At 62.2% G+C, this 115,343-nt stretch carries 105 protein-coding genes, 3 tRNA genes and 1 other RNA gene (2 of these 109 cut by a window edge); 45 read left to right on the top strand and 64 right to left on the bottom strand.

The window, feature by feature from the left end:
• The 6 genes from D8M36_RS01105 to D8M36_RS01080 form a co-directional block, all read left to right on the top strand.
• Positions 1-479, top strand: partial view of a site-specific tyrosine recombinase XerD gene (locus tag D8M36_RS01105; RefSeq protein ID WP_126846047.1) — the 3' portion only. 469 nt of this gene lie to the left of the window's left edge; 479 of the gene's 948 nt are visible here — the last part of the coding sequence; its start codon lies beyond the left edge, outside the window; it ends in the stop codon at positions 477-479.
• A gap of 116 nt (positions 480-595) precedes the next feature.
• Positions 596-1,465 (top strand): ParA family protein, encoded by an 870-nt coding sequence (locus D8M36_RS01100; protein ID WP_126846046.1) that lies wholly within the window; start codon positions 596-598, stop codon positions 1,463-1,465.
• On the top strand, positions 1,462-2,352 hold the full coding sequence (locus D8M36_RS01095) for a pseudouridine synthase (RefSeq protein ID WP_274542629.1): 891 nt from the start codon (positions 1,462-1,464) through the stop codon (positions 2,350-2,352). The genes D8M36_RS01100 and D8M36_RS01095 overlap by 4 nt, the downstream gene beginning before the upstream one ends.
• Positions 2,349-3,482 (top strand): prephenate dehydrogenase, encoded by a 1,134-nt coding sequence (locus D8M36_RS01090; protein ID WP_126846042.1) that lies wholly within the window; start codon positions 2,349-2,351, stop codon positions 3,480-3,482. The genes D8M36_RS01095 and D8M36_RS01090 overlap by 4 nt, the downstream gene beginning before the upstream one ends.
• A gap of 45 nt (positions 3,483-3,527) precedes the next feature.
• Positions 3,528-5,726: a bifunctional cytidylate kinase/GTPase Der gene (gene der / locus D8M36_RS01085; RefSeq protein ID WP_238638333.1), complete on the top strand. Its 2,199-nt coding sequence runs from the start codon at positions 3,528-3,530 to the stop codon at positions 5,724-5,726.
• A gap of 12 nt (positions 5,727-5,738) precedes the next feature.
• A complete protein-coding gene (locus D8M36_RS01080) occupies positions 5,739-6,224 on the top strand; it encodes an NUDIX hydrolase (protein WP_126846040.1) in 486 nt (161 codons plus the stop codon).
• Positions 6,225-6,232: 8 nt separating this feature from the next.
• Here the strand turns inward: D8M36_RS01080 and D8M36_RS01075 are convergent, their stop codons facing one another.
• A complete protein-coding gene (locus tag D8M36_RS01075; RefSeq protein ID WP_161970175.1) occupies positions 6,233-8,623 on the bottom strand; it encodes a hypothetical protein in 2,391 nt (796 codons plus the stop codon).
• A 112-nt stretch (positions 8,624-8,735) separates the two neighbouring features.
• Positions 8,736-8,809: transfer RNA gene (locus tag D8M36_RS01070), tRNA-Pro, on the bottom strand.
• Between the two features lie 223 nt (positions 8,810-9,032).
• Between D8M36_RS01070 and D8M36_RS01065 the strand changes: the two genes are divergently transcribed.
• Positions 9,033-9,464, top strand: coding sequence for an FHA domain-containing protein (locus D8M36_RS01065; protein WP_126846036.1), 432 nt, complete (start codon positions 9,033-9,035; stop codon positions 9,462-9,464).
• A gap of 125 nt (positions 9,465-9,589) precedes the next feature.
• Positions 9,590-10,168 carry a MerR family transcriptional regulator gene (locus D8M36_RS01060; protein WP_065248744.1) on the top strand — a complete coding sequence of 193 codons (579 nt, stop codon included), beginning with the start codon at positions 9,590-9,592 and terminating at the stop codon, positions 10,166-10,168.
• Positions 10,169-10,332: 164 nt separating this feature from the next.
• Here the strand turns inward: D8M36_RS01060 and D8M36_RS01055 are convergent, their stop codons facing one another.
• Positions 10,333-11,142, bottom strand: a complete 810-nt coding sequence (locus D8M36_RS01055) for a ParA family protein (protein WP_126846034.1) — start codon at positions 11,140-11,142, stop codon at positions 10,333-10,335.
• A gap of 5 nt (positions 11,143-11,147) precedes the next feature.
• Entirely contained in the window at positions 11,148-12,104 is a 957-nt protein-coding gene (locus tag D8M36_RS01050; protein WP_126846032.1) for a PAC2 family protein, read from the bottom strand.
• Between the two features lie 84 nt (positions 12,105-12,188).
• Here D8M36_RS01050 and trhO point away from each other — a divergent pair, with 84 nt between their 5' ends.
• A complete protein-coding gene (gene trhO, locus D8M36_RS01045) occupies positions 12,189-13,070 on the top strand; it encodes an oxygen-dependent tRNA uridine(34) hydroxylase TrhO (protein WP_126846030.1) in 882 nt (293 codons plus the stop codon).
• Positions 13,071-13,250: 180 nt separating this feature from the next.
• On the opposite strand, the gene D8M36_RS01040 is transcribed toward trhO, so the two are convergent.
• Both D8M36_RS01040 and D8M36_RS01035 read right to left on the bottom strand, forming a co-directional pair.
• Positions 13,251-13,976, bottom strand: a complete 726-nt coding sequence (locus D8M36_RS01040; RefSeq protein ID WP_074296716.1) for a queuosine precursor transporter — start codon at positions 13,974-13,976, stop codon at positions 13,251-13,253.
• A 29-nt stretch (positions 13,977-14,005) separates the two neighbouring features.
• The gene (locus D8M36_RS01035) at positions 14,006-14,674 is read right to left on the bottom strand and encodes a TetR/AcrR family transcriptional regulator (protein WP_202974857.1); all 669 of its coding nucleotides are present in this window, start codon (positions 14,672-14,674) and stop codon (positions 14,006-14,008) included.
• A 101-nt stretch (positions 14,675-14,775) separates the two neighbouring features.
• Here D8M36_RS01035 and D8M36_RS01030 point away from each other — a divergent pair, with 101 nt between their 5' ends.
• Both D8M36_RS01030 and D8M36_RS01025 read left to right on the top strand, forming a co-directional pair.
• Positions 14,776-17,526 (top strand): MMPL family transporter, encoded by a 2,751-nt coding sequence (locus tag D8M36_RS01030; protein WP_126846026.1) that lies wholly within the window; start codon positions 14,776-14,778, stop codon positions 17,524-17,526.
• Positions 17,523-20,114: a YhgE/Pip domain-containing protein gene (locus D8M36_RS01025; protein WP_126846024.1), complete on the top strand. Its 2,592-nt coding sequence runs from the start codon at positions 17,523-17,525 to the stop codon at positions 20,112-20,114. The genes D8M36_RS01030 and D8M36_RS01025 overlap by 4 nt, the downstream gene beginning before the upstream one ends.
• Here D8M36_RS01025 and D8M36_RS01020 read toward each other — a convergent pair.
• From D8M36_RS01020 to D8M36_RS01000, 5 genes are all read right to left on the bottom strand, one after another.
• Positions 20,111-23,650, bottom strand: coding sequence for an error-prone DNA polymerase (locus tag D8M36_RS01020; protein ID WP_126846022.1), 3,540 nt, complete (start codon positions 23,648-23,650; stop codon positions 20,111-20,113). The two genes, D8M36_RS01025 and D8M36_RS01020, sit on opposite strands and share 4 nt — an antisense overlap.
• A gap of 41 nt (positions 23,651-23,691) precedes the next feature.
• Entirely contained in the window at positions 23,692-25,449 is a 1,758-nt protein-coding gene (locus D8M36_RS01015; protein ID WP_126846020.1) for a DNA polymerase Y family protein, read from the bottom strand.
• 47 nt (positions 25,450-25,496) lie between these two features.
• Positions 25,497-26,291: a hypothetical protein gene (locus D8M36_RS01010; protein ID WP_126846018.1), complete on the bottom strand. Its 795-nt coding sequence runs from the start codon at positions 26,289-26,291 to the stop codon at positions 25,497-25,499.
• A gap of 154 nt (positions 26,292-26,445) precedes the next feature.
• Entirely contained in the window at positions 26,446-27,267 is an 822-nt protein-coding gene (locus D8M36_RS01005; protein ID WP_238638331.1) for a TrmH family RNA methyltransferase, read from the bottom strand.
• Positions 27,264-28,058: an ABC transporter ATP-binding protein gene (locus D8M36_RS01000; protein WP_126846016.1), complete on the bottom strand. Its 795-nt coding sequence runs from the start codon at positions 28,056-28,058 to the stop codon at positions 27,264-27,266. Before D8M36_RS01000 ends, D8M36_RS01005 begins: the two co-directional genes overlap by 4 nt.
• Before the next feature lie 65 nt (positions 28,059-28,123).
• Between D8M36_RS01000 and D8M36_RS00995 the strand changes: the two genes are divergently transcribed.
• Complete coding sequence (locus D8M36_RS00995) at positions 28,124-29,656, top strand: RNB domain-containing ribonuclease (protein ID WP_238638330.1); 1,533 nt, start codon at positions 28,124-28,126, stop codon at positions 29,654-29,656.
• The gene (locus tag D8M36_RS00990) at positions 29,653-30,441 is read left to right on the top strand and encodes a hypothetical protein (RefSeq protein ID WP_126846014.1); all 789 of its coding nucleotides are present in this window, start codon (positions 29,653-29,655) and stop codon (positions 30,439-30,441) included. Before D8M36_RS00995 ends, D8M36_RS00990 begins: the two co-directional genes overlap by 4 nt.
• Here the strand turns inward: D8M36_RS00990 and glgA are convergent.
• Complete coding sequence (gene glgA, locus D8M36_RS00985) at positions 30,411-31,604, bottom strand: glycogen synthase (RefSeq protein WP_126846617.1); 1,194 nt, start codon at positions 31,602-31,604, stop codon at positions 30,411-30,413. The two genes, D8M36_RS00990 and glgA, sit on opposite strands and share 31 nt — an antisense overlap.
• A gap of 210 nt (positions 31,605-31,814) precedes the next feature.
• Here glgA and glgC point away from each other — a divergent pair, with 210 nt between their 5' ends.
• A complete protein-coding gene (gene glgC / locus D8M36_RS00980; RefSeq protein WP_126846012.1) occupies positions 31,815-33,065 on the top strand; it encodes a glucose-1-phosphate adenylyltransferase in 1,251 nt (416 codons plus the stop codon).
• A 56-nt stretch (positions 33,066-33,121) separates the two neighbouring features.
• Here glgC and sixA read toward each other — a convergent pair whose 3' ends face one another.
• Both sixA and fabG read right to left on the bottom strand, forming a co-directional pair.
• Positions 33,122-33,610: a phosphohistidine phosphatase SixA gene (gene sixA, locus D8M36_RS00975; protein ID WP_126846010.1), complete on the bottom strand. Its 489-nt coding sequence runs from the start codon at positions 33,608-33,610 to the stop codon at positions 33,122-33,124.
• A gap of 104 nt (positions 33,611-33,714) precedes the next feature.
• Positions 33,715-34,497: a 3-oxoacyl-ACP reductase FabG gene (fabG, locus tag D8M36_RS00970; RefSeq protein ID WP_238638328.1), complete on the bottom strand. Its 783-nt coding sequence runs from the start codon at positions 34,495-34,497 to the stop codon at positions 33,715-33,717.
• Between the two features lie 58 nt (positions 34,498-34,555).
• On the opposite strand from fabG, the gene D8M36_RS00965 reads away from it, so the two are divergent.
• The 5 genes from D8M36_RS00965 (at position 34,556) to D8M36_RS00945 (ending at position 37,644) form a co-directional block, all read left to right on the top strand.
• Positions 34,556-35,077, top strand: coding sequence for a hypothetical protein (locus D8M36_RS00965; RefSeq protein WP_126846006.1), 522 nt, complete (start codon positions 34,556-34,558; stop codon positions 35,075-35,077).
• The gene (locus D8M36_RS10260; RefSeq protein WP_238638327.1) at positions 35,067-35,462 is read left to right on the top strand and encodes a DUF3099 domain-containing protein; all 396 of its coding nucleotides are present in this window, start codon (positions 35,067-35,069) and stop codon (positions 35,460-35,462) included. Before D8M36_RS00965 ends, D8M36_RS10260 begins: the two co-directional genes overlap by 11 nt.
• Positions 35,459-36,388, top strand: coding sequence for an SURF1 family cytochrome oxidase biogenesis protein (locus tag D8M36_RS00955; protein ID WP_126846002.1), 930 nt, complete (start codon positions 35,459-35,461; stop codon positions 36,386-36,388). The genes D8M36_RS10260 and D8M36_RS00955 overlap by 4 nt, the downstream gene beginning before the upstream one ends.
• Positions 36,388-37,218: a glycerophosphodiester phosphodiesterase family protein gene (locus D8M36_RS00950; RefSeq protein WP_126846000.1), complete on the top strand. Its 831-nt coding sequence runs from the start codon at positions 36,388-36,390 to the stop codon at positions 37,216-37,218. The genes D8M36_RS00955 and D8M36_RS00950 overlap by 1 nt, the downstream gene beginning before the upstream one ends.
• 72 nt (positions 37,219-37,290) lie before the next feature.
• Positions 37,291-37,644 carry an RNA polymerase-binding protein RbpA gene (locus tag D8M36_RS00945; protein WP_016664563.1) on the top strand — a complete coding sequence of 118 codons (354 nt, stop codon included), beginning with the start codon at positions 37,291-37,293 and terminating at the stop codon, positions 37,642-37,644.
• 38 nt (positions 37,645-37,682) lie between these two features.
• On the opposite strand, the gene D8M36_RS00940 is transcribed toward D8M36_RS00945, so the two are convergent.
• The 8 genes from D8M36_RS00940 to D8M36_RS00905 form a co-directional block, all read right to left on the bottom strand.
• Positions 37,683-38,306 carry an FxsA family protein gene (locus D8M36_RS00940; RefSeq protein ID WP_126845998.1) on the bottom strand — a complete coding sequence of 208 codons (624 nt, stop codon included), beginning with the start codon at positions 38,304-38,306 and terminating at the stop codon, positions 37,683-37,685.
• Positions 38,303-39,049, bottom strand: a complete 747-nt coding sequence (locus D8M36_RS00935; protein WP_126845996.1) for a polyprenol monophosphomannose synthase — start codon at positions 39,047-39,049, stop codon at positions 38,303-38,305. Before D8M36_RS00935 ends, D8M36_RS00940 begins: the two co-directional genes overlap by 4 nt.
• Entirely contained in the window at positions 39,046-40,656 is a 1,611-nt protein-coding gene (gene lnt, locus D8M36_RS00930; protein ID WP_238638326.1) for an apolipoprotein N-acyltransferase, read from the bottom strand. The genes D8M36_RS00935 and lnt overlap by 4 nt, the downstream gene beginning before the upstream one ends.
• 139 nt (positions 40,657-40,795) lie before the next feature.
• Positions 40,796-43,633 carry a DEAD/DEAH box helicase gene (locus D8M36_RS00925; protein WP_126845994.1) on the bottom strand — a complete coding sequence of 946 codons (2,838 nt, stop codon included), beginning with the start codon at positions 43,631-43,633 and terminating at the stop codon, positions 40,796-40,798.
• Positions 43,630-44,565 (bottom strand): diacylglycerol/lipid kinase family protein, encoded by a 936-nt coding sequence (locus tag D8M36_RS00920; protein ID WP_126845992.1) that lies wholly within the window; start codon positions 44,563-44,565, stop codon positions 43,630-43,632. Before D8M36_RS00920 ends, D8M36_RS00925 begins: the two co-directional genes overlap by 4 nt.
• The gene (gene tatC, locus D8M36_RS00915; RefSeq protein WP_065247811.1) at positions 44,562-45,449 is read right to left on the bottom strand and encodes a twin-arginine translocase subunit TatC; all 888 of its coding nucleotides are present in this window, start codon (positions 45,447-45,449) and stop codon (positions 44,562-44,564) included. The genes D8M36_RS00920 and tatC overlap by 4 nt, the downstream gene beginning before the upstream one ends.
• A gap of 72 nt (positions 45,450-45,521) precedes the next feature.
• Positions 45,522-45,959: a Sec-independent protein translocase subunit TatA gene (gene tatA / locus D8M36_RS00910; RefSeq protein ID WP_126845990.1), complete on the bottom strand. Its 438-nt coding sequence runs from the start codon at positions 45,957-45,959 to the stop codon at positions 45,522-45,524.
• A gap of 109 nt (positions 45,960-46,068) precedes the next feature.
• Positions 46,069-48,027 carry a WYL domain-containing protein gene (locus D8M36_RS00905; RefSeq protein ID WP_126845988.1) on the bottom strand — a complete coding sequence of 653 codons (1,959 nt, stop codon included), beginning with the start codon at positions 48,025-48,027 and terminating at the stop codon, positions 46,069-46,071.
• Positions 48,028-48,065: 38 nt separating this feature from the next.
• On the opposite strand from D8M36_RS00905, the gene D8M36_RS00900 reads away from it, so the two are divergent.
• Positions 48,066-49,172, top strand: a complete 1,107-nt coding sequence (locus D8M36_RS00900) for a DUF3866 family protein (protein ID WP_126845986.1) — start codon at positions 48,066-48,068, stop codon at positions 49,170-49,172.
• Here D8M36_RS00900 and D8M36_RS00895 read toward each other — a convergent pair.
• The 15 genes from D8M36_RS00895 to D8M36_RS00825 form a co-directional block, all read right to left on the bottom strand.
• Positions 49,162-49,578 (bottom strand): PH domain-containing protein, encoded by a 417-nt coding sequence (locus tag D8M36_RS00895; RefSeq protein WP_161970174.1) that lies wholly within the window; start codon positions 49,576-49,578, stop codon positions 49,162-49,164. The genes D8M36_RS00900 and D8M36_RS00895 overlap by 11 nt on opposite strands.
• 56 nt (positions 49,579-49,634) lie before the next feature.
• Positions 49,635-50,312, bottom strand: a complete 678-nt coding sequence (gene rpe / locus D8M36_RS00890) for a ribulose-phosphate 3-epimerase (RefSeq protein WP_126845982.1) — start codon at positions 50,310-50,312, stop codon at positions 49,635-49,637.
• Positions 50,313-50,324: 12 nt separating this feature from the next.
• Entirely contained in the window at positions 50,325-51,887 is a 1,563-nt protein-coding gene (locus tag D8M36_RS00885) for an RsmB/NOP family class I SAM-dependent RNA methyltransferase (protein WP_126845980.1), read from the bottom strand.
• Positions 51,884-52,831 carry a methionyl-tRNA formyltransferase gene (fmt, locus tag D8M36_RS00880; protein WP_126845978.1) on the bottom strand — a complete coding sequence of 316 codons (948 nt, stop codon included), beginning with the start codon at positions 52,829-52,831 and terminating at the stop codon, positions 51,884-51,886. The genes D8M36_RS00885 and fmt overlap by 4 nt, the downstream gene beginning before the upstream one ends.
• A 25-nt stretch (positions 52,832-52,856) precedes the next feature.
• Complete coding sequence (locus D8M36_RS00875) at positions 52,857-54,824, bottom strand: primosomal protein N' family DNA-binding protein (RefSeq protein WP_126845976.1); 1,968 nt, start codon at positions 54,822-54,824, stop codon at positions 52,857-52,859.
• 116 nt (positions 54,825-54,940) lie between these two features.
• Positions 54,941-55,315, bottom strand: a complete 375-nt coding sequence (locus D8M36_RS00870; RefSeq protein ID WP_126845975.1) for an FKBP-type peptidyl-prolyl cis-trans isomerase — start codon at positions 55,313-55,315, stop codon at positions 54,941-54,943.
• Between the two features lie 30 nt (positions 55,316-55,345).
• Entirely contained in the window at positions 55,346-56,332 is a 987-nt protein-coding gene (locus tag D8M36_RS10185; RefSeq protein WP_126845973.1) for an FKBP-type peptidyl-prolyl cis-trans isomerase, read from the bottom strand.
• The gene (gene pafA, locus D8M36_RS00860) at positions 56,329-57,717 is read right to left on the bottom strand and encodes a Pup--protein ligase (RefSeq protein WP_126845971.1); all 1,389 of its coding nucleotides are present in this window, start codon (positions 57,715-57,717) and stop codon (positions 56,329-56,331) included. The genes D8M36_RS10185 and pafA overlap by 4 nt, the downstream gene beginning before the upstream one ends.
• Positions 57,714-58,397: a proteasome subunit alpha gene (prcA, locus tag D8M36_RS00855; RefSeq protein WP_126845969.1), complete on the bottom strand. Its 684-nt coding sequence runs from the start codon at positions 58,395-58,397 to the stop codon at positions 57,714-57,716. The genes pafA and prcA overlap by 4 nt, the downstream gene beginning before the upstream one ends.
• The gene (gene prcB / locus D8M36_RS00850) at positions 58,394-59,152 is read right to left on the bottom strand and encodes a proteasome subunit beta (protein ID WP_126845967.1); all 759 of its coding nucleotides are present in this window, start codon (positions 59,150-59,152) and stop codon (positions 58,394-58,396) included. Before prcB ends, prcA begins: the two co-directional genes overlap by 4 nt.
• Positions 59,149-59,340, bottom strand: coding sequence for a ubiquitin-like protein Pup (locus tag D8M36_RS00845; protein WP_065247797.1), 192 nt, complete (start codon positions 59,338-59,340; stop codon positions 59,149-59,151). Before D8M36_RS00845 ends, prcB begins: the two co-directional genes overlap by 4 nt.
• Before the next feature lie 63 nt (positions 59,341-59,403).
• Positions 59,404-61,080 (bottom strand): depupylase/deamidase Dop, encoded by a 1,677-nt coding sequence (dop, locus tag D8M36_RS00840; RefSeq protein WP_126845965.1) that lies wholly within the window; start codon positions 61,078-61,080, stop codon positions 59,404-59,406.
• Positions 61,077-62,630 (bottom strand): proteasome ATPase, encoded by a 1,554-nt coding sequence (arc, locus tag D8M36_RS00835; RefSeq protein WP_126845963.1) that lies wholly within the window; start codon positions 62,628-62,630, stop codon positions 61,077-61,079. The genes dop and arc overlap by 4 nt, the downstream gene beginning before the upstream one ends.
• Positions 62,627-63,664 (bottom strand): tRNA (adenine-N1)-methyltransferase, encoded by a 1,038-nt coding sequence (locus D8M36_RS00830; RefSeq protein ID WP_074296782.1) that lies wholly within the window; start codon positions 63,662-63,664, stop codon positions 62,627-62,629. Before D8M36_RS00830 ends, arc begins: the two co-directional genes overlap by 4 nt.
• A gap of 30 nt (positions 63,665-63,694) precedes the next feature.
• Positions 63,695-64,786 (bottom strand): M50 family metallopeptidase, encoded by a 1,092-nt coding sequence (locus D8M36_RS00825; protein WP_126845961.1) that lies wholly within the window; start codon positions 64,784-64,786, stop codon positions 63,695-63,697.
• A gap of 89 nt (positions 64,787-64,875) precedes the next feature.
• On the opposite strand from D8M36_RS00825, the gene D8M36_RS00820 reads away from it, so the two are divergent.
• A complete protein-coding gene (locus D8M36_RS00820) occupies positions 64,876-65,718 on the top strand; it encodes a proteasome assembly chaperone family protein (protein WP_238638356.1) in 843 nt (280 codons plus the stop codon).
• 37 nt (positions 65,719-65,755) lie between these two features.
• On the opposite strand, the gene D8M36_RS00815 is transcribed toward D8M36_RS00820, so the two are convergent.
• A complete protein-coding gene (locus D8M36_RS00815) occupies positions 65,756-66,628 on the bottom strand; it encodes an undecaprenyl-diphosphate phosphatase (RefSeq protein WP_074296785.1) in 873 nt (290 codons plus the stop codon).
• Between the two features lie 145 nt (positions 66,629-66,773).
• On the bottom strand, positions 66,774-67,073 hold the full coding sequence (locus D8M36_RS00810; protein ID WP_126845957.1) for a DNA primase: 300 nt from the start codon (positions 67,071-67,073) through the stop codon (positions 66,774-66,776).
• A gap of 112 nt (positions 67,074-67,185) precedes the next feature.
• On the opposite strand from D8M36_RS00810, the gene D8M36_RS00805 reads away from it, so the two are divergent.
• Both D8M36_RS00805 and D8M36_RS00800 read left to right on the top strand, forming a co-directional pair.
• On the top strand, positions 67,186-67,473 hold the full coding sequence (locus D8M36_RS00805; protein WP_126845956.1) for a DUF5703 family protein: 288 nt from the start codon (positions 67,186-67,188) through the stop codon (positions 67,471-67,473).
• Positions 67,474-67,535: 62 nt separating this feature from the next.
• Entirely contained in the window at positions 67,536-68,039 is a 504-nt protein-coding gene (locus D8M36_RS00800) for a prepilin peptidase (protein WP_082991095.1), read from the top strand.
• 176 nt (positions 68,040-68,215) lie between these two features.
• On the opposite strand, the gene D8M36_RS00795 is transcribed toward D8M36_RS00800, so the two are convergent.
• Together D8M36_RS00795 and D8M36_RS00790 are read right to left on the bottom strand one after the other, a co-directional pair.
• The gene (locus tag D8M36_RS00795; RefSeq protein WP_065247790.1) at positions 68,216-69,052 is read right to left on the bottom strand and encodes an LPXTG cell wall anchor domain-containing protein; all 837 of its coding nucleotides are present in this window, start codon (positions 69,050-69,052) and stop codon (positions 68,216-68,218) included.
• A gap of 633 nt (positions 69,053-69,685) precedes the next feature.
• Positions 69,686-69,774: transfer RNA gene (locus tag D8M36_RS00790), tRNA-Leu, on the bottom strand.
• A gap of 153 nt (positions 69,775-69,927) precedes the next feature.
• On the opposite strand from D8M36_RS00790, the gene D8M36_RS00785 reads away from it, so the two are divergent.
• The gene (locus tag D8M36_RS00785) at positions 69,928-70,392 is read left to right on the top strand and encodes a tRNA (cytidine(34)-2'-O)-methyltransferase (protein ID WP_065247789.1); all 465 of its coding nucleotides are present in this window, start codon (positions 69,928-69,930) and stop codon (positions 70,390-70,392) included.
• Here D8M36_RS00785 and D8M36_RS00780 read toward each other — a convergent pair.
• From D8M36_RS00780 to D8M36_RS00745, 8 genes are all read right to left on the bottom strand, one after another.
• Positions 70,389-71,279, bottom strand: coding sequence for a shikimate dehydrogenase family protein (locus D8M36_RS00780; RefSeq protein WP_126845954.1), 891 nt, complete (start codon positions 71,277-71,279; stop codon positions 70,389-70,391). The two genes, D8M36_RS00785 and D8M36_RS00780, sit on opposite strands and share 4 nt — an antisense overlap.
• Positions 71,261-72,409, bottom strand: coding sequence for an endolytic transglycosylase MltG (gene mltG, locus D8M36_RS00775; protein ID WP_126845952.1), 1,149 nt, complete (start codon positions 72,407-72,409; stop codon positions 71,261-71,263). The genes D8M36_RS00780 and mltG overlap by 19 nt, the downstream gene beginning before the upstream one ends.
• A 9-nt stretch (positions 72,410-72,418) precedes the next feature.
• Positions 72,419-72,898: a Holliday junction resolvase RuvX gene (gene ruvX, locus D8M36_RS00770; protein ID WP_065247786.1), complete on the bottom strand. Its 480-nt coding sequence runs from the start codon at positions 72,896-72,898 to the stop codon at positions 72,419-72,421.
• On the bottom strand, positions 72,895-75,579 hold the full coding sequence (gene alaS, locus D8M36_RS00765) for an alanine--tRNA ligase (RefSeq protein ID WP_126845950.1): 2,685 nt from the start codon (positions 75,577-75,579) through the stop codon (positions 72,895-72,897). The genes ruvX and alaS overlap by 4 nt, the downstream gene beginning before the upstream one ends.
• A gap of 138 nt (positions 75,580-75,717) precedes the next feature.
• Positions 75,718-76,341, bottom strand: a complete 624-nt coding sequence (gene rpsD, locus D8M36_RS00760) for a 30S ribosomal protein S4 (RefSeq protein ID WP_126845948.1) — start codon at positions 76,339-76,341, stop codon at positions 75,718-75,720.
• A gap of 140 nt (positions 76,342-76,481) precedes the next feature.
• Entirely contained in the window at positions 76,482-77,870 is a 1,389-nt protein-coding gene (locus D8M36_RS00755; RefSeq protein ID WP_126845946.1) for a replication-associated recombination protein A, read from the bottom strand.
• Positions 77,871-77,874: 4 nt separating this feature from the next.
• A complete protein-coding gene (locus D8M36_RS00750) occupies positions 77,875-78,234 on the bottom strand; it encodes a hypothetical protein (RefSeq protein WP_238638325.1) in 360 nt (119 codons plus the stop codon).
• Positions 78,235-78,314: 80 nt separating this feature from the next.
• Positions 78,315-78,662 carry a hypothetical protein gene (locus D8M36_RS00745; RefSeq protein WP_126845942.1) on the bottom strand — a complete coding sequence of 116 codons (348 nt, stop codon included), beginning with the start codon at positions 78,660-78,662 and terminating at the stop codon, positions 78,315-78,317.
• A 46-nt stretch (positions 78,663-78,708) separates the two neighbouring features.
• On the opposite strand from D8M36_RS00745, the gene D8M36_RS00740 reads away from it, so the two are divergent.
• The 3 genes from D8M36_RS00740 (at position 78,709) to sucB (ending at position 83,526) form a co-directional block, all read left to right on the top strand.
• A complete protein-coding gene (locus tag D8M36_RS00740; protein WP_126845940.1) occupies positions 78,709-80,178 on the top strand; it encodes a leucyl aminopeptidase in 1,470 nt (489 codons plus the stop codon).
• Positions 80,179-80,412: 234 nt separating this feature from the next.
• Entirely contained in the window at positions 80,413-81,822 is a 1,410-nt protein-coding gene (gene lpdA, locus D8M36_RS00735) for a dihydrolipoyl dehydrogenase (RefSeq protein ID WP_126845938.1), read from the top strand.
• 18 nt (positions 81,823-81,840) lie between these two features.
• The gene (gene sucB, locus D8M36_RS00730; protein ID WP_065247778.1) at positions 81,841-83,526 is read left to right on the top strand and encodes a 2-oxoglutarate dehydrogenase, E2 component, dihydrolipoamide succinyltransferase; all 1,686 of its coding nucleotides are present in this window, start codon (positions 81,841-81,843) and stop codon (positions 83,524-83,526) included.
• A 62-nt stretch (positions 83,527-83,588) separates the two neighbouring features.
• On the opposite strand, the gene D8M36_RS00725 is transcribed toward sucB, so the two are convergent.
• Positions 83,589-84,656, bottom strand: coding sequence for a hypothetical protein (locus D8M36_RS00725; RefSeq protein WP_126845936.1), 1,068 nt, complete (start codon positions 84,654-84,656; stop codon positions 83,589-83,591).
• A 283-nt stretch (positions 84,657-84,939) separates the two neighbouring features.
• On the opposite strand from D8M36_RS00725, the gene lipB reads away from it, so the two are divergent.
• From lipB to D8M36_RS00710, 3 genes are all read left to right on the top strand, one after another.
• Complete coding sequence (gene lipB / locus D8M36_RS00720) at positions 84,940-85,629, top strand: lipoyl(octanoyl) transferase LipB (RefSeq protein WP_126845935.1); 690 nt, start codon at positions 84,940-84,942, stop codon at positions 85,627-85,629.
• Positions 85,630-85,726: 97 nt separating this feature from the next.
• Positions 85,727-86,788 (top strand): lipoyl synthase, encoded by a 1,062-nt coding sequence (gene lipA, locus D8M36_RS00715; protein ID WP_126845933.1) that lies wholly within the window; start codon positions 85,727-85,729, stop codon positions 86,786-86,788.
• Between the two features lie 67 nt (positions 86,789-86,855).
• Positions 86,856-87,569, top strand: coding sequence for a DUF4191 domain-containing protein (locus D8M36_RS00710; RefSeq protein ID WP_126845931.1), 714 nt, complete (start codon positions 86,856-86,858; stop codon positions 87,567-87,569).
• A gap of 55 nt (positions 87,570-87,624) precedes the next feature.
• Here D8M36_RS00710 and D8M36_RS00705 read toward each other — a convergent pair whose 3' ends face one another.
• Positions 87,625-88,059 (bottom strand): RDD family protein, encoded by a 435-nt coding sequence (locus D8M36_RS00705; protein ID WP_126845929.1) that lies wholly within the window; start codon positions 88,057-88,059, stop codon positions 87,625-87,627.
• Between the two features lie 113 nt (positions 88,060-88,172).
• Here D8M36_RS00705 and glnA point away from each other — a divergent pair, with 113 nt between their 5' ends.
• Entirely contained in the window at positions 88,173-89,597 is a 1,425-nt protein-coding gene (glnA, locus tag D8M36_RS00700; RefSeq protein ID WP_065247772.1) for a type I glutamate--ammonia ligase, read from the top strand.
• Between the two features lie 28 nt (positions 89,598-89,625).
• On the opposite strand, the gene D8M36_RS00695 is transcribed toward glnA, so the two are convergent.
• From D8M36_RS00695 to D8M36_RS00685, 3 genes are read right to left on the bottom strand one after another with little or no spacing between them, the layout of a single operon-like run.
• Positions 89,626-90,525: a hypothetical protein gene (locus D8M36_RS00695; RefSeq protein ID WP_164497561.1), complete on the bottom strand. Its 900-nt coding sequence runs from the start codon at positions 90,523-90,525 to the stop codon at positions 89,626-89,628.
• Between the two features lie 12 nt (positions 90,526-90,537).
• Positions 90,538-93,510, bottom strand: a complete 2,973-nt coding sequence (locus tag D8M36_RS00690) for a bifunctional [glutamine synthetase] adenylyltransferase/[glutamine synthetase]-adenylyl-L-tyrosine phosphorylase (RefSeq protein ID WP_126845927.1) — start codon at positions 93,508-93,510, stop codon at positions 90,538-90,540.
• A 7-nt stretch (positions 93,511-93,517) separates the two neighbouring features.
• Positions 93,518-94,849 carry a glutamine synthetase family protein gene (locus D8M36_RS00685; RefSeq protein ID WP_126845925.1) on the bottom strand — a complete coding sequence of 444 codons (1,332 nt, stop codon included), beginning with the start codon at positions 94,847-94,849 and terminating at the stop codon, positions 93,518-93,520.
• A 103-nt stretch (positions 94,850-94,952) separates the two neighbouring features.
• On the opposite strand from D8M36_RS00685, the gene panB reads away from it, so the two are divergent.
• Positions 94,953-95,765 carry a 3-methyl-2-oxobutanoate hydroxymethyltransferase gene (gene panB / locus D8M36_RS00680; protein ID WP_126845923.1) on the top strand — a complete coding sequence of 271 codons (813 nt, stop codon included), beginning with the start codon at positions 94,953-94,955 and terminating at the stop codon, positions 95,763-95,765.
• Between the two features lie 25 nt (positions 95,766-95,790).
• Here panB and D8M36_RS00675 read toward each other — a convergent pair whose 3' ends face one another.
• Positions 95,791-96,057 carry an SPOR domain-containing protein gene (locus D8M36_RS00675; protein WP_164497559.1) on the bottom strand — a complete coding sequence of 89 codons (267 nt, stop codon included), beginning with the start codon at positions 96,055-96,057 and terminating at the stop codon, positions 95,791-95,793.
• Between D8M36_RS00675 and map the strand changes: the two genes are divergently transcribed.
• Together map and ppgK are read left to right on the top strand one after the other, a co-directional pair.
• Complete coding sequence (gene map / locus D8M36_RS00670; protein WP_126845921.1) at positions 96,056-96,961, top strand: type I methionyl aminopeptidase; 906 nt, start codon at positions 96,056-96,058, stop codon at positions 96,959-96,961. The two genes, D8M36_RS00675 and map, sit on opposite strands and share 2 nt — an antisense overlap.
• A gap of 41 nt (positions 96,962-97,002) precedes the next feature.
• On the top strand, positions 97,003-97,854 hold the full coding sequence (gene ppgK / locus D8M36_RS00665) for a polyphosphate--glucose phosphotransferase (RefSeq protein ID WP_126845919.1): 852 nt from the start codon (positions 97,003-97,005) through the stop codon (positions 97,852-97,854).
• A gap of 30 nt (positions 97,855-97,884) precedes the next feature.
• Here ppgK and rnpB read toward each other — a convergent pair.
• Positions 97,885-98,220: RNase P RNA component class A (gene rnpB, locus D8M36_RS00660), an RNA gene on the bottom strand.
• A 49-nt stretch (positions 98,221-98,269) separates the two neighbouring features.
• On the opposite strand from rnpB, the gene D8M36_RS00655 reads away from it, so the two are divergent.
• Entirely contained in the window at positions 98,270-99,040 is a 771-nt protein-coding gene (locus D8M36_RS00655; RefSeq protein ID WP_074296832.1) for a YaaA family protein, read from the top strand.
• A 3-nt stretch (positions 99,041-99,043) separates the two neighbouring features.
• Here the strand turns inward: D8M36_RS00655 and D8M36_RS00650 are convergent, their stop codons facing one another.
• From D8M36_RS00650 to D8M36_RS00630, 5 genes are all read right to left on the bottom strand, one after another.
• Complete coding sequence (locus D8M36_RS00650) at positions 99,044-100,090, bottom strand: S66 family peptidase (RefSeq protein WP_126845917.1); 1,047 nt, start codon at positions 100,088-100,090, stop codon at positions 99,044-99,046.
• Positions 100,087-100,914, bottom strand: coding sequence for a Nif3-like dinuclear metal center hexameric protein (locus D8M36_RS00645; RefSeq protein WP_065247763.1), 828 nt, complete (start codon positions 100,912-100,914; stop codon positions 100,087-100,089). Before D8M36_RS00645 ends, D8M36_RS00650 begins: the two co-directional genes overlap by 4 nt.
• Positions 100,915-100,947: 33 nt before the next feature.
• A complete protein-coding gene (sufU, locus tag D8M36_RS00640; protein ID WP_065247762.1) occupies positions 100,948-101,412 on the bottom strand; it encodes a Fe-S cluster assembly sulfur transfer protein SufU in 465 nt (154 codons plus the stop codon).
• Positions 101,409-102,701 (bottom strand): aminotransferase class V-fold PLP-dependent enzyme, encoded by a 1,293-nt coding sequence (locus D8M36_RS00635; RefSeq protein ID WP_126845915.1) that lies wholly within the window; start codon positions 102,699-102,701, stop codon positions 101,409-101,411. The genes sufU and D8M36_RS00635 overlap by 4 nt, the downstream gene beginning before the upstream one ends.
• A gap of 573 nt (positions 102,702-103,274) precedes the next feature.
• Positions 103,275-103,796, bottom strand: a complete 522-nt coding sequence (locus tag D8M36_RS00630) for a TetR/AcrR family transcriptional regulator (protein WP_065248736.1) — start codon at positions 103,794-103,796, stop codon at positions 103,275-103,277.
• A 134-nt stretch (positions 103,797-103,930) separates the two neighbouring features.
• Here D8M36_RS00630 and D8M36_RS00625 point away from each other — a divergent pair, with 134 nt between their 5' ends.
• From D8M36_RS00625 to D8M36_RS00610, 4 genes are all read left to right on the top strand, one after another.
• The gene (locus D8M36_RS00625) at positions 103,931-105,010 is read left to right on the top strand and encodes a GNAT family N-acetyltransferase (protein WP_126845913.1); all 1,080 of its coding nucleotides are present in this window, start codon (positions 103,931-103,933) and stop codon (positions 105,008-105,010) included.
• Between the two features lie 132 nt (positions 105,011-105,142).
• Complete coding sequence (locus D8M36_RS00620) at positions 105,143-105,577, top strand: MFS transporter (protein ID WP_126845911.1); 435 nt, start codon at positions 105,143-105,145, stop codon at positions 105,575-105,577.
• 495 nt (positions 105,578-106,072) lie between these two features.
• The gene (locus tag D8M36_RS00615) at positions 106,073-106,465 is read left to right on the top strand and encodes a DUF3224 domain-containing protein (protein WP_074296846.1); all 393 of its coding nucleotides are present in this window, start codon (positions 106,073-106,075) and stop codon (positions 106,463-106,465) included.
• The gene (locus D8M36_RS00610) at positions 106,462-106,992 is read left to right on the top strand and encodes a DUF1697 domain-containing protein (protein WP_074296847.1); all 531 of its coding nucleotides are present in this window, start codon (positions 106,462-106,464) and stop codon (positions 106,990-106,992) included. Before D8M36_RS00615 ends, D8M36_RS00610 begins: the two co-directional genes overlap by 4 nt.
• 155 nt (positions 106,993-107,147) lie before the next feature.
• On the opposite strand, the gene D8M36_RS00605 is transcribed toward D8M36_RS00610, so the two are convergent.
• From D8M36_RS00605 to D8M36_RS00595, 3 genes are all read right to left on the bottom strand, one after another.
• A complete protein-coding gene (locus D8M36_RS00605; protein ID WP_161970173.1) occupies positions 107,148-107,702 on the bottom strand; it encodes a hypothetical protein in 555 nt (184 codons plus the stop codon).
• A 34-nt stretch (positions 107,703-107,736) separates the two neighbouring features.
• Positions 107,737-107,810: transfer RNA gene (locus D8M36_RS00600), tRNA-Val, on the bottom strand.
• A gap of 80 nt (positions 107,811-107,890) precedes the next feature.
• Positions 107,891-108,301, bottom strand: a complete 411-nt coding sequence (locus tag D8M36_RS00595; protein WP_074296849.1) for a DUF3052 domain-containing protein — start codon at positions 108,299-108,301, stop codon at positions 107,891-107,893.
• Between the two features lie 231 nt (positions 108,302-108,532).
• Between D8M36_RS00595 and aceE the strand changes: the two genes are divergently transcribed.
• From aceE to D8M36_RS00565, 6 genes are all read left to right on the top strand, one after another.
• A complete protein-coding gene (gene aceE, locus D8M36_RS00590) occupies positions 108,533-111,301 on the top strand; it encodes a pyruvate dehydrogenase (acetyl-transferring), homodimeric type (protein WP_126845909.1) in 2,769 nt (922 codons plus the stop codon).
• Positions 111,302-111,306: 5 nt separating this feature from the next.
• Positions 111,307-111,690, top strand: coding sequence for a GntR family transcriptional regulator (locus tag D8M36_RS00585; RefSeq protein ID WP_126845907.1), 384 nt, complete (start codon positions 111,307-111,309; stop codon positions 111,688-111,690).
• A 20-nt stretch (positions 111,691-111,710) separates the two neighbouring features.
• On the top strand, positions 111,711-112,652 hold the full coding sequence (locus D8M36_RS00580; RefSeq protein WP_126845905.1) for an ACP S-malonyltransferase: 942 nt from the start codon (positions 111,711-111,713) through the stop codon (positions 112,650-112,652).
• A gap of 5 nt (positions 112,653-112,657) precedes the next feature.
• Positions 112,658-113,659: a beta-ketoacyl-ACP synthase III gene (locus tag D8M36_RS00575; protein ID WP_126845903.1), complete on the top strand. Its 1,002-nt coding sequence runs from the start codon at positions 112,658-112,660 to the stop codon at positions 113,657-113,659.
• Positions 113,660-113,851: 192 nt separating this feature from the next.
• Positions 113,852-114,100: an acyl carrier protein gene (locus D8M36_RS00570; protein WP_055087801.1), complete on the top strand. Its 249-nt coding sequence runs from the start codon at positions 113,852-113,854 to the stop codon at positions 114,098-114,100.
• Positions 114,101-114,187: 87 nt separating this feature from the next.
• Positions 114,188-115,343, top strand: the 5' portion of a protein-coding gene (locus tag D8M36_RS00565; protein WP_126845901.1) for a beta-ketoacyl-[acyl-carrier-protein] synthase family protein. It continues 83 nt past the right edge of the window; only the first 1,156 of its 1,239 coding nucleotides appear in the window; the start codon lies at positions 114,188-114,190; its stop codon lies beyond the right edge, outside the window.

The raw sequence follows: 115,343 nt of genomic DNA, 5'->3' as shown, positions 1-115,343 counted from the left end.
TTCTTTACGGCACCGGCTGCCGCATTAGCGAGGCTCTCGCCCTTGACGTGGATGACACGGGACTCGCCGATGCTCTCGTGCGCGTGCGTGGCAAGGGCGAGAAGGAGAGGCTCATTCCGTTGGGCCGCTTCGCTCTCGAGGCGCTCGAAGCGTATATGACGCGTGCGAGGCCAGCTCTTCTCGCGAAGGGGAAAGGCAGCGCCGCGATTTTTCTCGGCAACCGCGGCACGCGCCTCACACGCCAAGCGGCCTTTGCCATAGTCAAAACCGCGGCTGCTGACGCAGGGATTTCGTCGCACGTGAGCCCCCACACCCTCCGCCACAGTTACGCGACGCATTTGCTGGAAGGTGGGGCTGACGTTCGCACGGTTCAGGAACTTCTCGGCCATGCGTCGATCACCACGACCCAGCGTTACACGCACCTTGGAGCCCAAGCACTCCGCGAGATCCACGCGACTTCTCATCCGCGCGCGCTGTGAACGGGCGAGGGTGGCGGCCGTGTTCAGGGCTGACGGTTAGGATATTGCCCAAGGGTGGTGTGCGCTCTGCGCGCACGGAAACCCCACGAACATCAACGACGTAGGGACAGGTACACGTGACAAAGAGCGAGCTTGATCTCAAGCTGAACTTCGGCCCCACCGGGCGCCCGCTGCCGGAATTTCCCGAGCCAAAGGTGCTCGACTCCCACGGTCCCGCGCGCATCATCTCGATGGTGAATCAGAAGGGCGGTGTGGGCAAGACGACCTCGGTGATCAATCTCGGCGCCGCACTCGCCGAGCTGGGCCGCAAGGTTCTCCTCGTGGATCTCGATCCCCAAGGCGCTCTCAGTGCAGGCACGGGGATCAACAGCTACGAACTTGATCTTACGGTGTATAACCTCCTTCTCGAGCGCGACCATGACATCCGCGAGGCCATCCAGACGACGACCACGGAGAACATGGAAATTCTCCCGGCGAACATCGACCTCTCGGCTGCCGAGGTGCAGCTCGTGAACGAAGTTGCCCGCGAAATGGCGCTCGCGCGCGTGCTGCGCCCTGTCGTGGGCGAGTACGATGTCATTCTCATTGACTGTCAGCCGTCGCTAGGCCTGCTCACCGTCAATGCTCTCGCCGCAAGCGACGGCGTGATCATTCCCCTCGGCGCAGAGTACTTCGCGCTTCGCGGCGTTGCGCTTCTCGTCGAGACCATCGAGAAGGTGCAGGACCGCATCAATCCGCGCCTCGAAATGGACGGCATTCTCATCACCATGTTTGACCCGCGCACGCTGCATGCGCGGGAGGTCGTGAGTCGCGTGGTGGAGGCATTCCCTGACAAGGTCTTCCACACAGCGATCAACCGCACCGTGAAATTCCCGGATGCCTCGGTGGCGGCCGAGCCGATCACAACGTTCGCCTCGAACAACAAGGGCGCCGACGCCTACCGCCAGCTTGCGCGCGAGCTCATTGCGCGCGGGGCCGCAGCTTGACGCCCGCGCGAGGACGGGGGCGCCAGCGGAGGCGTGGGCCGCAACGGCGTAAAAGCGATTTCACCGCCCCGAAAAATGTTCGGCTCCGAGAGTCCGACGGTACGCCGCGCCCTGCCAGCGGCGATCATTCGCAGTCGCCGTCGGAAGGCACCGCCAGCGACGGGGAGCGCCTTCAAAAGGTGCTCGCGCAGGCGGGGTTCGGTTCGCGTCGCGCATGCGAAGCTCTCATAGCGCAGGGCCGTGTGGCGGTCGGTGGGCACACCGTTCAGGAACAGGGAGTGCGCGTGGACCCACGCTCGGCGGTGATTCACGTCGATGGCCGCCGTGTGCAGCTCGACGAGAAAAAGCTCACCGTCGCACTCAATAAACCCCGCAAGGTGATGAGTGCAATGGAAGATCCGCAGGGGCGCCGAACGCTCGAGGAGTTTGCGCAGCGCTACCCCGTGCGACTCTATCACGTGGGACGCCTGGATTACGAAACCGAAGGGCTTTTGCTGCTCAGCAACGACGGTGAACTCACCCATCGCCTCACGCACCCGAGTTTTGAGGTCTCAAAAACGTATGTGTGTCGTTTCGACTGCCCGGGATCCTTCCCGCGATCGATTCTCGCGAAACTGCGTTCAGGGCTCGATCTTGATGACGGCCTCGCGAAGGCCGATCGCGCGAGTCTCGTCGCGCATGACGGGAAAGAAGCGATCGTTGAAGTCGCACTTCACGAGGGGCGTAATCGCATCGTACGCCGAATGTTTTCCGCCCTGGGATATGAACTGACGAGCCTCGTGCGCACCCGCATTGGCCCGGTCGTGCTTGCCGATCTTGCCCCGGGCGCCACGCGCGAGCTGACGGCGAAAGAGCTCGGAACCCTCATGGCGGAGGTCGGTCTGTGAGTACCGAGGCGGAGCGCGAAACTATCGCGCTCGAAGGTCCGATCCTCGTGATTGGCGCGGGACTCATTGGCGGCTCGATCGGTATGGCGCTCGCGCATGCGGGTCTTGACGTTCTCGTGCGCGACTCGTCGCCGGGCACCACGCTTCTCGCGTGCGAGCTGGGCGCTGGACGCCAGGAGGAGCGCGGCGATTCGCCCCAGCTCGTTGTCGTCGCGACGCCTCCGGATGTTTCCGCCCGGATCGTTCTCGAAGCGCTCGAGGAGTTTCCCGAGGCATGCGTGCTCGACGTGGCAAGCGTGAAGCAGCACATCGCCGAGGAGATCCTTGCGGGAGCGAGGGCTCGAAGGCTTGATTCCTCGCGTTACGTGGGTACGCATCCCATGGCCGGCCGTGAGGTCGCCGGGGTGGTCGCGGCCCGTGGAGACCTGTTCCGGGGGAGGGCCTTCGTTGTCGTTCCGACGCCGGCTACCTCGCCACGAAGCTACGCTCTCGCAAAGCTGCTCGGAATCGAACTGGGTGCGGCCGTGATCGAGATCGACCCCGATGCGCACGACGAGGCCGTTGCGTATGTCTCCCACGTGCCGCAAATCGTTGCGAGTCTTCTCGCAGGCCGGCTTACGAGCGCGAGCGAGGCCGCCCTGGGGCTCTCGGGCCAGGGACTTCGCGATACGACCCGCATTGCCGCGAGCGATCCGCGACTGTGGGTGGAAATTCTTTCGGCAAACGCCGGGCGCATTGCCCCTATTCTCCGCGCCCTCGGCGAGGATCTTGCGGAGCTCACGCAAGCCCTCGAGGTACTGAACGAGCCCGACCCGCAGCCCGGGTCGCGGGCACGTATTGCCCGGGCCATCGCCTCGGGAAACGACGGCGTGGCGCGCATCCCCGGTAAGCATGGCGGGGGAGCGGAGAATTTCTGCAAACTCACGGTTCTCGTTCCCGATGAGCCCGGTGAGCTGGCGAGACTTCTGGGTGATATGGGGGAGGAGCAGATTAACCTCGAGGATTTGCGCCTTGAGCATTCGCTTGGGCAGCGCGTGGGCCTTGCCCACGTGAGTGTGATGAGGGCCGACGAACAGCGGCTCACCGCGATGCTAGAAAAGAGAGGTTGGGCACGCGCGGGCACCGAGTGAAGGCGAGCACGCCGCGCGCGAGCAACCCACCATTAGGGTGAGAAAATGACCAGCGACAGGGGAGGTAAAGGCATGAACGGCGTCACCATCGCGATCGATGGCCCCGCAGGCTCGGGGAAGTCCACGGTGTCGAAAGAGGTGGCACGCGCTCTTGAAGGCGGCTATCTCGATACGGGTGCGATGTATCGCGCGGCGGCGTGGTCGTGCCTCAACGAAGGGGTTGACCTCGATGACCGCGAGGCCGTCACGCAGCACGTGGCGGAGTTCGACCTCGTGATGTCGACCGACCCCGACGAGCCCTACATTTTCGTTGAAGGCACGGAAATTTCTGAGCAGATCCGCAGCGAGGAAATCTCAACCTGCGTGAGCCGCGTCGCGACCAACACCGATGTGCGCGCGATTCTTCAGGAACGCCAGCGCGCAGTTTTCTTCCAGACGGCGAACGAGAAGGGGTTCTGCGTCGCTGAGGGCCGGGACATCACGACCGTCGTGGCGCCCGACGCCGACGTTCGCGTGCTCCTCACCGCAAGCGCCGAGGCGCGCCTGAAACGCCGCGCCGGCCAGTTGGGACTCGAGGACTCGGAAAGCGTGCGCGAACGCATGCGCGACCAAGTTCTTCGTCGCGATGCCGACGACTCGACAGTTTCCGAATTCACCGAAGCGGCCGAAGGCGTCGCCCTCATCGATACGACCAACCTCGGTATTGACGATGTGATCAACGCGGTTCTCGAGCTCGTTCCCGGCATCGAGCTCGTGGACGACGACCTTGAACTTGAGGAGCCGCACGACGCTCACGACCTCGAGTCGCTCGGTGATGAGGCCCGCACGGCATCGCTGCGAGCGGGCCTTGAGGAGTACGGCCTGGACGAGGACGATCAACACCTCCTTACCGAGGAGTACGAGCCATCCGCCACTGCCGAAGATGAGCGCATGCTTCCCGTGCTCGCCGTCATTGGTCGACCCAACGTTGGAAAATCCACCCTCGTGAACCGCATTCTCGGTCACCGCGAAGCGGTCGTCGAAGACACCCCGGGCGTGACCCGTGACCGCGTGTTTTACGAGGCTAATTGGGCGGGACGCGCCTTCATGCTCGTCGATACGGGCGGCTGGGAAGACAAGGTCGAGGGAATCGCCTACCGTGTGGCCGAACAGGCTGAACTCGCGATTGGGCTCGCTGACGCCGTCATGTTCGTCGTCGACGCGAACGTGGGCATCACCCACACCGACGAGCAGCTCGTCAAGGTGCTTCGCCGCTCTCAAAAGCCCGTGCTTCTCGTCGCGAATAAGGTCGATGATCAGCGAGGTGAACTCGAAGCTGCCGCGCTATGGAACCTTGGCCTCGGTGAGCCGCATCCGGTCTCCGCGCTGCACGGTCGCGGCTCGGGTGATGTGCTAGACCGAATCCTCGAAATTCTCCCCGAGGAAGGGCAAACGCGCGCGAAACCGAGTGGGCCTCGCCGCGTCGCACTTATCGGCCGCCCTAACGTAGGCAAAAGCTCCCTGCTCAATAAGCTCGCGCGGGAAAATCGCGTTGTCGTGGATTCGACAGCGGGCACAACCCGTGACCCCGTTGACGAAGTCATCGAACTCGACGGCCGTGAATGGACGTTCGTGGATACCGCTGGCATTCGCCGCCGCATCCGCCAGAGCGAAGGCGCCGACTTCTTCGCCTCGATCCGTACCCAGGCCGCGCTTGACCGCGCCGAAGTCGCCGTCGTTCTCCTTGAAGCCACCGAACCGATCTCGACCCAAGACCTCAAGATCATCGACATGGTGCTCGAGTCCGGCCGCGCCCTTGTGCTCGCATTCAACAAGTGGGACCTCCTCGATGAGGAACGCCGCGCACAGCTCGAATGGGAAATCGAGAAGGATCTCTCCCACGTGCGATGGGCGCCGCGTGTGAACATCTCCGCGCTCACGGGGCGCCACACCGACAAGCTTGTTCCAGCGCTCGACCTCGCCCTTGAGTCGTGGGATACGCGCATCCCCACAGCGCGTCTCAACGCCTTCCTTGGAACGCTCGTGGCGGCGCACCCGCACCCCCTGCGCGGCGGGAAGCAGCCTCGCATTCTCTTCGCCACACAGGCGCGCACGCGGCCACCGCGCTTCGTCATTTTCGCCTCGGGATTCCTCGAACACGGCTACCGTCGCTTCATCGAGCGTCGCCTTCGCGAGGACTTCTCCTTTGACGGCTCGCCCGTGGAGATCAGCGTGCGCGTGCGCGAAAAGAGAAAGAACCGCTAGAGGGGAGAGAACGTGCCCGCGCCCGACTTTGTGATTGCTCTGCGCGAAAAGATCGGCCACGACCACCTGTGGCTCTCAGGCGTCACGGTCTTCGTCTTCAATGAGGAGCGCACGCACTGTCTATTCGTGCAACGGGCCGACAATCAGCAGTGGACTCCCGTCACGGGCATCATCGATCCCGGGGAGGCACCCGCACGGGCGGGGGTGCGCGAAGTTCTCGAAGAAACGGGATGCACGTGCGAAATTGAGTTCCTCTCAAATGTGGGCACCGTCGGACCCGTCACCCACCCTAATGGCGACCGCGCGAGCTATCTCGATCTCGCGTTCGTGGCAACCCACGTGGGCGGCGATCCCCATCCCGCCGACGGCGAAAACCTGCAGGCCGCATGGTTCGCGATTGGCGAGCCTCCCGCGCTCAACAAGCGCTTTGCACAGGGTTTCCGCCACGCGCTCGCCCAGATGAAAAGCGGCGAGCACGTGACGAAATTCGAGCGTTAACGACCCTCTCAGCGCTCGCGTGCAGGGCGTTCAAACACGACCGCCATCGGCGTTTGCTGCGACCCCTGGCCAAGCGGATTATCAGCAAACTGCGCTTCGTAGTGCGCGCGCTCCTGGGTGGCAGAAAGACCAAGGACGTTACGCCCAATGTCGTTGGCATCCATGACAACCACGCCGTCGAAGGTCTCGGCAAAACGCGCGGGAACAACGTCGCGGATCACACCCACGAGATGCTCCGCGACCTGATCCGGATCCTTAGGCGGGAGCTTCGCCGACACATTCGACGGATACACCGAGTATTCGGTGGGGCCGTCGATCGCCCGCACATCGGCACCTGCGAGTTCGTAGAACACGCCTCGCTTGCCTCGCAGTTTGCCAAGTGCGCCGAGGGCGGCCGCATAGGTGATGCGCGCAAGCCCTGCCTCATTGATCGCGAGCTGCATCGTTACCGGGTCACCGAGACCGATGCCCGCGGGTGTACGGGTCACAAACTTTGACAGTTGCTTCGCGGCGAAGGAAGGTTTGATCTCCCACACAAACCACGAGCGGCCCTGCATGATCGCGATGATCTTTTCCGAGACCGTGAAATTCCATCGGCGTCCTTCGGTCGCATGACGATCATCGTCGGTGCCGCGTTCGTCGAGCTCCTGAAAGAAGCCCTTCACGTAGCCGGCAATCTCCTCGTCCATACGGGATTCCTTCGAGAACTTCTCCGTTTGGATGGGATAGCGGCGGGCGACGACGTCGCCATCGAGCGCAAGGTCGAGCTGCTTACCCGCGTTCGCCGTGAGCGGCGTGTGGGGATCCGGCGGGAGCGACTGGCCGTTATCGTCGGCAAGGAGCGCGGAGTCCTCCCACTCGTGTTGCTCTCGAAGATCATCCGCGTCAAAGAAGAGGCGCGCCCACAGCTCGGCGCACGCGAAGCGCCAGAGCTGACCGGCGCTCAGGCTCGGACGACCATTGATGTGCGCGTCGTAGGCCTTGAGAATCTCCGCTTGGTTGAACCAGCCGCGCGTGCCAAAGGATTGCGACGAAAACAGCGCAAAGTACGTGCCCTTGATGCGCTTGAACCACGCGGTTTCACGCTCACCGTCGATGAGAGTGGGCCCTTCACCATGCGATACATCAGCGGCTGCTTCGATCAGGGATGGGCGTGCTCCCGCACCGAAAGCAGTGTCATCGAGAGACGCGTAGAAACGAAGCAAAGCACGATCGGTGAACGGTGAGCACACCGCAACGCCCGAGCCGAAAGCCTTTGCGGCCTTCGCTCGTTGCTCTGCTTCGACGCTCCCCGCATAGTCGAGCGGGGCGAGCGGGCCCGCATATTCGGGAAGCGGCTCGGGTGCGCCCCTTTGACCCGCATGATCACGGTGCAGTGCAGAGCCGAGAAGGGATGCTGGAACGGCTTTTTCGCGCCGCCGGGCGGCAGCGAAGGCGCGAGAGAGAACCGACCGGTGGGCTTTTGCGGGAGCGCGAAGTGCGCGAGCACCGTAGGAATCGATCGCGAGAGAACGGCCCGCCTGCCGACATGCGTGTAGGTGAAGCCACATAAAGTACGAGGTGAGCGACGTGGGCGGTTCTTCGAACACGCGAAGCATACGCGGAAGATCGTTCTTCAAACCCTGAGGGGTCGCCCTCACTTCACCCTCGTGCCCCGAATCGAGCTCAGGACCGCCCGTAGAAGCGCTGAGAGAAAGCGAGTCAAGGGGTGCATGAGAGGCCCGTGCGGCGCCGTCCAGGGCAGCCGCGGCGACGGGATCCACGGTAGTGAGAAGAAGCGCACCGCTTTCGCCTACACGGCGAGCAACTGCATCGCCGAGGCGCGTGCGAAATTCCTCAACGCACGTGTGGTCGGCGCGTCGTGGGTTCGAGGGAACCGAGAAAAACTGGTCCTTTTCCTTCGTCAACACGGTGCGTTCCACTTCGCCCCGTGAAATACGCACAACCTCGCCCGGAAGCACACGGGAAATCCCCGCGAAAAATGTCTCGACACCGCGGCGGTCTTCGCCAAGAAGGTACTGGCGCACCACATCGAGGTGGGGCTCGCACGGAAGCTCGGCCTTGTCGATGATGGTGGCAATCGACGTCCCGAAAGCTACGCCCGTCGAGGTCTTGGCGTAGTACATAGGCCGCGATCCAAGGATATCCCTCGCGAGCACGAGCGAAGAGTCCGAGTCGCGAAAGGCCACCGCGAATTCGCCGTCAAGCGTGGCAAGCCCTGAAAGACCTTCAGACTCGATAATGCGCATGCAGGCGTCGGAACCCGAGGCGCCCGAAAGGGTTTCTTGCGAGCCGACCGGGAGAACATAGCCCTCGAGCGCACAACACTCGCTACCGGCACCCTCGGGCCACGCCTTAGTGTCTCCGTCAAAGGACACATGACCGAAAAATGTGGACATCGCATCAACCTCCATAGGCCTCATTCAGCCCTCGACTATAGGGCAGTCACATAAGGGTGAATATAAAGAAATGGGCGAGACACCCATGAGATGCCTCGCCCATTTATCCGCGTCGGGCTGACAGGATTTGAACCTGCGACCCCACGACCCCCAGTCGTGTGCGCTACCAAACTGCGCCACAGCCCGCGGTTTTCGACCCTGTCAACTATAGCGGAGGTGTATGCCGAAGCGCGAATTCAGGAGGGTGAGGCGCGCCACGCCCAAAATTGGTCAAGAGGAACTAAAGGGTTCGCAGCGATCGGCCAAAAAACGCGGGCTTGCCCAAAACAACGTGTCAAAATAGTTGCGGAAGCAATGAGCTCTCATGCCGTTTTGTGCAATGGGTGAGCGTGGAAAGAAGGTCTGTGTCATGAATGAACACATGTTTGACTCGAACCCCGAGCAGACCACGAAACTCTCTCCGATCGACGGCAGGGTCGAGTTCACGGAGGATGCCGAACACGGTCTATCCCCGCAGGATCGCCAAGCCGTCGAAGCTCTTCCGGCAGGTACGGCACTTTTGATCGTGCGGAAAGGCCCCAATATGGGGGCCCGTTTCCTCCTCGACTCTGAGAGTACGGTGGCAGGCCGTAACCCGAAATCGGAGATTTTCCTCGACGATGTCACGGTGTCCCGCAAGCACGCCACGTTCGTGCGCGGCGAAGGCGGCTTCCTCGTCCTCGACATGGGCTCTCTTAACGGCACCTACGTCAACCGCGAACTTACCGACGAGGCGCGCTTGAATAACGGCGACGAGATCCAGATCGGTAAGTACCGCTTCACCTTCTTCACCCTCTCGTGAGGGGCGGCACGCAAAAAATTCTCGCCACATTTCGGCGCGTTTAATCCCGGATGCGTATCCGGGTGGGTATTCTGTCGTCGAGACTTTCTCCCTTCCCCGACACGAAAGTCCATCTGGAGGCAACCGTGAGCAAGCGCGAAAGCACCTTTGGTGCACAGAGCACAGTCCCGGCGACCGAAGCCCAGGGCGTCCTTTTCGACGATCTCGTTGATACGCCCGGCGAACTCGGCTACCGCGGACCGGCGGCATGCAAAGCGGCAGGCATCACGTATCGTCAACTCGACTACTGGGCGCGCACCGGCCTCGTTGAGCCGAGCGTGCGTTCCGCAACCGGATCGGGCTCGCAGCGCCTTTACGGCTTCCGTGACATCCTCGTTCTCAAAGTGGTCAAGCGTCTCCTCGACACCGGAGTTTCGCTCCAGCAGATCCGCGTCGCCGTGGATGCCATGCGCGCACGCGGAGTGGAAGACCTCGCGCAAATCACCCTCATGAGCGATGGTGCCTCGGTGTATGAATGCACGAGCGCCGAGGATGTCTACGACCTCGTCTCCGGTGGCCAGGGCGTCTTTGGTATCGCGGTTGGTCGCGTGGCCCGCGAGGTCGAGACCGATCTCGCCATTCTTCCGAGCGTTGACCCGCAGCACGATGCAGCGGAGGCTCTTCGAGACGAACTCGCCGCACGCCGTGCGCGAAAGGCAAGCTGAGGCCTTTCCCCTCGGCGCTAAGTCGTACCTCAAGTTTCCTCGTTAACTCACGCCCCTTTTCGCACGTCACGTCGGGATCATCGACATGCGGGAGGGGCGTCAGTTTTTCATGACAGAGGGGAGTCGGCCGCGAGGTTGGGCGACTCCCATGCCACAGCCTGGGCTTAGGAATCCTGGCGTGAATCCATAATCGTCGCGAGTAAACGATCGAAGTCGTGAGTGAGCTGTTTTGCGCTCGCACCTTCGTACTCGTGAAGAGGGATCGCGCCGCCCTGAGCCTGCTGAAGGCCTACTCGTTCTTCAAGAACCGGCGTGAGCACGCGGTCGCCAAACAGTTCACGCAATTCATTGAGGCGGAACTGGTGCTCGACGCTGCGAGGGCGATACCTGTTCACAAGGATGCCAAGTGGACGCAGGCGTGGCGCGATACCGGTTTCGTGGAGCTCATCAGCGAGTTTGAGAGCGCGATCGGCGGCCGACACCGCGAAAAAGCCAGGTTCGGAAACCACGATCGAGCGATCAGAGGCCGCGAGAGCCATTTGCGTGAGACCGTTGAGAGAAGGCGGGCAATCGATCAAGACGATGTCGTAGTGGAAGGATCGTTTGTCGAGGGCTTCGCGCAGGCGCCGAACGCCACGGCGGGCGAGTGCGGGGGAGTCTAAACGCGAGGACCGGTGGCTTCCAGGGATGATGTCGAGGTGGCTCGAAGCGGAGGCTGTACTTTCCTCGCGCTGAGCCCACGGGGTTTGAACGATAGCTCGATCGACGGTCTCGGTGCGCGCAGACGCAATCACTTCAGCGATATCTGGTTCGCCGCCAGGGTGTCCAAGAAGACCGAGGGTCGTATCTCCCTGAGGGTCGAGATCCAGAACGAGGGCATTGACGCTCTGGTTGAGGGCGGCGGATGCGAGGCCGAGAGTGACGGAGGTTTTTCCTACGCCACCTTTGAGTGAATATACGCTGACGACAAACACGAAATTTAGCCTACCGAATCAGGGCCGCGGTCATCGCTTCGTCCGTCCGTGTTTTCCGGCTCATCAGAAATTTCCTTGAGGAAGTCCTCGACTTCGTCGGTGAGCTTTTCGGCGCCAGGCAGGGGAGTGTCGGTGCCGGGGGAGAGGTGCTGCACCATCCCGTCCATGCGCGAATAGTTTTCTTCAAACCCTTTGATGAGAGAGGAGAGCTGCTCATTTTCCGCTGCGCTGTGGTCGAGTGCCTCGCGCACCTCGGCGATTTTCTCTTCGAGTTCCTTTGTGGGCGTGAACGCCGGACCGCCCTCGATGTCAAGTGCCGTGAACAGTGCAGGGAGCGCGGGGTAGTACTCGATTTCATGTGCATAGGACGGCACATGGGCGGCGAGCCCAATGATGGGGTGACCTGCTTCAGCCATGCGAACGATCAGCAGAGCGGGGAAGGACGCCCGCATTTCGATGGTGCCCGGGAACGGGCTCGCGAGAACGAGGTCCTTGGGGTCGCCGGCGTAGCGGCTCACGGCCACGGGTCTTGTGTGCGGTGTTGCGCCGGGGAAACTCGTGGCAACAAGGGTGCGCGTCACGCCGAGCTGCTCAACGATAATGCGCACGGCGTGCGCAACACGTTCCCATTGAAAGTTCGGTTCGGGACCACTGAGCAGGAGGAAGGGCTTCTCACCCTCGGGCGTGACCTCACGAAGTGTCAGCGCAGGGGAGGAGTACCCGGTGAGATGATCCTGGTCAAGGGAGATGGGAGGGCGTACAGCGGTGTAATCGATGACCTGATCGGAATCGAACGTGCCCACGAGGCGGTTCGGATGATTCTCCGTGATGAACTCGTCGAGTTTCTCCTGGACACGCCCGGAGTCCACAAACGAGCCGAGAGTCACGACGAGCGTGGTCGCGTGGAGCGAACGCGAGTCGACATCGCGCTCATAGGTGAAGAGCGTGGTGGGATCGAGCACGAAAACCTCCTAATGTGCACGGCTGATGCTTCCTTGAACGCCAAGTCGTCGGAGAGTTATTCCTCGGCCGATTAGACTTGTGACGTGGCCGTTCACAAAATCGTTCTCTTCTATGTTTTCACTCCGCTCGCCGATCCGGAGGCAGTGAAACTCTGGCAGTTTGCCCTCGCCGAGTCGCTTGGCCTCAAAGGGCGAGTGATCATCTCGAAAGATGGCATCAACGCGACCGTCGGAGGTGAGATTGGCGCTGTCAAGCAGTACGTCAAGCGTACGAAGGCCTACGCGCCATTTCACGGAGCTGACATTAAATGGTCTGAGGGAACTGGTGCTGACTTCCCGAAGCTCTCCGTGAAGGTCCGAGAGGAACTCGTGACCTTCACCGTTCCCGAGGAAATTAAGGTGGGTGCCGAGGGCGTGATTGGCGGGGGAGAGCACCTAAGTCCAGAGGCTTTGCATGCGCTCGTGGATTCTCGCGGAGAAGAGGTTGTCTTTTTCGACGGGCGCAACCGCATGGAGGCGGAAATTGGGCGCTTCCGCGGGGCGATCGTGCCCGAAACGGAAACAACGAGAGACTTTGTGGGCGAGCTTGAATCGGGGATGTACGACGACCTCAAGAACCGCCCGATCGTGACGTACTGCACGGGCGGTATCCGCTGCGAAGTTCTCACGGTTCTCATGAAAAATCGCGGCTTTACGGATGTGTACCAGCTCGACGGCGGAATCGTTCGCTACGGCGAAAGATACGGCAATGACGGGCTGTGGGACGGTTCGCTCTACGTGTTCGACGGCCGTATGCACATGGAGTTCGGTGACGGCGCGGAATCTCTCGGGGCGTGCGTCTCGTGCGGCGAGAAAACGCCGGTGTACGTCAACTGTGAAAACCCCTCGTGCCGCACGCAATTTTTGCGGTGCGAAGCGTGCACGGACAAGGGGCTCGCCCCTCATTGCGGCGCGTGCGGGGCCTAGGGGCGCGATTTTCCTATCCGGTCGTGGTGCTGGCGTGCGGGGAGCGGGTCCGACGGTAGATCGGCAACCGTCGGACTGAAGTGGTTGGCGCCCCCAGCACTCACTTTACATAACGTACATTATCGGCGTAATACGTGTGGCGAGGCGGAACTGCGCCGATGCCTATAACCCCCACAACCTCTATGCAATTCGCGTGAGGGCTTCTTGGTAGCTCGGCTCAGCCTTCTTGAGTCGTGCGATCACGTAAGCCGTCACGGGAATGGCCGCGTACTGCACGATGACCTTGTAGAGGAAGCCAAAGGCCGTGTAGTTCAGCCACTGGCCGACTGTCGTAATCCCAAGCACCGGCGCGGCAATCGTGCAAAAAATGATCGTGTCGACGAGCTCGCCCATGCCGCTCGAGGTGAACAGGCGCGCGATCACGCCGGGTTCGCCGGTGCGGCGCTTCATGCGGCTCACAATGAATGAATTAAGCGTTTGACCTGCGAGAAAACCGCACAGCGAGGCGAGAACGATCTGCCATACCGGTCCGATGGCGAGCTCAAGCGCGTTTTGCTTAGCGATACCGTAATCGTCGTTGAATCCGGGAAGCCAAATAATGATCGCGTAGCAGAGCACCGCGAAAATGTTGAGCGCGAACGACGTGAGGATTGCGCGACGCGCCGCGCGCGGCCCGTAGAGCTCCGTGATGATGTCGCCAAGGATGTACGCGAGTGGGAACAGGAAGAAGGCGGCATCGGTGATCACGAACCCCACGGTGACGCCCTTCGCGGCGCCGATTCCTGAAATGACGACGACGACCGCCATGAGTGCGCTCAAAAGGTCGTAATGCGAATTTCCTCGCGTCGCGTACGCGGCCTTGCTGCTCGACTTGGTGTTTGGCGAGTCGGTGGTGTTTTCTCCCATGCGCCTACCTTAGAGCTGCTTCGCCCTCCTCATTGCTTCCAAGGCATTGCGGGAGCGTGTGTGCCACATCCTTCAACGAAGGCGTCAAGGATCGCTTCGAGAATGCGGGAGGTGTCTTCCTCGAGTCTCTCCCCCGTGGCGAGTTCAGCGACCATGCGGTTGAGATAGACCCCGAGAAGTGTTTCCGCAAGTGTTTCTGCCGGAACGGTGAGGGTGATCGGGTATCTCGCCGAAAGCTCTTCGAAGATCTGCGCGATCCCCGTGATAAGGTGGTCACGCTCGCGCCCGAGGTGTGTACGAGCGTCGATGTTTTGAAGGGAGAGTGACACGGCCTCGGTGTGCATGAGGTACCAGGCAAGGCCGAGCGGACGAAGTGACTCGAGGGACTCGAGAAGATCTGGTTCGCCGGCGCTTTCAGGGGCGCTGCTCCCCTGGTCTTCTGCATTCGGGAAGGGCTGCGTGGCCGCTAGCGCCCGCGTCGTGACCTCGGTGAAGGCCTCCCAAAAGACCTCGTCTTTCGAGGAAAAGTTTGAATAGAAAGCGCCGCGCGTGAAGCCCGCGGCCCGAGTGAGGTCATCGACAGTGGCCCCCTCAACGCCCTTTTGCGTGAAAACGTCGATGGAGGCGTCGACGAGCCTTCGGCGGGTGTTCTCCTTGGATCGCGCCGGCTGCGCGCTCTCCGAGGCTGTGACGTCCACGATATTGCTCCTGTTGGCCTTACGGGTCCTACTCGAGACATTTTAGTATCGACCTCGATACGAAAGTGTATTCAGTGTCTCGAGAGTAGCGAGGAGCATTCGTGTCATCGACCCTGTACCGCCTCGGCCTCAGCGCCGCACGCTCGCCCTGGAAAGTTCTCGGCACGTGGCTCGCGATCATCCTCCTCGCCGCCGCCGGCGCGCTCACCCTCGGGAAAGGCCTTGACGACGCCTTCAGCATCCCCGGAACCGAATCTCAAGAAGGCCTCGACTCCCTCGCGACGCGCTTCCCGCAGCTCGGTGGCACGGGTGGCCAGATGATTTTCGTCAGTGAAGACGGCTCCCCCATCACCGCCCACGAGGACCAGATCATCAACGCGATGGACCGCGCCCGCGAGGTCGAGGGCGTCGAAACCGCAACAAATCCGTTCGACAAGGACATGCCGGGCGAAAAAAGCGAGGACGGCACGGCCATCATCGCGAACATCCAGCTCGACCCCGAGCTCGACGTCGTCCCCAAAGAAACCTTGAACGGGCTCACGGACATCGTTGACGACACAACTCACACGAGCAATGGCCTCCACGCCTACATCGGTGGTCAGGTCACGATGACCCCCGAAATGGGGATGAGCATCATGGAGGTCCTCGGCGTGATCGCCGCCCTCATCGTGCTCAGCATCGTCTTCCGCGCAGTGCGCTCCGCCTTCATTCCCATCGTCACTGCGATCACGGGCATCATCGTCTCGATGATCGTCATGTTCATGGGCACGAGCATCTTCACGATCTCCTCGGCAACCCCAACTCTCGCCCTCATGCTGGGCCTCGCCGTGGGCATCGACTACTCGCTCTTCATCGTCTCGCGGCACCTCGACCAGCTTCGAAGCGGTCTCGACCCGTATGAATCCATCGCGCGCGCAACCGCCACGAGCGGTAGCGCCGTCATCTTCGCGGGCCTCACGGTCATGATCGCCCTCGTGGGGCTGTTCATCACCGGCATCCCCTTCATCACCGTCATGGGTGTTGTGTCCGCAGTGGCGGTCGCGTGCAACGTGCTCGCCGCGCTCACGCTCCTGCCCGCAATCCTTGGACTCTTCGGCGAGAAAATCCGCCCCAAACGCCAGCGTCAACTCACCGCCCAGCAAGCGTCGGACCCCTCCACCCGCGCTGCCCGCACTCCCCTGCTTGAACGCTGGGTGCGCGCCGCCATTCGCTTCCCCCTCGTGACGATCATCGTGGTCACGGTGGGGCTCGGCGCGGTGGCCATTCCGTTCAAAGACCTCGAACTTGCGCTTCCCGACCAGGGCACGGAAGATCCGGGCTCCTACGGTCGCGAAGCCTACGACATCGTGGCCGAGAAATTCGGCGCGGGCCACAACGCGACGATCATGCTGACCGCCGACATTATCAACACGAAGGATCCGCTCGGCGTCATGGATGAACTCGAGCGGGACGTTCTCGCGATCGACGGCGTGGACAGCGTGCAGATTGCGACCCCCAACATGGGCGCCGACATGGGCGTCGTTGTGCTTCGACCTACCGAAGGCCCCACCTCAGAGCTCACCAAGAACGTCGTGGACACCCTCCGCACCGATGCGCCTCAGTGGGAAAAGGACCTCGGCATCTCCGATATCAAGGTTACGGGTGCCACCGCCGTGGCGATCGACATCGCCGATCGCCTCGACAAGGCCCTCCTCCCCTTCACAATTTTCGTCGTGGGGCTCTCCCTCGTGCTTCTCGCGATGGTGTTCCGAAGTATCTGGGTTCCCCTGAAGGCAGCCGTCGGCTTCCTTCTCTCCGCGGGGGCTGCTTTCGGCGTGACCTCCATGGTGTTCACCTACGGGTGGGGCGCGGACCTCCTCCAAGCGAAAGCCACGGGGCCAGTGATTGCATTTTTGCCGATCATGACACTCGGCGTACTCTTCGGCCTCGCCATGGATTACGAGGTCTTCCTCGTGACGCGCATGCGCGAGGAGTACATGCATACCCGCGATGCCCGCCAGGCCATCATTAAAGGGTTCACGGCATCGGCGCCCGTGGTGATCGCGGCCGCGGCGATCATGATCTTCATCTTCGCGGGCTTCGTTCCCGGATCGATGTACATGATTCAGCCGATCGCTCTTTCCCTCGCCGTCGGCGTTTTCGTGGATGCTTTCGTTGTGCGCATGACGCTCGTGCCCGCCGTTCTCGCCCTCCTCGGCGATCGCGCGTGGCGACTCCCTGCTGTGCTCGACCGCCTCCTCCCCCACCTCGACGTTGAAGGCGAAGGGCTAGGAATTGCCCTGGAGCACCGCGAATGGACGGCGGCGAACGGCGCCAGCGCGCTGCGGCTTCGCGACGTCGAAATCCCGCGCGTGAGCGGCCGCGGAACGCTCGGTCCACTCTCCGGGGCTCTGACCCCCGGGTCCATCACGCTTCTCGCAAGTGAAGACGCGGACGCGCGCGCAAGCGTCCTCGCACTCTTCTCCGCGCGCCTCGAGCCCTCAACCGGCACACTCTTCGTACACGATCGTCAGGTTCCCGGCGAAACGGGAGCGGCGCAAGCACACGTTGAGCTTTACCCCGAAGGCCGCGGTGGCACATGCGGCCAGGCGCTCGTGCGAGAACGCGACACGCGGATTGTTGTCATCGAATCCCTTTCCGACCTTCTCGAAGCAGGCGACGCGGCGCTTGACCGACTCGAACTGCTTGCCTCACACGGAACAACAATCGTCATCGGCGTGGACGCCCTGACTGAGGGCTTTGCCGAACGTCTGCGGGACCCCGCACGCGTCGAGGTCCTCCCCCTCGCACACCTCGTCACCGACCACACCGATCCCCTGCCACTACACACGGATGCGGAGGCATACGCATGAAAACCCTCGCTCGCTTCCCGAAAGCCCTTCTCGTCGTTGTGCTCTTGCCGCTCCTCGTGGCGGGGGTCGGCATATGGGCGCTCAAAGACCGCGCGTCGGGCTTCGAAAATGTGCCCGCAGCCGTGGTCAACCTCGATGAGGGAACGGAAATGGAGGTGGACGGGCACACGCAAACCGTCCCCTTCGGAAGGCTTCTCGCGGGGGCGCTCACGCAGCCGGGCACCATGGAGGGAGATGGTTCCGACGGCAGCTCGGTAAACCTCGACTCCACGGGCTTTGATTGGCAACTCACGACGCAGAAAGACGCCGAAGCCGGACTCGAGGACGGCACCTATTCCGCGGTCGTCGTGATCCCCAAGGACTTCAGCAACAACCTGGGAACCATGGGTAGGACCGATGCTCGCCAGGCCACCGTGATCGTCAACACGAATGACTCCTCGGGCATGCTCGACTCGATGGTGGGCCAGGCCATTACCCAGGTCGTTGCGAGCGAGTTCAACGGAACGATGGCAAAGCAGTACCTCGAGGGAATGTACGTGGGCTTCAACAGCCTCAAAGACGGCTTCACCAAGTCCGCCGATGGCGCAGGTGAACTGTCCGACGGTGCCCACGAACTCGCCGACGGCGCGAAAGGCCTCGACGACGGCGCTGGCAAGCTCGCCACAGGAATTGACGAACTGAATGGCGGCGTGGTCTCGCTCGATGACGGTGCGGGGAAACTCGCCGATGGCGTGCGCGGTCTTGATCAGGGAACGAAGAAACTCTCCGACGGTGCACACAAACTCGCGGACGGCACGGGCGCGCTTGCCTCCGGAACGGACGGGCTCGCCGGTGGCGCGCACGACCTCTCGACAGGCCTCGGTGCGCTTTCCGATGGCGCACATAAGGTTTCCGGAGGTGTTGCCGAACTCTCCGAGGGAATCAACGGTACCGACGCGAAGCCCGGACTTAGGCAAGGTTCCGAGAAACTCGCGTCGGCGGTCAACGGTGACGGCAGCCCGGAAAATCCCGGCCTCGCCGAGGGCGCGCAACAGCTGGCAGACGGCCTCGAGCAGTACGCTTCTGGTCTTCCCCGAGCCCAGGCGGGGCTCACCCAGGGGCTTCAGCACGGCATCGATCAAGCATTCGACACGGGCCGAGACGGCAAGCCGGGATTCGCGGAATCGATGAGCACACTCGCCGCGAGCTGCACGGAACTCGAACAGGCCTTTAGCGCTGATCCTCGCCTTAGCGGGGACCCGCGTGTCTTGGGTCTCGACGACATGTGCGGCGGGCTCACCCAGATGAGCGAGGAAGGCGTGAACGGCGTGCGATCGGCACTTTCCGAGCAGGTTGTTCCCCAGGCCGTCGACACCGTCTTCGAGGGGGACGGGTCGCGTGAGAACCCGGGCCTTACGCCGAGCGCGCGAAAGCTTGCCGACGGCGCATCGGCCTCCGCCGACGCCGCTCCGCAGCTCGTGGACGGCATCAATCAGCTGAACGGTGGGATCGCGAAGCTTGGAGATGGTGCGGCGCAGCTGGCCCCGGGAGCAGCGCAAGTCGCTGATGGCATCGATGCCTCTCGCGACGGGGCAACGCAGCTTGCCGATGGCGCCGGAAAGCTTTCGAGCGGCGCAGCCCAGGTCGACGAGGGTGCCAAGGGACTCGCGGGAGGGACGAGCGAGCTCGCCTCGGGCACGGGGCAGCTTGCCGAGGGTGCCGATGGGCTTGCGAACGGCACATCCAAGCTTGCCTCGGGCACCGCGCCTCTCGCGGAGGGCGCCCATGGCCTCGCCGACGGCACTACTCAGCTTTCGGACGGCACTCGCGGCCTCGCGGACGGCAGTGGCGAACTCGCGAACGGCCTTCGGGACGGCGCCGAGGAAGTCCCGAGCTATTCCGAAACTGAACGCAAGCACCTCTCCGAGGTGAGCACGAAAGCCGTGACGCTTTCGACGACGCGTGAAAACGAAGCCGATGGCGGCGCCGTCGCGACGTTCCCCTTCGTCGCGGCACTCGGCCTGTGGCTTGGCGCCTTCGGGATTTTCCTCGTGTGGCCGGCGCTTCGCGAGAGGTTCCTCGATTCGGCCCTTCCCATGTGGCGGGTGGCCTTGCGATCGCTTCTGTGGCCGCTCGTCCTCGCCGCTTGCCAGGCGCTCTTGGTGATCGGCTTGCTCGTGGCTTTCGGCGTGCCCGTGGCGTCGCTTGCCTCGGTGGCCGCCATTACGGTAGCCGCGGCCCTGTGCTTCGCGATCGTGCATCAAATGCTTCTGACCGTGTGTGGTGTGCGAGTGGGGCGAGTGGTGTCAATCATCGTCCTCGTGCTCCAAGTCGTTTCCCTCGTGGGGATCCTCCCGCTCGAGAGTGCCCCCTCGCTCTTGCAGTCCCTCACTGCATTCATGCCGCTCACCGTTGCATCCCAGGGTCTCGTGAGTGCTGCCCTCGGCGGTGCGATCGTCTCGACTGGAACGACTCTCGCGGAACTCGCCCTCTTCGCCGCCGTGAGTTTTGCCCTCACGCTCGTGTTCTCGCGCGGGGCACGCCGAGTGAAGCCTTCCTCGGCCCCACGACAGGCGCCGAGCGTAGGGGTTGCACGGGCCGCGGGCTAGCAAAAGTTCCTCGAGGTCGTGGTCGCCTCGAGCGACTGCGGCTCGACGGCATCGGCGAGGAAACTGACAACGCCGTCCACGTTGCGCTCGACGAGGCCGCGCACGCGAACCGCGGGCGCGGTACGAAGAAGTGCCCTGTTGGCACTCCAGAAACCGTGCGAGCATACGACGTTGAGGATGCCCGTTTCATCCTCGAGACCAAGGAACGTGATGCCCGTGGCGGTCGCGGGTCGCTGGCGATGGGTGATGATGCCGGCCGTCCACACACGCGTGCCATGCGCGACTTTCTTGGCGTCCTCGATGCGAAGCACACCCCCCTCGCGCGCACTTTCGCGGGCAAGCGTGAACGGGTGGCGCGCGGGGGAAACTCCCGTGGCCCACGTATCGGCGGCCACGAGCTCGGCGTCGCTCATCCCAGGCAGCGTCGGGGCCTTCTGCGCGAATGCGAGTCCGGGGATCATCCCGGGCTTCACGGCTCCCGCCGTGCCCGCGCTCCAGAGGGCGGCGCGCCTCGAAGACGCGAGTGCGTCGAGCGCCCCCGCCGTGGCGAGTGCCTCGAGTTGACGTGTGTTGAGGCCCGTGCGGTGCGCGAGATCCGCGATTGAGCGGAAGGGTGCGCGTGCGCGCCCCTCACAAATCTGCTTTGCGAGCGTGCGGGAGATCCCTCGCACCGATTCGAGCCCGAGCCGGATCACGGGGCCACTCGTCGCCTCACTCCCCCGTACCTGTGGTGGGTGGGCACCGTCGTGCGCCTTCGCGCGCGCAGCGAAGGTATAAGCCGCATGCTCGGCATCGAGCTCCAGGTTCGCCCACGCGTCGCTGCGGGTGATGTCCACGCCCCTCACCTCGACGCCGTGTCGGCGAGCGTCGGCAACGAGGGACTGCGGCGAATAAAAGCCCATCGGTTGGCTCCGAAGGAGCGCGGCCGTGAATGCCGCGGGAAAGTGACATTTGAGAAACGCGCTCGCGTACACGAGATAGGCGAAAGAGTACGCGTGTGACTCGGGAAAGCCGTAGCTCGCGAACGCGAGGATCTTGCGGTACACGAGTTCGCACTGTTCAGGCGTGAGGCCGTTTGCGGCCATGCCCTCAAACATCGATTCGCGCATCGCGGCCATTTTCCGTGTCGAGCGTTTCGATCCCATCGCGCGGCGCAACTGATCAGCTTGCGACGGCGTGAAGCTCGCGAGGTCGACCATCATCTGCATGAGCTGTTCTTGGAAGAGCGGCACCCCGAGAGTGCGGCCGAGGGATTTCTCGAGAAGCGGGTGGAGGTAGGTGACATCTTCTGCTCCGGAGCGCCTGCGCAGATACGGGTGCACGCTCCCACCCTGAATCGGGCCTGGGCGGATGAGCGCGACCTCGACAACGAGATCGTAAAATTCGCGCGGCTTGAGGCGTGGAAGAGTCGCGATCTGCGCACGAGATTCGACCTGGAACACGCCCACCGCGTCTCCGCTGCACAGCATGTCGTAGAGCGCGAGGTCCTCTTGCGGGATGCTCGCGAGGGTGAACGCTTCACCGTGAACGCGCGCGACGATCTCGAAGGCGTGATCGAGAGCCGTGAGCATACCGAGGCCGAGGAGATCGAACTTCACGAGCCCCGCATCGGCGCAGTCGTCTTTGTCCCACTGCACGACGGTTCGGCCCTCCATGCGTGCGTGTTCGACCGGGACGACATCGATCACGGGACGATCGCACAGCACCATTCCACCCGAGTGAATGCCGAGGTGGCGCGGGGCATCGCGAAGCTGGGTCGCGAGGTCTTTCACATCGCGTGGAATGTTCGCATCGCTCAGCGAAGAGAAGGAACGTTCGATTGTTTTCGCGTACGCATCCTGCTGCCCCACGCTATAGCCGAGCGCGCGCGCCGCGTCGCGTACCGCGAGCCTCGCCTTGTAGGAGATGACGTTCGCGACCTGCGCGGCGTTCTCGCGCCCGTACCGCTCGAAAACATACTGAAGGACTTCCTCTCGCCTATCGGCGGCAATGTCGACGTCGATGTCCGGAGGGCCGTCCCGCTCGGGTGCAAGGAAACGTTCGAAGAGAAGTCCGTGAAAAACGGGATCGACCGACGTGATGCCGAGGCAGTAGCACACGGCGGAGTTGGCGGCGGATCCCCTCCCCTGACACAGGATGCCGTGGGTGCGGCAAAATTCGACGATGTCGTAGACGATGAGGAAGTAGCCGGGAAAGCCCAGATCAGTGATGACACGAAGCTCGTGGTCGATCTGCTCCCACGCCCCCTCAACGCGAGGATTTTCTCGCGGGCCGTAGCGATCCTCGCCGAGGCGCTCGGTGAGGGATCGAAGCCAGCTTTCCTCACCGTGCCCCTCGGGGGTGGGGGCTGGTGGAAGGTTGGGGGCGGCGAGTGAAAGGTCGAAGGCAAGCGTTGACGCAAGGCTCGCGGCGGTGGTGATCGCGCGCGGATAGCGCGGGACGAGCTGGGTGAGCTCCGCCCCGCTCCTGAGATGGGCAAGCCGCGAGGGGAGGTAGGGGTCGGCGTCGGCGAGGCTTCGCCGTGCGCGAAGCGCGGCGTGGGTATCCGCAAGGTGCTTATTCTCCGGGCGTGCGTAGTGCGCGTTGGTGGTGAGAGCAACGGGCAGTTCGGCTTCACTTAGGCCGTACTCTTCGCGCACGATGCGCGCGCCTTGGACGAGGGCATCGTGGAGTTCTGATTCGAGAGCCTCACCCGTGAGCGGAAGCTCGACGATCACGCGCGGCGGCCGAGGCATGTGAGAAGGCACGGCATCCCCCGCGTGGAGCATTCCGGTTGCCTGGAGCGCAGCCTCGATTCCTCGCGCGGCAGCACATGCCGAAGCCTCCATATCCCCTTGCGGAAGAACCGCTAGAGCCTCTTGCACAAAAGGTGATTTTCGGCAGCCCGTGAGCGCGACGACATCCCCGCTCGCGAGGGCCTCCCGCACAGCTTCGAAACGATAAAGCGGCTCGCCCTTGCCGGGACCGGCGAGATGTGCGCGCGCCATAAGGGAAGAAAGCCGCCTATACCCCGCGATTCCGCGAGCGAGAAGCACGAGGTGTTCACCCTCGGGGTCGGCGCTTCCCGTGCGAGGGGTGCTCGCCGCGGCGGGACGAGCCGGTGCGGCGTGTACAAAATCCCCCGTGAACGCAGCCATGAACCCCGCGGGAAGCGTGAGCTCCGCGCCGTAAACGGTAGGAAGGGCGACTTCGGACGCCGCCTTCATGAAGCGAATCGCCCCGTAAAACCCATCGTGATCGATGAGGGCCAGACCGCGAAGCCCAAGCCGAGCCGCTTCCTCAACCATGTCCTCGGGACTCGAAGCTCCGTCGAGAAAACTGAAGTGTGAGTGTGCGTGGAGCTCGGCGAAGGGGATCTCGTGCCTACTTCCCGCCTGGCGAGGGTGTGTTTGCTCTTCGCCCTCGCCGCTATGCTCAGGCTTCTCGCCTGCCCCGGTACGGATGACGCGCACCGTGGGCCGTACGGGTGTGGGCCGATCACTGAGAACCGCCTCGAGATCGCGCCACGAGGGCGGCCCTAGAAACCATTTACTCATGCCCGCCTCTTTTCTCGCGATCCCGCTTCCCCGCGCTGTACCTAGTCATAGATCGCCTCTACTTCCCACGTGCGCTCCCGCGAGAGCAGCGCGAGCGCTTCACCGCTTTCGAGCACGACCTGAAGCCGCGCTCCTCTTCGGCGCCCCTCTCCTTCGCTCCACCACCGCTGATCGATGAGCACGGGGGCGCCATAGTGAGCGATGGGCAGAAGCCTGTCGTATCCGAAATGCCGCAGCGCCGCGGGGAGAGGAACATGGCTTTCCTCTTCGCCCAGATCAACGCCACGCTCCGCGCCCGCTTGCGACTCCCCGGGGGGCGTCCCCTCGCACGTGAAGGCGCCGTCATTCACCGCGTCCTCTACGTGGCTGCTGCTCGTTGGGGGTATGAGAACGAGGTGTGCGGGCCTCTCCGTGAGAAGACCGCGTGTACTTACGTACACCGCTCGCCCCTCGCACACGAGTCGCGCCGCGATCTGCCGGGTGAAAACCGTGGCGGGCATTGGCCGTGGAAGAGCTCCAACCCAGGGCCCTTCGCGGCGCTCGCGCACGGGCGCTGCGCGAAAGGGGCGCACCGCAATCGCCTCGTGCAAGAGGCGCCCCTCTTTTGTAGTGGGGACAAGTACGGAGCGTTCCCCCGCGATCGATTGCACGCGCGTGAGAGCGCGTGCGGCGCGCTTTTCGGCTGTGCTCGCACGCCCCCACAGCCCCGGCGCATACTCCCCCGCGCTCTCGGTGTGCACAGGGATGAGCTGAATGTGCACGATGGATCCCGCACAAGGAGCTCCATGACGGGGCCCGCCGGGGCGGGAAGCCTCGCGTTCGGCCGCAAGTATCCAACCATCGCACTGCCAACGCACGCGGTCCACGACATCGCGAACGCTTAGGGCGCCCTCGTGGCGCCACGTGCGTTCAATCTCGCTTCCGTTTTCGCCGCGTGCGACGATGCGCAAGCCCATGCATGCAAGGCCGCGCTGACGCAGCTCTTCTTCGAGCTCTTCGGCGAGGGGACGCGCGATGAACGCTGCTTGATCGATGCGTTCGAGTGGCGGCTCGAGGTGCCGTTCCACGAGGATCGGTTGAGCTGGCCGCTCACGCTTCCCCTCGCCGATCTCGGCTCCACACGCGAGAGTATGCAGAAGAACACCGAGGGCTCCAAACCGTGCACTCACCGAGGCACGAGGAAGATCGGCGAACGCACCGAGAGAGCTGATACCGAGGCGGCGAAGCACGTCGATGAGCTCACTCACGCGCGCGACCCCCTCGCCTCCCCCCGGTACCCGAAACCGTTGACCAGCGCCCACGGGGGCATGTGCAAGTGAGTCGATGGGGAAAGGCGCGAGGAAGCGCGCCGACTCTCCCGGAAGCACAATGCGCCCCGAGCGGGAGGCGAGAATCGCCCCGAGTGGACCATCGGCAATCCCCACGGAGCACTCCCAACCCGTGTCATCGGCGACGGCATCGATCAGGGCGCGCACGAGCGGCTCCTCTCCCCCCGCGTGTCGTGCAGGCCCTCGCGTGTGAAGCAAGAGCGTTCCTGGTGAGAGAGGTTCGATCCCGGATGCGACCGTGTCGACGGCTGAGCATACGCTTTCAAACACGCGCCACTCGGCATCGAGGTCACGCTCCACAATCGCAATACGCGGGCATAGCGCCTCGGCGGCACGCTTCTTCATGCCAAGCGCCACCCCGCTTTGCCTGGCCGCGGTGCTTGCGGCCACGATTCGATGGTGCTCCATGACAGCGATCTCGCTCGGTGCTTCTTTGTTTGCGCGCTCATACCCTTCAACCGCGGTAAGCACGGGCCAATTTTCGATGAATACGCACGTCGTACGCGTGCCCGGAGGTTTCACTGCGCCCCCGATCGCACGAGCGTGAGCCTTGCGCGCGCCCCGGTTTGTGCTTCACTCACGTGTGGGGTGGAAGGCCCTGTGCACGGTGCGCTCGAGAGTGCCCCAGCGGGCGTCGGAACCCGAACGCCCACACTTGAGCCAGCCCCCGCAACACCCCGGCCGCACGCCGATACGCGAGCGCTTCGAAACCTGAGCCTCCCCGAGCCCCGCGCAAGCCCCATCCAGCACGGAGCGGAGGAGCGCACGGTGAGATCGCAGCGTGCTTTGCCCACGCGAATGAGGAGTGTTCCCTGCGTACGGGCGCGGTTTTCTGCCGCTCGCCACTCGGCAGGTGTGAGGTCAAGATCGGCGCCGAGAACGATCACGTCGATTCCGTCGATGAGCGCGGAGAGTACGGGCGACAATTGCACCCCGGGGGCAGGTACGAGGGCCGTGCGCTGCGGGTCCACGCCGATATCCACACACGCGGCGAGTCCCACGTGTGGCATGCCCACGAGGACACACCAGGACTCCTCCCCCATGGCCGCTGCCGCAAACGCGAGTGCGAGAGAGGTTCCGCACGGTCCCGTGACTTCAATACTGCTGCCCGCGCGCACCTTGCCTTGAGGCATGAGTGATGCAAGGGCCTCGGGGATCGCGAACTGGCGCCCTTCGCACGAGGACCACTCCTCATGCCGTGGGCTGCGCTCACGCCTGGTTTTCGCCTCCGCTTTTCCGAGGATGGAGTGCGCGAGCGCGAGGCGTTGCGGATCCGCCGCAACGCGCGGTGTCACCGAAGCCTGTGCGGACATCGCCCTTCCTTCCCACACCACGAACTAGAACACGTGTTCGAATAGTAGGAGCGAAAGGGGGAGAAATCAAGGGAGATTTACAAGCGTTGCACCCCATAATCGAACACTTGTTTTCATTATGGGGAGGGGTGGGACATTTAAACTCGCACGCGCCTCACGCACGCATGCATACCTCGCGTTGCCAGAACACCACCGCACTTGCCGCAGCCACGTTAAGGGAGTCGACGCCCCCACTCATGGGGATAATCACGCTCTCGTCCACGGCACGAAGCGTGCTGGCGGTAAGGCCGTGCCCCTCGGTGCCGAGCACAAACGCGACTTTTCGCGAAGCCGAAAGATCGACGTCATGAAGCGAGCGGGAGTTTTCCGTAAGCGCGAGAGCAAGCGTGTCGAAGCCGTGTGCACGAAGGATCTCCACTCCCCCGTACGGCCACGATTCCAGGCGCGCCCACGGCACTTGGAACACGGTGCCCATCGACACGCGAATCGCGCGCCGGTAAAGGGGGTCTGCCGCCGAGGGCGTGACGAGAACCGCGTCCACCCCGAGTGCGGCCGCGCTGCGGAACATGGCTCCGACGTTTGTGTGGTCCACAATGTTCTCGAGAACGGCCACGGTGCGTGCCCCCTCGAGGACGGACTCAACGGAGCGTTCCACGGGACGCTGCATCGAGGCGAGAGCGCCACGGTGCACGTGAAAACCCGTCGATGCTTCGAGCTCACCCTCGGTGCCCACGAATACCGGCACATCCGGGAAGCGGGAAAAGAGAGGTGAGAACTTTTCGAGCCACTTCTCGCTCATCATGAACGAGCGCGGCTGTGCGCCTGCGTCGAGGGCGCGCTCGATCACGTTATAGCTCTCCGCCATGAAAAGGCCGCGTTCAACCTCGAGGCTCGAGCGGAGCTTCACGTCGGTCATCGACACGTAATCGGCGAGCAGCGGGTGATCCGCGTGCGTGCCCATCGGTACGAGAGTCATCGCGAAAGAGGAACCGCCGTTGCAAAGTACCGGCCGGCGCGCTCCTCAAGTGCGAGCGGAAGGCCAAATGTGCGCGTGAGATTCTGCGAAGTGAGGGTCTTCGCGATCGGTCCCGACGCCACGACGCGCCCCTCGCGCAGCAGAAGCGCGTGGGTGAATCCCGCGGGAATCTCCTCGAGGTGGTGGGTGACCATGACCGTCACGGGAGTGGCGGGGTCTTTCGCGAGGGTGCTGAGCGAGCGCACGAGCTCTTCGCGACCGCCCACATCGAGGCCGGAGGCGGGTTCATCAAGGAGGAGAAGCTCCGGATCGGTCATGAGCGCGCGGGCCGAGAGCACGCGTTTCTTCTCCCCCGTCGACAGCGAACCGAAAGGGCGCTCGGCAAGCGGGGCGACGCCAAACGCGCCAAGAAGCAGCCGGGCACGTTGGTCGTCCTCCTCGTCATAGCGCTCCCGCCAGCGCCCCACGACCGCGTAACCAGCGGTCATGACGACGTTGAGGCACGTCTCCTCGGAGGGGATGGTCTCGGCCAGCTCCTGGCTCGAAAGACCGATGAGGGGGCGCAGTTCGAATACGTCAACGCGCCCGAGCTTTTCCTCGAGGATCTGGACGTTCCCGCTCGTGGGGTGCAGGCGCGAGGAAAGGAGGCGGATGAGTGTGGACTTGCCCGCGCCATTCGGGCCAAGCACCACCCAACGTTCCCCCTCGCGCGCGCAAAAGTCGACATGATCAAGGAGAGTCTTCGCGCCTCGGCGCACCACAACATCGCTCAATGAGCACACAGCAACCATGTCTCCAGCCTACGGCAGGAGGCGCTCACTACACTAAAACGGACCGTTATCCCTAGGAGTGAGCTGTGCCCGTACAACGCCTCTCAATGCCCGGCGACCGCAAAAAAGCACCACTCGATACGCTCGCGGCAAGGATCGATGAGGCACTCGAGAAGTCCGATATCGACACCGACTACCCCGAGGCGGCCCTCGCAGAAGCCGAGCACGCGGCGCGTACGTGGCGCGAACACACGGCGGGGCACGCGGATCTCACCTCGATCGAGTTCGTCACCCTCGACCCGGAGAGTTCGACTGATCTCGACCAGGCGCTTCATATCGAACGCGAGGGCGAGGGCTATCGCGTGCGATACGCGATTGCTGATGTTCCCCTTTTCGTCGAGCCCGAAAGCGCGCTCGACGGCGAGACACGCAAACGGGGCCTCACGCTCTATCTCCCCGATCGACGGATTCCTCTTCACCCCGTAGTACTTTCCGAGGATGAAGCCTCGCTGCTTCCACACAAGGACACCCCCGCCTTCGTATGGGATTTCACTCTCGATGAACGCGCACGCGTCACGAACGTCAATCTCACGCGCGCGCTCGTGCGCAACCGCCAGAAGCTCGCCTACACCGAGGTGCAGCATGCACTCGAGAAAGGGGAGGCTGGAGAGGTCATGCAGCTCCTCGTTGAAGTGGGCGAAAAACGGGCCGCGCTCGAAATCGAACGCGGTGGTGCCTCGCTCAGTTCCCCCGAGCAAGAAGTCGTGACCGATGAGGATACGGTGCACCTTCAGTGGCGCCTTCCCGAACCCATCGAGGAACACAATGCGCAAATCTCCCTCATGACGGGCATGGCAGCGGCGAAGATCATGATCGAGGGCAAGCTTGGGATCTTGCGCACGATGCCGCCCGCGACTCCAGAGGCGATCGATCGCTTCCGCGCGCAAGCCGCGGCCCTCAAGGAGCCGTGGCCTCAGGATCAGCCCTATGGGGAGTTTCTGCGTACCCTCGATTGGCGCAAGGGCCGCCATCTCGCCCTTCTCGACCAGGCAACCTCACTTTTCCGTGGCGCGGGATACGAAGCCTTCGACGGCATCCTGCCCGAGGTTCTTGAACAATCGGCAATCGCGGCCCCGTACGCGCACACGACCGCGCCCCTACGCCGACTCGTCGATCGTTTCGTGCTTCACGTGTGTCACAGCCTCATCACCGGCGCTCCGCTTGATGAGCGTATCCGAGCGGCGCTGCCTGAACTCCCCTCTCTGATGCAGGGGGCTCAGCAACGCAATTCGATGCTGGAAAAGAAGGCGCGGGAGATCGCCGAGATCGGCGTGCTTTCCACCCTTGTGGGAACCGAATTTGAGGGCACGGTGCTCGACTTCCGCCCTGAAACCGATGGTGGCTCGAATCCCTCCAATGCTCGGCCCGACCGCATTGAGGTGCAGTTCAGTAACCCGCCGGTCGCACGATGGATTGACGGCGCCCGGTTGCCGATTGGCACCCGCGTCACGGCGCGGCTCGAAAGCGTCGATGAGGAAAAGAACTGGGCTGAATTCACGGTGGTCAGCTCGGGGCGCCCGGGCCACGCGAGTGAGGGGCAGGGTCCGACGTCTGCATGAGAATTATCGCTGCGACATCGCACGCGCCTTCCTCTCTGGGGAATCTCATTGCGGCCCCTTACCTCGGGGCACTCTCGCTTTTTGCGGGAGCTGCCTTGCGCCGAGACATTTCTCTTGAGGAGGCCGCCGATCTGCTTGATGCGGACGAAGGAACCTTTGGCGGCGCACACTTCGATACTCTCGCCTGGTTACTTGAAGTGCGCGCGTTCTCCTCTCCCGCGCTCACACTTGTCATGCCCGAGCCTGGGAGGATTGAGGGGCTCGTGGGCGGTCCCCAAGCCGTCATGGCTGCGCTCGCGGGTGGCCAAGCACTCACGGTGGGCGACGGTGTTCATGCCTCCCATCAACTCACCATTGCTTCGCCGCGCTACGAAGGTGCCACGACGCTCGATCTTGTGCGCACGAATGTGCCTGGCACTTCGACCCACGTAGCGGGCTCGGAAGCCGCGCATGCCCGAGAGCGGCTCTATCGCGCCCTGTCGGGAAGCCATGAAAGGCTTCGTGAATACGACATGATTCCTGAAGAACCCGTTCGTCCCGACGCTCTTCCGAAAGGATGGGTGCTCATCGAACCTCCGCGTGGAATGCCCGCGACTCACGCTCACGCGGCGAGGCTTGCGGGGCGGGTGGTGTCGCTTGCGGAAGCGGGGATCACGCAAGCGACGACCTCCGGTGAGCCGAGTGCACAGCGGGCCCTCGAGGAATTGCGGTTTCTTGCACGCGAGGGGCGTGCGGTGTTGGCGCAGACGCTCAGCTATGCGTCGCCGTGGAGCACGGCGTTGTAAACCTCGAGCGTGCGGTCAGCAATAGACTCCCATGAAAAGTGATCGCGGGCGCGCTGCTGCGCGGCCTTACCCCAGGCTCGAGCACGCTCGGGGTTGGCGATCGTGTCGTTGAGGGCATCGGAGAGGTCGCCCACGAACTTCTCGGGATTGACCGGGGCGCCGGTGCCGTCACTCACCTGTTCGATCGGCACGAGGATCCCGGTCTCACCGTCAACGATCACTTCGGGAATGCCCCCGGTCGCCGTCCCCACTACGGGGATGCCGCAGGCCATCGCCTCGAGGTTGACGATACCGAGGGGTTCGTAGACCGAGGGGCACACAAAGGTCGTGGCGTGCGAAAGTAGCTGGGTGAGTTCGTGGCGCGGGAGCATCTCGGAAATGAGGAACACTCCCTCGCGAGCGGTTTTGAGGTCTGTGACGAGGTTCTCCACCTCGGCAGCGATCTCAGGAGTGTCAGGAGCCCCAGCGCAAAGGATGACTTGAACTCCCTGTTCAAGCGTGCGCAAGGCACGCAGGAGGTACGGCAGGCCTTTTTGACGGGTGATGCGACCAACAAAGATGACGGTCGGTGCTGTGGGGTCGATCCCGTAGCGCTCATGCACATCGGTTGCCGGATTGGGCTTCCATTCGGTCACGTCGATCCCGTTGTGGACGACATGGACGCGTGAGGGGTCAACGTTGGGGTACGAGCGCAGAATATCCTCGCGCATGCCACCGGAGACGGCGATGATGCCATCGGCATTTTCGTAAGCGGTCTTCTCCGCGAAAGAGCTGAGCCTATAGCCGCCGCCGAGCTGTTCGGCCTTCCACGGGCGCAGCGGTTCGAGAGAGTGCGCCGAGAGCACGTGCGGAATTGAGTGCAACTGTTGGGCGGCAAACCCGGCAAAGTTCGCGTACCACGTGTGTGAGTGCACGAGGTCTGCGCCCGCGCAATCCTCCGCCATCGCAAGGTCAATGCCGAAGGTTTGCAGAGCGGAATTGGCGTTGGCGAGCGTAGCAGGCACGGAGTAGGCCTGAACACCGGGGGCCTCGCGTTTCTCCCCGAAGCACCGTACGCGTACGTCAACGCGATTGCGGAGCACTTTGCTGAGTTCATCGACGTGAACGCCGGCACCTCCGTAAATCGCTGGCGGGTACTCCTTCGTCAAGATATCAACGCGCATGCCGGTCTGCCTCACTGTGGGAAATCCTCTCGGGTGATAGGGACGCACTGATCGACTCGCTCGTTGAGCGCAGCCCCACTGTCATGATAGTCACACCCATCGCGCCGCGCGTGGTCCGGATCTTCCAGCGAAATAAAAGCTCAGCGGCCTCCAGGTGAGCACAGGGTGAACGATGACGTGATGCAGCTAACTGTGCATTAGGATGGAAGCATGGTCGCAACGAAGGTCCTCGCAATTGTTCTCGCCGGCGGTGAAGGCAAGCGCCTCATGCCGCTCACACTCGATCGCGCAAAGCCCGCCGTTCCGTTCGGCGGCTCCTACAGACTCATCGACTTCGCGCTTTCGAACATCGTGAACTCTGGGTATCTCCAGGTCGTGGTTCTCACGCAGTACAAGTCGCATTCACTGGATACGCACATTGCGAAGACGTGGCGCATGAGCTCGCTTCTCGGCAATTACGTTGCTCCCGTGCCGGCCCAGCAGCGCATGGGCAAGCACTGGTACCTCGGTAGTGCCGATGCGATCTACCAGAACCTCAATATCATTGGCGATTCAAAGCCCGACTACATCGTCGTGGTTGGCGCCGACCACGTGTACCGCATGGACTTCTCCCAAATGGTGGAGGCGCACATCGAGTCGGGACGTTCGTGCACGGTTGCCGCGATTCGCCAACCCATCGAACAATCGGATCAGTTCGGCGTGATCGAGGTAGATCCCGAGGATCCCACGCGCATTTCCCAGTTTGTGGAGAAACCGAAGGAGACTCAGGGGCTTCCGGACGACCCAGAGTCGGTGCTCGCCTCGATGGGCAACTACGTGTTTACGGCCGATGCTCTCGTTGAGGCCGTGACGAAAGACGCCGAAGATGCCGACTCCAAGCACGATATGGGCGGCGACATCGTCCCCCACTTCGTGAACCTCGATGACGCGGGCGTCTACGACTTCATTCGCAACGATGTGCCTGGCTCGACCGATCGCGACCGCGACTACTGGCGCGATGTCGGTACTCTCGATGCGTTCTACGAAGCGCACATGGATCTCATTTCGATCCACCCGATTTTCAACCTCTACAACACCGCGTGGCCGGTCTTCACCGAGTCGCGCTCGGCACTTGCTCCCGCGAAGTTCGTGCACGCCGGTCCCGGCCGCGTGGGCGCCGCGGTAGATTCGATCGTTTCGGCGGGCGTCGTCGTTTCGGGCGCGCAAATCTCGAACTCGGTCATCGGCCCCGGTGCGCAGTTGCACTCATGGTCCTCGATCTCCGATTCGGTCATTATGGATAACGTGACCGTGGGGCGCCACTCGCAAATTCATCGCGCGATCATCGATAAGGATATTGATATCCCGCCGCGTACGCAGATTGGCCTCAACCGCGAGGAAGATCTCGCTCGCGGCTGGACAGTGACTGATTCGGGCATCACCGTGATCGGCAAAGGCACCATCATCGAGCCACAGCACTAACACCTGAAAAAGAGGCGCCCTCGAAGGGGCGCCTCTTTTTCGTTGTCCTTTCGAGGCTAACCTCGCACGAGGGTGAGCAGGTCGAGTTCTTCCTCGGCGATGTCCTGCCAAGTCTCGGCGCTCGACGTGAGAACGCTCATCGAGCCGGTGGGCACACCGATACGCACCTGTGCAAGCGCCGCGGAATCAGAGCGGTCATCGTTGCCAAGATAGGCGGCCAATTGGCTCATGGTGGGTTCGTGCCCTACAACGAGCAGGACCTTCGAACTTTCGTCGACTCCACGGACAATCCGGAGGACGTCACGAACTCCTCCGTGGTAGAGATCATCGAGGACGCTCACTTCGCACTCGATGTCGCCGAGCGAATGATGAACGTCGCTCCACGTTTCTTGCGTGCGCGCCGCGGTCGATACGAGGACACGACTCGGCTTCACACCTTGAGCGCGGAGGTAATCACCGATGAGCCGGGCCTGGGAGTGCCCTTTGTCGGTAAGAGAGCGCTCCATATCGCTTGCGGCATCCGATTCTGCTTTTCCGTGCCGCATCAGGAGGAGGATGCGACTAGGAGGTTCATCACTCACGCAATTTCACCCATTCTGCGCCCCGAAGGCGCGTTCGACGTCAGTTTTGTACTCGTGGTGAGGTGGTTTCAGTGTCCCATGCCGAGGCCGCCATCAACAGGAATGACCGCACCCGAGATGTAGGACGCATCGTCGCTCGCGAGGAACGCCGCGACCTTGGCAACTTCGGCGGGTGCGGCGAAGCGCCCCGCGGGGATTTGCGAAAGATACTGCTTCTTACGTGCGTCGTCGAGCTGGCTCGTCATCTCCGTTTCGATGTAGCCGGGAGCGATCACGTTTGTCGTAATGCCACGGGAGCCGAGTTCGCGCGTGAGTGAACGGGCCATTCCGATGAGTCCGGCTTTGGAGGAGGCGTAGTTGACCTGCCCCGGGGAACCAAGGAGGCTCACGACAGAGGAGAGAAGAATGATGCGGCCCTGCTTTTTGCGCATCATGCCCTTAATCGCACGCTTCACCGTGCGGAACGTCCCGTTGAGATTGGTGTTGATAACGCTTTCGAAAGAATCATCGCTCATGCGGAGCATGAGCTGATCGTCGGTAATGCCCGCGTTGGCGATGAGAACCTCAACGCTCCCCTGTTCCTTTTCGACCTCGGCAAAGGCCTCGTCAAGCGAGGCCGGATCGGTGACATCTGCCTTGACGGTGAGGGCCCCCTCGGGGCCGCCCTCGCCCGACCTCGATGTCACGGCAACCTTGTCGCCGAGGGAAATAAAGTGTTCGGCGAGCGCGTAGCCAATGCCACGATTGCCGCCGGTAATCAACACGCTTCGTGAGGTCACGGTAGCCCTTTCACGCTGTGGAAGAATGAGTCTTGCGCCCACCCTATCGCTAAAGATCGTGCGGCCGCGCATAGCCTACGATGGAACGGCATGGCTATGGACCTGATTCGCGCTTGGGAGGAGAGCACCGATGGCTAAGCGCTTCAATCCGCCTCCGTCATGGCCTGAGCCCCCCGACGGAACGGGTGATCTCCCCGCGTCGTGGAGCCCCGATCCCCGATGGCCCGAAATACCCGCTGGCTGGCGCCTCGACTTTGACCAGGCAACCGTCGGACCTTCCCCCGCTGTTCCGGCTCCCGTCACTCGAAGTGAAACTCTCCGTGCGAGCGGTGTTGTTGCCGAGCGCGCAGGCCACTACCCAGCTCGAGTAGAGCTACCCGGGCACGTCGACATGCGCGACACCGGTACCGCACTCGTGAATGGCTTTCCTCCCGAGAAACCGCGTGCTTTCGGTCCGCACGATCCGCACGCTGGTAGGAGAAGGCTCATCGTGAATCTGTGCCTGTGCCTCGTGGGCCTTGTGCTTGCGGCCGCTAGCGTGTACGGGTTTGCGCAGCTCTACTCTTATGCGATGAATGAACTCCCCAAGGGGGAAAGCGCGGCGGCTTCACTCGTGCACCGTTTGCCAACGACGGGTTTTCATGCCCTCTGAGCGCCTCGAAAGCTCTTTTCCATCCGCGAGTGACCACACGTCGTTTTCGACCCCTCCCGCGGCCATTCCCGTTGCCCGATCGGTTGATGTTTCGCGCCGTTCGCGCACCTACATCGTGGCAATGGCGATCCGCATGGTGTGTCTCGTGCTCCTCATCGTTGTGCCTGGCGCGTGGAAGCTCGCCGCGCTCATCGGCGCGGTCATTCTCCCTCTTTTTGCCGTGCTCGTCGCCAACGATCAAGCAGTTCCTACGGGCGCTACGGGAGTTCAGAGTCACGACTCGCAGCCTGCGCCTTTCGTTCTCACCGCGGAGGCCTCACAGCCGTTTATCACGGTTGATGACGATGGCGCGGTGCGCGAGACCTGGGGCGGTGAGCACCTGTGAGGGGTGCGAATCTGCGCGTCGTCGCCACGTGGCGCTGGGCGCTCGCCCTTCTTTTTGTTCTCCTCGCTACTTTGACGTGCGTGCGCCTCGGGATCTGGCAGTGGCATCGGTTCGAGGAAAAGAACGCCCGTGCGGACGTGATCGAACAGCACTACGATGCCGAACCAATTCCCCTTGCCGACGCTCCAGCCTCGGCACGGACGAAGCTTGCCGCGAGCGACGATTACACGGTTGTGAAAGCTCGCGGTCACTATTGTGCGGAGCCTGAATGCGTGCTCTATGTTCGAAACCGCGTGCAAGGCTCAAGTGTGGGTTTTTGGCAGCTCGTGCCTTTTAAGGCGGTATCGGGGCAGACCCTCCTCGTGGTGCGAGGGTGGGTCGTCGCGGGGCAAACGGATTCGGTTCCCGCGACCCGCCCCGATGTTCCAAGTGGCGAGGTGGAGCTTGTCGCCCGGCTGAGGCCCACAGAGCCGCGCCTTACAGACAGGCCTCAGGTCGAAGGGCAGCTTCATTCCGTGAACGCCCCCGATGTCGTTTCACAAGCGCCCGGGCTCACCCAGGTGCTCGAAGGCACATACGGCGAGGCCGTGCGCGAAAACGGTACCGCGCCGGAAGGTCTTGCCGGCCTTAGCAAACCCGAGACGTCGATTGGACCCCACCTCTCGTACGCGTTCCAATGGTGGATCTTTTCGGTGTTCTTCCTCCTCGGCTTTGTGGTCGCGGTGCGTCGTACACTGCGCGATGAGGCCGAAGAAAGAGAAGCGGAGCCCGACGCTTCCTCAGCGCCCGGGGCACCCGGGGGTCAGGCATCGCCCTCCGCACACGGACGGTCTTATCGCTACGGTTCTACTCGCGGGGGCCACCACAGGTCTCGTGGGACCGACGAGGACGAGGAAGATTCGCTTCTCGAAGAAAGGCAAGAGTGATGAGTGAGATGGAGCGTCGATATTTTTCGGGCCCACTCCCCCGTGCCATTGCGCACCGCGGCTTTGCCCCTCACGGCGGGGAAAATACTCTCGAAGCATTTGAAGCGGCGCTCACGCAGGGAGCCGACGTACTCGAGACCGACGTACGCGCGAGTAGCGACGGCGTGGCGCTCACCATTCACGACGCGAGTCTTTCTCGTATCGCCCGGGGAGACCACCGAGCCGTAGCTGAAACGTCCTGGACAGAGCTTAGTTCCGTGCGCGTTCAAGGCGCGGGAACGGTGACTCGGCTTGAAGAAGCCCTGGACGCCTTTTCGGATGTGCCCTTCAACATCGATGTGAAAAGCGCTCGCGCAATTGCGCCAACGGTAGCGGCCATTGCGAGAACGGGAGCCGGGCGTCGCGTGTGCCTCACGAGCTTCAACCCTGCGGTCGCGCGTGAGGTTGTCGCACTGGCGCGCCGGGAGTGCGGGCGTCCAGTGATGGCGAGTGCGTCCCGCTCTACCGTGGCTGCCTTTCTCGCGTCGTCGAGCCTCGGTGTCGAGCGCCTGAACGCAAGAATGCTCGCGCCTTACGCAGCGCTCCAAGTCCCCATTCGTTTCAGGGGGATCAAGGTCATCACTCCACGTTTTGTTGCTGCCGCTCACCGCGCTGGATGCGAGGTGCACGCGTGGACGATCGATGAGGAACCGACCATGCACGCACTGCTGGACATGGGGGTGGATGGTATCGTAAGTAACCGTGTTGATCGGCTCGTGAAGGTTCGCGAGGCCCGTGCCGCACGCCGCACGGGACCTGGAGGGGAATATCGCCCCCGGCCGAAGCGTTGAAAGCTTGTGAATGCCCGGCGCAGAGCCGGCGGAGGCGTCCATATTGGACTACGTAGGGAAGAAGGTCGCTTGATGAACTCTCGCTCACTGCGAGGCACCCGACTCGGTTCGCTCTCGATGGAAACGGATGACGGCGTACTCGCCGCGCCGCGCCAAGAAGCGAAGTACGACTGCCCCAATAAGCACATCATCATTCTCCCCTTCTCGGTTGAGGCTGATGTGCCCCTCGTGTGGGAGTGCCGCTGCGGCGAGACCGCTGTCCTTCGCGACCACGAAAAGCCCGAGGGGAAGCCCGGCAAACCTCAGCGCACGCACTGGGACATGCTTCTCGAACGTCGCTCGGAGGAAGAACTCCAGGAGCTTCTCGATAAGCGCCTCGAGTTGCTACGAGCCGGCAAGCTCCACTCGAACCGCCACTTCCTGTAGCAGCCAAGCCCGGCCATCCAGGCCGGGATCAAAGCCTTTTAGAGAACGTCGCCCTCGTAAGGGGGCGGCGTTTTTCCGTCTCGGTGATCGTGGCCGTCGCGTCGCGTGCGATCGCTCGCGTCGATCTGGGGGGAATCTCCGCTCACGTGGGAGGAGCCGCCCTGGTATGCACTCCTTGGCGGCTCCGACGCCTGCGAGGTTGTATCGATCACGATTTCACTCTCGATAGCCGCCCCACGATGAGAGGTGAAGAGGAATCGTCGTGGAGAGGAACCAGCACCGAGCCCCATCGAGGTGAGGGTCTTTTCCTGCACGGGGGTGAGGAGAAGTACGAGGCCCGCGATGTCAGTGAGGACGCCGGGAAAGAAGAAAAGCACGGCGGAAATGAGGGTAAAAGCGGGGCGCGAAAGATGCTTCTTGCGCTCCCCTCGCCCCGTTGCGGCACGCCATAGCGAGATGATGCGCGTGAGTGATTGCTGACCCGCGGAAAGCACGAGTGCGAACCCCACGACCCAGCCGAGCGCGATAAGAAGCAGTGGAATCCACCAGCGCGTGGCTGAACCGATCCAGATGAGGAGCGCAATTTCGAGGATCCCAAGGAGGATGGCACCGACCGGCAGCGCCCAAGCGGGAACCGAGCGGGTTTTCTGAGAAGTGTTCATCGGGCACCTGCTTTCACGAACCTACGAGCCTGCGAGAGACGGTGCTCAAGGCCCCACTGCGTCACGCGGAGCATAGCTTCGCGAATGATCGCGGAACTCATCTTTGATTCTCCGTATTCTCGCTCGTCAAAGTCGATGGGAATTTCGCGGATGACAAAACCCTCAGCGCGAACCCTGCGAGTCATATCGACCTGGAAGCAATAGCCTTGGCTTGCAATAGATTCACCCGCAAGGACGGTCTCGAGAACGTCAGCACGAAACGCGCGGAAGCCTGCCGTTGCGTCATTCACCCCGAGACCGAGGGCAAGATTCACGTAGGTATTGGCGCCCCGTGACAGCAACTCGCGGTTCAGGGGCCAATTGTGCACGGCCCCGCCGGTGACCCAGCGCGATCCGATCGCGAGATCGGCACCGCGTTCGAGCGCGGTGAGGAGGGTGCCGAGCTGCTCGGGCCGATGGGAAGAATCGGCGTCCATCTCGCACAAGACGTCGTAGCCGTTCTCGAGTCCCCACGCGAAACCAGCGAGATACGCCGGGCCGAGTCCACCTTTGTCGGTGCGATGGAGAACATGCACGTGGTCATCGTTGGTCGACATCTGCTCGGCCCACTCTCCCGTGCCGTCGGGTGAGGCATCGTCGACAACGAGGACGTGAGCCTGTGGTTCGGCCTCCCGCAGCCGTGTCAGAGTCGGCGGGAGCGCGTCGATTTCGTTATAGGTAGGAATGATCACGAGCGTGGTCACGGGCGTGAGCGCCTTTCTTTGATCGTGCGCGGCGGAGCGAGGAGACTTGCAAGAAGAACAACGCCGGCAAGGGCCGCGATGATTCCTCTGATCACGACTCCGTGCTCCATCGCGGGAGTGAGACCCGTACGCACGGGGACGTCGGCAACCATCGTCCCCTCGGTCCAGTGGTCGAGGCTTGCGAGTTTCCGCCCTTCAGGGGTGTAGATAGCGGAATCTCCGACGGTAGAAATATGAACGACGCTCCGGCCAGAAATAACGGCGAATACCTTGGCCTGTGCGAGTTGCTGGACGGACTCGTGTGAGTCGAGGAAGAGGGCGTTGTTGGACTGTACGACGAGCAGCTCAGCGCCCGCGTTGACGGTATCGGCGACGCTCTGCTCATAGGCGATTTCAAAGCAAATGAGTACGCCTACTTCGGTGCCTGAAAGGTCGAGCACTCCGACCCGGGTGCCCGGGGTCATATCCCGCTCCACCAGCGAAACTTTGTCGGTAATCTTCGAGAAAAAATCACGCTGCGGAATGTATTCCCCGAAGGGAACCGGGTGTCGTTTCGTGTATTCCTGGCCAGTGGGTCCCTCGGCGTCAAGAAGAATCGAGGTGTTCATGCGGGCCTTTTCCCCATCAGGGCTCTGTGTGCCGACGAGAAGGGGAGCACCAGCGTCACGTGCGAGCTGTTGAAGAGTGGCCATGCGCTCATGGTTGTTTTGCACATCCCAGCCGGTTGAATCCTCTGGCCACACGATAAGCCGTGCATGACCTCCGCCCGCAAGAAAGTCGCGCGTTTGCTCGACGTGGTTGTCGAACATCGTGTCGGGAATGTAGTAAGAACCGGCTTCGGGACGTTCGATGTTTCCTTGAATCCCGGCGACCCGAAGCGAATGATGGCCTGCATCCACAGAGTTGGCCGGCCTGGGCGTCACGAGCGCGCACAGCACGATGATGATGGCCACGGAGGCTGGCCACACGGCGTGCACCCCGTTGCGGCCGCGTGCGCGGCGGAACGTCAGTGCGCCCACGGTGCTGAGAGCATAGGCGCCAAGCACACCTGAGATGGCCCCGAGCCCCGTCACCCCGAGCCACGGTCCGAAATTCAAGAGCGGGGAATCGGCGTAGGCAAAGGCACTCATTGCCCAGGAGAGCCCGCCCCACGGCACGCTTGCGCGGGCGAACTCCGTGATCGCCCACAGGCAGGCAATACCCACACTGCTTGAGAAACGGATACCCCGGCGCACGAGAATAAACCGTGCGAGCACGCTGAACACTGCGATATACAAGGCCTCGAAGATGGCGAGCGCGAGATGCGGACCAAGCCCAGCGTAGATACTCGCCCATGAGAAAAGAGGGATGAAAGCGCTGATTCCGAAGGCAAGACCACTCAAGAACGCCACGCTCGCGCGTCGCGTAAACGACGCAAAAAAGAGAGCGCCGAGAGCAAGCGGCAAAAGGCCCCACAGGCCATAGGGATCAAACGCGAAGTGGAACAGGAAACCACCGATCACCGCGCTCAGAAGGGCAAAAACTGGGGGCGTAAACTTTTCGCCCTCGAAATGGGGTACGAGGATTTCGCGGGTCTCAGTTTCGGTTGTGCTGTTCTTAGCCTTCACGCGCGGCTCCTCGCACGACGTAGCAGACGAACAACGGCGCCAAGGAGCGAGCGAAGATGAACGCCGCACGCCTCTTCTTAACCGTCATTCCTCGCCTTCACCGGTAGACCGACACAGACTGTTTCTCAAAACAGCGCTTTTACATATCTTGAGCCACGATCCCGCGCAAAAGCTGAAGGCGTGCCTTACGTGCGGTTGCTGCAACCCCCGTGTGTGCCGCCCCCGGGACGTGAGCGAGATGGTCAAGAAGGTCGATGACCTGCCGAACGTGGCGAACAAAGTCTCCGGGCGCCACGGGAATATTGCCAACCGACTGTGCGAATCCTTCCCCGTGCGCCCAGCGGTACACGGCCGAGCAAAGACCAGGGTGCGGAGCGGGAGTCTGCTCGAGCCCGGCCCGCCTTTCCTGAACGTTGATGTCATCGACGAGGAAGGAGAGGGCATAGAGGGCGCGAGTGACGGCGCGATCATCGTGGTCCTCGCTCCCGCCATCATCGCGTCGAGGCTCGTAGCTGAGGGCGCTCGCAACCGCTGCGAGCGCGTCCGGCGAGAGGCCCTCGAGGACTCCTTGGTCAAGAGCCTCGCACACGATGAGGTCGCGCTCCGAATAGACGCGTTTCAGTAGCTCGCCCTTCGAAGTCACGCTGACGTGCCCTGTGGCGTCGGCCTCTCCCACATACCCGAGCGCTTCAAGAACTGCCCTCACGCGGTCGAATTGCCGCACGAGATGAGAAGTGCGCTGGGTGACTGTTCGCTCGGCACGGGCCGCCTCGCGTGCCGCCTTCCGATAGCGGGATATCCATCGCATGTGCTGCTCGCGCTCCTCGCAGTGATGGCACGGATGTGCGCGCAGTGCTTCGCGAAGTTCTACCAGAAGAGGATCGTGGTTGAGGTTAGCCGTTTTCCCCGTTGAACGGGCCCTCACAGCCTTTCGGGGCGACTCTTCACCGCGAAGCTTTTCGCGCAGTGCCGAGGCTGTGTCCTTACGTACGCGAGCGCTTCGTATGCGGTCAAGGGAGGGGACCCTCATTGTTTCGAGAACCATGGGACTCGCGGAAAAATCCTCGGTGTAGAGATCCCTGAGCTGCCCCTCGCGGGTCACGACCCATACTCGTGGCCCCTTCACGGTTTTCTCGTGGTCGATCACCACGGCAAATCCCGAGCGGCGCCCGCCGGGGATCGCAATAATCTCGCCGCGTCGAAGCTTGCCAACGATCGAGCGGGTGCGCTCGCGCTGTTTGTCGGCACGGTTGCGGCTCAATTCCTTTTCCCTCGCGGAGATTTTTTCGAGGATGTCCGCGTATTCGGCGATATCGCCCTTCGAACAATGCATCGCCTCGCGATACTGCTCGGCCACGTCGTGCTTTTCGCGCGCCTTGCGGGCTTGCGCGACAACGCTTCGGTCTGTGTGAAACTGCGCGAAACTGCTTTCAAGCGTTTCGTAGGCCTCTTCGAGGCTGTAGCGGCCAAGCAGGTTGACGGCCATGTTGTAGGTGGGCCTGAATGCCGAGCGGAGTTTGTACGTGCGCGTTGAGGCAAGCCCGGCGACGTCCTGGGCCGCTATCGAGGATCCGACCACGACCACCGCATGCCCCTCGACGTCAATACCTCGGCGCCCTGCGCGCCCCGTGAGCTGCGTGTACTCGCCCGGGGTGATCTGCGCATGTTCTGTGCCGTTGAATTTTGTGAGCTTATCGAGCACGACCGTGCGTGCGGGCATATTGATCCCGAGCGCGAGCGTTTCCGTTGCGAATACGACCTTGACGAGGCCCCGCGCGAAGAGATCCTCAATCACGGCTTTGACCGCGGGAAGCTGCCCGGCGTGGTGGGCGGCGAGTCCGTTCATGGCGGCGCGTTCGATTCTGCCGATCCCTAGTGCGTCGTAGTCATCCGCGCGCACATCGCCGAGCGCAGCCCGAAAGGCTTCCTTAATCTGAGAGCGCTCCGCGTCGTCGGTCAGACGCACGTTCGCGCGCATGAGTTGCGATACGGCTTGATCGCAGCCGCTTCTGGAGAAAATGAAGAAGATGGCGGGAAGCATGCCCTTCTTCTCGAGGAGGAAAACGACATCCGCGCGGCTCATGGCGCGAGGACGCATCTGCTGGTCATGTCGACTTGAACGTCGGTGCCCGCGCTGGTCCTGGCGCCGATCACGATACCCCCGCCGGCCCGACCTTCCGTGCTTGCGGCTCCGCCCGCGGCGGTTGGATCCGTGGCGGCGGTCGGTGGGGACCTTCTCCCACGAGTCCTTGCCGATCTCGGCAAGCAGGGGATTGACCTCGCGGTAGCGTCTATGCGTAAAGGGACCGTGCGAAGGCGTCGCCTGGCCATCTTCGTCGAGAAACACGTCGATGAGTTCGTGATCGCTGAGAACGTGCTGCCACAGCGGAATTGGCCGGCGCTCCGAGACGATCACCTCCGTGCTTCCGCGAACTTCCTCGAGCCACGCGCCAAATTCTTCGACATTGGACACTGTCGCGCTAAGCGCCACGAGCTGCACGCTGCGGGGCAGGTGGATGATGATCTCTTCCCACACGGGTCCGCGCATGCGGTCGGCGAGGTAGTGGACCTCGTCCATGACGACGTAGCCGAGCGAGTGAAGCGTGGGGGAATCGGCATACATCATGTTGCGGAGGATCTCGGTCGTCATCACCACAACCTGTGCCTCGGAGTTGATGTTGACGTCACCCGTCACGAGCCCCACGGCTTCGTGCCCAAGCCACTCGACGAGTTCCTGATATTTCTGGTTGCTGAGCGCTTTGATGGGGGTTGTGTAAAACACCTTGACCCCGTGGGCAATCGCGCGGTGCACCGCGTACTCCCCCGCGATGGTCTTCCCAGCCCCGGTAGGTGCGGCGACGAGTACAGAGCTTCCGCGATCGAGCGCGTCCATGGCGCTCAGCTGGAAGGGATCGAGGTCAAACGAGAAACGCCCGGTGAAGCCTTCGCGGATGTTGGCGATCGTGTGCTCACTCATACTGTTCCTTCCTCTGTCTCGTCGTCGTGAAGGGGTGGGGACAGGATGCTCACCGCCCCGGGCAAGACCCGTGCGTGAAGCGGGAGGAACGAACGCGACTCCCCATCGCTACATACCTCCAGCGGCTCGCGCGAGCCGATCCTCAGGCTCGTGCACCGCGTGAGCGTATATTGCTCGAGACTCGCATGAGTACCGGAGAAAACGCGAGGGAAAAACCGCACAAGTCCAGCGCGCGGGATACCCGCGACGCTCACCAGTTCGAGTATGCCGTCATCAAGGCGCGAGGATGGGCAATACTTCATTCCCCCGCCGAAGTAGCCCGAGTTGCAGAGCGTCAGAAGTGAGGCTTCGAACTCGGTGCGGGCACCACAGTCGATTTCAACCCAGTACTCGCGTGGCCTGTACGCGAGAAGTTCGCGCGCAACCGCTGCCGTATACCCGTAGCGGGAGCGGTTCGCGCGTGCGTTCACAATGGCATCGAAACCCATGTTCAGGTTGCCGAGGGCGATCACGCTCTCGGTTTCCCCCTCGCCTTCAAAGTGGGTCTCAATCGCGTCGATGCGTTGCTCAGGGCGTGCAAGCGCGGACACGATGGTGCGCACGGCGGCGTCGGGATCACCAAGAGGAAGCCCGAGGGCACGGGCCAGGTCGTTTCCCGAGCCGGCCGGGACGATGCCGAGTCGTGTGCGAGTCCCGCACACGAGGGAGGCGCCGAGTGCGACCGTGCCGTCTCCTCCCACGACTACGAGCGCATCGAGCGTGTCGAGAACCGCACGTGCACGGCGCTGGGCTGTGCGCGCATCGGGGGCGGAGAGATCGACCACCGACAATCCAGCCACGCTGAGAAGCGCGCAAACATCATGACCGATGGTGCCGGCTCGACGCTTTGCCGCATACGGGTTCGCGATCACGCCAACTCGCAGGCGGTTCATGAGTCGTTCGAGCCGCCCGAATCCTTGTGGGAGTCGGCGTACGCGTCGTCGAGAGACTTCGGAAGCGCGATCTCCGACGGAATGTACTCGCCGGATTCCGTGAAGGCCGTTTGCTTCTTGAGCCGCTTTTCGCGCCGAGTCTCAAGGATGTAGGCCACGAGGACGGCACCGAAGAACAGGACAAGGAAGGGCGAGGTCACGAGCAAAAGCGTGATCGGCTCCGGGGTAGGCACCATAGCCGCGGTGAAAATGAAGCTCAGGAGGATCGCCCAGCGCCATCCCTTGAGGATTGTGCGCCACGGGAGAATTCCCACGATGTTCAGCGCAACGAGGAACACCGGGTAGATGAAGGCAATCCCAAACACCATGCAGGTTTTGACGACGAGCTCGATGTAGTCGCGGAACTCCACGAGCTGAAGAACTTCCTTGTTCGGCCCGAAGGTCATGAGGATCGGTATCGCGCGCGTGATCGCGAAGTATCCGAAGATCGCGCCGGCGAGAAAAAGCGGCCCCGAGGAGAACAGGAAAGACAGTGCCCAGCGCTTCTCATTCTTTTTGAGACCGAGTGAAATGAACGCCCACGCTTGGTAGACGATCACGGGGATGCTCAGTGCGACACCGATGTAGGCGGCGAGCCTCAAGTGAGTTTCGAACGTACCGGCAACACCGCCGATGTTGATCGCAACGTTATACCCGAGGCCTTTGAGTTCGCGGAACGGTACGGCGAGTGCCTCATAGAGCGGGTAGTAAAGGAACCAACCGGCAATCGAGAAGAGGACCACGAATACCGCGACGATGAAGATGCGGTCACGAAGTTCGGCGAGGTGTTCGCCAAGACTCATGCGCCCTTCCGGATCGCGGGGGCGTTTCTTCTTTTTTGCCACGTGTGTCGCCTACCCTCAGTTTCTGCCCGGTCCTCGCCAGTGGAGGGCCGGGCACGCTAGATGCGTTTCGTCTCAGTCGCGGCGGTAGAGGTCGTCAGAGCGGCCGTCGCCGAGGAAGTCCTCGCGATCGCGAGCCTCGCGCACCGGTTCTTCACGGCGGAAGTCGTCGCGATCATCGCGGCGGTAGTCACGGTCGCGATCGTCACGACGGTAGTCACGATCACGGTCGTCGCGGCGGTAGTCACGATCACGATCCTCACGGCGGTAGTCACGATCACGGTCGTCGCGCGCGTCGTACGAACGCTCGCCGCGCTCACGCTTGACGTCGATCGAGGCCTCGGTGTGGTCGCTATTTTCATCGTCTTTGCGCATTTCGGAAACCTCGCTCTTAAAAATGCGCATGGACTCGCCAAGATTGCGTGCGAGGCCCGGAAGCTTGTTTGCGCCAAAAAGGAGCACGACAAGAACAAGGAGTATCAGGACCGTCCAAGGGCTCCGAAAGAAATTCATGTGTAATCACCATCCAAAGCGTGTGATGTATGTGCCGAGAAGATCGACACGTGAAAATATTTTCGCATAGACACCACCGGTCAGTCCGGATCGTCTCGGCCGCACCAGCCTACTCCCCTAGACGCGCGACCTTGGTCTCAGCCACGCCACGCACGGCCTCTCGAATGTGATCCGGGTCAAGAATTTCTACCTCGCCCCCGGTTTCGAAGACCGCCGCGAGCAGAGCATGGGGTGAGGACGGCTGGATACGCGCGATGATCCGTCCGGAATCGGGTTCAGCGCGAAGATCCTTCGCCCCAAACGCCTCGAGGACCCATCGGGCCTTGTGGCCGATGGCGAGCGTCACGCTAGGCCAATCCTCTAGCGGGAAGGAGAGCGGGGTCGTGCGGTCACCGATCTCAGGGGCGTAAGGATCGCCGGGGGCCCACGATTCGACGATGCGATCGGATCGAAATTCCCTCTCGGCTTCGGAAAGCTCGCAGTAGGCGCGAATGTAGAGCATCCCGTATCGAGAACTCACCTCGAGCGGTTTAGTATCGCGCACGCTCACACCCTCTCTGGTGGGAGGCGAATACATGATCCGCACAGAGCCACCGCGCGCGCGGGCGCGAAGAACGCGACGGAGGGCTTCAGTTTCATGGGTCGGTGTTGGATCCGACGGCACCTCGGCAACCGCCGTCCCTTCGGGCAGCAGGGCGGTCAGCTTGGAGGTCAATCCCCTGAGATCCTCGCTCGGGAAGCTCGTGCCCGATTCGGAAAGCGCTTCGAGTCCCATGAGAAGCGCACTCGTTTCACTCGCGCTGAGCTGCATGGGATGGGCCAGCGACTCGGCGCCGGAGATGGACACGTACCCGTCGTCGCGAATCACGTCGACCAAGTCGTCGTACCCTCGCGAATAGTCCCCCGCGTTATAGATGACGTCGAGATCGGCCTCAAGTTCCTCGTTCGTGAGGCCAAACTCCTTCGCCATCGTCGCCGTGTCGACCTCGCCGTGGGCGTGCAGGTAAGCAATTTCGGCGCTGAGGCGCGTCAGTTCGCCTTCGCCGCTTCCCACGTCGCGGGCGCGTTTAAGCTTGATTTTTTCAAAGGATCTAGCCTCCTCCCAGGTGAGTGAAGGCGATCCAGCGTGCAGGGCGGCAATGCGTTCTCTTGTGCGCTCCCACGTGAGGGCAAGCGCACTCTCTCCTTCGAGGCTCACCCACAGGGGTTCGGCCCACGCTGATTCGAGCAGTCCCCTCGCGCGCGATGCGGGCAGGTCGATCACGGATTCGGCGGCACTCAGGCCTAGGGCCGTGTGCAGTGCAAGGGCCTTGAAGGGGGCAATGCGCACGCGTATGGGAGGGCTTTGAGGCTCATCATCCTCGCGACTTCCCGATTCGGAGAGCAACTCTCGTATAGGGGGATGAGCGTGGCGTGGATGCTTTGCCTCGGGACCTTCGAGGGGAATCGATTCGATGCGGCTCACACGAAACAGGCGTGGGGCCTCGCGTTCGAGGTCGAATCCATAGAGGTACTCGCGGCCGTCAACAACATCGAGCGCCCACGGCTCGACTTTGCGCCTTTGTGCGTTCTGCGAAGTAGACGAGCGATAGGAAAAAACAACTGACTGCCGCGATTCGAGCGCCTCGAGCAGCGGCGTCGTTGCCGGAGAAGAACCGAGCGCGCCGCGCGCCATTTCCGCCGCGGTCGAAATCCCGTAAGACGCGAGCTTCGCACGTATACGCGCACCGAGGCTCCCGGTGGATTCAGCGTTCCACATCGCTGCGGCCGAAGCGAGCATGAGCCGTTCTGTTTCAGTGAAGGAGGCGGTCGTCGCTCTCCCCTCGCGCACGGATGCGGTGTATCGAAGGGTCGAAGGATTCACGAGGTCAGGGTGAGAGGACACGTCAAGACCAAGACGACTGAGTCGCGCAAGATCACGCGCGAACTGGCGGCGAACGCTTGTGGGATTCATGCGGTCGTAGCCAGGCACGAACTCGGTGATTTCCTCACGCGTGAGACCCCTCGTGCTCGACGTGAGGGTCAGGGCGAGGCTCAAAAGACGCTCGACATTATGGGTGGGTGGCACGCGTTAAGACTAGCGCGGCGGCTCGATAAGCTTGGGGCATGATCGCGCAGGAAACAGGAACGGTGCTCGAAAAACGAGATGCGTGGCCGGGTGTCAGCCGGATGTGGGTTGCACTTGATTCCGACGGTAGCCGCGTGAGCGCGCTCTCGTATCTGGAAATAGTTGGTACTCCCAAGCCGGGTGATCGACTCCTTCTCAATACGAACGCGCTTCGCAAAGGTCTCGGGACAGGCGGGGATGCCTTTGTTGTCGCCAATCTTGATGCCGAGGGCGAGACCGCGCTGCCGGAAGGGCACATGATGAAGGCGCGCTATACCCCTCAGCAAATGATGGTGAACGCACTTGACGATCCGGCTTCGCAGTCTCACGACGCCATTGACGCTCTTGAGGACCTCGAGGGGATGAGCGTGGTGGTCGCCGGTTTGCATTCATCCGTCGGACCCATCGCTGCAGGTTTTCGCGCCCACTCCCCCGCGGCTCGCCTCGTGTATGTGCACACGGACTGGGCTGCGCTTCCCGTAGCGTATTCTCGTGCGAATGCGCGCCTGCGCGAGGAAGGCCTCCTCGCGGCCACGATCAGCGCGGGGCAATCCTTTGGCGGCGACGCCGAAGCCGTGTCCATCCCTTCCGCGCTCGCCGCCGCGCGCGCTCACTTTGAGGCCGATGCTGTGATCGTCGCCCAGGGCCCCGGCAACCTCGGTACGGGCACCCGCTGGGGATTCGGCTCGATCGCGATCGCCGATGCCCTCCACGCCGCCTGTGCCATGGGCGCCCGCGCGATTCACGCACCGCGAGTTTCCGAAGCCGATCCCCGCGAACGCCACGTGGGTCTTTCCCATCATTCTCGAATCGTGCTCGAACGCATGCTCTTTCCGAGTGTCGAAGTGCCGTGCGTGCAGGCGCCGAACAGGCGCGAGATCGACGAGAGCATCGCCGGATCATACGCGAGCATAAATAGAGCTCGCCTTGCGCGCGGGGCGCAGCAGCATCACGTTGTCGAAACCTCACCTGACGGCCTCGAACAGGCACTGCGCGACCTCCCCATCCGCGTCTCGACCATGGGCCGTGGCCTTGACGAGGATTACGCGAGCTTCCTCTATAGCGCCCTCGCGGGTGCCCTCGCGGCGTCGGAGGCTACGAGGTAAGCGAGTGCTCCTCGATAAGTGAATTGAGTTCGCGTGCCATGGCGACTCCGCGGGCCCCATCGGCCCGTTGAGCAGCCATGACTGCGTAGGTGTCGCCGTCGGCCAAATCCACGTGCGCCCACGGATCGCCTTCCGGGAAGCTCACCCCGATGAGTTCCGGCCACTCAAAGCTCCGCGACGAAAAGGCATTTCGTATGTGCACGTGGGTGGCATTCGCCATGACCTCCACGCTCGCGTGGCGGTGGCAGAACCACCCCACGAGCAGGGCAAGCACAACAAAACCGAAGGAGTCAAGAATTCGGTGAATGACGAGCGGGAGCGTGAGGGCCATAGCAACGCACGCGACGGCGAAGATTCCCGCGACGATGTACCCCCACGTGCGCACCGCGCGGGGGCGAAATGTCACCGGAAGGGCGCCAGGACCTCCATCGCTGCGCGGTAATGAGGCATTCATGGAGGGGGTTAAGCGTGGCGATGAGCGCGCGCAAGAGCGCGCAGTGCGTCGATTTCGGCCGCAGCGTCGGGAGCGTTGTACACGGCACTTCCCGCAACGAAAACATTCGCGCCCGCTTCCGCGGCACTCTCAATCGTGGTGCGCGAAATGCCCCCGTCGACCTGGATCGAAACCTCGAGGTTCCGCTCGCTGATCGCCTTCCTTGCGCGACGCACCTTAGGAAGCATTGATTCTATGAACGACTGGCCGCCAAAACCCGGTTCAACGGTCATCACGAGGAGCATGTCGAACTCACCAAGGATGTCCATGAGCGGTTCGACGGGCGTAGCGGGGCGTAGTGCCACCCCGGCCTTCACCCCCTTGGCACGAAGTTCCCGCGCAAGACGCACGGGCGCACTCGAAGCCTCCACATGGAAAGTGACCGACTGGGCTCCGGCTTCCGCATAAGCAACGGCGTCTCGATCGGGCGAATCGATCATGAGGTGCGCGTCGAGAGGGATTGGCGACCGCTTCGCGATCTGTTCGACCATGCTCACACCAAACGTCATGTTCGGCACAAAGTGCTGATCCATGATGTCGATGTGCGCGGCCTCGGCGTTGTTGATCCGGTCCAGTTCGGAACCGATCTGCATGAAATCGCAATTGAGAATCGATGGGTGAATGGTCGTCGTAGACGTCGAATACACGGTGGAACTCTCCTATCGAACGTGCGAGGTGGTTGTGGCGTCGGTCTTTCGCAAAAGCGCGAGGAACATGGCGTCGGTGCCGTGCACGTGCGGCCACAACTGCACGTAGGGACCATCGCCAAGATCAATGTCGCCCGCATCGCTACGGAGTCCTGCGCGAACCGCCTCTCGTGCATCGATCACCTCGAGATCTTTATGGCGACGTTGAGCTTCCTTCACCACGAGAAGAGTCTCATTCGCGTGGGGCGAGCACGTCACGTAGGCGATGATCCCGCCGACTTGGGCGGACTGCACGGCGCTGTCGAGGAGCTCACGCTGCAGACGCGCGAGGCCGCCGAGGTCTCCCGGCTTCTTCCGCCAGCGTGACTCGGGTCGGCGACGAAGCGCGCCGAGGCCCGAGCACGGAACGTCGGCAAGTACGCGCGAGAACTGCTCCGGGAATCTCTGCCCAACCTCGCGTCCGTCGGCCGTGAGCGTTTCCACCTCGGCACCTGCCTCAACGAGCGTGGCGACCGAGCGTTCAACGAGGCGCGTGCGGTGTTCCTGAAGCTCAACCGCCATGATCTCGGCGTCATGGGTAATGCTTGCTCCAGCGAGCAGTGCCGTTTTCCCGCCGGGGCCGGAGCACAGGTCAAGCCAATGGTGATCGGGCTCGGAAACGAGGGTATCCGCGCCCAGCGCAAGGGCGAGTGCGACGAGCTGTGAACCTTCGTCTTGAACCGCGGCACGCCCCTCTTCAACCGCGGGGATTTGGCCCGGATCTCCCCCCGGCCACGCCATGGAGAACAATGACCACCTACCGGGCGTCGCGCCCGACCTCGTGAGTTCGTTCTCATCCGTCAGGCCCGGACGCATCACAAGGCTGACGGACGGAGCCTCGTTTTGGGCCGCCAGGAGCGCGTCAATTTCGCGTGGATCTCGACCGTGTGCCTTGAGGGCCTCGCGTAGCGCCCGCACAATCCACTCTGGGTGCGAATACGTGATCGAGAGGAAGCGATCAGCGTTGTCGTCGCGTGAGGGCACGACGATGTCGAGCCACTGCTCACGAGTGCGTTCGCCGACGCGCCGAAGCACCGCATTCACGAGGCTGGCCGAGCCGGCGCCCGTCACTTCTCGGGCGAGGCCCACGGTTTCGGACGCCGCGGCGTGCGCCGCGACTTCCATATCGAGCATTTGGTAGGCGCCGAGGCGTAGGACGTCGAGGACGGCCGGTTCGATTTTCGTGAGAGGTCGATCAACACACTGCGCGAGAACCGCATCGAGCCAGCCTTGTGCGCGCAGGGACCCATAGAACAGCTCGGTGGCGAAAGCCGCGTCCCGACCCTCGATGCGGTGACGACGAAGTACAGCGGGGAACACGATATTCGCATAAGCGTCCTCGCTGCTCACGCGCCTTATAGCCTCGTAGGCAGCAAGGCGTGAAGGCGTTGTGTGGCGTCGGCGTTCGCTAGGGCGATGACGCGAATAGCCTTTACGCGGGCCTCCCTTACCGCGCGAGCCGCTGCGTTCGTGGCCGGCATCATTCCTGTGCCGCTGCGTGTGTCCCCCGCGGGATTTCCTCGGCTTTTCACTCATGCCGCGCCCTCCTCGTCTAGGCGTTCGCCAGTTTCAAGTCGGGCGCCGCGCGCCCAGTCGGCCGCGCCCATGTGTTTCTTTCCGGCTGGACCCACGATCGTGAGTTCAATTGGTCGCGTCGCCGTTCCAAGAAAGACTTTCTTTTTCGTCACGCCGAACTCCCCCGGGGCGAGAATCATGCCTTCCGGAGCCTCGGCAGCACCGACCCCCAAAATTTTAAGGCGGGCGCCTCGGACGCTCGCAAAAGCTCCCGGATTCGGGGCAAATGCTCTGATATGAGCGGCAACGTCACTCGCGGGTCGAGCGGGATCAATCGCGGCTTCATCGGGGTGGAGCTTACGTGCGTAGCTTGCCCCCTCCGAAGGCTGCTCCACGAGCGTGAGCGAATCGGCTTCGATCGCCTCCATAACCTCGACGAGCAGCTGCGCGCCGTGAGCACCCATGCTTTCGAGCATCTCGCCAGCCGTCGCGAGCGGCGGGATTTCTTGCACTTCCTGTCGTGCGAGAGGTCCGGTGTCAAGCCCCTCGTCGAGTTTAAATACGCTCACGCCGCTCTGGCTCAAGCCCTGCTCGATCGCGCGCTGGACGGGAGCCGCGCCACGGAAAGCGGGCAGCAGCGAGAAATGAAGGTTGAAGAACCCGTGAGTGAGAGACGAAAGTATGCGTGCGTCAAGGATTTGGCCGTAGGCCACCACCGCCGCGACCTCAGCACCGGTCTCGCGAATCCAGGCGAGGGTCTCATCACTTTTCGCGTCCGCGGGCTTAAGCGTGGGAATGCCTCGCTCCTTTGCGAGCGAGGCGACGGGTGAGGGGACGAGTTTATTGCCGCGTCTCGCACGCGCATCGGGCTGAGTGAGCACCCCCACGACCTCGTGTGAGGAATCGGCGAGTGCAGCAAGGCACGTCGCGGCGACGTCGGGCGTTCCGGCAAAAAGTATTCGCATGATGCTTCGAGTCTACCGGCCTCGTCTAGAACACGTGCGGCGGGTCAACCTGAAGGCGAAGCGATCCTGGCAGCTTCTTCGCACTCCGCACGAGCATCGTTGCTCGAGCGGCCTCAACAAGCTCCGAGGCGCGGTTCACGGGGCATCGAAGAATGACTCTGGCTTCGGCGTCGATGCCGAAGGAAGCGGCCTCCGTAGGGCCGAAAATTTCGGTGCTTTTTGGCGCTTCGAATCGCTCAAGAAAATCGCTGCAGGCTGCTCTCTCACCGCGGACCTCAATAACCTTGGAGGAAGGAGGCAACCCCAGTTCGGTTCGTTCCTCGAGCACACGATCAATGAAAGCGTTCGAGCGAACGAGCACGAGAGAGCGCAGTGCCGGATGTTGATCCGGCCCCACCACGAGAACCTGCCCGCCACAATCGAAGGTACGCGTAGCCCCGATCACGTGGGAATAGCGCCGAACTGTTTCTGTATCGGCGTTGTACTCGGCTCGGCCGAGGGACGCGGAGGCGTCGACGATGACCGCGGCGGCATACTTTCCTGTCACTTGAGGTTCGGCGCCCGGGGTCGCAATGACGAGGTCGCCGTCGTGGACGTCAGCGTCGTCCACGATGCCCGAGGCCCCACCCGACACGTGAAGTGTGGCGTGGGGAAACGATCGCTTGAGGTCGGCCGCAGTGCGTTCCTGTCCAAGAACAAGAGGGCGCAGGTCCGCTCCCCCGCATTCGTGACAACGGTACTGCCCGTACCGGCGCGCGCAGACACTACAGCTGAGCTCGCCTCGCCCCGGAGCGGCGAGGGTCGCGTGACACTGAACGCACGTGGCTTTCGTCCCGCAAAAACGGCACGCAAGAGCCGGGGCATACCCCGCTCGAGGCACGTGCACGAGAACAGGACCCTCAGCAAGCCCGCGACGAATAACCGCGTGGGCATGCGAAGGCAAGCGAGAAAATCCACTCGCGCCCTCTCGCTCGCGCAAATAGGCGTCCATAAGTTCGATGCGGGGGTGGGTGCTTGCGTGGGGTGCGGGCACGGGTTCGAGGGCCGCAAGCGTTCCGGCAAGGGTCAAGTAGCGTGCGAAGTCCGACGGGGCCCGCGAAACATAGAGGAGGGAGCACCGCTTATGGAAGCTTCGAGTGAGAGCAACGGTGCGCGCGTGGGGATATGGCGCGCGTGGTTCTTCATAGAGATCGTCGTCCGGGTCCCACACGACAATCATGCGGAGATTCCTGACGGGTGCAAAAACGGCACTGCGCGTGCCAATCACCACGCGTGCCCGCCCGTCGAGCGCCGAGAGGAACGCCGTGTAACGGGCGTGCGGTCCTTGGGCGCTACCGAATTGGACGTGGTCAATGGCGCTTTTCGTGAGAGCGCGAGCGAGCCGATCGACATCACGCTGATCGCTCGCGAGAATGATCGCGCCAGCATCAGAATCGAGGCTTCTTAGCGCTTCGATCACGAGGGAAATCCAGGAATCAACGGGGTCGAGGACAAGGGCGGCGCGTGGCGTGGCCTCCCCTCCGCGTGAATGCTCGAGAAAGGCGCCGAGCCCCGCAAACTTCGCGCGATAGGAGCGTTCATCTGGAAGGGGATCGGGGCCTCTGGTGTGTGCAGTCCCGGGAGCGTGGGCACTCGTGTCCCTGTCACGCTCGAGGCGTGCGCGGTGGGCTTTTTCCGCGGCAGCGCTGCGAGCGGGAACCGCAAGACGCAACACATCGCTGAGAGAGCCCGCGTACCGTTTCGCAACCTCTTCGCACACGCGAAACATGCCCTCGGAGATGAGGCGATCCTCGCTCACGATCTTGAGGAGAGGGGCGAGTGGCCGCGTTGTTTCCGGAAGTTCGTAGCGGTCCCGCACGAGCGCTTCGTGCTCGCGGCCGGAAAAACGCACCCTGACGCGCATGCCGGGAGCAACGGCACCGAGCGTGTCAGGAACGGCATATTCGAAAGCCCGATCGAGATGCGCGAGCGTCCCCAGCACGTGCACGGACACAACGGGACGCTCGGGGGCGAGAGTGAAGCCCGAAGTCGTGTCGAACGGCCGCCCCTCGCCGCGCTCAGGCTCACGGACACGCGGCGAAGGTTCAAAGAGCGCTGGTGGCTCAGATGTCAGCGTCCCCTCACCCCAACAAGGTCACACACGAAGATGAGGGTTTCGCCGCCCTTGATCACGCCCGGAATTCCACGGGGGCCGTAGGCGAGCGACGACGGGATTTCGAGACGTCGGCGACCTCCAACGCGCATCCCCTGTACACCGCGATCCCAACCCGGGATGACTTGCCCGACACCGAGCTTAAAGCTCAACGGCTCGCCGCGATCCCATGAGGCATCGAATTGCTTGCCATCGCTCAGGCCCACACCAACGTAGTGCACATCAACAACATCACCGGCTTGGGCTTCGGGGCCATCGCCAACCGTCTCATCGATGATGACGAGCTCCTCGGGTGCCGAGCACCCCTCGACACTCACAACGGGCTTTTCCATGATGATCTCCTCGGTAGTGCGGATGACGTTTTAGGCTTCGGGTGAAGCGACATAAAGGACGTCGGCGACGAAGAACAAGGTCTTGCCGGCGAGTGGATGTTGGTTGCCTTCACCCGCGTCACCGTAAGCAGAGGCGGGCGGGAGAATGAGAGCGACCTGGCTTCCCTGCTTCGCGCCGACGAGGCCTTCATCCCAGCCCTTGATGACCTGACCTTCGCCGAGCCTGAAGGAGAACGGTGCACCGCGGCCCCATGACGAGTCAAACTCCTCGCCAGTCTCCCAATCCCAGCCTCGGTAGTGCATCACGAGAGTATCCCCCTTCTTTGCGGCCGGGCCGGCCCCCTCGATCGCAGGTGCGATGAGCATCGAGGCAGGGGCAGCGCCCTCGGGTTTGCCGCCAAGCTCAGGGGCGCCATCTTCCGCAAGCGTATAGGCGGGGACTTCCGGGGGGAGATCCTTGCGCGCCCCATCGGCACGCTTGAGTGCCACCCCCACGACATCTCCCACCTGAAGCACCTTCTGCTTTTGGGTGCCTGCAACACCAGCCATGAGGAAGCGGGCATGCTCTTTGAGGCCCGTGAAGAATTCAGTCGCAGTATCCCCCACCGACTTAGTATCCACCTTGAACGGCGAGTACGATCCTTCTTCCCACTGCGAGGCGAGCAGGTCTCCGCTCTCGGGGTCAAAGTAGGCAGAACGCGTCACGATGAAATCGCCCTCAACGATCGCGGCACCGTCACCTTCGCTGACAACGGCGGAGTGAAACTCAGAAAACTCGAGGGGAGCATCAAACTCGAGGGCAGGATCTTCACCAAATCCGCTCGTGACTTTGACACCGTCGAGCACGTGTGCCTCATCGCGCTTGTCGCCGCCGCCATCGGAGGCGGCTTTCCCGCCAGAATCCGAGGCCTGCGCGGCCCCGTTGACCTCTCGCGACGAGGAACCAGAGCAGGCCCCGAGAGTGATGAGAGCGGAGGTAGATGCGGCTGCGGCGAGCAGCGAGCGGCGGTTAATCACTGGAGTCCTTTCAACTCGGCAGGTGCCGATGAATTCTCATCAAGCGTAACGAGGAGAGCCTCGATTTGTGGGTTTTCGGTCTCAAACGGATCGAGCAGTGTGATCGGGAGCGCTCCGGGAGCATTCGGGCGAACCGTCGTCCAATCCACGGCGATATCCACACCCCTGTCCCGTGCGGCCTTGAGAACTTTGGAGCGCAAGTGCGCGCGCGTTGTAGAAGGACCGGTATGACACGCTTTCTCCACGCGTTCCTCGCTGACCACGCTCGGGGCAAGCCCGCGCCTCTTGAGCGCGTAGAAAACGCCGTGTTCTGGGTCAATGTCGTGATAGGCGAGTTCGAGACGCTGAATCTCAGGCGCATCGAGGGCAAGACCTCGCCTGCGAGCAACCGTCGTGAAGAGATCGTGCTTAATTGCCCAATCAAGCTCACGATTGACGAGGGAGAAATCGCCGGTCTCGAGGGCGCGAAGTCCACGATCCCAGGTGTCCATCATGCGTTCGTCGAGGTCGTCGTAGGTGCGCGCGAGCGCTGAAAAGTACGCACGTTGAATAGAAAGCGCCGTACTCACACCGCCGTTCTTCAGCTGCAACGGCTCGCTTGCCGTGAGGTCACGTGCAATGCGACGAATATCGCTGATCGGATCCGCAAGCTCGAAGTCGGGGAAGGCATGGCCGTCCTCGATAAAGCGCAAAACTGCGAAGGTCATCGCAAACCGGAGCCACGTGGAGACCTCGCTCATGGTCGAATCCCCCGAGATCACGTGCAGGCGCCTAAAGCGCGAAGGGTCGCCATGAGGTTCATCGCGCGTATTAATAATCGGGCGTGCCCGAGTCGTTGCAGAAGAAACGGTTTCCCACATGTGATCCGCCCTGAGCGAGAATCCGAATACCGGCCCGCCTTCGCCTTCGAGAACACCGCCCGCACCGGTCACGATTTGGCGTGTGATGAGAAACGGCAAAAGGAGTGAGGGAAGGCGCGTAAACTCGCCACGCCTCTCGACCAGATAGTTTTCGTGGCTCCCGAAAGAGTTTCCCTGCGAATCCGCATTGTTCTTAAAAAGATGGATGCGGGCATCAGAACCGTCGGAACTAAGCCGAGCGTTCGCTTCTTGCACGAGCGCGTGGAGTTCCCGCTCCCCTGCTCGCTCTTGCGCAACGATCTCCCACGGATCATCGCATTCGGCCGTCGCATACTCGGGGTGGGACCCCACGTCGAGATAGAGCCTGCCCGCATTCGTGAGGAAAACGTTCGACGATCGGCCCCACGCCACAACGGGGCGGAACAGCTCACGTGCCGCCGCTTCGGGCTCGAGAGCCTGCCGGCCGTCTTTCGAGACAGCAAGGAGGCCAAACTCCGTTTCCAGGCCGCCTACACGCCGTTTCACAACTTTATCCTTTCTTTACCGCCCATGTCTCGAGGGGTATGCCTTTCAAAGGCGCGCAGTGCAACGCCACGCCGGAGGACACCAATCTCGGCATGAGTGCCGGCATGCGCGTGGGTGTGCGAAAGTTCGTCGATGCAAAAATCGATGACCTCATCGGCGCCTCGTTTGTCGAGATCCGCGCCGAGCGCACGAGACGCGAGCCCCTCTGGAACTCCGCCGATAGCCGCAAAAGTACCGTGATCGCTCAGGGAACCGTCGAAGCTCAGCGAAAAAATCCGGTCATCGCCCACGTGCTCCCCCACCTCGGGGAGAAGAAGGGCGATCTCAAGTGGTTTCGGTGCAGACACAAACGCCTCCCCGATCGCATGCGCGAGAGCATTAGCGAGCGAGGAAGCCGAGACATCGCGGCGCGAGTATTGGTAAGCCCTCGTATCCGCCCAGCGCACCGCTGCAAGTCTGAGCGCCTCGTACTCATGGAACTTCCCCGCTCCAGCGAAAGCGATCCGGTCGTGCACCTCCCCAATCTTCATGAGCGAGGTCGAGGAATTGAGCGCGATGATCACGATCCCCTCGGCGCTGCTTGCGGCAATCACGGGAAGTCCGCGCGACACGCCCCGCCGAGAGAAATCTGCCCGGTCTTTTGTGAGCTGCTCGGGATCGATATAAAACGGCATGGTCATGCGAGAGCCTCCGCACTGTGCCTTACCCGATCGGCACTCACGAATCGCGCACCGGAGATGTCTATGTCGACGAGAACCGGAAGAGCTTCGCCACGAAGACCGGACGTTGCTGAATCCCGGCGAGAGGCCGCGGCGAGTGCCTCGAGCACGAGTGTGTGTGCGTCCTCCTGTGTCGTTTCTGCTCGGGAGCGCTGTGAGTCGAGTACAGCGCGCGCAATATCGCTTCCCGATCCGATCGCGGCGCACAAGCGTTCTTCGTAGGCGCCACCCGTCGCGTCGAAGGTATGGAGTCGGGCGGTGCCGGTGCGTGTATCAAAACCCGCGAGCAGTGGAACTGCGGCAAGTCCCTGCATGGCGAGCTGGAGATGAGCACGCACGAGCAGGCTTAACCTGCGAACCTTGCCTTCGTGGCTGAGGGTTCGCCCCTCGATCTTCTCTACGTGCTCGAGTTCGAGTGCAAAGAGCCGGGCGAACTCAATGCCGAGACCTGCTGCTCCCGCAATGCCCACTGCCGAAAAGCGATCGGCAAGGAACAGCTTCGTCATATCGTCCTTGACGATACGGTGCCCCGCGCTCGCACGTCGATCGGCGGCAAGCGTAACGGCGGCGCCCTGCGAATGCGTAAGGGCGACGATTGTTGTCGCTTCGGGCGTGCTCACCGCCATGTCGCCCCTAGCCGTAAGTTCCGGTGCGAGCAGTCCCTCGGCTTTCAGGTGCGCCGAAAGTGAGGTAAGGGGGTCATTGAGCTCAGTCACTGACCGCCCTTTTGCACGAACGACTTCACGAAGCTCTCGGCGTTTGATTCGAGTACGAGGTCAATTTCGTCGAGCAGATCGTCGCTCGAAGCAATCGATGCCTGAATCTGACCAGAGCCCTGCGCGGCGAGCGGTTCATCCTGGTGATCATCGCCCCCGCCGGAGCCGTGAATATGCGACTGGGTCATGCGGTTTCGTCCTTTCTAAACATCGTTTTCCACGCTACACGCCTTGCGAAACGCGGAACAGCTTCATCGAGAGTGCTCGGCAACCTGACGGAACCTCTCGAGGATCGCCTCGAGGTCGCCGCTCGGATCAATCTCGTACTCCTCGCACCACTCTTGTGACGCGAGCGCCGGGTCGGCAAGCCTCACGCGCATGGCAGCACCTTTGGTGCGGACCGTCACGACATCCCAGCCGGCCGAGTCAAGATCCTCGCGGTGGTGCGTCACAAGTGCGCCGCGCAGGTAGGCCCTGGTTGATTCGGGTGGGTGCGTGACCGCGTGTGCGATCTCCTCGTCACTCACGAGGCGCCTGGCACGCCCGGACCGCGCGAGTTTCTCATATATCGATTTTTCCGCTCGCAGATCGGTGAACTGAAGATCGAGGGCGGTAAGGCGCGGATCCGACCACGTGAGTGAGTGCCGCTCTTTAAACGCGTTCACCAGTGCATACTTGCCCACCCATTCGATCCTGTCGGCGGCATCCAGCGGGTCACGCTCCAGAGTGTCGAGGAGTTCGGACCACAGCGCCACGGCTTCGCGCGTTTCGGCATCCGGCTGTTCACCTTCGAGAGCTTTGTTGACGGCATTCACATATGCACGTTGAATGTCCAAGGCCGACGCTTGACCGCCGTCCGTGGTTTCATAGGCTTTCGAAAGGCTCAGGTCATGCGAGATTTCGTGCACGGCCGAGACTGGATCCACGAGAGTGATGTTGGGCAGCAAGACCTCACCCGTCGCGTGCTCGCGCTCAGCGAGATTCAGCACGAGCGAAGTCATCGCGAGCTTGAGGAACGTCGAGGTTTCAAAAACGTTGGCGTCGCCGATAATGACGTGGAGGCGGCGAAACCGCGAGGCGTCGGCATGCGACTCATCGCGCGAATTAACGATCGGCCGGTTGAGGGTTGTCTCAAGGCCCACCTCGTTCTCGAAGAAATCCGCACGAGAGCTGATCTGAAAGCCGGAGACTTCGCCCCGGGTACCGATTCCCACGCGGCCCGCGCCCACGAGAATCTGCCGAGTTGCGAAGAACGGGATAAGGATTTCGCAAAGACGATCAAACGGAACTGAGCGCTCTACGAGGTAATTCTCATGGGTTCCGTAGCTTTGGCCTTTGCCATCGGTGTTGTTTTTGAAAAGCGCGAGCGGCGAAATGCCGTCGGCCCCCTCCACGCGTGCCATCGCGCGGCGGGCGATCTCTTCACCGGCCTTATCCCATAGGAGTCCTTCGCGGGCCGTCATGACTTCGGGTGAGGAGTACTCGGGGTGGGCGTGGTCGACATAGAGTCGAGCGCCGTTTTGCAGAACCGCGTTGCCGATCGCGCGTCGCTCCGCAAAGTGAAGAGTCGCGGCGTCGTCGAGTTCGAGGGGGATGTCGTCACCGACGGCAATTTCGAACTCCGCATCAACGCTCGGCACATGAGCGTCGTGCGTTTCGTTCGTGAGCTGCGTGGGATGGGCAGCAGCCCGCTGCAGCTCAAAACCACGTGCATCGCGCAGGGGTGTTTCATCGCCGTAATCCCAGCGCACGCGACGCTTATTCGAATCTTCGAGCAGTGCGTACGCGGCCACGGCGTAGTGCGAGAGACGGATCGATGCGTTCGCACCGGAGCGCTCGCGGTCGCTCGCCGAGGTATGGACAATTCCGAACTCGGTCTCGATTCCCATCGCTCGACGCGTGGTGAGCGGTGAAAGCTTCGAGGTCACTGCGCACCACCACCGGTGGCGCCGGCTCGGCGCGGAGTCATGCGCGTAATCCTTTGGCCTCGACGACCGGCAACGCGCGCCCAGTCGTCGGGGTTTGCGGTCGACGGGAGATCCTCGTTCTCCTTGAACTCGGTGTGGATCGCCTCGAGGAGGTGGGCGCGGGTAATGCCGCGTTCACCATCAGAGAGCTCGGCCTTGATCGCAAGTTTCTTGGCGCGATCCACAATGTTGCGCAGCATTGCACCCGACATGAACTCCGCAAAGTACAGCACCTCGGTCGTGCCGTCGGCATACTCGAGATCGACGTACGCCATCTCCTCCTCACGCGCATAGACGCGTTCGATCGCGAAGTTCACGAGAGCATCGAGGTCCTCGGCGAGCGGGACATCATCCGTAAGGTAAAGCCGCAGGATTTCCGCGCCGGCCTTCGGCCCTGGACGCTCGATGCGGATCTTCACGTCAAGCCTTCCGGGCCGCACAATGGCCGGATCGATCATGTCCTCGCGATTCGACGCCCCGATCACGATGACGTTCTCAAGACTCTCCACGCCGTCGATTTCTGCGAGAAGCTGCGGTACGACGGTCGACTCGACATCCGAACTCACACCGGAACCCCTCGTACGGAAAAGCGAGTCCATTTCGTCAAAGAACACCACGACGGGGTTGCCCGAACTAGCCTTTTCCCGGGCCCGCTCGAACACGAGGCGAATTGAGCGCTCGGTCTCCCCCACGTATTTGTTCAGAATCTCAGGGCCTTTGACGTTGAGGAACCACGACCGGCTCACGACTTCGCTCGGGTCCTGACCGCGCTGCCGGGCAGCCTTGAGCGCAAGTTCATGGGCCACAGCTTTCGCGATCATGGTCTTGCCACAGCCGGGAGGACCGTAAAGGAGAACCCCCTTCGGCGGCCGCAGGCCGTACTCGCGAAAAAGGTCCTGGTGGAGAAACGGCATTTCGATGGCATCTCGAATCGCCTCGATCTGATCACCGAGACCGCCGATATCACTGTAGGAAACGTCGGGAATATGCTCGAGAATGAGGTCCGCGACTTCCTTGCGCTCGAGCACCTCTAGCACGAGCGCAGCCTTGGGATCGACCATGAGGTGATCCCCGCGATTGATACGGCTTTCGCGAAGCGCGGGCACGACGTTCATCACCCGCTGCTCATCCGCGTGCACCTGGACGAGCACGCGCGCATCCTCGAGCTGCTCGACAGCGGTCGCAACGAAGCCCGTCGTCTCGTGGGCAAGAGCTTCCACGGCGATGAGGTTCTCATTGAGCCGCACCTCCTGGCCTTTCATGAGGGCATCCACGTCTACCTCGGGTGCCACGAGCACGCGGAGTTTGCGACCGTTGTGAAGGATATCGATCTGGTTCTCCCCCACACGCTCGACAACGGCGCCAAACGACGACGGCGGGTCTGCAAGAGACTCGAGATCACTGCGCAACTGCACGATTTGTTCACGCGCCTTCGCCAGTGATGTGACGAGTTGATCGTTACTGCGAGCGAGCTTTGAGAGCTCCTCGTTCAGCTCCTGATAAGTCTTCACCTGGTCCTCCCTTGTCTAATGTCGCGGAGGGCACGTTTCGTTTTGCGCGGCGCAACGTTGCGCTCGTGGAAATCCTCACCGGTCCATGTATTGTTCGTGCCACCAAAGCCCTCATTCGCGGGATCGTTGAGCTCGGCCTCGTCGCGCGATCCGGGCGCGGGGCGTTGCTTGCGAAGGAGCGCCTTCGATCCGCGAGCGGTACGCCGCGACGTCAGCAAAAACCCCGTATGGGCATTCATACGATGCTCCGGACGCACCGCAAGTCCGTCGAGATGCCACGGGCGCATCATCGTCTCCCACGCGTACGGCTCCGTGAACTCACCGTGATCTCGAAGAGCCTCCACCGTTCTCGACAGCTGCGTCACCGTCGCGACATACGCAAGGAAGACTCCCCCGTCTTCAAGCACCTCGCCCGCGCTTTGCACACACTCCCAAGGGGCGAGCATATCGAGAACAACCCGATCAACGCGCCCGCCGGCATCGGCGAGTGCGTGCGCTCCGTCCTGGAAATCGCCGACGCTCAGATCCCACCACGAGGGAAGCTCCCCGAAGAAATTCTCGACGTTGGCTTTCGCGACCTCAGCAAAGTCCTCGCGGCGTTCGATGGAACGCAAGGAGCCGTCGGAACCAAGCGCGCGCAAGAGCGCGATCGTGAGACCGCCCGAACCCACGCCCGCTTCGAGCACGCGGGCCCCCGGAAAAATATCCCCGTACATGAGGATCTGCGCCGAATCTTTGGGGTAGATAATCGCGGCACCACGCGGCATCGCCATCATGTAGTCGTTGTAGAGAGGCCGAAGGGCTTGAAAGGCAACCCCCGCGCTGTTCTCGACGACCGTGCCGTCGGGCTTCCCGATGAGATCATCGTGGCGAACGTACCCGCGGTGCGAGTGGTGCACCCCGCCCTCTTTAAGGGTGATCGTGTTTAGGCGATTCTTGTGATCGGCTAGCTGGACCTTATCTCCCACGACAAAGGGCCCGGTGCGGTCAAGGCGCGCGGTCACGGATTTTTCGTTGGAATCGGGCAAAGTCATACTCGTGAGTCTACGTGGATTTACCGTCCGTCACCCGCGAGCGTTCAACGCTCGAGCAACGTCCTCAGCAAAAATCACGCTCTCGACCAGACCGGCGTCGTTACGCACGAGGTAAGCGGGCGCTTCGTCGGCTTGCATGGCCGCGAGCAGATCGCTGCCTTCGGGGCGCCCTTCAAGAACACTCGCTTTCACGAGCGGCGTGAGAACCGCGTGGACCGGGTAGTCATCGGGGGCTTGCTCGACCTCGGCACCCGGTGCAAGCACTACGTTGTCACTATCGACGTACAGGCCGCCCCGCTCAACGTACGCGCGTTCGCGTCCAACGGTCGCCGCATTCGACAGTCTCCTGACCTCCCGTGAAACGTGTGAAGTGTGAAGCATATCCGCCTCCTCAAGAAGCCGCGCGTGGGCAATTGCCTGCGACGCCCCTTGAAAAAGCGAAAGCGCGATCAGAACGCTCCACACGATCCAAATGGGCGAGGGATACGTGCCGTTCAGGAGAGCAAGCAAGAGCGGAACAGCAACGACAGCGACGGCAATCACACGACCGGTCCACCCCGTGATGATGGTCGCGCGTGCGGAATTGACCCCTGATGCGCGAAGAAGCGCCTCGAAAGCGCGGCCGCCATCCATGGGAAGCCCCGGCATGACATTGAAGATCGCGAGGGCCCAATTCAGGGTGGCCAAAAACTGGCATGCGATCGCGACCATTAGTAGCGCCGCGGAGCCGCTATTCATGAAAGCCGGGGTCAGGCTCCGAGAGAAAGCACTGAGAACAAGGGCGAGGATCGCGTTTGTTCCGGGGCCCGCGAGCGAAATAAGCATGGAACGCACGGGCTTGAGGCGCGGCCCTTCATAGGTGGTGTGCCCGCCATAGACCGTGAGCGCGATCTCGCACACTCGCGCACCGAAGGCGTGCGCAACCAGCGCATGGGCGACCTCGTGAAGAGCAACCGAAAGCAGGAACACCACGGCCACAATCGCGGCTGCCCCGATCGCATATCCCTGCGGCAGAACCTGAGCGAATCGCGGTTCCACCATGACCGCGAGCAATAGGGTAAAGAGAAGGCTTCCGATCCCCATCGAGATCTTCGGCATCGACCGTTCTGACGTCTCTTGCACACGCACCTCTTTTCGAGCCTGCAGTATCGAGTTCTATACTTGCACGACGCGCCGTAACAGTGCTTGATGAAGGAGGAAAGGTGGCCGAAATGCCCGCGAACGACGAGGTAATCCGTACCATTGCCATCGCCGCGTTCGGCGGATGGAACGATGCGGGGACCGCCAGTAGCGAGGCTCTCTCCCACCTCATGAACACGATCGGTGTCGACGAGAACGCCCCCACCCACACCATCGACGCCAACGGCTACGTGGACTTCCAGATCAACCGGCCCCTCATCGCGCGAGACAGCGAAGGCCAGCGTCGAGTCACGTGGCCACACACGCAAATCATTCCGTTGCTTCCGCATCAGGGCACCCGCATTCTCCTCATCACCGGTCCAGAGCCCTCGTTCAACTGGACGGGGTACTGCGAAGAGATCCTCGACCGCATTGACATCGAAGGCTGCACGCTCCTCGTCACCCTGGGGGCTCTCCTCGCCGATACGCCCCACACAAGGCCGCTTCCCACAACGGTCACGTGGAGCTCTCACACGCCACAAGTTGCTGATGCCAACGACTACGAAGGTCCGATAGGGATCCCCACGATCCTCAACGACATTGCGGTCGAAGCAGGCGTCGGCACCCTAGCCGTATGGGTACAGGTACCGAACTACGTTGGCCAAAACCCCGTGCCCAAAGCTGCGTGGTACCTCCTCACAACTTTGGGGCGCGAACTAGACATGCAGATCCCTCTCGGGGAGCTGGATGAGGACGTTCGAGCGTGGGAGCGCGGCATGGACGCCATGGCCAACGAGGAAGAAGACATCAAGCACTACATTGAACAGCTCGAAAGCTTGCGTGATGCTACTGAGCTTCCCGAGGCGTCAGGCGAACGAATCGCTTCGGAATTCGAGCAGTTCCTCCGCAGCCGCGAAGATGGCAAGGAGTGCTAGGTTCAGCTTCGTCTTGCCGGATGCGCAGTGCGGGATTCTATGCGCCGCCGATCGGAGAGACGACTCCGAAGAGAAGCAGCAGTAGGAGCACCGTGCCTGCGATCAAGCGATACCACACGAACACCGCGTACGAGTGGGTTTCGATAAGGCGCATGAACCACACGATCACGGCGTACCCAAGCACGAAAGCAACGAGGGTTGCCACAATGATCGCCGTGAGGCTGGGCTCCCCCGCTACGGCCGCTGCAGCACGCCCTTCGGGGGTCAAGAGCGCGGGAACTTCCTTGTAAGCCTTGTAGAGGCCCGACGCAAAGACGGCGGGAATCGCCAGAAGAAACGCGTATCGCGCTGCCGCTTTGCGGCTATAGCCGAGGATGAGACCCATCGTGATGGTCCCGCCCGAACGACTCACGCCCGGGATGAGTGCCAGGGCTTGCGCGAGGCCGTAGAAAATCGCGTCTTTGAGGGTGAGTTCGTCAAGACTCTTTTCCTGAGCACCACGCGCGTCCGCATACGCAAGAAACACGGCAAAAAGAATAAGCATCGCCGCCGTGATGTAGAGGTTCCTCAGCGCGTGATCGATCTGGTTTTCAAACAGCAGCCCGAGGATGCCGATAGGGATCGAGCCGAGGATCACGAACCAGCCCATGCGTGCATCCGGGTCCGAATGAGGAACCTTGCCCACGAGGGATTTCGCCCACTGGGCGATGATGTGAACGATATCTTTGAAAAAGTAGAGGAGTACGGCTAGTTCCGTACCGAGCTGCATGATCGCCGTGAAGGCCGCGCCCGGATCCTTCCCAGGATTCAGCAGTTCACCCACGACGCGCACGTGTGCGCTTGAAGATACGGGAAGAAACTCGGTGAGTGCCTGGACTATGCCCAAAATAACCGCATCGAGAAAACTCAACTCAACGACTCCTTAAGAACATGCACGCCCGGCGATTCAATGCGCGGCGCGCGACATTGGCGCCACGAAGCGACACTACGCGGTGCCTCCCCACTTGGAAGGCACCGCGCGGTGTGTGATCGGTTACGGGATGCGCCTCATGGGCTCAGTCCTCGTCATCCTCATCGTCGTAGTCGTCCTCATCCAGGTCGAGGTCGTCAAAGTCGTCGAAGTCATCATCGTCGTCGTAGTCATCGTCCTCGTCGTCGAAAATGATGAACGGGGTCGCGACGCTGTACGAGTCGAAGAGTGCGTCGTCGTAAATTTCGAAGGCCATCGAGAGGCGTTCGGTCGCCACGTCGAGTTGATCTTCATCCTCGCCATTGGTGGCGGCGATGACATCGTAGTGGCGCTCAAGGGCGGCAATCAGTGCGGTCAGTGCGGCGCGAGGATCTTTCGTGTTCATGGAACGAAAATACCCCGAAAAAGAAGTGAGCGGTAGCCGATTGCCCGGATTTCGTCACCAATTTTCCGAGGCTCGCACAAGGTGGCAGACTCGCCCTGAGAAAGGAGCTCTCATGACGAACATTCCGGATCGTTCGCGCACCTCCGTACTTCCTCCGAAGTGGAAGGTCTCGACGCCCTCGAACCTTAGCGATGCTCCCGTGACCCGGGGGCGCTCCGTGCGTGATTACGAGTTTCAGGTGCTGACAATTCCGAAGGGCACGTCGATCGGTCTGGCGCGTCAGGCGCTCACCGATGAGGCGGAGTATGGGCGCTGGGAACTTGCCCGCACACAAAAATTCATCGGCGGCGGTAAGAAGGTGTGGTTGCGCCGACGAATCATGCGTGTGAGTACACCTTAAAAGTTCTCCACACCATGCCGTTTAAGGCCCGGGTTCACCACCGATGTGATGGACTGTGAGACGTGATCAGCAGTTTCGAATCAACCGTCGCGGTCATGCATTTTATTTTCGTGACGTGCGCGCACCTCACGTTCGCCGTACCACTTTCCTATTACGACATTCGCGAGCATCGTCTTCCGAACAAGCTCACCCTCGCCCTTAACGGGGCTGTCCTGAGCACGGCGGCGATCGGTGCCCTTATCGTTCCCGAACTCGACACCCGCGTGCTCGGCGCCTGCATCATCGCTCTCGTCGTGGGTGCCCTCACTTTTAGCGTCGCTCTCTTTTTCCCCGCGAGCCTCGGCATGGGCGACGCGAAGGTGACGCCCGCGACCGTGCTCCTCGCGGCCCTAGGCGGCGCACCAGTTCTGCTCGGAGCCCTTGCCTGGGTGTGTGGCGCGGGCGCCATTTCTGCGCTGTGGGTCCTCATGCGAACGAAGAGTACAAAAACGCGCTTTGCCTTTGGCCCCATTATCCTGAGTGCGCCCTACGGTGGCCTCGCTCTTACTCTCCTTGGGATCTTCTAAAGCAGCAAAGTCCACGGGGCCCCTCCACTCTGTGTTGTGTCGCGGGTCTGCTGACCGTGCAAAAGGATGCGCTGGCACACATCCGCACCGTCGCAGCTTTGTGACAAAGAAGAAGGGGCACCCCCGCGGGGGTGCCCCTTCATAGTCAGAGTGAGGAAAGAACTCTGCGCGGGAAATCAGGCGCGCTTGCGGAGGTAGCTAAGGCCACCGCCAACGGCAGCGACGCCAGCGCCGAGAGCTGCAAGGATGCCTACCGAAGCACCGGTACGAGGGAGGCTCGAACCGCTGTGTGCGGCAGCAGCGTCAGTTTCGCTGGCATCGTCGCCCTCTTCACCCTCGGCAACAGGAGCGTTGTCACTGTTTTCGGGATCGGCTGCAGCGGTGCCCTCTTCCCCGTTGGCCACCGCGTCATCCGAAACGTCATCTGCATCGCCCTCAGCACCCTGCTCGGCGTTGAGACGGTTGTACTCAGCCTCGGCAGCGTCGAGGTAGTCGTTCTCAGCGGCAGCGGCCTCATCGCGGGTCGGGGTGTCCCAATCCTGCTCAGCGTTGAGACGGTTGTACTCAGCCTCGGCAGCGTCGAGGTAGTCGTTCTCAGCGGCAGCGGCCTCATCGCGGGTCGGGGTGTCCCAATCCTGCTCGGCGTTGAGGCGGTTGTACTCGGCTTCAGCAGCGTCGAGGTAGTCATTCTCGCCCTGGGCAGCCTCATCGCGGGTCGGGGTGTCCCAATCCTGCTCGGCGTTGAGGCGGTTGTACTCCGCTTCAGCAGCGTCGAGGTGGTCGTTCTCGGCGGCAGCAGCTTCGTCACTGGAAGGCGTGTCCCACTCCGGCATGACGCACTTCTGGAGGTCAGCGGGGACCTCGATGATGCCCATCTTGGCGTACTCGAGTTCAGACTTCTGCTCTGCGGTGAGATCGTTGCAGTCAACGGTTGCAGCGTTGGCGGCTGCGCCGAAGCCAAAGGTCAGGGTTGCGGCAGCAGCGACCGCGCTCATGCGGTAAAGAGCTTTCATGATGTTCTCCTAGCTAGGGAAAGGACCGATCTCGATTGGGACCGGATAACCAGGCTCGTGTGCGCCCCACGGTTCGCAAGGCACTCATGAGGAGGCCTACAAGTCGTCGCGGGCGTAAGGCAGTAGCCGGGCAAAACGAAGTTACCATAACAACGTCATCACTCGCGTGGGACGGACGTCCTCTAAACGCAACACTGTCACGCAATCCGGGGGTATGTGGCGAACGTCATGAGGGAAGTCACGTTGATGCCGGCGCATAAGAATTCTTGCGAGTGGTGCGGGCGGGGCGGGCGAAGCATCCCGCATATCGCGATGCGTGGCTTCGCCCGCGGTCCCAACCAGTCTTCATTCATGCCGCGGCTGAGACGGCGCAGCGAGGCCCCCGCCTCCTCTGCGCTGCTGCATACGCGTTAGTGCATGCCCGCTCCGCGTGGTTGGGACTCGTCTCTCCGCCCCACGAGACGCCCATCACAAACTAAGCAGAGCAAAAGGACAAGGGGCAGACTTTTATCTGAACTGCGGATAACTCTGAGTAAACGTTGACGAACTAGCCGCCGCCCTCCCCGCCGTCGGCCTGTTTATCAGGGTGCATTAACAACGAATCCCGTGCAGGTTCTCCTGCACGGGGTCTTGTGGTGTCCGAGGGGGGACTTGAACCCCCACGCCCTTAAGCGGGCACTAGCACCTCAAGCTAGCGCGTCTACCTATTCCGCCACCCGGACTGGGTTTTTGTCGCTCTTCGTTTGCGACTCAATGAGATTACCACCGTGGTTGCTCCGGGGGAAATTGAGAGGCCATTTTTTGCTTATTCGTGAACGGAATCACGCACGGTCCTTCTACGGGGCCTGGATGCGCAACGTGAGAGACTCGAATCCATGCCCCACATCATGTTTTTTGAGCCGCTCATCCCCGGCAACACCGGCAATGCCATACGCCTGTCTGCTGTGACAGGTGCGCCCCTGCACCTCATCGAGCCTCTCGGCTTCAACTTCGATGACTCTCACCTCAAGCGCGCCGGCCTTGACTATCACGACCTCGCCGTCATGACTGTGCACGAAAGTTTCGATCATGCGCTCGAAGCGCTTCCCGACTCTCGCATTTTCGCCTTCACGGGTCACAGCGATGCCCACTTTCAAAACGTGCATTACGAAGACACCGACGTCCTCCTCTTCGGTCGCGAGGACACGGGCCTACCCCAATGGGTTCTCGACCACCCACGCATCACGAAATCGGTCCGGATTCCCATGCTCGAGGGACGACGCTCGCTCAACCTCGCGAACTCCGCGTCCATTGCGGTGTACGAAGCGTGGCGACAGCTTGGGTACACGGGAGCGCTCTAGAGCTCCTGCCCAAAGACGGCCTCGTACATGACCTCGGCAGGTGCATGCTCAACACCGCACATGAGCTCGACCTGTCTCGCAGCTTGATGCGCGAGCATGTGGGCGCCGGTCGCGAACGCGGGCTTTTCGTGCACTGCTCGTTCACGGCAAAACGCGTCTCGAATGCGCGTCAGCGGGGTGGGATCGGGAAAATACAGGGCGTCAAAAAAGGCTGACGGTACCCGCGCCACATCGTGCATCTTGTGGAAAACGCGTTCGGCGAAGGCTTCGGCACCGTCAAGTGCGAGCGCGCTCGCCACGATGTCGGAGTGGAAGCTCAGTTCGGGTCGCTCCCACTCCCCTATGTGAACTTGTGCTCCGTACCGCGCGAGGAGTCCTTCGAGTGCGGCGAGCTTTTCGCGTGAGCGGGCGAGGAGTGTGAAGCGCGTGCAACCGGCCTCGCACAGGGCCGTCGCAAGCGAAAGCGCCGTCGCCCCTGATCCGAGCAGCGTCGCACTCTCGAGAGGGCCGATGCCGGCCGCTGCGAGTGCTCCGGTGATACCTGCGATGTCGGTATTGAAGGCAGCGTAGCGGCGCAAGTGGCCGGAGCCGAGAGGGATCAAGGTGTTCGCAATGCCGAGCTCCGCGTGCGGGCCATGCGCCACGGCGAGGTCGTGAGCGTGAGCCTTGTGCGGCATGGTGACACTCACGCCATCGAGCGCCGGGAGCGTTTCTTGCACGAACTTCGCGAATTCGCCGCGAGGCACGTGGATTCGTTCGTAGCTCGCGCCTTCAATTCCAAGCGCGCGATACGCCGCCGCGTGCAGTTCGGGCGAGAGCGAATGCGCAATGGGATCGCCGATCACGGCAAATCGCCGCCCGCTCTCGCCTACTTGTTTTTCGCCCATTCTTGCCACTCCCGCACGTTCTTATCATGCTCGGCCTTGGTACTCGCAAACTTCGTTTCGCCGGTGTCGGTATTGACCGTCACCCAGTACAGCCACGGCCCCTCTGGAGGGTTCTCCACGGCATCGAGTGTGGCATCGCCAGGATTGGCGATCGGCCCCACGGGAAGCCCGGGATGCTTATAAGTGTTGTAGGGCGAATCGGTCGCACGCTGCTCGGGGGTCGTCGAAATCGTTTCGCTCTTCGTAAAGTAGGCCACGGTCGAATCCAGCTGGAGGTTCATGGGCCTTCCACCCGCTTCCCCCACGCCCGCGAGGCGATTCTCAAGCGTTCGCACGACCTTGCCGTAGTCGTCAGGGTTGCGAGCTTCCTTCTCCGCAATCGAGGCGATCGTGAGGGTCTCGTGCCACTTCTCTTTCGGGATGCTCTTCTTCTCAAGTTGGGTTGTCATGCGCGAAACCATCTCATCGAGAATGTCTTCGGCGGAATCTCCCTCGTGGAAGTCATATGTACCGGGCCACAAGTATCCCTCGATCGACTTCGCCGGATTACGTGGAACACCGCGCGCCTCGTAGTCAGCGCCCGCCTTTTCAAAGTCCTCGACGGGCAACCCCGTGGCTTCGCTCAAACGCTCGTACATCTTGTGGGCGGTAAGTCCTTCGGGGAACGTCACACGAATGCCCACGCGACTAGCGGGGTCAAGAAGTAAGCGCAGGGCAGAGGCTCCGCTCATCTCTTTTCGAAGCTTGTACGTGCCGGGAGTGATGCTCGAAGCATCCTGGCTCGCCGAGAACGCCTTCACAAACGGGCCTTTAGTCTTGATCACTCCGGCGTCGACGAGCGTGCTCGCGATGTCTGAACCGGTATCACCACTGTTGACGATGATCTCGACGTCGCCCTTACCTTGGCCATCAAAATCCTTCGACGCGCTCGCCACATTCACGTTGTGTGAAACCCACGAGTAGGCAAAGCATCCACCGCCGATGAGCGCTGCGAGCACCACGACCACCACAAAGGCGGGCAGGAAACGTTTGAGTTTGCTCGGCTTTGCGTTCCGACGCTTGCCATGCCCCGATCGAGACTGACTTTCGCCTGACGAACCCAGCAGGTCCTCAAGTGAAGAATCTGGCACAAATACTCCTTAGTGGGAATCGCCTGGGATCCACGGCTCTCCGGCCGCTGCGCCGCGCGCGCGTTCAAAGTCAAGGGCGGTCTGCAAAATCATGACCGCGGCGACCTGATCGATCACCGGCCTATGCGTGCGGTGCTTGCGGCCGGAATCGCTCAGGGCACGGTGCGCACTCACGGTGCTCATGCGCTCGTCTACAAGGTACACGTCGTACTCGGGTTCTTCCGCAAGGGGCTCGAGTTCGGCGAGTTCCGCAATGAAAGCATTGGCTTTCTCGACGGCCGAACCGTTTTTCCCGCTCAAGAGGCGAGGCTTCCCCACGTACAGGCGTTCTGCACCGAGTTCAACGATCAGTTCCTGTAGCCGAGCCGCGGAGTCCTCCCGCGGAAGGGTCACCACGGGGGTCGCGAGTAGGCCGTCGGCATCGCTTCGAGCGACGCCGACGCGGGCATCACCCACGTCGACGCCAATTCGCACAAAGCGACGACTCATGAGGCGCGGTCACGAAGCGCGGTCGTGATCGACTCGAGCGCGGCAGACACGAGCGCGGGGTCGCCGCCACCGCCCTGCGCGAGATCATCTTTGCCGCCTCCGCGGCCGTTCATCACAGCGGCAGCGTCACGCAAGAGCGTGCCTGCCTTGAGGCCAGCTTCGCGCGCCGCGGCATTGGTGGCCACGACGAGAGCCGCGCGACCGTCGGACTCCCCTGCAAGCGCCACCACACTCGCCTCGGCCTCGCCAAGCCTTGCGCGCAAATCGGTGGCGAGAGTACGCAGGTCTCCAGCGGCGACGCCCTCGCCTGCATCGTGAACAAGGACGCGAACACCCGACACGACTGCCGCAGATTGGACGAGCGAGCTCGCTTGAGCTTGGAGCTGCTGGCCGCGCATCTGCTGGAGGTTCTTTTCCATCTCTTTCACGCGCTTTGTGAGCGCCTGAACGCGCTCGGGAATATCCTCCGCACCCACCTTGAGAATTTCCGCGAGTTGCGACACGAGCGCGTGCTCTTTCGAGTGGAACTTGTACGCACTTTCGCCCACGAGTGCATCCACGCGGCGCACGCCTGAACCGATAGATGATTCCGACACGAGCTGAACCGAGCCGAGGCTGCCCGTAATCGGGACGTGAGTGCCGCCGCACAGTTCGCGAGACCAGTCGCCGCCAATCGACACGACACGGACGATATCGCCATACTTCTCACCGAAGAGTGCCTGAGCGCCAAGAGCCTTCGCCTCATCGATGGGCATTTGCGCGTCGGTGACGTCAAGGTTCTGCTGAAGCATCTGATTGACCTTGCCTTCGACCTGTGCGAGGGAGCTCTGAGGTACGGCCTGGCCGTAGCGGAAGTCGAAACGCATGCGACCGGGCGAGTTTTCCGAACCGGCCTGGGTTGCGCCGTCGCCGAGCTCCTCGCGAAGAGCCTGGTGCACCATGTGGGTCGCCGTGTGGGCGCGCGCGATGGCACCGCGGCGCTCGGTGTCGATGCGCGCAATCGCCGCCTCGCCGGCGCGGGCGCTCCCCTCGATGAGGCGGCCGCGGTGAACAGAAAGGCCCTTCACGGGCGCCTGGACATCGTCAACTTCGATGATGCCGCCTCCGGCGAGGCTAATGGTGCCCTGATCGGCAAGCTGTCCGCCCATCTCGGCGTAGAACGGAGTATCGGCAAGAACGATCTCGATATCTGCGGGCGCGCTCACCTGTTCGGTGAGAGCGCCATTCACGAGGATCGAACCCACTGTCGTCGAGACCGTGTCGTCCGTGTAGCCCACGAAACGGGTAAGACCATGCGCATTCACGATGTCGTGGAAAAGCGCCGTATCCGTGTGGCCGGCTTTCTTTGCCTGAGCATCGGCGCGGGCACGCTCACGCTGCTCCTGCATGGCGGCGCGGAAACCGGCTTCATCAACGCGCAGACCAGCCTCTTCCGCCATTTCCAGAGTGAGGTCAATGGGAAAACCATAGGTGTCGTGGAGAGTAAAGGCATCTTCGCCCGCGAGGAGATCGGAGCCGCTCTTCTTGAGATTGGAGCTGAGGCCCTCGAAAATCTGCGTGCCGTGAGACAGGGTGCGGCGGAAAGCCTCCTCTTCCGTGTAGAGCACCTCTTCGATCGCCGCGAACTTCTCCTCAAGAACGGGATAGGAGGCGACCATGGCGTTCTTCGATACCGGCAGCAGCTCGGGCATCGCTTGCTTGTCAAAACCGAGAAGGCGCATCGAGCGCACAGCGCGGCGAATGAGTCGGCGCATGACGTATCCGCGCCCCTCGTTTCCCGGACGCACGCCATCGGAAGCGAGCATCATCGCACTGCGAACGTGATCAGCGACGACGCGCATGCGCACGTCGCTTTCCTCATCGCCAGTGCCGTAGCGGCGGCCAGTGAGTTCCTGGGCATGCGCGATCACAGGGAAGACCTGGTCGGTCTCGTACATATTGCTCTTGCCTTGCAAAAGATAAGCGAGGCGCTCGACGCCAAGGCCCGTATCAATCGCCTTGCGGTCAAGTTCCCCGAGAAGCGGGTAGTCCTTTCCGTTGCCCTCGCCGCGCATGAACTGGTCGAAAACGAGGTTCCAAATCTCAAGATAGCGGTCGCCGCCCGGGTCGATGTTGCCACCTTCAGCTTCGGGACCGAACTTGGGGCCGCGATCGTAGTGCCATTCGGCACAGGGACCCGCGGGCCCCGGTTGGCCGGTGGACCAAAAGTTTTCTTCCTTTGGAAGTCGCACGATGTGCTTCGGATCGATACCGATCACTCGCGTCAGGTGGTCGAACGCTTCGGCGTCGTTTTCCCAAAGCGTGACCCACATGCGGTCACCGTCAAGGCCGTAGCCACCTTCGTCGACGCTGGTCGTGAGAAGCTCCCACGCAAAATCGATCGCGCCTTCCTTGAAGTAATCGCCGAAGCTAAAATTGCCCGCCATTTGGAAGAACGTGCCGTGACGGGTGGTTTTGCCGACGTTATCGATGTCGTTCGTGCGGATGCACTTTTGCACGCTGGCCGCGCGTGGCCAGGGCGCCTCGTCGGTCCCAACGATGTAGGGAATGAACGGCACCATGCCGGCGACGGTAAAAAGGATCGATGGATCCGACGAGACGAGTGAGTCACTCGGAACGATCTCGTGGTGCTTGTTCTTGAAGAAGTCGAGCCAGCGGCGCGAGACCTCGGCTGTCTGCATGGATTCTTCCTTCCCTCAGCCCTCGCGGGCACGGACTGGCTGGGCGTTTTAACTACAGGAGGCCCCGACCAAGTGTACGTTCTCGTACTGGTCGGGGCCGCCTGAGACGAAGGCCGTGAGGCCTCCTTCATAAAGATATCAGCGAGCGTAGTACTCGACGACGAGCGCCACGTCGCAGGTCACGGGGACCTCGGAGCGCTTCGGGCGAGCAACGAGCTGAGCCTTAAGTTCCTCGAGCTGCACCGAGAGGTACGAAGGAACCGACGCCTGAACGTCGGAGTTCGCACCCTCAGCGGCATCCGCGAAAGCTTCGAGAGTCTGCGACTTCGGCTTGACCTGGATGGTCTGGCCGGGCTGCACGCGGTACGAGGGGATGTTGACAATCTCGCCGTCCACGAGAACGTGGCGGTGCGAGACGAACTGGCGAGCCTGGAGGATCGTACGAGCGAAGCCCGCGCGAAGAACGAGCGCGTCGAGGCGAGTCTCGAGGAGCTCGACCATCGACTCACCGGTCAGACCCGGGAGCTTCTTCGCCTCTACGTAGGCGCGGTGAAGCTGCTTCTCACGAAGCTGGTACTGAGCGCGCAGGCGCTGCTTTTCGGTCAGACGAACCGCGTAGTCCGAGTTCGAACGGCGGCCACGACCGTGCTGGCCCGGCGGGTAGGGGCGCTTCTCGAAGTACTTGACGGCCTTCGGGGTAAGCGCAAGACCGAGTGCACGCGAAAGGCGTGCAGTACGACGTGCTTTGGTGACACTGGTCACGTAAGTTACCTCAATTTCGATGCGATGAATCCATTTGGCAGCCGCGGATTCAGCGCAACACTTTACCGGGCCTAAGCCCCCACCTCAAGCGTGGAGAAGGCTTGAGTGCGCCGTGCCGCTGTGGGATCGCTCACCGCATCTCAGTCGTCGGACCTCCCGGACCCTCCCGTGCCCCGTGTGAGCGAGCGCAGAATCGCAAGCGAACTCTTCACTCGCCCTTCAAATCCCCGATCGGTAGGTTCGTAGTAGTTCACGCCCACGAGGTCATCGGGGGCGTACTGCTGCCGCGCCACACCGCGAGGCTCATCGTGCGCATACACGTATCCCACGCCGTGCCCGAGCTTCTCCGCTCCCTTGTAGTGCCCGTCGCGCAAATGCGCGGGAACCGAACGCCCTTTGCCGTGCCTCACGTCGTCAATCGCGCGATTGATGCCCGCATAGCTCGCGTTCGACTTCGGTGCCGTCGCGATATGCACGACCGCTTGCGCGAGAGGAATGCGCCCCTCGGGCATACCGATCATCTGAACGGCTTGCATCGCGGCAACGGCGACCTGGAGGGCTGTCGGATCGGCCATGCCGACCTCTTCGCTCGCGGCAATCACGACGCGACGCGCGATGAAGCGAGGATCCTCACCCGACTCGATCATGCGCGCGAGGTAATGCAACGCCGCGTCGGGATCGCTTCCCCTCATCGATTTAATGAAGGCGCTAACGACGTCGTAGTGCTGATCGCCTTCGCGGTCATAGGTCAGCATCGAACGGTTGATCGCGTGAGCGAGGATGTCGCCAGTGATGCGCTTTTCGGGCGTTTTGAGGGCCGATGCCGCAGCCGCCTCGAGGGCTGTGAGCGACTTTCGCGCATCGCCGCCGCTCAGCCGCACGAGCGCCTCACGCGCATCCTCGTCAAGTTCGACCGCACCACCGAGCCCGCGCTCCTCGGTCAGTGCACGGGTAATGAGGACATCGATCTCCTCGGGCCCGAGTGAATCGAGGGTGAGAACGATCGAACGGGAAATGAGCGGCGTAATGATCGAAAAGTAGGGATTTTCGGTCGTCGCAGCCACGAGTGTCACCCAGCGGTTCTCAACCGACGGCAGAAGGGCATCCTGCTGCGATTTGTTGAAACGATGCACCTCGTCAACAAACAGAATGGTTTCGCGGCCCGTCGTGCGCAAGCGTGACCGCGCAGCATCGACGACCGCGCGAATATCCTTGACGCCGGCGAGAACAGCGGAAACCTCAACAAACTCACGATCCCCCTCGCGCGCAACCGCGTAGGCGATGGTGGTTTTCCCAGTCCCGGGAGGGCCCCACAAAATGATGGAGCTCGGGGCGGTGCGTGAGTCGTCTTCCCCCACGAGCCGGAACAGCGGCGACCCCTCGGCGAGGGCGTTCTTTTGCCCGACGATTTCCTCCAACGTCCGCGGGCGCATGCGCGCGGCGAGTGGAGCGCGGTGATCGACATTGCGATCGGCGAGAGTCTTCGGAGCCTCGACTCCAGGTTTGAGGGAAAAGAGATCGTCGTCCACGTCTCTAGCGTAACGAGGCGCGACGGGATTCGCGGCGGCGGGCCACGAGAACGGAGATGCCCGCCACGAGCGGCAGGGCGAGCGGGACGTAACCGTATCCCTCGCCGAAGTGCGACCACACGGTGGCTTTCGGGAACCACTCGGGCTTCGCAAAGCTCAAGATGCCCACTGCGAGGACGCCCGCGAGCTCAACACCGACGAGGCTCAAGATCGCTCCCCAATGCGGGGTTTTCTTCATGAGGAGCACGGCGATCGCCACATAGGTGAGCGCCGCAAAGATGCTGAGCGAAAAGGCGAGCGGAGCCTCGGAAAAATCACGAATCGATTGAACGAGTGCACGGGCTGTGGCTGATACGGCAAACACGCCATAAACCACGAAGAGGGCCGTGCGAAACCCACGAGAGACCTCTCCCGTCTCCGGAGCACCACTCGCCTTTGACCTCGTCACTGCGCGAACCCCGCGGGCCAGATTTGTGGAAGACGATAGGCGAGAAATACACATGTGAGCGCTATCGCGGCGATCGCGAATGATCCCCACTTGGTGCGTTCGAGGAACGAAATGTAGAGACCAGCGATCGGCAAAGCCGCAGCAGTCGCGACGTAACCCCAAAAAATCACCGCATCGGTGGGACCGATCGGAGCGAGCAGCCACGCACCAGCACCAATGAGCCATACACACGACAGAAGCAGTGAAGCGCCCATAAGCACGAGATCAGCGGCAAGGTCCTTGAGCACGTAGAGCGCGCCGAGCGCAGTTACGAGCGCCGCCACGACGTACAACACGACCAGCATGCGCCGCTCCCACCTCAAACTTGACTGACTCCCCTACGATAAACGCATGGCACATATAAAAATGAGCATCAGCAACGTTGATTCGATCACGACCGATGTACTCGTGGTCCCCCTCCTCAAGGGCGCAAAGGGCGCGCCCGCCACTCCCGTGGGGCTGCCCTCGCTTGAGGAATCCTTCACGGCCGTCAAGGCCGAGGGCGCCAAGGGTGCGCTCACGACAATCCCGGCTCCCGCCGGCTATAACGCCCACGCGATCGTGGGCGTTGGCCTCGGAGCCGAAGCACTGGAAGACGTGACGTGCGAGGCTGTGCGCTACGCCTTTGGTGCCGCCTCGCGCACGCTCACTGGCCACAAGAGCATCGCGCTCGCATTCCCGGCCGCCTCCGAAGCACACATCGCCGCCGCTCTCGAAGGCGCAGCTCTCGGCGCCTACGCATTCGTTTCCCACAAGAGCGACCTCAAGGACGATCAAAAGCCCGTCGAGGAGATCGTTCTTGCCGTGGCCGATAAAAAGGAACTCAAAGCTCTCGAAGCAGCCGCGAACCGCGCCGAGAAAATCGCCGAGGGCGTGCACATCGTTCGCGATCTCGTGAACACCCCACCGAACCTGCTTTACCCCGATTCCTTCGCGAAGCGCGCCAAGGATCTCACGAAGAAGCTTCCCGTGAGCGTCGAGGTTCTCGATGAGAAGGCCCTTGCGGACGGTGGCTACGGCGGCATCGTGGGTGTGGGCCAGGGCTCGACCCGCCCGCCCCGTCTCGTCAAACTTTCTTACGCACCGAAGCGTGCCAAGCGCCACGTTGCCTTTGTCGGCAAGGGCATCACGTTCGATTCGGGCGGCATTTCGCTGAAGCCCGGCGCCGGAATGGACGAGATGACGATGGACATGGGTGGCGCCGCAACCGTGCTCGCCACGACCATCACCGCTGCAGCCCTTGAGCTCGACGTCAACGTCACGACCTTCCTTGCGCTCGCGGAAAACCTCCCCGGAGGCGGAGCGCAGCGCCCCGGCGATGTCGTCACGATGCGCAACGGTAAGACCGTCGAGGTGCTGAACACCGACGCCGAGGGCCGCATGGTCATGGCCGATGCTCTCGTGGATGCCGCGGCGCTTGAGCCCGACCTCCTGATCGACGTCGCGACCCTCACGGGGGCGGCGATCGTCGCCCTAGGCAACCGCACTGCGGGAGTCATGGGGACCGACGAAGCCCGCGACGAGGTGTGGGAAGCATCTAAGGCCGCGGGCGAGCCCATGTGGCCGCTTCCCTTCCCGGAAGAGCTTCGAGAGGGATTGAACGGCCGCGTTGCTGACCTCAGCAACATCGGCGAACGCCCCGGCGGCGCGCTGAGCGCGGGCATCTTCCTCAAGGAGTTTGTTGGCGAGACGAAGTGGGCACACGTCGACATCGCTGGCCCCGCTTTCACGCAGAAGCCTTTCGGCTACAACAACATTGGCGGCACCGGCATGAGTATGCGCACGCTCGTCGAAGTAATTGAGCGCGAAGCCGCCAAGTAAAAAGGTTGCGCACTTCACGCGCAGCAACCGTCGGAAAGCCCCCGCTTTTGCCCCGCACCCGCGGGCGGAGTTGGGGGTTTTCCCACACTCTGGCCCCACTTACGGTCGACCCACGGCGACATCCAGGGGCGTGTCTTACGATAATGGGCGTGCATGCCGCACCGGCTGGCTTAGCGTTCGAGGCCGGGACCTTCGGCGACATGCCCCCAATCCTCAACAGTTAGGGAGCTGAACGTGGCGGATACCTCCACAGACCAGAAGTTCGACATCGTGATTCTGGGAGGTGGCAGCGGCGGCTACGCGGCCGCGCTGCGCGCCACCCAGCTTGGAAAGAGCGTTGCCCTCGTCGAGAAAGACAAGCTCGGCGGCACGTGCCTCCACCGTGGCTGCGTGCCCACCAAGGCGCTTCTTCACGTAGGCGAGATTGCCGACACCCCCGCCGAAGCGAAGGCCGTGGGTATTGAGATGACCGCCTCCGCGATCAACACCGAGAAGATGCTCGACTTCAAGAACAAAGTCATCGGGCGCCTCTACAAAGGCCTCCAGGGCCTCGTGGGTTCCTCCGGTGCGACCCTCGTCAACGGTTTCGGCCGCCTTACGGGTAAGAACACGGTCGAGGTTGAGGCGGAAGACGGCTCGAAACAGACCCTCACGGGTGAGAACATCATCCTCGCCTCGGGTTCCTTCTCCAAGACCCTCCCGGGCCTCGAACTCGGTGGCCGCATTATCGACTCCGAGGTCGCTCTTCAGCTTCCCGAGGTTCCGAAGAACCCCATCATCCTCGGCGGCGGCGTGATCGGTGTCGAGTTCGCTTCCGTGTGGAAGTCGCTCGGCGCTGAATCGGTCACGATCATCGAAGGCCTCCCCCACCTCGTTGCTAACGAGGACGAGGCAATTTCTAAAAATCTCGAGCGTGCGTTCAAGAAGCGTAAGATCGCCTACTCGCTCGGCGTGTTCTTCGAGAAGGCTGAGCAGACCGAGACTGGCGTCAAGGTCACGCTCGCCAACGGCAAGACCTACGAAGGTGACTACCTCCTCGTCGCTGTCGGCCGCGGCCCGCAGACAAAGGGGCTCGGCTACGAAGAGCAGGGCATCGAGATGGATCGTGGATTCGTGCTCGCCAACAAGGACACCCTCGAAACGAACGTTCCCGGTATCTACGCCGTGGGTGACATCGTTCCGGGCCTCCAACTCGCTCACCGCGGCTTCCAGCAGGGCATCTTCGTGGCCGAACAGATCGCGGGTCTCAACCCCCAGCCGATCGACGAGTCGGGCATCCCGCGCGTCACCTACTGCGAGCCGAACATCGGCTCGGTGGGTCTCACCGAAAAGCAGGCAAAAGAGAAGTTCGGCGACGACAACGTCGCGACCTACGACTACAACCTCGGCGGCAACGGAAAGTCCCAGATCCTCGGCACTCAGGGCTTCATCAAGCTCGTGCGTGAGAAGGACGGCCCGATCGTCGGTATCCACATGATCGGTGCACGCCTGTCGGAGCAGATCGGCGAGGCACAGCTCATCGTCAACTGGGAGGCGGAGCCCGAGGATGTTGCTTCGCTCATCCACGCCCACCCCACCCAGAACGAGGCGATGGGCGAGGCTGCGCTCGCTCTCGCTGGCAAGCCGCTCCACGCACACGCCTGATCACGAGGAGAGATACCTATGTCTGAAATCGTCAAGATGCCCGCTCTCGGTGAGTCCGTCACCGAGGGTACCGTTGTTCGCTGGCTCAAGGAAGTTGGCGAGGAAATCGCCGTTGACGAACCGCTTCTCGAGGTCTCGACCGATAAGGTCGACACCGAGGTCCCCTCCCCCGTTGCCGGTGTCCTCGAGAAAATTCTCGTGAATGAGGATGAGGACGCCGAGATCGGCGCTGACCTTGCCGTAGTCGGCGATGGTTCCGGCGTTGAATCGAGCTCCGCGGAGCCAAGCGAGGGTGAGAACCTCGCCTCGGATCCTACGGTTGCCCCCTCGACAACGCAGGAGGCCCCCATTGGTGAAAGCGAAGCGCCCGGTGACTCATCGAGCAACTCCGGTAGCGCCGATGGCGAAGAAGTGAAGATGCCCGCACTCGGTGAGTCCGTTGATTCGGGAACGGTGGTGCGTTGGCTCAAGGAGGTTGGCGAACAGGTCGAGGCCGATGAGCCTCTCCTCGAGGTGTCGACCGACAAGGTTGACACCGAGGTTCCCTCCCCCGTTGCGGGTACCCTCCAAAAGATTCTTGTGCAGGAGGATGAGGAGGCCGAGGTTGGCGCGGCCATTGCCGTGATCGGCTCGGGTGCTCCTTCCGACGCCTCCCCGGCCCCCGCCGCTCCCGCTGCGGAAAGCGCTTCGCCGGCCCCCAAGGCTGAACAGAGCACTGCTCCCGCCGCCACGGCTTCGGAAACGGTGTCCTCGAGCGGCAATGCGCAGGCGTACGTGACGCCGATCGTGCGCAAGCTCGCGTCGGATAACGGCATTGATCTTAGCTCGGTCAAGGGCTCGGGCATCGGCGGCCGTATCCGTAAGCAGGATGTGCAGGAAGCTATCGAGGCGAAAAAGAAGGCGGAGGTTCCCGCTCCCGCTGTCGCTTCGGCACCGTCCGCCGCGGCTCCCGCAAAGAAGGAAGCCCCGAAGGTCGAGGTGTCGCCTCTGCGCGGTACCGAGGAGAAGATGACCCGCTTGCGCAAGATCGTTGCGTCGCGCATGGTCGAGTCGCTCCAGACACAGGCGCAGCTCACCACCGCCGTTGAGGTCGATATGACCCGCATTGCGGCTCTTCGTGGCCGGGCGAAGAACGACTTCCTCGCGCGTGAAGGTGCGAAGCTCACGTTCCTCCCGTTCATCATGCAGGCGGCTGTGGAAGCGCTCAAGGCGCATCCGAAGCTGAACGCCGAGATTGCGGGCGACATGATCAAGTACCACGGTGTCGAGAACATCGGTATGGCAGCGGACACCGAGCGTGGCCTCGTCGTTCCGGTCATCAAGAACGCGGGCGATCTCAACCTTGCGGGTCTTGCCCGCCAGATTGGTGAGCTCGGCGCGAAGGCCAAGGGCAACAAGCTCACGCCGGACGATCTTCAGGGCGCGACGTTCACCATCACGAACACGGGTTCGGGTGGCGCGCTGTTCGATACCCCGATCGTTCCGAACCCGCAGGTGGGCATCCTCGGCTGCGGCACGATCGTCAAGCGCCCGGCTGTCGTGAAGGACGCCGACGGCAATGAGACGATCGGGATCCGCTCGATGATGTACCTGTTCCTCAGCTACGATCACCGCCTCGTTGATGGCGGCGATGCTGCCCGCTTCCTCTCCACGATGAAGAAACGCCTCGAGGACGGCGCCTTCGAGGGGGACCTCGGACTCTGATCGAGTTCCTCTGACAAGAACTCGGGCCGTGCTTTCGCGAGAAAGCCCGGCCCGGGTTTTTCTTAAGCGCTCTCCCCTCCCTCACCGACGGGCGTCGTGGAGGCGATCCGCCACGACCCCGCGATGCGCTCAAGGCGGATGTCAACTTCATAGGGCCTACTTTGGTCAAGTTCTAGAGAGTGCACGCCTTCGCCCATGCGCGCGGGGGTGTCTTTGAGCCGAGCGCGCACGCGCGCATCATTCTCGCTCTGTTCGAGAGTGTGTGCTTCGAGAACGCGCACTTCACCGCCCTCAACCTGCACTCCTTCGAGAGCCGCACGGAGCTTCCGGTCGGCCAGTTCCGCTTCACTTCCAGGAACCGCTGAGTCATTAAGCTCAGTTTTTCCGGTGAGGTAGCGGTGCCTGGCGTGGGCAAGGGCTGTGATGATTTCGACCGGGTCGTTGCGTTCAGCGGGGACCGCAGCCGCCTCGGAGGGTGCCAGTTGAGGGGTGGAAGCCCGCATGGCTCCGCCCACGAGCACCGTGCACGCGAGTGCTGCCACCGCGACGAACGTCAAAGAGCGCTTGCTACGCGTTCGGGGGCGGTTTCGCCCGGGCTTTCCTTTGCCCTGCCGAAGAGCAGCGCCAGCCGGCACGCCCCGCCCGGATAGAGTAGGGCATACGGCTGCCGGGGCCTCACTCCCCGCCTCCCATGTCCACTCCTCCAACTCTTCAGCTTTGCGCTGCGCGTAGCGGTAGGTTCCCGCACCACTTGTGAGGCGCGCAAGCCATTGCTCATCACCGCGCTTTTTCACTGGACTCAGCTGCGCCACGTGCGAAAAGTCCGTGACGACAACACGGCCGCGCGGCGAAAGTTCTAGCCCGCGAAACCCGGGGAGGCCAAGCGTGAGGTTTCGTGAATGCAGTGCTTTCAGGAGAACTGCGAGGTCCGACGCCATCTCCGCCACCGTGCCGCCACTTCGTGTGTTCGCACTCCGCGCGGCCCTTTTGCCGCGTGGCGGCGCAAGTGCACTGGGCCCCTCCGCAAACGCGTAGGCCGCGAAGCCGCGCCATTTAAGCGAAGGAACCGCCGAAATATTGCCCGCTTCGAGGGCTCGAAGCAGCGCGATCTCGCGCCGCACCTGGTTCACCGCGCGAAGTGTGCGAGCACGGACGAGCGTCAAGCGTCGGCCCCTGTGATCCCGGGCCTGCCACACTTGCCGGCCATTTTCCGAGCGAACCAGTCGAACGGGCTGAAGCCCTGTGCCAAAAACTAATGTCAGGCGCGAGGTGTCAAGTCTCATGAGATCATTTCAACCCTTTGACGATGCCAATCCCAGGGCTGATCCGAAATTGTGGATAACCCGCTCGTCAAACGTGTGCTCTCGCCCGCGGAAACTTTTCCCTACCCACGTCGACCACTAGCATGGTGAGGTGCTCGACATCATTCACCTCGCTTTTTCCGAAGATTCCGGGATTGAATCCGCTCACGAAGACTTCAATCTTCCGCCCGGTCCCGTTGACTACAACGCCGCGTGGGATGTGCAAAAACAGATCCACGCGGAGGTAATTGCGGGCGAACGCCCAAATACGCTTCTTCTTCTCGAGCATCAGCCGGTCTATACCGCTGGTCGGCGCACCCTCGAGGTCGAGCGTCCACGTGACGGCGCCCCCGTGATTGATGTCGATCGGGGTGGCAAGATCACCTGGCACGGTCCTGGTCAGCTCGTGGGCTACCCGATCGTCAAGCTTCCTGCCCCCATCGATGTCGTGGGCTTCGTACGAGGCATCGAACGGGCCATCATGGGCGTGTGCTCCAAGGCTGGCGTCCCTACGGCTCCTGTTGAAGGGCGAAGCGGCGTGTGGGTCCTCGATGAGCTCGGGATGGACCGAAAAGTGTGCGCAATTGGGCTGCGCGTCGCCAAGCGCTGCACGATGCATGGTTTCGCACTGAACTGCGAGAATGACCTTTCGTGGGCCATGAACGTGATCCCGTGCGGAATCGACGACGCAGGTGTGACCTCACTTTCCGTTGAAAGCGACCGTACTGTGCGCCCGAAGGATGTGCTCGCTGATGTCGAAGACGCCATGAAGGAACTCGAAGCCGAACGCGGCCTCGAATAAACAATCACCACCCGTCGAGATCACATGAGCGTTGTGCGGGAGTTGGCAGCAACGCCTACTAGAATCTTGAGACCCCTACTCGCAAGGAGAGTGTGACGTGGCAGTTGAACCCCAAGGACGACGCCTTCTCAGGGTCGAGGCCCGCAATGCGGAAACCCCGATCGAACGCAAACCTAGCTGGATCAAAACCACGGCAAACATGGGCCCCGAGTACACCGATATGAAGAAGCGCGTGCATTCACGCGGCTTGCACACGGTGTGCGAAGAAGCGGGATGCCCCAACATCTTTGAGTGTTGGGAGGATCGCGAGGCGACCTTCTTGATCGGCGGCGACACGTGCACGCGCCGCTGCGATTTTTGCGACATCGCAAGCGGCAAACCACAAGCGATCGACCCTGCCGAGCCTTTCAAGGTCGCCACTTCCATCAAGGAAATGGGCCTCAAGTACGCGACCGTGACAGGGGTGGCCCGCGATGATCTCGAAGACGGTGCCGCGGGGCTCTTTGCCGAGACCTGCCGCCAGATCCACGCCATCAGCCCGGGTACGGGCGTGGAACTCCTCATCGACGACATCAAGGGTGATTCGAGCGCGATGCAGCAGGTCTACGACTCGAAGCCCGAAGTCTTCGGTCACAACCTCGAAACCGTGCCTCGCATCTTCAAAAGGATTCGCCCAGCCTTCCGTTACGAGCGCAGCCTCGGCGTCATCGCCGATGCGAAGGCGAACGGGATGATCACGAAGTCGAACCTCATCCTTGGTATGGGGGAGGAAACGAGCGAGATTCTTTCAGCTATGCAGGATCTTCGCGACAACGGTTGCGAGATTCTCACCCTCACCCAGTATTTGCGCCCCTCGAAACTTCATCACCCGATCGATCGCTGGGTGAAGCCGCAAGAGTTCCTCGAACTCTCCGAGGCAGGTTATGAAATGGGCTTCGCGGGGATCATGGCCGGGCCCATGGTGCGTTCGTCGTATCGCGCCGGCCGGCTGTGGGCTCAGGCGATGGAGAAACTTGGCCGCGAGATTCCCGAGGAACTCTCGCACCTCAATTCCTCGGCGCCCGCCCTCCAGGAAGCCACGAGCGTGGTGGAGCGTCAGGCCGCACGTGAAAAGCGTGACAGGGAGCGTGCTGAGCGGAAGGTTTCGGCAACGGCTTAGGCTCATTTCCCGGTTATGCTTGAGGATGGTTTTCGAACCCCCCGCACCGCGCTAAGGACAAGGATTAATGGCACGCAAGAACACGACCGACGCCCCCGCTAAGACGAAGAAGCCCGGCCGCATCCGGCAGACGATCGACGTCTTCAAAGAAACTCAGGCGTACGATCGCTCGACGGCACCGCTCATGATTCTCTCGATCGTGGGCCTCACCGTCCTGCTCGCTCTCATTTTCGGGGCCTTCGGCCACCCGATCTACGGAGCCTTCATCGGTTTCGGTTTCGGCCTTCTCCTTGCGATGATCATCCTTGGCCGCAGGGCACAGAAGGCCACGTACTCGAAGATCGAGGATCAGCCCGGTGCCGCGATTGCCGTGATGCAGCAGATTTCGCGAGGGTGGAATGTTGAGCAGGATCCTGCGGCCTTCGATGCTCGCAGTCGTTCGATGCTCTTTCGTGCGAGCGGCCGCAAGGGCATTGCACTCGTGTCGGAGGGCTCCGGCGGTGGTTCGCGAAAGCTCATGAGCAAAGAAGTCAAGCGCATGAACCGCATGTTCCCGAACGTTCCGGTGCATGCGGTGTATGTGGGCCACGGCGAGGGAGAGGTTCCGCTTCCGAAGCTCAACCGGCACCTGACCGCCATGAAGAATGAACTCACGAAGGCGGAAGCCGGCGAAATTGGCCGTCGGCTCCGTGCCTTGCCCAATCCCGTTCGTCAGGCCATTCCCAAAGGCGTCGATCCCATGCGCGCTCGCCCCAATCGCAAGGCTATGCGCGGTCGCTGAGCCGACCGGCACCTGCGTATTCGCCCCCTTCGGCACAGGCCGCTGGGGGCGATGCTTATTGAGAGCGCACGACAACGACCCCCGCGACGAGGTCGTGGAGAGTCTGCCTGTTCTCGTTCACCACGAACGCGCTGATCACGCTCAGCATGATGGCACTACGTACGAGGGCGCGCAGGAGCATGGGCGAGCGCCCAGTCACGGGCAGAACGCGGATCCCGGTCAGGAATTGACCGAGACTTGCGCCAAAAAGTGTCTGCATCACGATGACCTGTGCGAGGAACAGCGCGAGAGTGGCAAGCGGGTCATAGTGAAAGGCGAGAAAGGACACGGCTGCCGCGGCCGCCCAGTCGAGACACATCGAAAAGAAGCGCCTAGGCAGCGGTGCAATGGAGTGTCTGCCGCGGTCGGGAAGACCAAAAACGTCGCCGGGATGCGCCGCTGCTCGGGCGTCGTTTTCGACTGACTCGTCACTATTTATGGGGCGATTCATTCCAAAACCGTACGTTCGCGGCCGTGCGTGAGGCAAACCCTGACGTGGGTGGACGTAAACTAGGAGAGGCAACTGCTCAAAGTTAACGTGCGCTCAGCACGGACGGAGGATACGTGTTCAGCAATCCCAGCGAAGCCGTGAAGTTCATCGAGGAAGAGGATGTCAAGTTCATTGATATTCGCTTCTGCGATCTCCCCGGCGTCATGCAGCACTTCAATGTTCCCGCGAAAACCTTTGACGAAGAAGCAATCGCCGAGGGACAGCTGTTCGACGGTTCCTCGATTCGCGGGTTCCAGGCCATTCACGAATCCGATATGAAACTTATCCCGGATCTCAGCACGGCCTACGTGGACCCTTTCCGCGATCAGAAGACCCTCGTGATCAATTACGCGATCGTCGATCCCTTCACCGATGCTCCTTACAGCCGCGACCCGCGAACCGTCGCTGCGAAAGCCGAGGAATACCTCCGTTCAACCGGTATTGCCGACACCGCCTTCTTTGCCGCCGAAGCCGAGTTCTACATTTTCGACTCCATCCGCTATCAGACGGAAGCAAACGGCGCTTTTTACGAGATCGACTCGAACGAGGCAGCGTGGAACACGGGCCGCGAAGAAGAGTTTGGGAATCAGGGCTACAAAACCGCCATGAAAGGCGGTTACTTCCCCGTGGCTCCCGTGGACCAAATGGCCGATTTGCGTGATGAGATGGTGCGCGTGCTCGACGAGGTGGGGCTCGAGGTGGAGCGCGCCCACCACGAGGTCGGCACGGGAGGCCAGCAAGAGATCAATTACCGCTTTTCCACGCTTTTGCAGGCTGCCGATGACGTCATGAAGTTCAAGTACGTCATCAAGAACGTTGCGTGGGAAAATGGACGCTCAGCAACGTTCATGCCTAAACCGATCTTTGGAGACAACGGCTCGGGCATGCACTGCCACCAGTCACTCTGGAAGAACGGTGAGCCACTTTTCTACGACGAGAGTGGCTACGGCGGGCTTTCGGATCTCGCCCGTTGGTACATTGGCGGCTTGATCGAACACTCCCCCGCTCTCACGGCCTTCACCAACCCCACGGTGAATTCGTTTAAGCGCCTCGTGCCGGGCTTCGAAGCCCCGGTCAACATGGTGTATTCGGCAAGGAACCGTTCAGCGGCGATTCGCATCCCGGTCACTGGCAACTCTGCGAAGGCCAAGCGCCTCGAATTCCGTGCCCCGGATCCGTCGGCAAATCCGTACCTCGCGTTTGCTGCCCAACTGATGGCGGGCATCGACGGCATCAGGAACCGCATCGAACCTCCCGAGCCGATCGACAAAGACCTCTACGAGCTTCCGCCGGAAGAGCATGCGGACATCAAGACTCTCCCGGCCTCACTCGAGGAAGCGCTCGATGAGCTTGAGCGTGATCACGACTTCCTGACCGAGGGCGATGTGTTCCCGGAGGATCTCATTACCACGTGGATCGCCTACAAGCGCGAGTTTGAGGTTGAGCCCTTCAGGCTTCGCCCCCACCCCTACGAGTTCGAGCTCTACTACGATCTCTAGACCGCAAGTGGATAAGTGGGGCTTCGCGCTAGAGCTTCGCGTTTAGGAGCGTAAGCAGCAGTTCCTTCGGGCTCTGTGCTTCGCTGAGCGTGCAGTCGTCGGGCGCGAAGTCCCACGCTTTTCGCAGGGCCTTAAACGTTTCCCACTCAGCGTCGGATGTGCGCAGCGGCACCGCGCTGTACCCGCCCGTTTCCGGCAGGTGAATGATGAACGCGCCCGTGAGTTCGGGCATCTCGCGCAAGGTTCCGTCGTTGTCGAGGAGATTTTCTGCCCTCATGACGGCAACGCCCTGGAGAGCGTAGTCGCCACGAACCTTCTTCGACGTCTTGATGTCACCCGTGAGCAGCGTGTTCCCGATTTTCACAATGGCATCGGTAGTGCCGGCGTAGCCGACGGTGCGGTTCACCACTGTTTGTTCGATCTCGACGAATTCCGGTTGGAAATCCTCGAGAAACCCCGCAAAGCCGTCGAGCCGAACATTCGCTCGCCCCACGAGCTCCCCGAGGTTCGTTTCCAAGCTCAGGAGGTCTCCCCCGCTGCGCATCTCTGTCGCGAGTTCACGCATGTCGGACTCGGTGGGCCGCTCTCCCGATCGTTCCCATGCTTCGCATAGCGCATGAACGTAGGTGCCGAAATCCGCGGTTGTTTTCGTGTAGTCGGGTGCTGCTTCGGCAATGCGCTTTTGGGTGGTCCAGCTGTTGCGGTTCACGCGCCGGATTTCGTCAAAGGCGCGTGAGGGGTTGCGATCGAGGTACGAGAACATCTCAAGCGCACGTTTCGAAGCCATACGCGCGTACCAGCCATTGAGGTGGTCTTTCGCGCGCATCCCGGCGACAGTGGTGATGGAGGGGTGGACGAGTTTCCCTCCGGGTTCCATCCGGTACATGCGGCCGCGAGGGGTCTGAGCGCTCAGTTCGGGTGAGGTCATAGCCCTTTCAGGCTACTCGTCAAAGATCAGGCGTTCGGCGACCTGGCGCGAGTGGCGCGTCACTTTGAGGTATCTCTCCTCGATCGCACGAGCATTCTCCACGGGCTCGCGTACGAGGGTGGCGATAGCGTTCAGGTCAACGAGGTCGGTAGGAAGAACATCGCTCTCACGACCGCGCCACAAAAAGAGCGCTCGCCGCAACTCCCATGCCAGCATCCAGGCGCGGCGAAGCGCGAGTGCATCGGAAGGAGTGAGGTGCCCGGCGCTCTCGAGGGCTGCGAGGGCGTCGAGGGTTCCGACGGTACGCAGGCCCTCGTCGTTTCCCGCGTGTTCAAGCAATAGTCGCTGTACGCACCATTCGACGTCGGTCGTTCCACCCCGCCCCAGTTTGAGGTGATGGCTCGGCCTCACGCCACGCGGGAGTCGCTCTCCTTCGATGCGGGCTTTCATGCGAGCGAAGTCTCGGCGCTCGTGCGCGTCCATCCCGCCGGGGCGATAGCGCTCGCGGTCCATGATCGCGGTGAGCGTTTCACAGAGGTCTTTGGGGCCGGAAACGCAACGAGCGCGCAAAAGCGCCTGGCGTTCCCATCTCTCGGCATGATGCGCGTAATAGTCTTCGAAACTCGCGCGCGTGCGCACGAGTGGGCCTGAGCGACCTTCCGGTCGCAGATCGGCATTGACGCGCATGTTGATGCCCGAGGCCGGGGCATTGAGGATCTTTTGTACGCGGGCGGCGATCCGGGTCGCGACCTCGAGGTTGCCTTCGCACACGAACTGCACATCGGCATCGGAAGAATAGCCCATCTCCCCCGCGCCGAAGGAGCCCATGGCTATCACGCACAGCGCAACGTCCGCCTCGGCAATCACGCGGGTCACGGTAAAGGCGAGGATCGCCTCCGCGAGGTCAGTCAGAGCCCGGGCGAGTTCCCGCAGATCAAGGACGCCCGAGAGGTGGGCGAGGCAGATTCTGACGATCTCTCTCGCGCGCACACCGCGAAGGGCGTCAATCACGTGTTCGTCGCTCGTTGCCAGGCCCGCGATCGAGTCGAGTTCTTGCGTGATCTGTGCCCGCGTAAGGGGGTGCAACTGGGCATCGTTCGATAGCCAGCGCACGGTATTCGGGTGCTGTTCGAGCTGTTCGCCCACGTAGCGGGAACTCGAGAGGATATGCGTGAGCCGTTCGGCAGCAACCCCCGAATCGCGCAACATGCCGAGAAACCAGTGGGTTTCGCGCAGAGTCTCGGAAAGCCTGCGGAACGACAGCAGGCCCAGATCTGGATCAACGCCCCCCGCGAACCATTCGAGGAAGGCCGGAAGCAGCTGTTTCTGGATCGCGGCCCCACGGCTGAGTCCCCTCGTAAGCGCGTCGATGTGTTGCAGAGCACGCTTGGGATCGCGGTAGCCGATCGCTTCGAGCCGATCGCGCTGAGCTTCGGCACTAAGGGCGATTTGCCCGTCGCTTAGCCCTGCGGAGGTGGCGAGGAGAGGGCGATAGTAGATCTCCTCATGAAGCTGGCGCACGCGCCGGCGCACGGTATCGATCGCGGCAGGAAGTTTTGCCGGCTGCGCCCCGATTGTGCGCGCAAGGCGCCGAATGTCGCGCTCCCCGGTGGGAAGCATGTGGGTTCGCCGCAGGCGCCACATTTGGAGCCGGTGTTCGCACACCCGTAAGAATCGATAGGCTTCGGCGAGCTCGGCCGAATGCTCGCGGCCCACGTATCCGCCTCGCGTGAGAGCTTCGAGGGCGTCAAGTGTTCCGGCCTCACGAATATCTTCATCAGCGCGGCCGTGCACCATTTGGAGCAATTGAATCGTAAATTCGATATCGCGAAGACCGCCCCGGCCCAGCTTGAGATCGCGCTCGGCATCGGCGTGCGCGAGCACCCGGGCGCGCATCGCGCGAGTGTCGTCAACAAACCCCTCGCGTGTGGAGGCTTGCCATACAAGCGGCGTGGCGATCTCTTCAAATCGCTCACCGAGTAAGCGATCCCCCGCGCAGGCGCGAGCCTTGAGAAGCGCTTGAAACTCCCACGTCCGGGCCCATTTTCGGTAATAGCGAGCGTAGGAATCGATCGTCCGCACGAGTTCCCCATCGCGCCCCTCGGGCCGCAAGTTCGCGTCAATCGCCCAGAGGCTGCCGTCGGCCGTGCGCTCCTCGCACACTCGAGCGAGTTCCCGTGCGAGCGCGCTTCCCACCCTCGTCACCTCACCCTCGCTCACGCCCTCGTGTGCCGGCTCCGCAACGTACATGACGTCGACGTCGGAAACATAGTTGAGCTCGCGCGCCCCGGTTTTCCCCATCGCGATGATCGCGAGTCGCACACTTTCATGCCTCTCGGTAGCGGCCCGGGCCAGTGCGAGCGCGCCCTCGAGCGCGGCGTCGGCGAGGTCACTAAGGAGTCTTGAGATCTCGGCTTGGCGGTCCGCGGGGGCTTCCGCCTCCACATCTCGGGCCGCTATTTGAGCGAGCAGAAAATAGTAGGCGCGGCGAAAGGCCCTACGCGGCTCGGGGCCGGGAGCAGCAACCGGCACCGCGGCCGAGGGGTCAGAGCCGACGGCGGCCAGCATCACCTCGCGAAAACTCTCGCGCGTGGGCCCGTCAAGCGTCGGACACTGAAGAATCTCCTCCAGCTCGTTCACCTGCCGCGCGAGAGCATCCCCGAGCGCGATCGAGCTGCCGAGCACAAGCACCAGGGTGCGCCCGAGTCTTTCGTCGCCAACGACGCGCGCGAATTGCTGGGTCTGGCCCGCCGCCTGAGCCGCATCGGCAAGGCGAGTGAGCCCAAGGAGAGCCTCGTCAGGGTCTGCCGCTGCCCCCATCGCGCGCACGAGCTGTGGCGTAACACACGAGAGTGAAGCGCTCGCGAGGAGCGCGGCACTCCTGTCCGTTCGAACAAAACCAAGGCGCGCGAGATCAAAGTGCGTGAACTCGCCCCCGGCCTCCCCGGATTGGAGGGCCTCAATCGCGCCGGTCTCAAGCCTCATGTGGTTGTCAAATATCGAATGTCGTGCGGAGCTCAGACTCGGTCACCTGACGGCGATAGCCCTCCCACTCGCGGCGTTTATCGCGCAGAATGTATTCGAACACCTGCTCACCGAGGATCTCGGCCATGAGCTCGGAAGTCTCGAAACTTTCGATGGCTCGCAAGAGGTCGGAGGGAAGCGGTTTGATGCCCATCGCCTGCCGTTCACGTGCGGTGAGTTCCCATACCGTGTCTTCCGCACCTTCGGGGAGGGGGTATTCCTCCTCGATGCCCTTGAGGCCAGCGCCGAGGAGCGCAGCGAACGCGAGATAGGGATTCGCTGCCGAGTCGAGACCCCGAAACTCCACCCGAGAACTGGTTCCCTTCGTTGGCTTGTGGAACGGTACGCGCACGAGGGCACTTCGGTTGTTGTGACCCCACACGATGTAGCTCGGAGCCTCTTGTTCGCCCCACAAGCGCTTGTAGGAGTTCACGAATTGGTTCGTGAGGATCGAATATTCGCGTGCGTGCACAAGGAGCCCCGCGATGAAGTGACGCGCGGTGCGCGATAGCCCGTACTCGGCTCCTGGCTCGTGGAAAATATTCGTACCGTTATGGAAAAGCGAGAGATGCGTGTGCATGCCGTTACCGGGGTGTTCGATCATGGGCTTCGGCATGAAGCTCGCGAACTTCCCTTCGGCAAGGGCGATGCCTTTGACGACGGCGCGAAGAGTGAGCAGATTATCCGCGGTCGTGAGCGCATCAGCGTACCGGAGGTCGATCTCGTTTTGCCCGGGACCGCCTTCGTGGTGGGAATACTCGACATGGATGTTCATGCGTTCGAGTTCCTGCATCGCCTCGCGGCGAAAGCGGCTGCCATCGATCCGTTGCACATAGTCGAAATAGCCGCCTTGATCGACGGGCGCAAGGGGAACTCCCTTTTCATAGCGCCGGTTGAAAAGGTAGAACTCCACCTCGGGATGAGTCAGGAACTCAAGCCCCTTGGCCTCAGCGCGAGAGAGGGCGTCGCGAAGGACCCGGCGCGGATCCGATGCTGCGGGGGCGGAGTCGGGCGTAAACACATCACAGATCATCACGCCGGTTTCACCACCTGGCGGTGCACCCATGACGCGGAAAGTCGAGGGATCGGGGCGAAGCAGCATGTCTGACTCGTACGAGCGCGTGAGCCCTTCAATCGCGCTGCCATCGATGCCAATGCCTTCATCGAACGCCTTTTCGAGGTCATGCGGCGAGATCACGACTGACTTGAGGCGTCCCACCACATCGCTGAACCATAGGCGGATGTAGTCAATCCCCTGCTCTTCGACCTGCCGAAGCACTGAATCCTGGTGGCGTTCCATACATCAATTGTGCCCCATCTCCGCCTCGCCTCTGAAGTCCTACGCTTGGCCGGATACGCTGATGACGAACGCGCTGCACTTGGCGCGCACGAAAGGACATCACGTGAGCGAGAGCGTCACCCCGCGCAAGATCCGAACCCACACCCTTCGCGACTTCAAGAAGGAGGGGCGGGCCATCACGATGCTAACGAGCTACGACACGTTCAGCGCCCGCATCTTTGACGAGGCCGGAATCGACGTGCTTCTCGTGGGTGATTCTGCGGGCAACACCGTGCTCGGCTACGACTCCACCGTCTACACGAAGCACGAGGACATCGTGCGCTTCACGGGTGCTGTCGCCCGCTCATGTGAGCGCCCCCTCGTGCTTGCCGACCTCGCGTTCGGCACGTATCAGGTAAGCGTTGAGGAAGCCGTCCGCCACGGAGTGGAACTCATGCAGGCAGGCGCGCAGGCTGTCAAGCTTGAGGGCGGACGCGAGGTTCTCCCCCAGGTTGAGGCGCTCGTTCGCGCGGGCATCCCGGTGTGCGGTCACCTGGGCTTCACACCGCAATCGGTCAATCAGCTTGGCGGGTTCAAGGTGCAGGGGCGCGGAGAGAAGGCCGACGCTCTCCTCGCCGATGCCGTTGCCCTCCAGGAGGCCGGTGCTTTCGCCGTTGTGCTCGAACTCGTGCCCGCCCCTCTCGCCGCGCGCGTGACCGACACGCTTGACGTGCCCACGATCGGCATCGGTGCTGGTGCGGGATGCGATGGTCAGGTGCTCGTGTGGCAGGACATGGCGGGGCTGAGCGATTTTAAGCCGCGTTTCGTCAAAGCGTTCGCCGACCTCCGCTCGAACCTCATGCGGGCGGCTTGTGAGTACGGCGACGCTGTTCGTGCAGGGGAGTTTCCCTCCCCTGAGCATACGTTTGAAAAGTAGTGCGAAAGGCGCGCACGGGAACGAACTAGAGCTCCTCTTCTTCGGAGCCGTCCTCGTCTTCGTAGTACTCGTTCCACTCTTCGGTGGCTTCGTCCCATTCCTCGTTGCGCTCCTCGGCGCGCTCGAGCGCGTGCTGGGCTTCTTCACGCGTCCCGTAGGGGCCCATGAGTTCGATCGCCGGGCTCTGGCTTCCCTCTTCGATCCTTTTCGTTTTGGTGTTGTAATAGAACTCGCTCACGGCGCGGCCTTTCGTTAATCGATATCCAGAAGAACCTGCAAGACTGGTAGTCATGACTGTAGACCACTGGCTTCGCCCCGAAAACCGTGCCGCGCTCGAGCCCGGTACTATAAGCCCGCTCCGCCCGGTTCCCGCCTCGATTGAACGGCCCGAATATGCGTTCAAGGATGAAGCACAATCCGATAACTGTGGGCCCTACGTGCAAACGCCCGAGGTCATCGCGCGCGTGCGCCGCGCCTCAAAGATCGCCGCGATCGCCCTTCGCGAGGCAGGCAAGGCTGCGAAGCCCGGCGTGACGACCGACGAGATCGATGCTCTCGTGCACGAGATCATCCTCGATCACGGCGCGTACCCGTCGACCCTGGGGTACCTGAGCTTCCCCAAGTCGTGCTGCACGAGCCTCAACGAAGTGGTATGCCATGGCATCCCCGATTCGACTGTCATGGAAGAGGGCGACATCCTCAACGTTGATGTCACCGCTTACCTCGACGGTGTCCACGGTGATACCAACGCGACGTTCCCCGTAGGGGAGATCGCGCCTGAAGCTGCCGAGCTCATTGAGCGAACAGAAGAGGCGATGTTCCGCGGAATCCGCGCCGCGAAGGTGGGACGTGAGGTCAATGTTGTGGGCCGCGTGATCGAGAAGTACGTGGGGCGCTTCGGTTACGACTCGGTGCGCGACTTCACCGGCCACGGGGTCGCGGAGGGATTCCACAACGGCCTCATCATTCCCCACTACGATTCCGCGCCTCACTATGACGACGTGGTCGAGCCCAACATGATCTTCACGGTCGAACCCATGGTGACGCTCGGCTCACGCGCGTGGGATCAGTGGGACGACGGCTGGACGATCACGACCCGCGATAAGGGGTACACTGCACAGTTCGAGCACACGTTCCTTATTACCGACGACGGCTATGAGATCCTCACCGATCCCGATGCCGAAATTTCCGCGTAGACTAAACGACGTTGTCACCACGCAAGGAGAAGCATTTCACCATGGCTAAGGAAGCATTCGGAATCGATATCGGCGGAAGCGGCATCAAGGGCGCTCCCGTCAACTTGAAGAAGGGGGAACTCGCCGCAAAACGCGTGCGTATCCCCACGCCACAGCCGGCAACTCCGAAAGCGGTCGCGAAGACTGTCAAGGAGCTTATCGATTCGTTTGATGTTCCCGCCGACATGCCCGTGGGCGTCACGTTCCCGGCAATCATCCAGCATGGTGTCGCGAAATCGGCCGCCAACGTGGACAATTCTTGGATCGGTGTGAACGTTGATCAGCTTCTTTCAGAGGCCACCGGACATTCGGTGTTCGTGGTGAACGACGCCGATGCTGCCGGTATCGCCGAGATGGAGTTCGGCGTCGGTCAAGACAAGTCGGGCCTCGTCATTATGACGACGCTCGGCACGGGAATCGGGTCGGCCATGTTTATCGATGGCAAGCTTATTCCGAACTCAGAGCTCGGCCATTTGAACTACGAGGGCAAAAGCATCGAGAAGTTCGCCGCGAGTTCCGTATTTGACAAGCTTGGCATTAGCTACGAGGAATGGGCGAAGGAACGCCTACAAGTGTTCTACTCGCACGTCGAGTTCCTCTTCTCCCCCGACCTCTTTATCGTGGGCGGCGGCGTGTCGAAGGATTCGAAGAAATACCTCCACTTTCTCGACCTCCACACCGAGATCGTGCCCGCAAAGCTTCGCAATGAGGCAGGCATCATTGGCGCCGCAGCTCTTGCCCACGCCGAACGCAAGCTCGAGATAAAGAAGGACAAGGGCGAAAAGAAGGCCAAGAAAGACAAGAAAAACACCTCCGCTGCGGATCTCGCGGCCGAGTCGGTCGAAGAGGCCTGAGGCGGAGGGGCATGGGAGGCGCCTAGGGCGCGGACCAGCCAGCCTATAAGCCGGGTTCTGTTTCGACAGTCATCTATCTAGGATCACCGTTACCAGTGACCTCGAGCGGCCTACCCGGAGGCTCGGCCTGGCAGCCTTAGCGCCTCCTACATGACCTTGCTCCCGGTGGGGTTTACCGTGCCGGCCCCATCACTGGGGCCGCGGTGGTCTCTTACACCACCCTTTCACCCTTACCTGCCGTAGCAGGCGGTTTGCTTTCTGTGGCACTGGCCCGCGGATCGCTCCGGGTGGGTGTTACCCACCACCGTGCCAGGGGGAGCCCGGACTTTCCTCGAGGCTATGCCTCGCAACTGTCCAGCTGACTGGTCCAGCCCTCAACTTTACTCCACTGCCAAGCGATAGGAGCGCGCGCGAGATGTTAATCCTCTTACCCCCCTCCGAAACGAAAACGCGCCCGCACGCTCCGGATGCGCCAACCCTCGAGCTCTCCTCCATGGCTTTCCCCGAGCTAACCGAGTCTCGACGAGAGATGATCGCGGCAGCCGGGCGCACGGCGCGGGGTGATGTGGCCATGGAGAAGCTCAAGATTCCGGCCTCCCAGCCGGAGCTTCGCGAGCGCATGGCGCACCTTGAGAACGAGCCGGTCGCAACACCGCTCGAGGTGTACTCGGGTGTGCTTTTCGATGCCCTCGGGCAGCCTTCTGTTTCCGACGGTTGCCGGCTCCTCGCCGCCTCCGCGCTTTTCGGAATCGTGGACTGCCATGCCGATGCCATTCCGGCCTACAGGCTTTCGGCAGGAAGCGAAGTTGAAGGGTTGGGGAAAGTCGCTGCGTGGTGGAAGCCTCGCCTCAAGCACATTGCTGAAGCGATCGAGGAAAGCGGCGAGATCGTGATCGATTGCCGCTCAGGGGCTTATCGCTCGATGATGCCGCTCAAGGGGGCGCAGGTACTCGAGGTCTCCCCCGTGGCAGTGCGCGAGGGAAAACGCCGCGTCATTAGCCACGACGCGAAGCGCTATCGCGGGCTCGTGGCGCGTGCTCTTTGCGAGGCGACCTCTCCTGCTGAAACGGCCGATGACGTGCTCGAGATCCTCATGAATGGCCTCGGGGACTCCCTCGGGTTTGAACTCAGCTCAGGCAAAGCCCGCTCGACGCTCACCGTCGTGGACGATTGGGAGCGCCACTAAGCGCTAAGCGCCGTAGTGACCCGTAATCGTCTCGAGCTCGGAATCGAGCGTGATCTCGCCGCCGTAGGGAATGACGTATTGGGGTCGCGTGTGGCCAAAGGGAAGGCCAAAGCAGACGGGCGTATCCGGGGCGTAGCGTGTGAGGTCGGCTAAAACGTAATCACGCTGCGCCGCGCGGCGAGCCGCGCGTACGCTCGCGGGTGCGGGATTGTCGCGATCATCAACGACCGGGCGGGCAACGAGTACGCCCGCGGCAGCCTCGAGGTAGCCCCTCTCTCCCATGCCCCGAATCCAGCGCCCCACTAGGTCGGGGCTCGGAAGCACCTCGGAGGTTTCGAAAATGAGAATGGCGCCGTCGAGCTCGCTGGGATCGGGCAGGTGATTTGCCCATGCGAGCTGATCGAGTACTTCGAGACATCCACCCCAGGTACCGCCCCGAACACGAACCTTAGGGCCGTAAAATTCCAGCGGGGCTGCCGCTTCCCGAGGAGAGGCTTCCGTAAGAGCGCGCTCCTCGCTCCAATCGAAGCCGTAGTCCTGGCTATCGGCCGGAAGAGCGTAGGTCAGGTCCCCTTCACCCGAGAGCGCCGCGCGAAGTGAGCTGAGGTGTTCGGCATCGACCGTCGGACCACTACCGAGGTGCACCATGGTTGAGCCTCCGTAGAAGCTCGCGATCCCGCGCGCGAAAAGCCATGCGCTCAGATTCGTGTTGTCGCTATAGCCGAAAAAAGGTTTCGGATCGGCGAGCGGGAGCTTCGGTTCCAGGTAGCGAAGAATCCTTATCTGGTCGTCGCCCCCGATTGTCGAGAAAAGCGCACGGATTTCGGGATCGGCGAAGGCGGCATTGACGTCGCGGGCGCGTTCCTCGGGGCTTGCTCCGAGCGCTCTGGTCGTGGGGTATTCGACAACCTCCACACCGAACAGCTCTTCGAGCCGGCGCATAGCCTGTTCATGGATCGCCGGGAAATACGCGGGCGCGGCCCACGCGGGCGAGAGAACAGCAACCTTGTCACCCTCGCGCACGGGAACGGGACGCACGAGGGACTTCATCGCGCGGCGCCCGTGAACGGATCGCTCGAGAGCGAGGACACTTCAACCTCGAGCTCCGGGAACTCTTCGCGCAAGAGGCTAGCGAGGTGTGGAAGATACAGCGATTCGCTCGCGTAATGCGGAAGGTCGATGAGCGCGGGCACGCGAGAATGATCAGCGCGGGATTCGAGATGTTCGAGAGCCGGGTGGTGGCGCAGATCAGACGTGATGTACAGGTCCACGCCTGCGGCCGTCGCGGTCTCGAGGAACGAGTCACCTGCGCCGGGGCACACGGCGACACGGCGCACCTTTCGCCCAGCATCCCCCGTGTGAAGAACGCCCTGCGCCGTCGCGGGAACAGCCCTGCTGATGAGCTCGGCGATTTCGCCTACCGTCGACGCTTCGGGAAGCTCACCTACGGCGCCGAGCCCGAAGAATGACTCGCTCTCCTCGGGCTTTCCGGGTTCAAGAGGCTTCGCTTCCTTGAGGCGAAGAAGATCGATCCATGCCCCAACGGTGCCGTGACGCGAGCGGTCGCTGTTCGTGTGCCCGCACCACAGGCCGCCCTGGGAGCGCAGGAGCTCGGTGGCGACGGCACCCTTACCGCACGTCGCGGGCAAGAAGCTCGCGCCCCTCAAAAGGAGTGGATGGTGGGTGATGAGAAGCGTCCCGTTCTTCTGAGCAGCCTCACGAGCCTCGGCAACCGTCGGATCCACGGCGAGGCGCAGCCGAGCGACCTCCCAGGCCGGATCCCCGAGTACGAGACCCACGCGGTCCCACTCCTCCGCCCAGGCCAGCGGGTAGAGATTTTCGAGAAAAGAGGTCACACGGTTGATCGCTGTCACGGGTTGCTCCTTGGTGCAGTGAGGAATAAGGGATCAGGCGTTAGCTGCGCGCGCTGTCTGGGCTTCGGCAAGCGCCGCCTGATACGCCTTCCACGGCATGAGCACGCACTTTACGCGCCCCGGGAACTTCGCGGCGCCCACGAGCGCGATGCCATCGCCAATGATCTCCTCATCACCCTCGTTCTTGCCACGCGAATGCATGACCTCGTCGAAGTGAGCGTAGGTTTTCTGCGCGTCCTCAAGGCTCTCGCCAATGAGCAGGTCGCTCATGATCGAGGCGGACGCGCGGCTCATTGCACAGCCAGTCGCGTCGTAGGAAAGATCCTTGATGGTCGGGTTATCGGCATCGCCTTCGAGCTCGATTCGCAGCGTGATCTCGTCGCCGCACGAGGGGTTCACATGGTGTACTTCAGATTGGAACGGTTCGCGCAGCCCGAAGTTCTGGGGCCGCTTGTCGTGCTCAAAAATGAGCTCGGAATACATAGCGTTGAGGTTCATCGATCAAATCCTTTGAAAAACGAGATGGCTTCCTCGAGCGCGGAGGCGAGGCGATCAACTTCGTCGAGTGTGTTGTACACGCTAAAGCTCGCGCGAGTCGTTCCATGAACACCATATCGACGATGAAGCGGCCACGCGCAATGATGCCCCACGCGTACTTCGACACCGAGTGAGTCGAGAACCTGCCCGATATCGTGCGGGTGGCGTCCCTCGACGCTAAAGGCAACAGCGCCCACGCGGCCGGTACTCGGCCCCTTGCCGATAATCCGTACGCCGTCGATCTGCGAGAGGTTGTCCAGGGCCCGCGCGGTCAGCGCAGCTTCGTGGGCGGCAACGTTCGCCATGCCCAGGTTCCGGAGGTATCCGACGGCCGCCTCGAGGCCCACCGCTTGCGAAATCATTGGGGTGCCGGCCTCGAAACGTGCTGGTGGCTCCGCAAAAGTGGTGCGATCCATGTGGACGATTTCGATCATCGAACCGCCAAGTATAAATGGAGGCAGCTCTGCGAGAAGCTCGTACCGCCCCCACAGCGCGCCGATACCTGTGGGTCCCAGCATCTTGTGCCCCGAGAAAGCGAGGAAGTCGACGTCGAGCTCGGTCACGTCAATCGGCATGTGCGGAGTGGATTGGCAGGCATCAAGAACCGTGAGCGCGCCGACCTCGCGGGCCCGCTTCACGAACTCACGCACGGGATTGATCGTGCCCAGAACGTTCGACTGATGCGTGAAGGCGAAAACCTTCGTGCGGTCATTGAGAAGGGACTCAAAGTCGGTGAGGTCGAGCTCGAAATCGTCCGTGAGCGGAAGGTAGCGCAGCGTCGCTCCTGTGCGCCGAGCAAGTTCCTGCCACGGCACGAGGTTCGAATGGTGCTCCATTTCCGTCACGAGGATCTCGTCGCCCTCACGCACGCGCAAATGCTCCGGGGTCGAAGCATCGCCATTGCCGAGTGCGTACGCCACAAGGTTGAGGGCCTCGGTCGCATTCTTCGTGAAAGCAAGCTCGCGAGGATCCGTCGCGCCAATAAAGGCTGCGATCGATTCACGCGCCCCCTCGTAACGATCCGTTGCCGCCTCCGCGAGCTGGTGGGCGCCGCGCTTAACCGCCGCGTTGCTCGCCGTGAGAAACGCTACTTCGGCATCGATCACGCTCTGGGGGCGCTGACTCGTCGCCCCCGAGTCCAGATACACCAGCGGTCTTTCATCCGCGAGGTTCTGATGGAGAATCGGGAAGTCGCGGCGGATAGCCTCGACGTCGAGCCCGGGATGCTGCGCGGACACTTCAGGTGTCATGGATGAATGCTCCTTGTCGACCGTTCGAGCGTGCGACCTCCAGTATAGGAATTTTGCAAAACCGAAAGCGCAAATCTGTGGGGAATATGTCAGAGCCTCACACGAGCCGTTCGGGCCACGGGCCCCGCCCTTCGTCCGGAGCGAAGATACAAGCGCTGCGCCCGCATTGTCGACACGCCGTGCGCTCACCGCGACTGAGCAACCAGAACACAACGTCACAACACCCTCACTCTTCGCGAAGATTGAGGGTGGCGATGGTGGACCTAGCAGAAAGCTTGTAGAAACTCGCCCCACCGGTGGGCTACATGAGATCACTGCACCGAACGATCCGCAGTCGCGCGGGGCGGCTTACCCAACGTGAGCCAGAACCGGTAAGTCCGCACCGCAGCATCGGTAGCGAGGCAGTCGACTCTCTGGAACGGCGGTATCACGATAGCGAGGCGCTTCGCGCGATCGCGAACGATGTCGGGATCAGCCCGTCCGACTATCGGCGCACTGCGAAGGGACGCACTCTCACGGAGACCAGTCCGTGGCCATTAGCGACGCAGGGCGGCCCCGAATCAAAAGGCCCCCTCACGACAGGAGTGCCGTGAGGCCGTCGGAGAGAATCTCGCGTGGGCTGACGTGGTGCGTCGCGTGGAGCCGCGCATAAGTAGGAGCTTGGTCAGGGTCAATGGCGACGCGCTTCTCGTCAGACGCCATGGGTGCGGTCAGCGAGGCGCCAATCACCAGGTTGGACAATCGGTAGGCAGTTCCCAGCGGATCCGGGGTGCCCGCTTGTTCGAGCAGGACGCACATCCGCTCGGAAAGGGCCAGGTACGCCGGGCCCCTGGGAGCGCGCATACCGATGACCTGACCGGCCCACCGGTGGGTCGTGAGGTGCGCGAAGAAGGCGTGCATCAGGGCAGACAGGTCGGCGTTGCGGATCGACTCGGACATCACGGGATCGTCTGCAAGCGCTGTGTCGAGGGCGAGGTCGAACAGATCGTCGACGGATTCGACGCGGGAGTACAGGCTGGCTGGAGCGACCCCCACCTGTTGTGCCACAGATCGCAGGGTGAGGGCCCTCAACCCGCCTTCGTCCAGCAGCCTCACCGATGCCCTCGCAACCTCCCCGATGTCCACTGCGCGGAGGCGTCGCACAGGTTTGCGATGTTCCCAGTAGCTCACCCCACCAGCCTAACCAAACACGCTTCCGTTAGCTATCCATTCTATGTTAGGTTTCGCGCATGCTGGATGCCACCACCCTCCCGATCACCTTTGAGAACACTCGCCTACGTCCCCTCTCTGAGCTGGACGCAGACGCGTATGCAGCCGGCACCAAGGATGAAGCTGTGCGGCGCTTCGGCCACCTGCCCGAGTCCGACTACACCCCCGAGTCCGTGCGACGGATGATCCGTGACGAGGTTGCTGAGGGTCTGTCGTCCGGCACGCTGGCAGTTCTCGCACTTGCCGACGCCGAGACGGACCGGTTTGTGGGCTCCTTGGTGCTCTTCGACGTCAGCTCCGAGGCTGCCGAGGTCGGGTTCTGGATTCATCCGGATGCGCGGGGAGCAAGGCACGCTCGTCGGGGCCTGGAGTTGGCATCGCGCTTCGCACGCAACAGTGGACTGCGAACCTTGACAGCACGCACGCTCCTGGAGAACAAGGCCTCCCAGCGGTGCTTGACGAACGCAGGGTTCCATGAGGTCGAGCGAGCCGTCGGGACCACGCCCGCAGGACAGCGCGAGGAACTTTTCCATTACCGGCGCGATCTCAAGCCCACCGCCCAGTGGCCGTTGGCGACGGAGCGGCTTCGGCTCCGTCCGCATAACGCCGACGATACCGAATGGCTTCACGAGCTGTACTCGCGACCCGACGTTGCCCGCTACCTGCTGGACGAGCCATGGACCGCGGAAGTCACCCACGACAAGCTCACCGAACGTCTTGCGAAGACTGACATCGATGGCGAGACTGGCGCGCTTGCGCTGGTCATCGAGCATGACGGCGTCCCAATCGGAGACGTCGCGTTGTGGCTCACCGATCACGAGCACCGTCAAGGCGAGATCGGGTGGGTTCTCGACCCAGCGCACGGTGGGCAAGGTTTCGCCAGCGAAGCCGTCCGAGCAGTACTCGCCCTCGGGTTTGACCACTACAAGCTCCACCGCATCACCGCGCAGATGGATGCCCGCAACAGCGCCTCGGCAGCACTGGCTCCTCGTGTCGGGCTCCGGCTCGAAGCACATCACGTCCAGGACTGGTTCAGCAAGGGCGAATGGACCGACACCCTCATCTTCGCGCGACTTGCCTCCGAGCACATGCGCCAATGATCAGGAGTCTGACTTTCATGCTCCCTGTATACGGCCCCCAAATCTACCGCGCTCTGACGACGTATCGGAATATTGCAAGGCTGAGATGACTCAAGATCCCCTGCGCCGGCCTCGCAGCGCACACGGTGGTTCGTGCTCACCGCCGTCTCTCTCGGTTTGCTGCTTGCAACGGTCGACACTTCGATTCTCTACGTGGTCGTGCCTCTTCTGACGGACGAGTTGTCGGCGAGCGTAAGTGAGTCACTGTGGATTATCAACATGTACCCCCTCGTCATGACTGGCCTACTGCTGGGCACCGGGACGCTCGGGGATAGGTTCGTACACAAGCTGGTGTTCCAGATTGGCATCAGCGCGTTCGGGATAGCTTCCCTACTCGAAGCCTTTTCTCCAAACGTGTGGGTGCTGATCGTCGCGCGGGCACTACTCGCGGTGGGTGCAGCACTGATGCTGCCCGCGACACTCGCGATCATCCGGTTCACGTTCGAGGACGAGGATGAGCGCAACGTCGCCATCGCTGTTTGGTCGAGTGTCTCGATCGGTGGCATTGCCTTCGTGACCGGACGATGACCCGTCGTTTGTGTTCTCATTCGAGGATGATGAACTCCTCTGAGCTAACCCGTCACTGGAAGCGTTGGCATTTCCCGAGGTGAACTGGGCAACTCCTACCATCGCAAGAAACGCAACGACAGCAACAATTGCGACAACAATATACGCGGTGCGCCTACGCCCCCCGTTTGGCTGTGCGCGATGAACCGTTGACCATAAGTCACACCTTAACGCTCCAGAACACAAAAATCTCGGGACATCGAGCGAACGTTGACTCGAGGCACTTTGACCGATCATCCAAGAGTCGACTTCACCGCGGTTGAATCGGTTGATGCTGATGGTCCATACCTTCTAGGGGCGGTCGTCGTAGCAGGGTCACGTCAACATGACCGAACCCCAAGAGGTGTGTTACGGTGCCCGGGGAGAGCGCGTCTGAGGAGACCTCGGCCCCCCGAGACCGCAGGCAGATGCCAACTTATCGCCGGCGATTCGCCGCCTCAATTGAAGAGGGGAAAAATGACCATCCTTCGCGGACCATTCGAGGTCACCACTGACAGTGAGCCCCCTTTCTATGAACAGGACGGGGTCACAATCAACCGCAATGTGGTGCGTAAGACCTTCACAGGTGCGGTCACCGGCACCTCCGAAGCGCATATGATCGCAGCGCGCACCCCGGATCCCGGTTCGGCTGGTTATGTCGCGATCGAACACTTCACCGGCACCGTTAATGGCAAGGAAGGCACCTTCGTCTTGCAACACCATGGAATCGTCGCTCATGGGGAACCGGAGTTGTCCGTGGTTATCGTTCCTGGGACGGGTACTGGTGAGCTGACCGGGATCAGTGGCACCTTGACCATCGACGACGTTGACGGTGACCACTCCTATACGTTTGACTACAAACTCGCATGACTCGCTGGCTTGTCATGCCGCGTGGCATCAACGTAGGTAACAACAACCGGGTACCAATGGCTGAACTGCGTTCCGCGCTCACTGACGCCGGGTTCGAGGCTGTCGTCACGATTGGTCAAAGTGGGAACATTATTGCCACTCGGTCAGGGAGTGAGGATCAAGTTATCATTGAGGTGCAGTCGGTAATGGCTGATGCCTTTGGAGTTACGGTCCCCATGGTGGTGCGGCAAGCCGACGAAGTACGCGAGGTCTTGGCGAGCAATCCTTTAGCAGACGTCGCTACCGACTATTCCAAGTACTTGGCTATCTTCCTGTCTGCAACGCCCGCTATGGCGGAAGTTGCGGCCCTAGAGTCAGAAGATGTCAGTCCTGAAGTAGTACGGCTCATCGGGCGCACCGCGTTCGTGTGGACCCCTGGTGGCGTCAAGGCGATGAAGGTCTCACATACTGCCTTGGAGAAGCGCTTCGGGGGGACGGCGACCGCTCGAAATTGGAACACGCTCATGAAGATCGCTACCAAGCTCTAACCGCAACCCAAGGGGAATCAGCGGATTGCCCCGGGCACGATGGCACCGCCGGACAAGTTTCTTGCTTCCCACTGTCTAGCGCGAGACCGACGGGCTTCTCAGGCGAGCGTGTTGTGCATCATCTTCTGCGACTATCTACGACATGTACCGCAGTGTCATGCACCCGCTCCGCGATCCTCGCCGAACGCGCCGAAGCCGAGATCGAACGCACCTACCAGCGCAACTCCCTGAGCCCAACCCAGGCTGAGCACGTCCGGAAGGTCCTCAAGGACGTGTTCGACCAGCTCGAAGGATCCAGCGAGGACGAACGCAAGCTCCTGACCGCCCAGCGCGACAAGCTCGAAGCCGAACGCCTCAAGCTCGTCCAGGCCCACTACGCCGACGCGATCCCCCTCGACCTCCTCAAGAGCGAGCAAGACCGCATCCGCGCCAGCCTCGACCAGATCAGCACACGGCTCGACAACCTCACCGACACCTACGCCGAGGCCCGAACAGGCTTGGACCGGCTCACCAAACTCCTCGACAACCTCTACAACAAGTGCGACCCAGCCGAACGACGCATCCTCAACCGCGCCCTGTTCACCCGCATCACCATCAACGACGAAGAAACCGCCACCTACACACCCGAGCAGACCACCGCCACCGTCCTCGCCCACACCAGCTTCGACGCCCCGGCGCACGTCACCGCAGAAACAAACTTGCCCCGCCATCAGGCGGGGCAAGTTTCGATTTTCTCATCTTACGTGGGTCTTGAGGGACTCGAACCCCCGACATCCACGGTGTAAACGTGGCGCTCTAACCAACTGAGCTAAAGACCCGCGCAGGACATCATCCCACGACGTGCAGGATTCGGCAAAACGGGGAGCGAGCGAGCGTCGATCCGTCTGCCAGCAGCCCCTTACGAACGCGAAGCGAGACGCGTACCGGACCAATCCGGCGCAAGCGACACCGCATTCATCCCGCGGAGCCCCGCAGTATTCGCTGCTTCCTGGATGTCGGCGGGATCCACGTGACCCGGACGGCCGGGCTTCGGCGTGAGGAGCCACACTGGACCACCCGCAACGAGACTCGAGAGACAATCGACGAGACCGTCGGTCAGGTCGCCGTCGCCATCGCGCCACCACATGATGACGCCATCCACGATTTCGCGGGAGTACTCATCTTCGAGATCGGCGTCGATGAGATCCTCGATGGCATCGCGAAGGTCGAGGTCTACATCGTCGTCGTACCCGAACTCCTGCACAAGCTGGCCTTCGTGGAACTCAAAAACTTCGGCAAGGTTGTCGCTCGAAGCTGCAACCGGTGACAAGGGGCGACTCCTTCGGGGATCGGAAAGTGAGATGGGGATCTCGGGACGCTCCAACTGTACCGAAGGTCCATGGCGGTGTCACTCACAAAAAACGATACGAGAAATAACCGAACCCGGTGAGAGCCACGGCACCTTTCGCGCCCGCGCGCTCACGTCTCTTTCGGGCGCACGCTATACGCTAGACGAGCACAAAGGCGGGCCCAAAGGCACAGCCCCTTTTTCACCCACACCATGAGGGAGAACAAAAGCGTGAACTCGAACGACATCACCGGGCGTCAAGGAATCGGTCTTCCCAGCCACGCGAACGACGTGGATCCCGAAGAGACGAGGGAGTGGCTGGAATCGCTCGACGCAGTCGTCGCGAACGGCGGCGCTGAGCGCGCCTCGCACATCGTCGGCAACCTCCTCACGCACGCACGCGAGCGGGATCTGGACGTGCCGAGCGTGGAGAACACCGACTACGTCAACACGATTGCGGCGAAGGACGAGCCCGAATACCCGGGCGACCTCGAGATCGAGAAGTCGATTCGTCGCGCCGTGCGCTGGAACGCGGCGATGCAGGTGCATCGCGCCCAGCGCCCCGAGATCGGTGTGGGTGGCCACCTTTCGAGTTACGCCTCGATCTCCACCGTGTATGAAGTGGGCTTCAACCACTTCTTCCGCGGCCGCGAGCACCGCGGTGGCGGCGACCAGGTTTTCTTCCAGGGCCACGCCTCCCCCGGCATCTACTCGCGTGCCTTCCTCATGGGCCGCTTGAGCGAGCAGGATCTCGACGGCTTCCGCCAGGAAAAGTCGAACCCGCGGGGCATCCCCAGCTACCCGCACCCGCGCGCAATGCCGGAATTCTGGCAGTTCCCGACCGTGTCGATGGGTATTGGCCCCGTCAACGCCATTGAGCAGGCCTCGATCAATCGCTACCTCCACAGCCGCGGCCTCAAGGACACGAGCGAACAACACGTATGGGCCTTCCTTGGCGATGGCGAGATGGACGAGGTCGAGTCACGCGGTGCTCTCCACATCGCCGCGAATGAGCAACTCGACAACCTCACGTTCGTGGTCAACTGCAACCTTCAGCGCCTCGACGGCCCCGTGCGCGGCAACGGCAAGATCATTCAGGAGCTCGAAGCTCAGTTCCGCGGCGCGGGCTGGAATGTCGTGAAGGTCGTGTGGGGCGAGGGCTGGGACAAGCTCTTCGCCGCCGATACCGACGGCGCCCTCGTGGACCTCATGAACACGACCCCGGATGGCGACTTCCAGACCTTCCGCGCCGAATCTGGCGGCTTCATCCGCGACAACTTCTTCGGCCGAGACCCGCGTACGAAGGCGCTCGTCGAAGACATGAGTGATGCCGATATCTGGTGGGGTCTCAAGCGCGGCGGCCACGATCCGAAGAAGATCTACGCGGCTTTCAAGCACGCGACCACCGTGAAAAACGGCAAGCCGACCGTCATTCTCGTGCACACCATCAAGGGCTACGTGCTCGGTAAGAAGTTCGCGGGCCGCAATGCCACGCACCAGATGAAGAAGTTCACGATCGACGATCTCAAGCAGCTTCGCGACACGCTGCATATCCCGTTCACCGATCAGCAACTCGAAGCGGATCTCTACGATCAGCCGTACTACATGCCGGCGGAGGACTCCCCCGAAATGCAGTACATGCGCGAGCGTCGCGCTGAACTCGGCGGCGTTGTTCCCGACAACCGCCACAAGAAGGCAACGTTCACCGTTCCCGGCGAAAAGACCTGGGCCGTCGCGAAGCGCGGCTCGGGCAAGCAGGAAGTCGCCACGACCATGGCGCTCGTGCGCCTGCTCAAGGACCTCATGCGCGACAAGGAGACCGGCAAGTACTGGGTGCCGATCATCCCCGACGAAGCGCGCACGTTCGGCCTTGACGCGATGTTCCCGACCGCGAAGATCTACAACCCGAAGGGTCAGAACTACCTTTCGGTGGACCGCGATCTTCTCCTTGCCTACAAGGAGTCGGCGCAGGGACAGATCAAGCACATGGGCATCAACGAAATCAGTTCGACCGCTGCCTTCACTGCCGCGGGTACTTCGTATTCGACGCATGAAGTGCCGCTCGTGCCGTTCTACATTTTCTACTCGATGTTCGGCTTCCAGCGCACCGGCGATTTCTTCTACGCCGCGGGCGACCAGATGGCCAAGGGCTTCGTGATCGGCGCGACCGCCGGTAAAACCACCCTCGCGGGTGAGGGTCTCCAGCACATGGATGGCCACTCGCCTCTTCTCGCCTACACGAACCCCGCGGCGATCATCTACGATCCCGCTTACGGTTACGAGATCGGCCATATCGTGCGCGATGGTCTCCAGCGCATGTACGGCGATAACGAGGAGCGCCTCCAGGAAGTCTTCTACTACCTGACCGTGTACAACGAGCCGATTCACCAGCCCGTTGAGCCTGAAAACGTTGATGTCGAGGGCATCATCAAGGGCATGTACAAGGTCGACGAGGTCCAGGAGGGTGATGGCCCGGTCGCGCAGCTCATGGCGTCGGGTGTCGCGGTTCCGTGGACTCGCGAAGCTCGCGATCTCCTTTACAAGGACTGGGGCGTGCGTTCGGCCGTATGGTCGGTGACATCCTGGAGCGAGATGCGTAACGACGCTCTTGCCGCCGATAAGCACAACTTCCTCCACCCCGAAGAAGAACCCAAAACCCCGTGGATGGTGGAGAAGCTCAAGGATGCCGAGGGCCCGTTCGTGGCGACGACGGACTTCGACTACCTCGTTCCCGACATGATTCGCCCGTGGATCCCGAACGACTACGCCGTACTCGGTGCCGAAGGGTGGGGCTTCTCGGATACTCGCGCAGCGGGTCGCCGCTACCTGCACATCGACCGCGAGTCGCTCGTGGTACGCGCCCTCAAGTCGCTCGCTGATCAGGGCAAGATCGATCGTTCGGTCGTCAAGCAGGCCATCGACAAGTACGATCTGCTCAACGTGAACGCCGGCTCTTCCGGTATGGCGGGCGGGGACGCCTGAGCATCATGACCGCTGAACTGCCATGGCTGCACATCGACGCCTCAGCGCCGAATGCCGCCGCGCAGCTCCACGATGCGATCGCGAACGCCGCTGCGGAGGGCACTCTCGCCCCGGGTGAGAAACTGCCCTCCGTGCGGGCGCTCGCTGAGGCCTGCAACGTCGCACCAAACACGGCCGCGAAGGCCGTCAAGTCGCTTGCAGCGGCGGGTATTGTGGAGACGGATGGGCGGCACGGCACGCACGTGAAGGCCTGGGGCGAGGTGGAACGCTCACTTCAGGCGGCTCTCGCGCACGCCGCGCACCTGGCAGTTTCGTCGGGGGTAGGGTCCGACGCCTCCCTCGCAATGTTTGAGGCCGCGCTCCGCACGGAAGCGGCCTCGTCCCGATAGACATGTGAAAGGACAGTGGCGTGCTCGTCATTGCATCGCCCGGACAGGGCGCCCAGAAGCCGGGGTTCCTCGCCCCGTGGCTCGAGATCGATAGTGTCGCCGAATACGCGGGCTCTCTCGGTGAGGCCGCTGGCGTGGACATCGTGAAGCACGGGACCGAGTCGGATGCCGAAACGATTCGCGATACTGCCGTCGCGCAGCCTCTTCTCGTCGCGTCGAGCCTCATCGTCCACAGTGTTCTCTTTGGCGCCCTCGATGTCCCTCGGCCCGATTTTTATGCCGGGCACTCCGTGGGCGAGGTTGCCGCCGCGGGTCTCAGCGGCGCACTGACGGAGACCGATGCGATGGAGTTTGTGCGCGACCGGTCGAAAGCCATGGCCAAAGCTGCTGCCGCGGAACGAACCGGTATGGCTGCGGTCGTGGGCGGTGTGCGCGAGGAGGTGCTCGAGAAAATCGAGGCCGCAGGTCTCGTGCCCGCCAACATTAACGGGGCTGCCCAGGTCGTTGCCGCGGGTTCTCTCGCACAGCTCGAAACGCTGAGGGAGAATCCGCCAGCTAAGGCGCGAGTGATCCCGCTTCAGGTTGCCGGTGCTTTCCACTCGCCATACATGGCGAGCGCTCGCGAGGCTCTCGCCGCGCGCGTAAGCGACTATTCGGTGCGCCAACCCCAGATTCCCGTGATCTCCAACGCCGACAGTGCTGTGGTGCGAGAAGGCCAGACGTTCCTCAACTCGATCGTCACCCAGGTTGCCCACACCGTGGATTGGCTCGCATGTATGCGCACCTTTGAGGCTGAGGGCGTCACCGGCATCCTCGAACTTGCCCCCGCGGGTACCCTCACGGGTCTCGTGAAGCGCGATGCAAAAGCTCTTGCACGTTTCGATCTCAACACTCCCGATCAGCTCGATGCCGCACGCGACTTTGTGCGCGAGCACGCTGGCCAGGCCCCGAAGGAGGCGTAATCTCGGTGGTCACTCTCCGCCCCTCGAAGCCCGTTGCTGGCTCACAAATTCTCGCCTATGGCGCCGCACGCGGCGAACTCGTTGTCACAAATGACGACATTGCCGGCCCCATTGATTCCTCGGATGAATGGATCCGTCGCCGCACCGGCATCGTGACTCGCAAACGCGCCAGCGACGACGTCCACGTGATCGACCTCGCCGAGGAAGCCTCGCGTGACGCCATTGAAAAATCTGGAATCAACGCCGCAGAGATCGACACGGTGATCGTGTCAACGATCTCGTTCGAATACCAGACGCCCTCGGCGGCAACACTGCTCGCCGCGCGCCTCGGCATTGAGGATGCCGTTGCCTACGACATCTCGGCGGCGTGCGCGGGATTCTGCTACGCGGTGGGCCAAGCCGACGCCCTTGTGCGCTCGAGCGCCGCAAAGAACGTTCTCATCGTGGGGGCCGAGAAGCTGTCGGACCTCATCTCCCCCACCGACCGTTCGATTTCTTTCCTTCTCGGCGACGGTGCGGGAGCCGCGATCATTAGCGCGAGCGACGAGCCTAAGATTGGCCCCACGATTTGGGGCAGTGACGGCGAGCACTGGGACACGATCCGCATGACCCATTCGCTTCTCGACTACCGCGATAAGCCGGAGCTGGGCTTCCCCACGCTCGAGCAGGACGGCCGCACCGTGTTCCGCTGGGCCGTGTGGCACACGGCTGAGATTGTTCGAAAGGCGCTCGACGAAGCAGGCCTCACCGTTGACGACATCGACGTGTTTGTGCCGCACCAGGCCAATATGCGCATCATTGATGAGCTCGCGAAGCAGCTCAAGCTTCCCGAGAGTGTGGTGATTGGCCGCGATATTGCTGACACCGGTAACACCTCTGCGGCTTCCGTACCGCTCGCGGTTCATCGCCTCCTCGACGAGGGCCACGCGAAGTCCGGAGATGTGTGCGTGCAGATCGGCTTCGGTGCCGGCCTCGCGTACGCGTGCCAGATCGTCGTGTTGCCGTAACCACCGCCTTGCGGCGACTGGTTCCAGTTTTGCCCCGAGCGAAGCCTCGAGGAGCAGGATCCCAGGGCACGAAACGACCGGCAGTAGCGAGACACGCGTCAAACTTGCCACCATTGGAACCACAACCTTCAGGTTTCGCGCTGTAGGCTAATGCCGCTGATTTAGTTCATAAAAGCACAAAGGAGAGCCTCCATGGCACACACCGAAAACGAAATCCTCGCCGGCCTCGCCGAGATCGTGAACGAGGAGACCGGTGTTGAGACCGCTGACGTTCAGCTCGACAAGTCGTTCACCGACGACCTCGACATCGACTCGATCTCGATGATGACCATCGTCGTGAACGCCGAAGAAAAGTTCGACGTGCGCATCCCCGACGAAGAGGTCAAGAACCTCGTGACCGTTGGTGACGCCGTGAAGTTCATCGAGAACGCTCAGGCCTGATTCTTATCTGGTGCGCGCTCGCCCGTTTGCGGCGGGCGCGCACCTTAATCATTTCCCCCTTTTTCACCACGCCCGCAAGGAGAACCCATGAGCGAGAATCCTCGCGTAGTTGTCACCGGCCTCGGCACATTCAACCCGCTTGGAGTCGACATCGAGAGCTCCTGGAAGGCTGCCCTTGCGGGAGTATCCACCGCGCACACGCTTGAGAATGATTGGGCGGAGCGCTACGGGCTCGCGGTGAACTTCGCCTGCACGGTCGCGGGCGATCCTCTCGAGCACCTTTCGAAGCCCGAGGCAAAAAAGCTTGATCCGAACGGGCAGTACGCGATGATCGCTGCGCGCGAGGCGTGGGAGGATGCGGGCAGCCCCGAGGTCGATCCTCTGCGACTTGGCGTCGTGGTTGGTACCGGCATCGGTGGCGTGTGGACGATCCTCGATCAGTGGGACACCGTGAAGGAACGCGGCGCGCGCCGCGTCAACCCGTTCACCGTCCCCATGCTCATGGCGAACTCCGCGGCCGCGCACATCGAGATTGAGTTCGGGGCGAAAGCCGGTGCACACACGCCCGTCTCGGCGTGCGCCTCGGGCGCTGAAGCACTCGCGCACGGCCTCGACTTCATTCGCAGCGGACGCGCCGATATCGCGATCGTTGGCGGCACCGAGGGCTGCGTGCACCCGCTCCCCCTCGCGGGCTTCGCAAATATCCGCGCGCTCTCCACTCGCAACGATTCACCTGAGACAGCCTCGCGTCCCTACGACCGCGATCGTGACGGCTTCGTCCTCGGTGAAGGCGCAGGCATCATGGTGATCGAGACCGAAGAGCACGCGAAGGCACGCGGTGCGCAGATCTACGCCTACCTCGCCGGCCGCGGCATGGCGTCCGACGCCCACCACATTTCCGCGCCGAGCACCGAGGGCCAAGCGCGGGCAATCCGCGAGTCGCTCGAGGATGCGGGCCTCACCGCACGCGATATCGTCCACGTCAATGCCCACGGCACGTCGACCCCGCTCGGCGACCTCAACGAGCTCGAGTCTCTTTCGATCGCGCTTGATGGTGAAACTGACCAGATCGTCGTGACCTCCACCAAGTCAATGACCGGTCACCTCCTCGGCGGCGCAGGCGCTGTCGAGTCGATCTTCTCCATCCTCGCACTGCACAATCGCGTTGCGCCGCCCACGATCAACATTGAGAACCTCGATGAGGGCGTCACGATGGACATTGCGAACGGCACGGCACGCGAGC

Source organism: Dermabacter sp. HSID17554 (assembly GCF_003989295.1).
Taxonomy (GTDB): Bacteria; Actinomycetota; Actinomycetes; order Actinomycetales; family Dermabacteraceae; genus Dermabacter; species Dermabacter vaginalis.
The sequence above is the reverse complement of the archived record's forward strand: the minus strand, read 5'-3'. Positions and strand labels throughout refer to the sequence as shown.

Excerpts from the sequence above, each read along its gene's own strand:
- D8M36_RS00570 (WP_055087801.1), top strand. The coding sequence starts at position 113,852 with ATGGCACACACCGAAAACGAAATCCTCGCCGGCCTCGCCGAGATCGTG.
- fmt (WP_126845978.1), bottom strand. The coding sequence starts at position 52,831 with ATGCGAATACTTTTTGCCGGAACGCCCGACGTCGCCGCGACGTGCCTT.
- D8M36_RS00610 (WP_074296847.1), top strand. The coding sequence starts at position 106,462 with ATGACTCGCTGGCTTGTCATGCCGCGTGGCATCAACGTAGGTAACAAC.
- D8M36_RS00605 (WP_161970173.1), bottom strand. The coding sequence starts at position 107,702 with ATGGCGGGGCAAGTTTGTTTCTGCGGTGACGTGCGCCGGGGCGTCGAA.
- alaS (WP_126845950.1), bottom strand. The coding sequence starts at position 75,579 with ATGCAGACAGCCGAGGTCTCGCGCCGCTGGCTCGACTTCTTCAAGAAC.
- D8M36_RS00655 (WP_074296832.1), top strand. The coding sequence starts at position 98,270 with ATGTTAATCCTCTTACCCCCCTCCGAAACGAAAACGCGCCCGCACGCT.
- D8M36_RS00950 (WP_126846000.1), top strand. The coding sequence starts at position 36,388 with ATGAGTGAGATGGAGCGTCGATATTTTTCGGGCCCACTCCCCCGTGCC.
- D8M36_RS00585 (WP_126845907.1), top strand. The coding sequence starts at position 111,307 with ATGACCGCTGAACTGCCATGGCTGCACATCGACGCCTCAGCGCCGAAT.
- D8M36_RS00710 (WP_126845931.1), top strand. The coding sequence starts at position 86,856 with ATGGCACGCAAGAACACGACCGACGCCCCCGCTAAGACGAAGAAGCCC.
- D8M36_RS00795 (WP_065247790.1), bottom strand. The coding sequence starts at position 69,052 with ATGAAAGCTCTTTACCGCATGAGCGCGGTCGCTGCTGCCGCAACCCTG.
- sufU (WP_065247762.1), bottom strand. The coding sequence starts at position 101,412 with ATGAACCTCAACGCTATGTATTCCGAGCTCATTTTTGAGCACGACAAG.
- D8M36_RS00920 (WP_126845992.1), bottom strand. The coding sequence starts at position 44,565 with ATGAACCGCCTGCGAGTTGGCGTGATCGCGAACCCGTATGCGGCAAAG.
- D8M36_RS10260 (WP_238638327.1), top strand. The coding sequence starts at position 35,067 with ATGCCCTCTGAGCGCCTCGAAAGCTCTTTTCCATCCGCGAGTGACCAC.
- aceE (WP_126845909.1), top strand. The coding sequence starts at position 108,533 with ATGAGGGAGAACAAAAGCGTGAACTCGAACGACATCACCGGGCGTCAA.
- D8M36_RS00885 (WP_126845980.1), bottom strand. The coding sequence starts at position 51,887 with ATGAGTGAAAAGCCGAGGAAATCCCGCGGGGGACACACGCAGCGGCAC.
- D8M36_RS00685 (WP_126845925.1), bottom strand. The coding sequence starts at position 94,849 with ATGGAACGCCACCAGGATTCAGTGCTTCGGCAGGTCGAAGAGCAGGGG.
- D8M36_RS01065 (WP_126846036.1), top strand. The coding sequence starts at position 9,033 with ATGAATGAACACATGTTTGACTCGAACCCCGAGCAGACCACGAAACTC.
- D8M36_RS00615 (WP_074296846.1), top strand. The coding sequence starts at position 106,073 with ATGACCATCCTTCGCGGACCATTCGAGGTCACCACTGACAGTGAGCCC.
- D8M36_RS00690 (WP_126845927.1), bottom strand. The coding sequence starts at position 93,510 with ATGAGGCTTGAGACCGGCGCGATTGAGGCCCTCCAATCCGGGGAGGCC.
- D8M36_RS00695 (WP_164497561.1), bottom strand. The coding sequence starts at position 90,525 with ATGACCTCACCCGAACTGAGCGCTCAGACCCCTCGCGGCCGCATGTAC.
- D8M36_RS01010 (WP_126846018.1), bottom strand. The coding sequence starts at position 26,291 with ATGTCCGCACAGGCTTCGGTGACACCGCGCGTTGCGGCGGATCCGCAA.
- sixA (WP_126846010.1), bottom strand. The coding sequence starts at position 33,610 with ATGCGGCACGGAAAAGCAGAATCGGATGCCGCAAGCGATATGGAGCGC.
- tatA (WP_126845990.1), bottom strand. The coding sequence starts at position 45,959 with ATGAATTTCTTTCGGAGCCCTTGGACGGTCCTGATACTCCTTGTTCTT.
- D8M36_RS01040 (WP_074296716.1), bottom strand. The coding sequence starts at position 13,976 with ATGGGAGAAAACACCACCGACTCGCCAAACACCAAGTCGAGCAGCAAG.
- D8M36_RS00805 (WP_126845956.1), top strand. The coding sequence starts at position 67,186 with ATGACGAACATTCCGGATCGTTCGCGCACCTCCGTACTTCCTCCGAAG.
- map (WP_126845921.1), top strand. The coding sequence starts at position 96,056 with ATGACTGTAGACCACTGGCTTCGCCCCGAAAACCGTGCCGCGCTCGAG.
- D8M36_RS00925 (WP_126845994.1), bottom strand. The coding sequence starts at position 43,633 with ATGAGTGAGCACACGATCGCCAACATCCGCGAAGGCTTCACCGGGCGT.
- D8M36_RS00845 (WP_065247797.1), bottom strand. The coding sequence starts at position 59,340 with ATGACCCAGTCGCATATTCACGGCTCCGGCGGGGGCGATGATCACCAG.
- D8M36_RS01020 (WP_126846022.1), bottom strand. The coding sequence starts at position 23,650 with ATGAGTAAATGGTTTCTAGGGCCGCCCTCGTGGCGCGATCTCGAGGCG.
- fabG (WP_238638328.1), bottom strand. The coding sequence starts at position 34,497 with ATGCGCGGCCGCACGATCTTTAGCGATAGGGTGGGCGCAAGACTCATT.
- ppgK (WP_126845919.1), top strand. The coding sequence starts at position 97,003 with ATGGCTAAGGAAGCATTCGGAATCGATATCGGCGGAAGCGGCATCAAG.
- D8M36_RS00820 (WP_238638356.1), top strand. The coding sequence starts at position 64,876 with ATGCCCGCGAACGACGAGGTAATCCGTACCATTGCCATCGCCGCGTTC.
- prcA (WP_126845969.1), bottom strand. The coding sequence starts at position 58,397 with ATGACCATGCCGTTTTATATCGATCCCGAGCAGCTCACAAAAGACCGG.
- D8M36_RS01000 (WP_126846016.1), bottom strand. The coding sequence starts at position 28,058 with ATGGTTGCTGTGTGCTCATTGAGCGATGTTGTGGTGCGCCGAGGCGCG.
- D8M36_RS00990 (WP_126846014.1), top strand. The coding sequence starts at position 29,653 with ATGAGAATTATCGCTGCGACATCGCACGCGCCTTCCTCTCTGGGGAAT.
- D8M36_RS00675 (WP_164497559.1), bottom strand. The coding sequence starts at position 96,057 with ATGACTACCAGTCTTGCAGGTTCTTCTGGATATCGATTAACGAAAGGC.
- D8M36_RS00780 (WP_126845954.1), bottom strand. The coding sequence starts at position 71,279 with ATGGGCGAAAAACAAGTAGGCGAGAGCGGGCGGCGATTTGCCGTGATC.
- glgA (WP_126846617.1), bottom strand. The coding sequence starts at position 31,604 with ATGCGCGTTGATATCTTGACGAAGGAGTACCCGCCAGCGATTTACGGA.
- sucB (WP_065247778.1), top strand. The coding sequence starts at position 81,841 with ATGTCTGAAATCGTCAAGATGCCCGCTCTCGGTGAGTCCGTCACCGAG.
- D8M36_RS00625 (WP_126845913.1), top strand. The coding sequence starts at position 103,931 with ATGCTGGATGCCACCACCCTCCCGATCACCTTTGAGAACACTCGCCTA.
- D8M36_RS00740 (WP_126845940.1), top strand. The coding sequence starts at position 78,709 with ATGGCACATATAAAAATGAGCATCAGCAACGTTGATTCGATCACGACC.
- D8M36_RS01075 (WP_161970175.1), bottom strand. The coding sequence starts at position 8,623 with ATGTCCACATTTTTCGGTCATGTGTCCTTTGACGGAGACACTAAGGCG.
- D8M36_RS00705 (WP_126845929.1), bottom strand. The coding sequence starts at position 88,059 with ATGAATCGCCCCATAAATAGTGACGAGTCAGTCGAAAACGACGCCCGA.
- D8M36_RS01005 (WP_238638331.1), bottom strand. The coding sequence starts at position 27,267 with ATGACTCTCGTACCGATGGGCACGCACGCGGATCACCCGCTGCTCGCC.
- ruvX (WP_065247786.1), bottom strand. The coding sequence starts at position 72,898 with ATGAGTCGTCGCTTTGTGCGAATTGGCGTCGACGTGGGTGATGCCCGC.
- D8M36_RS00945 (WP_016664563.1), top strand. The coding sequence starts at position 37,291 with ATGAACTCTCGCTCACTGCGAGGCACCCGACTCGGTTCGCTCTCGATG.
- D8M36_RS00870 (WP_126845975.1), bottom strand. The coding sequence starts at position 55,315 with ATGGAAAAGCCCGTTGTGAGTGTCGAGGGGTGCTCGGCACCCGAGGAG.
- D8M36_RS00650 (WP_126845917.1), bottom strand. The coding sequence starts at position 100,090 with ATGAAGTCCCTCGTGCGTCCCGTTCCCGTGCGCGAGGGTGACAAGGTT.
- D8M36_RS01025 (WP_126846024.1), top strand. The coding sequence starts at position 17,523 with ATGAAAACCCTCGCTCGCTTCCCGAAAGCCCTTCTCGTCGTTGTGCTC.
- D8M36_RS00940 (WP_126845998.1), bottom strand. The coding sequence starts at position 38,306 with ATGAACACTTCTCAGAAAACCCGCTCGGTTCCCGCTTGGGCGCTGCCG.
- D8M36_RS00810 (WP_126845957.1), bottom strand. The coding sequence starts at position 67,073 with ATGAACACGAAAGATCCTCGCGCCGCACTGACCGCACTGATTGCCGCC.
- glgC (WP_126846012.1), top strand. The coding sequence starts at position 31,815 with ATGGTCGCAACGAAGGTCCTCGCAATTGTTCTCGCCGGCGGTGAAGGC.
- D8M36_RS00830 (WP_074296782.1), bottom strand. The coding sequence starts at position 63,664 with ATGACTTTGCCCGATTCCAACGAAAAATCCGTGACCGCGCGCCTTGAC.
- D8M36_RS00635 (WP_126845915.1), bottom strand. The coding sequence starts at position 102,701 with ATGACACCTGAAGTGTCCGCGCAGCATCCCGGGCTCGACGTCGAGGCT.
- D8M36_RS00745 (WP_126845942.1), bottom strand. The coding sequence starts at position 78,662 with ATGCTGGTCGTGTTGTACGTCGTGGCGGCGCTCGTAACTGCGCTCGGC.
- D8M36_RS00785 (WP_065247789.1), top strand. The coding sequence starts at position 69,928 with ATGCCCCACATCATGTTTTTTGAGCCGCTCATCCCCGGCAACACCGGC.
- der (WP_238638333.1), top strand. The coding sequence starts at position 3,528 with ATGACCAGCGACAGGGGAGGTAAAGGCATGAACGGCGTCACCATCGCG.
- D8M36_RS00965 (WP_126846006.1), top strand. The coding sequence starts at position 34,556 with ATGGCTAAGCGCTTCAATCCGCCTCCGTCATGGCCTGAGCCCCCCGAC.
- D8M36_RS00900 (WP_126845986.1), top strand. The coding sequence starts at position 48,066 with ATGATCGCGCAGGAAACAGGAACGGTGCTCGAAAAACGAGATGCGTGG.